Raw genomic sequence first — 113,414 nt, forward strand, 5'->3', positions numbered from 1 at the left:
ACCGATCCGGCAATGGGTGGCAATGCCACAAAAACTATCATCGATCAGAAGGGCTGTGTGTTCTGAACCAGTGAGAATTCAGACAGAAAGCCCACTTTCCCAAACTTCACAGTTTTTGCCCGTCCTTACCAAGGACGCGCGTTTCACACTCTAAAAAGGAACAAATATGAAACCCGAACCCATTGCGTCGGATGCCAAGCAGTTCATTGCCAGCGATGCGCAAAAGCTGGCGCCTGAACAAGCAGTTTTTCCAGAGCTTCACCGCAAGACACTCGTGACAGATACACCGACTGCAATTGTGTATTGCGAAGGAAACTTCGCAAAGATCGATGGCAAGACGGCCAATGGTCTCGTTCGACATTCACAGGCCTATCGCGTTCTTTCGGTGATCGACAGCACGTATGGCGGTTGTGACAGTGGCAAAGTGCTTGATAATTTCGCAAATCAGGTTCCCATCTTCGATGATCTTGATGCCGCCGTCGCTAATGAAGCTACGATCCCCGACACTTTTATTTACGGAATGGCGCCGGCCAGCGGCAGAATGTCCCTTGAGGATCGCGAAGTTGTTGTGGATGCGATAACGCTCGGAATGAACATCGTCAGTGGGCTGCATGAATTTCTTAGCGATGACAAGGAGCTCGCAGGATTTGCCAAAATTCACGATGTCACGATACGCGACATTCGCAAGCCGCGGCCAAATCCCGACCTGCGCCTGTTAGATGGCAGTATTGGAGACGTCCAGGCGATCCGCATCGCGGTGTTCGGCACCGATTGTGCAATTGGAAAGCGTACAACCGCGACAATCCTGACAGGCGCACTTAACGCGCATGGGATCAAAACAGTTTTGGTCGGCACCGGCCAAACTTGTTTGATGCAGGGCACCAAGTATGGTGTCGCGATGGATTCGGTGCCGCCGCAATTTTGTTGTGGCGAACTTGAGCGCGCTGTCGTTGCGGCATCAGAGGGTGAGCACCCGGATGTAATAGTGATCGAGGGCCAGGGCGCGCTAAGCCATCCGGCTTTTTGCACATCAGCCTTCATTCTGCGAGGCAGTCAGCCACATGCAGTTATTCTTCAACACGCGCCTAAACGAAAACGTCGATGCGACTTCCCCAGCATGACTATGCCCGACCCTTGCGATGAAATCACCCTGATCGAGGCTTTTGCGAACACAGAGGTAATTGGCATGACGATCAACCATGAAGGAATGAATGATGTTGAGATTTCAAAGGCCATCACAGACTACAACTGCAAATTGTATCTCCCGGTCACTGACGCATTGAACCGTCCTCCAAAAAACTTGGTGAATATGGTTCTATCTGCCTTTCCGCGCTTGCAACCCGTACGTGCTACGACCATTGAATGAGCAAGCTGCGTATCGACGTTGATCTGGACAAAATTCGGTACAACACACGGTTCCTGGTCGACCACCTTAGACCCCGCGGAATTACGGTGACAGGTGTGACAAAAGCCGTTTGCGGTCATCCTGAGATTGCGAATGCTATGCTTGAAGGTGGCGCGACAGGGCTGGCGGACGCGCGGATCAGCAATATCATGCGTATGCGCGATGCTGGAATCTCGTGCTCTATATCCTTGATCCGAACGCCCATGCTGAGCCAGGTCGCGCAAGTCCTTGATAACTGCGATGTCAGCTTCAACACTGAGATGGACATTATCGCCAGCCTGGCCATCGAGGCGCTGGGGAAGAACATTACTCACAATATTATCCTGATGGTGGAAATGGGGGATATGCGGGAAGGCATCTTGCCTGAACACATTGAAAGCACTGTGTCTCAAATTCTTAGAATGGAAGGGATTTCTCTGAAGGGGATTGGTGCAAATTTTGCCTGTCTGGGTCATGTGGCACCCTCTGCAGGAGCAATGGAATTGCTTTCGTCGCTTGCCGTCGGCACCGAACTTGCAAATGGACCCGCTCTGGAAACAGTGTCAGGCGGCGGCTCAGCCAGTTTGCCATGGGCGCTTGGCAAGGGGGCGACTGGAAAAATCAACAACCTGCGTCTGGGTGAGGCCATCCTGCTGGGTACCGATCCCGTTTCGGGGTACGCGATCGACGGGCTTTACACAGATGTTTTCACGCTTTGGGCGGAAGTGATCGAAACGAAGACCAAATCAAATCCAAATCCCTTGCAATTGAATTATCCTATACCTTCAATGCAGTGTGTGACTTTAGACAGTCCTTCGAATACTCGGTCGATCCTTGCGATCGGACTCCAGGACACTGATGCGGCGGGTCTAATATTCCCTGCTGGCGTCACGTTCGTCGGAGCCACCAGTGATCATATCGTTGTTGAGAACACCAATTTTCTGCTTCGCCCTGGTGGCGAGGTGAAGCTGAAATTGAACTATTGCGCGCTCTCGCGCTGCATGGCTGCGCCCGATGTAGCAAAGGTCTTCCATGGTGATAGCGCTTTGGTTGACTGCAACGCAGCGAACACTGATCGCCCATACTCGAATCGAAGGTAGCGCGCCAAGGTGCCGCCGCCTCGGTTCTGCTTCAGCCATCCGTCATATTCTACGGCTCTACGTAGTAAATGAGGCACCCAATCCCTATATTGGACGTAGCCGCATTCACTTTTCACACCCCATCTGGGCTCGTGGGTGTTGCGGACAATCAAAGGATCAAAATGATGTCTTTCAAAGACCTGACGACCAGAGCGGCTGCCGCGCTAAAGGAAAACGATGCGAGCGTACCGAAAAAAGAAGTTACGTCTGAAGCGCCTGACGTCGTCCCCGAAAAATCAAAGCCTAAACCTCAAATCTGATAATACCCTGCCGGGAGTGGGTGGCTTGTTCTTGTCTGCATCTCCGAGCGAGCAGTATCAGCAAAGGAGAACTACCCAAATGAACCAGATAATCAGCAAGACAATCGCAGTCTTTTCCAGGCCGTTTTCTTTCCCTGGCTTCGACGAATTACTCCCGGCAGGCGAATACGACATAGAAACTGAGCTTTCCGCACCACCAGATTATTCGGACCCAGAAGCCTGGAAAGCATCGGTGTTAATCTGTCTGCATCCACGGAAATCTCACCCCGGTCTGGCGCGTACCTTGACCGTTTCTCTTACTGATTTGGAGAGAGCCCGCGCAAAGGATAAACTGTCTTCAAAGCAGTTGTCGCAGTTCTTGCTCGACCAGCTTTTGGCCGATCCGATGGTGCAATTGATCATGGAAGCAGATGGTGTGTCTGAGACTCAACTTCGGCACCTCTACTCGGAGTCGCTCATTTCTGAGGCAGACGACGGATCATCAGATCAACGAGCCATACCGCGAGGATGCGGAAGCGGTTCTCGGTATGCTTTCGCTGTCCAAGCTGCTGAGAACGAAGGAATGCCGGTTCGTCCTAATAAAACCCCTCGGATTACAGGCCGTCCCATCGGACAGTCTGAACCAGGCAGCTCCTTCAATCTCAAGGCTTAGGGCTCGAAACTTTCTTTTCCAGTCGCTGTATGAACCAAAACAGAAATCGAGGCTAAGAACTGATGGAAGACTCCGACAACGAAGCAGATATGATCATGGCTCGCGCCCACAATGACGTGCCGCAAGAACGCCCGTGTCTTCGTTGCAGAACTCCATTCTGGAGCGAAGGGTTCGGAGAGCGGATTTGTCGACGCTGCAAGGGGTTGAACGTGTGGCGAAATGGCGTATCGGAAAGCCCTGGGTTTGCTCGGCGTCGCTGATGTACTGACATGTAGTGGTTCCGATGTGATCTGACAGTTGGCCGTTTTTCCTGTGGTGTATGCCAGATTAAGTTTGGTTCCGGATTTTTTGCTTCCTGATCTCTTTGCTCTCGATCATGGTCTGGAAGGGTATTCTTCAGCAACACATTTTGCCCTGATGAGTGTGCTCTTGGTTGTAGTGGTGCAGCCATTCTTCCAGATCGGCTTGCAGCGAAATCTGCGCCGCGAGCGCACGCAAAACGATTATGCTATGTCCGAGTTGGACTCGATGCGGTCATTTGCAAAGTACTCGTGAGCGTCTGCTGTGCGGACGAAGCTGCCATCCATAGCCATTGATGCAATGTCCGCTTCCTGTCGAAACACTCAGCTATTCCTTGGATCAGAGTTCCTGTGCACAGACACGAAGTTACCCAGATATGGCAAATCAACAGGTTCAAGTGCTGAAGCGATACAAGTGACAACTCAAAGTTATCTGGCCTCTTTGATCTTACAAGACTTGTGTTGGAGCGGATTGCGGAATTGATCCAGAGAGCCGATGCGGAAAAGCTTTTCTAGGCAGATTTCAGTGTGAAAAGGTTGCCAAGTTATTTCCGACTGTCCACATTGGCTTGGAAACGCCCTAGCGCTAGGTGGGATACTTGGGCAAGTCCGAAAAACCAACGTACTCTGAAGACATTGCCGGGGCTATTCGGGCCGTAGGAACGTCCAACTTTATGCCCGAGTTGCTGAACCTAATGCGCGGGGCAGCTTCGTTCAAAGGCGCGTTTGTCAGCCTTCTGAACCCGGGAAAAGCGCCCGAACACGTTTATGACAATGTACGCGCAGAACGACGGTCAGTCGTTGTTGACCGATGGCTGGATCGTGCCTGGTTGCTGGACCCATTTGTTGTTTGCTTCATCGGTGAACGCCACGAACCCGTGATGGTACTGAGAGATGTGGCGCCAGACAGGTTTGCCAACTCCGACTACTTTCGCATCTACTACAAGACCCTGTTTCTAAGGGATGAGATGGGGGTTTTCGTGACAATTGCCAACGGCACCTTGTTTCTTTCCCTCGGTCCCTCGGAGGGAAGAACCCGGTTCACCCGGCGGGATGTCGAAAGGCTAACGGAACTACATCCAATTATATCTGCGCTGTGCGAACAACACTTCCATCGCACCCCCTCATCAGGCCAGTTCGAAGAAAGCGAGGTCGATTTCGATGGGGTGATCGACAAGGTTTGCAAGGGTTTGACACAACGGGAGATCGAGGTAGTGCAATCCCTTTTGCGCGGGCACTCGACGCGGTCGATAGCGCTTTTGCTGGACGTTTCCCCTTCGACCATCAAAGTGCATCGCAAGAACATCTACCGAAAGCTGGGCATTTCTTCTCAATCTGCCCTGTTTTCGATGTTCCTGCATTCAGCCAATGACTAAGCCTACCCCTTTGGGGGTATGAAAAGCCCCGCCATTTGGAGGTATTCACAGGTTCGGTCTCATGGCTCTAAGCTGATTCTGCATACCAACAAGTGCAGGTGTCTGGATCAGACCATGATCGACGTAAAGAATGTGACAAAACGCTTTGGCCAAGGCCAAGCAGCCGTAACGGCTCTGGGAGACGTGTCGCTGACCATTCCCGAAGGAAGCTTTTTCACGCTTTTGGGCCCGTCGGGTTGTGGCAAGACCACGCTTTTGCGGCTGATCGCCGGATTCGAGCTTCCAACCGAAGGCGAGATTGCGCTGGATGGTGAGTCGATCGGCCATTTGGCTCCAAACAACCGCCCCGTGAACACAGTGTTCCAGAGTTATGCGCTGTTTCCCCACATGAGCGTGGCCCGCAACGTTGGATTTGGTCTGGAAATGCTGAAGAGGCCCAAGGCCGAAATCGACAACACCATCACCGAGATGCTGGACCTCGTACAGCTGAGCGAGTTTGCGACGCGCCGCGTAGATCAGTTGTCAGGTGGGCAGCAGCAACGTGTGGCTTTGGCGCGCGCGCTGGCGCCGCGTCCCAAGGTTCTGCTGCTGGATGAGCCATTGTCTGCGCTGGACCTTAAACTTCGCAAAGGGATGCAGAGTGAGTTGAAGCGGCTGCAGCATGAGACAGGCATTACCTTTGTCTTTGTCACCCATGACCAAGGTGAAGCGCTGGCAATGTCGGATCAGATCGCAGTGATGTCAGCGGGCTCGGTACGCCAGGTTGGCACACCGGAAGAGATATACACAGCTCCGCAATGCAGGTTCGTCGCGGACTTTATTGGCGACACCAATATCGTAAATGCGACTTTGCTTGGCTTTGACGGGGATGCGGCAAAAATCCAGTTTGGCGAGGGCACACCACTCACGGTTCATACAGCCAGCACCTCGCTCACACCCGGCCCCGTGCATGTGGCTCTACGCCCTGAAACCATCCGCGTGGTTGATGAGAGTGCAGAGACGGCGCTCTTGCGAGGTGAGGTCGTGGACAGCACCTATTTCGGGGCCGGGTCACAGATGCTCGTGCGGCTGGAAGATGGCGTCAGCGTTCATGTCCAGGTTTCCACCCCGCGCCCAGTCGGGTCGCGGGTTGGTCTCGAATGTGACACCTCAATGCTGCACGTGCTGGAAGATTGATGGGTGCCGCCGCACATATCTCGCGGCCGGACGCCGCAACTAGATTGCGCGCGGCCCAGGAGGAACGCGCGCGCCAAAGACGAAGAACGCGGCTGTTCCTGCTGGCCCCGGCGCTCGGGATCATTGGCATCTTCGGTCTGTTCCCGCTCTCGATTGCACTGGTCTACTCGTTTCTTGAGCCAGGAACATACGGCGGCGTTGAATGGGTGTTCTCATACGACGCCTATGTACAGTTCCTGTTCGAGCGGGACATTTTTGATGATACGCTGAGCTTCAACAGCGCCTATCTGCAAATTTTCGGGCGCTCCTTTGGTCTCGCCATCACCACGATGATTGGAACCCTGATCCTCGGGTTTCCCGTGGCCTACTTCATCGCGGCCCGCCCTCCGGAGCAACGCAATTTCTGGCTTTTCGCCATCACGCTGCCGTTCTGGACCAACCTCTTGATCCGCACGTACTCGATGCTTTTGATCGTACGGGACGAAGGCTTTGTGAACCTGATGCTGATGAAGATTGGCCTGATCAGCGAACCGCTTGAGATGTTGTACACTGACGGCGCGGTACTGGCAGGTCTGGTCTATAGCTACCTGCCATTCATGATCCTCCCGATCTACGCCTCGCTGGAGAAGTTCGATTTTTCGCTGCTTGAGGCCGGACATGATCTCTATGCCACGCGTACGCAGGTGTTCCGCCACATCATCATCCCGATCACCCGCCCGGGCATCGTCGCAGGCTGTGTTCTGGTACTGATCCCGGCGCTGGGGGCCTACATCACGCCGGAACTGTTGGGCGGTGGCAAGAAACTGATGATTGGCAACCTGATTGCCTTGCAATTCGGGTCGGGGCGCAATTGGCCCTTTGGCGCCGCTGCAGCGCTGATCCTGATGGCAGTTGTTTTGATCGCGCTCCTTTTCAGCCTGCGGGCAGGTGCTTCGAAGGAGGGTGGACATGGATAAACTGCTGTCGATCTTCCGCCCGTCGACCGGTTCTCGCGAGTTGCGCAGACAACCCCTGTTTACCGGCATGTCCTGGCTGGTTCTGTTGTTCCTCTACGCACCAATTGCCGTACTGGTCGTGTTCTCTTTCAACGACAACCGCTCTGTTGTGCGGTGGACCGAGTTCAGCTTGCGCTGGTACGCGGCAGCCTTGGAAAACGACGACATCCGGCGCTCGGCGATGATCTCTATTCAGGTTGCGCTCACGGCAACCGTGTTTTCCACCATCATTGCCACCATGGCGGCACTGGCAACAACGCGCGGGGGCGTTTATCGCGGCCGCTCTGCGGCCATCGCACTCATCAATCAACCTCTGATGATCCCCGAGATTGTCACGGCAATTGCCACGCTTGCCTTCTTTTCGATCCTGCGCCAACTCACGGGTGTTACCGGGATCGGCTGGCTGATCCTCGCCCACACGGTTTTCTGTGTGCCCTTTGCTTACATGCCGATCCGCGCACGTTTGTCTGATATGTCCGTGACCTATGAAGCCGCAGCCGCCGATTTGTACGCAACACCCTGGCAGACGTTCCGCCATGTGACGCTGCCGCTCTTGATGCCCGGAGTCATGGCAGGAGCCATGCTGGCCTTTGTCGTATCGCTGGATGACGTGATCATCACACTTCTGGTGGCCGGCCCGGGCGAGACCACTTTGCCCATCTACATCCTTGGCCAGATCCGTCGTGGCGTGACGCCAGAGGTGAACGCCGTCTCGACAATCCTGATCGGGCTGACCGTGGCCATGGTCACGCTCACCTTCTTTCTGCAACGCAAACGAAAATAACAAGAAGCCCGCGTCGGTGCGGGACGCAAACCACTCAACGGAGGACTAAAATGAAATACTCACTACTCAAAGCCGCCGCTGTCTCAGCCCTCGCGCTTAGCGCAGTCTCGGCCCACGCCGAAGGCAAACTGAACATCTACAACTGGGGTAACTACACCAACCCCGAGATGATCGAAAAATTCGAGGCCCAGTATGGCGTCGAAGTCACGCTGGATGGCTATGATAGCAATGAAACCATGTTGGCCAAGGTCAAGGAAGGCAACACCGGATATGACGTCGTCGTGCCAGGTGACTACATGATTGCGATCATGGTTGGCGAAGGCCTGCTGGCCGAGATCAACGCGTCCGAAATGGAGAACTTCAAAAACATGGATCCGAACTGGGTCGATGTCTATTGGGATCCGGGCCGCAAGTATTCGGTTCCCTACCAGTGGGGCACCACCAGCTTTACAGTCGACAGCGCAGTCTACAGCGGCGACATCAACACGCTTGGTTTGATCTTTGACACACCCGAAGAACTCAAAGGCCGCATCAACATGCTCAATGACATGAATGATGTGATCAACGCCGGCCTGCGGTACCTCGGGTATCCGCGTTGCAACTCGAACCCCGATCAGATGAAAGAGCTGATGGCGCTTCTCGCCAAGGCCAAGGGCGACTGGCGCACCATGGACTATGCCGTGATCGAGAAGCTGACCTCGAAAGATGTTGACCTCTCGCAAAGCTGGAACGGCGCCGCCATGCGCGCTCGGGCGGACCGCCCTTCGCTGCAATACGCCTATCCAAAAGAGGGTTTCACTGGCTGGATGGACAACGTTGCCGTTCTTGCCGACGCGCCCAACATGGAAAACGCAAAGCTCTTTGTGAACTTCATGATGGACCCAGAGAACGCGGCGATGACCTCGAACTTTGCGCGCTATGCTAACGGTATCAAAGGGTCGGAGGCCTTTATGGACCCCGAGATGCTCAGCGCGCCTGAGATCGTAATGCCCGCCGATGCGCCGGTTCCGGACTTTGTGAAGCCCTGCGATCAGGATGTCGTTGACCTTTATAACAAGGTTTGGACCCGCCTGAAGCAATAAGGCTCCAAGCCTCCTGATTGACGGCCCGTCCTTGGCCGGGCCGTCACTTTCCCAAGTTTCTTACTCTGACTGCGACCCCTTTTAGGTCGCCCTGCGGGAGCGTGGAAAATGCACAACAGCAAATCCGGCACCAAGCCCAAGACGGCGCGTGAGATCGGCATCATGCAGGGTTTCCCGCCCCCGCCTGAGAAGCGTCCTTCGCTCGAGAACTGGGACCTTGCTCCCTTCAATCGCTGGACTTTCCAGAACATGCGAAGCCTATTTCCTACGGTAGATGTGCGTCCAGGACCGGATACCCGAGAATTGAAGCAGGCCCACCGCGACCTGTTGGAAATCGAGTTTCAAACCTTTGACGACCGCCCCCTTTCCGTCGCAGCCTGGCTCACTGAAAGCTACACAGATGGTTTCTTGGTGCTGAAGGGTGACCAGATACTTACCGAGATCTACGCCAACGATTTCACTCCAGACGCTGCGCATTTGGGGCAATCCGTCTCTAAATCCCTGATTGGCTCTCTGGCGGGTGTGCTCCATGGGGAGGGCAAGCTTGACCTCTCCGAACCGCTTGACAACATCGTGCCGGAATTGGCCGCGACTGGCTATGCCGGATGCTCCGTGGATCAGGCGCTTGATATGCAATCAGGGGTGCGCTTCACCGAGGATTACGGCCTCCCGGACAGCGACATGACCCGCGTCGATGTGGCGTCAGGCTGGCGCCCCGTTCGCAAAGGTGAGATCAAACCAACCATTCGTGACGTCATTCTCACATTGCCTCAAGTTAGACCCCATGGGCAGGCGTTTTCTTACCGCTCGATCGAGACGGATGTCATAGCCTGGGCTTTGGAACGCGTCAGCGGAGAAGACCTTGCTTCGCTCTTGTCGAGCCGCATCTGGCAGAAAATTGGTTGCGTGCAATCCGGCTTTTTCACAGTGGACGACGCCAAGACTGCGCTCGCTGACGGTGGTTTCAACGCAACTCTGCGCGATTATGCTCGGTTTGGTCGGATGATGGCCGATGGCGGCAAAGTTGGTGACAAACAAGTGGTGCCAGAAAGCTGGGTTTCAGGGATTTGTTCGGGTGCGGACCCTTCTAAACATGGCGATCCGTATGACGTGCTGTCTCCCCAAGGGGCTTACCGAAGGTTCTGGTGGGTTCACGACCCCGGTCGGGGTGTGTTCATGGCGCGTGGGGTTTTTGGTCAACTGATCTTCATCGACCTGACCGCCAACGCCGTTATCGTCAAGCTGTCTAGCTGGCCCGACTATCTGATCCAGTCCTTTAGCCACGATGCTGTGCGCGCTTGCGAGGCCATCATTCGCACGCTTGGTTAGTTCGAAACCCACCCCAAACACAAGAGGCTGCATGTCGCCAACACCTGATCTGATCATCCTCAACGGCTCTCTTTTAACCTTTGACGACGCAACACCAAAGGCTTCGGCCTTGGCCATTCGCGGCGACAAAATTATGGCTGTTGGAAGCACCGACGACATTCGCGGCCTGGCTGGGGCCGAAACCAAAATCATTGATGCCGCTGGTAGCACGGTCATGCCCGGTTTCATTGATAGCCACGTGCACCTTTTTGGTGGGGCGGCAGAGCTGGGAATGCTGGACCTGCGCGAAACGATGGGCGCTGATGCTCTGACCAAGGCTTTGCGAACTTTTGCTGCTGAGCACCCGGAAGAACCCTTGTTGATGGGCGTTGCGGTCGATTACGAAATACTTGGACCGGGTGTCACAACCACTCGGCAGGATCTGGATCGCATTCTGTCTGAGCGTCCGGTTGCGCTGATGTCAGCCGACCACCACACGGTCTGGGCGAACACAATCGCCTTGGAGAAAGCGGGCATTCTTCACGGCGCAGTCGTCCCACCCGGTTCGGAAATCGTGATGGCCGGAGATGGCACCGCACAAGGTCAGCTGAATGAAACCGGTGCTTTTGGCCCGGTTCTGCGCCTGTCGCAACTTGGAGGACGTGATCTCTTGGGCTATGTCACAGGGGCGGATCCCGAGCCGCCCGCGACGCCCAAAGAACGCGCCTTTGACAAAGAGGTCATCCTGCGTGGCCTGAACCACTGTGCATCTCACGGGATTACCGGGCTGCACAACATGGACGGCAACTTCTATCAGCTCGAACTGCTCTGCGAACTTGAGGCTGAGGGGCGCCTTCCGATACGAGTTCAGGCTCCCATGCACCTCAAGAACACCGACCCTCTGGATCGACTGGAAGAGGCCGATGAGATGCGCCGCCGCTTTGCGTCGGATATGGTTTGGTCGGGCCGCGTGAAGATGTTCATGGATGGCGTGCTGGACAGCTACACGGCGCTAATGCTCGCTCCCTATCCGGGAAAACCGGATAGCCTCGGCGATGCCCTGTTCAGTGCGGAACACTTCAACGAAGCCTGCATTCGCGCGGATGCAATGGGGTTGCAGCTCAGCACGCACGCCATAGGAGACGGTGCCGTTCGCCGCACGTTGGACGGTTACGAGGCCGCGCGCAACGCCAACGGCGTCAGAGATTCCCGGCACCGCATCGAACATATTGAGGTGATTGACCCTGCGGACCTGCCCCGGCTTGCCGCTCTTGACGTCGTTGCCTCTCTTCAACCCCTGCACTCACCGGCAGGAGGATTGTTTTCCCCCTATTCTGCCGGAGATATTCTGACAGCGGAGCAAATCCCCTTTGCATTTGCCTGGAACAAGATCCGTGAGAGCGGTGCCAAAGTCTGTTTCTCAACGGATTGGCCAGTTGTTCCCGTCGACACAATGATGACGGTCGCCGGGGCCGTTAACTGTATTAAGCTGCCGTCTCCTTGGCTGGACAACCGTCAAAGCCTTACGGCCACGCTGTCTGCCTATACGCATGACAATGCCTGGCTGGAGTTTAACGAGGACCGAAAGGGCCGCTTGAAGCCAGGATACCTGGCGGACATCGCCATCCTCGAACAGGATTTGTTCTCAATTGAAGAAAACCATTTGGCTAATGCTCGCATTGCGCTGACAATTTGTGGTGGAAAAATCTCTTTTGGAGATCTCCAAAGCTGATCCCGCCAGAGAGGCCATGTGACGATTGTGTCAAAGCTTCGAAGCTCCTCCTTGTCGTCGTCGGTTGTCAGCTTTGGGCACCGCAATGCCGACATTGGCGCACAGTGCAGCGTTCCGTATTTTGGGCTCGAAGCGGTCGCTCATAGAGTTTTGCCGAATGTCTGCTATGCGGACAAAGCCGCCATTCGCTGCGCTGCTGGGCGGTTGGTCCAAATGAACGACTGCTGTGCGGATAATCCGGACGACGAATACTTGTTTGGTCGACGTCTTTTTTGATTTCTGATGTGTCAAGTTGGAACAGATTGTGATTACCTAACCGGGGGAAAAAGGGCATTTGCGTGGTCGACCGATCTTATCAGTATTGCAGGAGCCGTTGAACAAGGAACTTGTCATTGGAGCGTCGCCTTACAACAGTTTTTGTCGCAGATATCGTTGGGTACTCCCGACTAGTAGAAGACGACGAGGAAGGCACTCTGGAGCGTCTACGTCAGAGCCGAGTTTCCGTCGAAGCGAGTATTGCTAGCCACCACGGTAGGGTATTCGGAAGTGCTGGGGACAGTGTTCTGGCTGAGTTTAGTAGCCCGGTTGATGCCGTTCGATGTGCTGTCGAGATTCAACGGGAATGCTCCGAGCGAGACCACGGACTCGACCGGACGGGCCAACTGGTGTTTCGGATAGGAATCAACACTGGTGATGTTGTTGTCGACGGCCAGAACCTTCTCGGCGACGGCGTTAACGTTGCCGCGCGACTTGAGTCTCTCGCAGAGCCGGGTGGTGTACTTATAAGCAAGACAGTATTTGATTTTGTTTCTGGAAAAATAGACGTAGCACTGGTTTCGGAAGGGACAAAAAAACTCAAGAATATCGCCAAGCCTGTGGAAGTCTACGTTGTGGATATCAACGGCAAGCTCGAAGGTGAGGAAAAACGCACCTACTTAACCGACCCAGGAACGTATCGCTCGGCGATTGCCGTACTTCCCTTCGACAATATGAGCGCTGACCCCGAACAAGAGTACTTTTCGGATGGGCTGACAGAAGACATTATAACGGCACTGACGCAGTGGCGATCATTTCAGGTGATCGCGAGAAACTCGAGTTTCTCCTTCAAGGGCAAGAACATGGACATCAGGCAAGTCGCGTCAGAGCTTGGTGCTCGCTATATTCTGGAGGGAAGCGTAAGAAAAAGTGGTAACCGGGTGCGCATCTCTGCGCAACTGGTGGACGGCACTGATGGTCATCAAATCTGGGCGAACAAATACGATGGGGACTTAAGCGACATTTTTGAAGTTCAGGATGATCTCGTTCAACGCATTTCAGCTCTTATAGCACCGGAACTGACGAAAGCAGAATTAGAGCGCTCTGCAAATCGCCAGACCGAAAATCTGACAGCTTGGGATTACTACCTCCGCGGGATTTCCGCAGTTCGGCAACGCACCGCGGAAGGAAATTCCATTGCAAGGGATCATTTCTCCCGCGCTATCGAGCTTCAACCAGACTACTCAGATGCCTACAGCGGCTTAGCCAGGTCTTACAGTCAGGATGTGCTGATCGGTGCCACGGAAGATCGGTTTGCAACTGCAACAAAAGCAATGGACTCAGCTCAGAAAGCCGTTGCGTATGATGAGGCTTCAGCCACTGCTCACCATGAACTGAGTACTGCCTATCAATGGTTAAACCGTCCTGACGATGCTCTAGCGGAAGCTCGCATATCGGTCGAACTGAATCCTAATGACGCGTATGGTCTTCACGCACTGGGAAACAAATCGGATTTGTCTGGCGATCCCGACGGGATTGGCTATATGGAGCGGGCACAGAAACTTAACCCTGCTGATGCACAGTTGCCCTCTCAGCTGTCTTTCCTAGCGCGTGCTTACGTGAACCAAGGAGACTACTCTCGTGCTATAGACAGAGCCAAGCAAGCGCTGCGTCGCAACCCTGATTTTGCTCCTGCCTTATTCATTCTTGCAATTGCATATGGTCTGGCAGGGGAAAACGAAGAGGCCGGCAGGGCTTTGAAAAAGTGCGAAGAAGCCAGCCCGGGATTTATTCGTTCGCGGGAGCATTGGGCGCCGTATGTGTCTCCCAATAGTAACAAGTTGCTGCACCAAGGGCTAAAAAATGCAAGCTTGGAAAGGTGATGCGCAGCGTCGCGGACACTGACTTGGCCTGATAGGAGAGGAAACGGATGAACGTCCTATTTGGGCTCGATACGTTTTTCGGTTCTGTCAGACGAACTCGACCCAGTCTCATCTGGGACAGTTAAGCTGTCCTTTATGAAACGCCAAGATCGCGGTACTCCGAAAGAGCGGCGAAACGTATCAGCTTGAAGGTGTCTCTGTTAGTAAGAAATCCCTCCTGATTGAAGTGGCTGTAGACAGAAGAGTGAACTGCGGCGAATTTCTGCAAACTTCTCATACGCATCAACCGCTGCATCGCCCTTTCACAATCAACGGCGCGTCACAGATAGTGGCGCTTGCCGATGATCTTCACAAACACTCCGCCGATAGGCCATTTCTCTTCTGATTATACCCGCAATCGCTAGAACTTTCTTCTCCGTATTCGCGAACGAAGTCACATCCTGGTAATTCGATAGTCCGGTCGCAGATTGCATCATCAACAAGAATGATCGAGAAGTTATACGGTCTTCCACTTTGCCATGATATTGTGGCGGGGATGAACACACATGCGAAAAATCTACTTTTAGATGCGGAACTCGGCGCTGAGCGGTCAATTGGATATGTCAGATGTGCGGTCGGCTTATCAATTTCGTTCTTCTTTTTCGTTGTCGTCGCTCCAACGCTCGAACAAGACAATCCAGCATTGAACCTGGCACCGTATTTTGTGTTTGTTTCAGCCGGTTACTTTGCCATCGGCTGCGTCACTTTATACGTCGTTCGTTCAAACTCGTTCCGTACCTGGATGACGTGGTTGTTTACCACCATGGATATTGTGTTTTGGTGGAGCCTGCTGGTGGCAACGGTGAAGATTATAGATCTACCGTGGAGCCAGATTATCATCGTGCCACCGGTACTTTTAGCCTTCGCCATATTGGCGCTCGTTGCGCTAAGGAATAATCCGAAGCTTCAGGTCTTTGCACTCATATTTGTCGTAATGGCGCTCATAAGCCTGTACTTCCTGGCCGCGGATCCCATTACTCCCCAGATGGACAACGCGTTGGGAACAGTGGGATTTTTCGACACGCCGTTAAACATTGTGCGACTGCTCATGGTAGCACTTACTGGTGGAATTCTGTTCTTCCTAGCGGTCCGCACAAGAGCCCTTCTGAACAGGGCGATTGAAGAAACGACCCGACGGACTAAGCTGGCGCAGTTCCTGCCAGCTCAATTGGCCGAACAGTTGTCGACCGCTGAACAAGCTGAATTGCTTAAAGGGAAGTTGCAATCCGCGGCGGTGCTATTTGTCGATGTGCGGGGCTTCACAGCAATGTCCGAAGGCCTGGCGCCCGGATCGCTTGGAGAGTTTTTGTCCACGTACAGAAAAATCGTGACAGCTCAAGTGCATGGGCACAATGGGATAATCGACAAGTTCATTGGTGACTCTGTAATGGCTGTCTTTGGAGCCCCGGACGCGTCCGCCGACGATGCTCAAAACGCGCTAAAATGCAGTATCGCCATACTCGAATCCATTGATAGTTGGAATGCGAAACGAGGCAGAATGAGCTTAAAGAAAGTAAAAGTGGGGATTGGCATACATGCGGGCGAAGTTTTCTCTGGAGCAGTTGGAGACGAATCCAGGTTGGAGTTTACGGTTCTTGGCGACACAGTGAACGTAGCGGCGCGGCTTGAACAGGCAACAAAGGAATTTGGCTGCCGCCTCGTTGTATCTGAAGTAGTCTTAGAGAAATCGGGGTTCGACGTAGACCGCGAAGAGGCCTGGAAGCCCCTTGGCAATTACGAAGTTCGAGGGCGAGCGGAGAAACTGGCAATCTTCGGGTGTCCTTAAGTGTTCCCCTAGGGTATTTTAACTGTCAGTAGTATCGGAGTTCACTCGTCATGGAGCTTTTTGCAGGCCAATCGGTGCTCATTACAGGCGCAAGCGGTGGGCTGGGTAAGCAACTGGCGCTTGATTTTGCGACGCAAGGAGCGAAGGTCGCGCTCAATTATGCGTCGTCTAAGGAAAAAGCTGACAAAACCGCCGCTCGTATCGTTGCCGCCGGAGGGGAAGCCCTCACATGTTGCGCCGATATTGCGCGCTCAGATGACGTTCATTCCATGGTCAATCAGGTTGTCGAGGTGTTCGGTGGCATCGACATACTTGTCAATAACGCAGGTCTAAGTATAGACACACCGTTCCTCGAAATGCGTGAGCGCGATTGGGATCGGGTCGTGGATGTCAATTTGAAAGGCCCCTTTCTCGTCTCGCAAGCTGTTGGCCGTCACATGGTCGCTGCCAAACGAGGCCGGATCGTCAACATCTCGGCCACTTCGGCAGTCGTAGCACGGTCGGGAAACGCCAACTATGCGGTCTCGAAGGCGGGGTTGAACATGCTGACGCAATCGATGGCACTGGAGTTGGGACCCTACGTCAACGTGAACGCCGTCGCTTTGGGTTTCGTCGATAGCGAATTGGTGCGGGAGTTGTTCACGCCTGAAGAGGTTGCGCAAGCGGCCAATAGCGTGCCGCTCAAGCGGCTGACAACCTACGAGGAAACATCGGCATTTGTCTTGATGTTGGCGTCGAATGCTGCCGGTTTCGTTACTGGTCAGACAATCCCTTTCGATGGTGGCAGAGTGATGCGGTAAACGGCGAGGCGCGAATGAACGACTCAGGTTCTTCGCCGGCTTTCATGCGCTCTGTAACATCGGTCGGTGTGGGCTCGGTACGGACCTTCGCTTCAGGTAAGTCGAAGTGCCATTTTGCGGATGTAGCAGTCATTAACTTGAGCGTTAGACTCCGTTAAACTACGCTCAAAATGTTTCTACTAATTCGGAGCATCTCAGACATGTCTGTTGAAGCCTGCGCCTTGATCTGCGCAAAATGCTTTTGCGTTAGTAATAGTTTTTCACGTCAAATACTCTCCAAATATGCTTAAAGAGTCCCCAGAACTTATGTCGGTTTCACGACGCTGGTATAAGGCAATGGTCGCCCGCAATGAAGCCGAACTCAAAAACTACCTATCTGAATCTTCTGAACTGCGCTTTGTTGGTTCAGCTGATGGAGAGCTTTGGCTCGGCCCAGCGGTTCGAGAAGCGATCGGGCGTCATTTTGAAGAAGTTCCTGATATACTGGATAGGGAAGAGCTCCTTGCTGAAGCATATGAGTCAGGAGACATCGGCTGGTCTTTGTTCGCCAACCGGTTCAGGTTTCGAGGATTACCTGATCCAGTAACCTTTCGCACCACTCTGATTTTCGCGCTTGAACACGGACTTTGGAAGATTGTGCATCGCCACGCATCTCTCCCATCGCCAAATGAAACTTCGATTGGCCAAAAACACACCGCGATCCAAGATCTTCTTGATTCTGTCGAAGAAGGTTTCAACATTGGTCAGGCTGAGGGTTTGGCATCTATAATGTTTACTGACATCGTGAATTCTTCACCGATTGTCGAAGCAATAGGAGACCTCGCTTGGTCTAGACTGGTCGCTTCACATTTTGACAATCTAAGAAATGTCATCGAGGCCAATGGTGGAGAGTTTGTGAAGTCGTTGGGCGATGGAACTATGTCCAGCTTCGCTTCGGCACGGGCTGCATTAACCGCGGCAAAAACCATTCAAACCGAAATGCTCAAGCAGAATACCGAACCAAAGTTAAGCCTTAGGGTAGGACTGCATACAGGCGACGTTGTGCGATCTAACGATGATTTTTTTGGGAACGTCGTAAACAAAGCGGCTCGGGTAACCGAAGCCGCCGAACAAGGGGAAATTTGCGTGTCAGACACTACTCATGCCGTAGTTGGTGCAGACTTCGATTTGTCTTTCTCTGACCCTCAACTTGTATCTTTGAAAGGGCTTGATGGCAGCCACCAAATTCGGCTTCTAAATTGGCGTGACTGAGGATAATTGAAACTTTAATGTCAGAACTTGGTCCGATGCGACAGCTCAATTTATCTCGAGATATGTTTGCGGTACTGACAAAGCCGCTGTTCATTGCCAACGGAATCTGTATTCAACTGTCGAATGTCGTCATCGGCGATTTGCTCGCGGATTGGTGAAGAACATGGATGCCCGAATATTTCGCAGTGCAATGCCATCAGACGCAAAACGCTGCTTTGATGTGGAAACGACAGCCTACGATGGCGACGAAGCTGCCACGCTTAAGACAATATCGAAGCGGATTGCCGAGTATCCTGAGGGGTTTTTAGTTCTAGAAGTTGATAAAGAAATTGCTGGCTTCATCAACAGTGGCTGCGCATATGACGTTGAAATGTCTAACGAAGATTTCAAGGAGCTCATCGGGCATGACTCGACTGCGCCCAACGTTGTAATTATGTCGGTAGTGGTTGATCCGGCATATCAGGGCCAAGGTTTGTCTACTGCACTCATGTCTGAGTTTGTGGAGCGTATGACTAACGCAAACAAAGAAATCATCCACCTCATGTGCAAAGAGCACCACATTCCTCTCTATGAGAAGTTTGGATATAGGTACATACAGCCTTCGGCATCAGCGCATGGAGGGATTCAGTGGCATGAAATGATGATGAATTTATCGAAGGCTTAAGCAATGGGTGCGGGCTCGATGCGGTCGTTGGCTACAACGCCACGCGACGCGACCATCTGAACGGCTGTTCCGCAGACAAAGCCGTCGTTGGCTGCAGGGCTTCATGCCGAGCGAATGTTTCTTTCACGAAGGCTTGGAATTGGCATCTTAGAGTCCGTGCATACTTCGAATGCCCCAACCTTTGATTTCCGCGAGCGCTCTTTTCCACCTGCGTTCAGCTTCCTTTGCCTGAAGCACCCTTGCAGCGCGGATTCTTTGCTCGGCGATTTGGGGCGCGTTCTTGAAGATATATTCGTCGCGTGTCATCTCGATTACTCCTGTCACTGCCGGGTGATCCGGCGATGTGTTAATCTTGCATGCATAGAGGTGCAGTTCTTTGGGACGTTGTCCGGGAACTCTTGTCGTTTTGTCCAGACATCTTGCCAAACCGTTCATAGCTGTGGTGAATCCAATCTATGAGTACTCAGCACGCCCTTTCTTTTGCCGGTTTTCTGCTAGATCCAATTCGGGGGGAACTTAATAAGGATGGCGTCCCAATCCCTTTAGAGCCAAAGGTATTGGATTTGATTGTCTGGCTGGCGACGCATCCCGGACAACTTGTGTCGCGCGAAGACCTTATCGAAAATGTTTGGAATGGGCGGATCGTTTCGGATTCTGCCATCTCAAGCGCCATCAATGCGGCAAGAGTGGCTCTCGGCGACAGCGGCAGCAAGCAACGCCTGATAAAAACAGTTCCACGTAGGGGTTTTCGTTTCCAAGGTGCGGTGGAAATTTCACAGGCTTTAATTTCGGGCGTCACAATAGACAGGCCATCTTTGGCAGTTCTGCCGTTTGAAAATCTTTCGGGCGATCCCGAGCAAAGCTACTTCTCAGATGGAATCACCGACGACATTATCACCGAACTATCAAGATATGATGAGCTTTTCGTAATTGCTCGTCATTCAAGTTTCACTTTTCGCGGTGCATCGGAGAGACCCGACGAGATTGCTCGTGCTTTGGGTGTTCAGTACATCGCCGAGGGATCAGTTCGGCGCGCCGGTGGGCGGATACGGGTCACGGCCCGGCTGATCGATCCGCTGGGCGGCAATGACCTGTGGTCAGAGAGGTACGACCGTGACATTAAAGATCTCTTTGAGGTGCAAGACGAAATAAGTGCCGTTATTGCCAACACATTGGTGGGAGCCATCACACGACAGCACCACAGTCGCGCGCAAAGTAAAGGCGAGAATTCCGTAAACGCCTACGATCACTTCTTACGTGCAGTAGAGTTGAACTATCGTATGGAGCCATCCAAGGCTCAAACGGCGCGGGCCGAGGCGCAGAAGGCCCTCAAGTTAGATCCGGGATTTGCTAGGGCGCATGCGCTTGTGGCTTGGACACACATATCAGAGGCATCAAACGCCTGGGCGGATGATACTAGAACGGCGTTGGACCTTGCTAAAGAAGCGGCCCTGGCTGGCGTGTCAGCAGATCATCGAGAACCATTCGCACATGCTGTCCTTGGCTGGGTTTACATGTGGAGCGACAAAGCATTTGACCGCGGCCTCGAGGAGCAACGCCGTGCAGTTGAGACCAATCCGGGCAACGCACAGTTCCGCAGCATGCTGGCCTTCTCCATGACTTATGCAGGGCGTTCGGCGGAAGCACTTGTGGCACTAGATGAAGCCATGCGATTGAATCCATACTACCCGGAACTTTTCCATGTGTTCTATGGGAGAGCGCTCTTCAATTTGCACAGATACGAAGAAGCCATGCCAAGATTAGAACGTATTCGAACATCCCAACCCTACCACGCGAACGCTCTGGCCCACGTGGCAGCATGTTATGCTGCATTAGGGCGAAAGAGCGATGCACGTGCCACAATCGACGAGGTTAAACGCGCCAGTTCTGGCTATAACCTGACCCATGTTCGGGATTTTGTGGCCTATGCTGTTCCGGAAGAGAAGGCGCATTACTTGGAGCATCTGGTCCTAGCGGGTCTCGACTAATTGCCGTGTTCAACCTCTGTCAAAATGCCATTGTAGATCGGCGGCTTGGGGCTCGGAGCGGCCATACTCCTGCGGTTTCTACTCAGACTGTTCTTCTAGGGTCAGGACGCTCACGGTAAGAATTGAATCCGCGACCCACACGTGCGGAGGTAACTTGTATGATCAAGGGTATTCCTAAGCGGACCAAAATCAGCGGCTTGCTAGGTGTGACGGCGGCAATCAGCGCCAGTGTTGTTTGGTTCATAATGTATGGACCGGGGTCTTGGACTGGCAACATATCCAATCGCGACCTCTTTGATTCAACGGCAGATGCTGGCCTGCCTAGAGAGGTGAATGGAAAATCCGCTAAACTCCTCTCGGCCTTCCACGGGCTTGACGCACTGCCACGCGTCTCCAATGTGATTTGCAGAGGGTCTGAGGGCAACACCGGAATGCCCGTGATCTTTTCGACTGAGGTAGACATCTCGACGATGCAGGCAGGGGACTTTAAAGTCACAACCCGGTCGGGCGCGTCTGGGACGATGCACTGCGTGTCGGTGCTGCCTGCCACAGACCCTGGTGAGTTGCGCACGGTTCTTTTGATAGGGCAATTGGGACCCGCTGACAGTGACCCACCGGTTAGAGTCGACGTTGTCGGACATTTGCGGTCGATCGACGGGAAGCTAGATTTTCGGGGGGCTAGTGTGTCGGTGACACCCTTAGAAGACGGGCCGTCGATTGTTTTGGCCGAAGTCGTGGAGGACTGGACATTAGTCGGCACTTTGGGTCCGCGTCGCGTCAGAGGCAGCCTCTGCCCGACGGAAGGTATAGTTCAGGCGGTCCGTGTCACGTGGGAGGGTGGTGTGACGCTGAAAGATGGTAGCGAACCAGGTGAGGTAGAGCGCGATCAATATACGATCACCGTCGAGGCGCCCGATGGGACCCGTCGTGGAGTGAAGCCGATCGCGCTGGCCAACCTGGGTGACGGAGACAACAATCATATGCTTTGCATGGACACGACAGATCGGTCAATCTCAGTATCCTTTCCAGAAGGCATCTTGACGGACCCGAATGATGATTTGAACCCAGCCACAATGGTTTACGTAACTCCGTATCGCTAAACGTACTGTTATGACAACTCCGTAGACTTAGCGGCCATGGACACGTCGTCTCGTACCGGTGCGTTGTGAGGTGCAATAGGCTTGAGCGATAGATGCGGGATAGAAGGTCAGGTTTGGGCTCAACGCGGACATCCGAGAGATTTGGTCAGATGACTAGTTTGAGGTTGCGAGCGGACATTTCGACCGCTCGCAGGGTGGTCAGATGTCTATCTGTTCAGCAATGGTCAAAGCATCTTTAAGTTCAACGCCGAGACCCGCTTATTGTCGCAACAGCCCAGCATGTATTGCAAGGCATGCCTTCGTAAATTTCCAGCTTTACGGTTTCGCGCTCAACTTGACTGATGCTGCAAGATAAACGAACGACTGTTTTTCCGCGTTTGTGGTTATTTGCGCGTTAAAATGAAAGACTGGGACTTCTGTCGCTAATGTAGACTAAGGAGGACTTCGAGGTCGCGGCAGGTGAGCGGTTCCATAAGTTTGCGATCTTCTCCGTTTAGCGATTTGCCATCAGAAATATGATCTTTCAGCAACCGAGAAATCTGGCTCGTCGACTGATAGTAGAGTTCGGGATTGGACCGGCTCAGGTCAGATAACAAGCGCCGCAGCAGCGCCTTTCGCCGCTCGGCATCGGTTTCTGATTTCTTGTCTTGCAGCATGATAGTTTTACCTGAGGATGCCTACTCAGCAATTAGGGTTCTTTTGCACCTCGTAAAGCCTATCTGTTTGCCTGCGACTACTAGTGGAGGATCGTCGCGTCGAAGCGAATGAAGGATTCGACTTGATGATAGATCAACTTAAACGTCTTTTTGACCGGAAGACTTACGCGGTTGTACCTTATGAAGCCGCGCAGCAGCATGCAAACTCTGCCGACATGGTCGCGGCACTGAACGCCGATCCTTACTTGATGGTAGCCGACGCGGGACTGCGGTTGATCTCCGTCTTTGACGATTTGCATTACGATCGTGCAGATCTTGATATCTTGTCCGCCCCGATGCGAAGACGCGCATTGAAAAAACTCGCCCCTTTCGAATATTTTCAGCGATCTGGTTCGGTGATTGAGAACCGCGCTGCTGACATACGCATTCATATGCCGAAATTCCGTGCGCTTGGTGCATCGCCGTTTGACGCGCTGCGAGAAACATCCATGCGGCCACAAGATTATGCTCTGCTGACCCCAACGCAAGCCGCGGCGCAAATGATTGCGGCCTATGAGGTCGATACCGCGAAAGAGCGTTTGGCAGCATTGGTCGTAAAACACCCGGCAAATTTGTTGCGTCTGTTTGACTTTCTGGAACCTACCCCTTCAAAAGCATCGGTCCGCGAGATGTTGGGCGAACTGCTCTTTCTGCAACGCGCTGCAGTGGCCGAGGAACCGCTGAAGAGCCGACGGGCATTGCGTTAGCATGTCAGGGAACATCAATAGTGGAATCGAAGCGCTCAACAATCATGCTTGAATTAAATTCGATCTAAGGGCTTTCAGAACAACCGACATCGATTCTGGAGCGTTAGATGAGGGCAAAGTCCGCGACTCAGACATCAAAGTCTCAAATTTCTTCGTGCTGTGAACGAATGGCCGCTTTTCTCTCTGCGACGCAGATGATGTCTTAGGTCGGTGATATTGCTGCACCTGCGAGGGTTCAGACCTGAGCACTTCCAGTATGGGCTCAGTGCAGACCTTCGCTGCACTTAACGCGAACGTCAGCTTTGCGGGCAGAACGAATGTCTTTTCTTTCCTAATAGGCGTTGGATAGTTATGATCCTCGCATGTCAAAGCGGGACAAACTCAAGCGTAACCGTATGAAACGATATGAAGATTTAGCATCGCGTCGAAACTACGTTGAACCGATGCAATACTTGTTTGGGCAGCTGAAAGGCGCGGTTGATAAGGGCAATCATGACAAGGCTATCAAGATTGCGATGTTTCTCATTCCATTTGGGCATGCCAAAGCCTTGCCGCGGAAACAGGATGGTGATGAGGTGGGTACCGACCGCCTCACAGTTAACTTCACGGTGGACTAATTCGATCTAGGACATCCGTTGTTGTCGATTCTATAAGATCAAGTAACTCATACGCCACAAATAGTATGGGGGACTATATGGGGGTCTAATAAGGACTACTACAACACAACCCACTGATATTAATAAACTTAAAGGATTATTGTGGTGCCCAAGGAGAGACTCGAACTCTCACGCCCGTGAAGGCGGGGGATTTTGAATCCAAATAGTATCATTGTTTTTATTGTATTAATTAGTCATAAGTCACGGAAATCGTCCCACGAATAGGGTTATTTTGGGCTATCAAACATCCCTTAGGTTTCGCCTTGGCTTTTTTCCCGCGCGCACAAAAAATCGCTGTGTGCCCAACCTTCCAGCTTGTGGAAGGTTGTTGTTAGCAGTACGGTATTACCGGAAACAAGATCGGAAAGATGGTTGTACTAATAAACCAAAAGCGCAAAGCACAAACCTCCAACAGCTAAGGCGAATGACTCATTCGTTTTTAAGATGAGCTTGGCCTAGATAATCTAAATTAGCGCCGCACTGACAGTTGGCATTCCACCTTGATGCCAGCGGCTTTGCTCTGACCTCGAAGCCGCAATATGGGCAAATCCCACCAGTACCATGAATGTCTGATGTTTGTCTGTATTTCAAAATGGTCCAACCGTCCTGAATGCTCGGACTAACATTCTCGTCCCAAGCCAGAACTTCAGTAAACGCGGTTTCTTTGCTCGGCAGTTCCTCGAAGCGCATTAACCGGCTTTTGAGATAAGTTTGTACTCGTTCTTTTGGCGAGCGAATTTCGGTAGTTCCCAATTTTTCTGCCTCGTCGCTCAAGCCGGAGGTAAGCTCTTCGATTTTGCTTTTGAAACGAGACAGTCTTGCTTCCGTTTCGATTTGCTCCGTCTTCCGCTCGCGAAAGGCCCTTTGCTCAAGTAATTCTTCTCCGTGCAGGAAGCGCCTGCCCGTCGCTGAGTCCAAGGCAGCTACATTCTTGGCTACATCCTCGAGATCGAAGTCTACTCCATCACCACAAATTTCAGACACCAACCCCTGAAAGGCTTCAAATATATCCTCCCCCAAGACAAGCCCCGAGACAGGGTTCACTTCAAGAGGCTCATCGAAATCATCTGCTTCTATGAGAGTTTGTTCTGCCGATAGCGTGAAAGAGCCACTGTCCAAGCGTTCGAGTGAAACTTCCCAACGCCATTCATATCCAGCCATGTTACCGTCGACGTATTCAAAGATGACTTTCTTCAAGGGGTGCTTCCCGAATTCAACTATAATGCGACGATGCTGGCTACTTACTCCGTCAGTTGCAAGCTTACTATCTCCTGATCGACCTACCACATGATTTACTTCAACCCGAAAGTGACAATGCATTTGTTTCCCGATGGAACTTTCAGTTTTGATTTTTCCAGATAATTTTCGAGTGCTGTCAGACGAATTCGAACTCGTCTCTGTTAGGCCAGTGACGCTGTCCTTTATCCCGCGCCAAGTTCGCGCCACTCGGCAAGAGCGGCGGTGCGTGTCAGCTTGAAGGTGTCTCTGCTGGTGAGCGATCTTTCCTGGTTGAAATGGTTGTAGATGGAGGAATAGACGGCGGCGAATTTCTGCAAACTTCGCATCCGCCTGAAACGCTGTATGGCGCGTTCCCTTCGTCGGAACGGCAGGTGCGAATTCTCAACCCGGTTGTTCAGCCACCTGCCCGTCTTTTGTTTTTCGAGCGCACCCAATTCTCTGAACGCAGCCTTGTAGGACGCGAAGCGATCTGTGACGACTTCTTCAGCTTTGCCGTGCCGTTTCATCAATTTCCTAAGGAATTTCAGTGCTGCAGCCTTGTTTCGACGTTTGGTGACAACGGCTTCCAGCACCTCACCTTCCTGATCCACAGCCCGCCACAGATAATGCCGCTTACCATTCACCTTCACAAAGACCTCGTCCACGTGCCATTTCCATTTCGAGAACGCGCGCAGCCGCTGAACACGCTTTCTTCGGATCTCAGAAGCAAACATCGGACCGAACCTATTCCACCAGTAGGAGGACATAACGGCGCCCGAAACGCCGTGATGAGATGCAAGGGCAGAAGTGAGTGATGATTATCGTAAGGGACCGCAGCCGGGACAGCCCGAGGTCTTGTCTGGACATTAAAGTCCGATCTTCTGATCGGCACCTGGCATGCGGACTTCATCAAGGCCAGCGGTCACATGCACCGCGTCAACAGGCCGGACAAATGACCGCAACCTGCTTCGATGCACGTCGCTCAAGAAATCTCTTGCAAAAAAGGAGCCGTCCACAAATGACAAGACCGCTCAAGCCAAGTTATTCTGACATCTCCCTTTGGGTCGAGTTGCGGATCGCAACTTCGGCCATGGCAGTGGCACCCCTTGGCAAACCCGTCAAACGATCCGTAGACTAAATTCGTCCGAAAAAGGGAAAGCTGGCTTTTAGACGAATAGTGCAGCAAGGCTCCATAGCTGAGCCACTCGCAGGATTTGATTGTATTGAACTCGGAGAAACTAGATGAGGTCCAACGCTGCATCCGTGAATTTGGGCCGCTTATACGAGATTGCCTCGTCCGATCAGGCTCTTGAAAAAATGTTGTCGGAGGGGCCTGAAAAGTGTCGGGCTTTGGGCAAGGGGGCCATCGATCGTGGGCTGTTGGCTCTTGCCTATGATATCCTCTTGGCAGGTATCAATAGTTTTCCAGAAGACATTGAACTCACCTATCTGGCGGCACTCGCATTGGCGCGAAGCGGCTCGCTGGATGCGGCCTCCTCGCGACTTGATCAAGTTTTGCACAGTCCCGCCGCTGATCGAAAGCAGTCTATCGAGATGTTGAGCCTCGCCGGACGGATCGCAAAAGATCGCTGGGCCAAATCCGCGAACGTCGAAGAAAGCCGGGCAGCCGGTGAGGAGTCCATTTGCCATTACCTCCAAGCATTCGACTTGTCGGGAAATTTTTTTCCGGGCATCAATGCCGCCACGATGCTGTTTGCGATCGGCGATCGAAAACGAAGCCGCGAGTTAGCCAAGCGGATCGAGGGCACCTGTCAGGCCATTGCCAACCCCGACTATTGGTGCGTTGCGACCCTCGGTGAAACTTTCCTGCTCAGAGAAGACTACGACGCTGCAAAAAAACTCTACGCTAAGGCGGCACAAATGGCCAAGGGAAAGTTCGGCGATTTGGCCAGCATGCGTAGGCAGCTGCGCCTAATTGAGCGTTGCGTGGGCTTGCCCGACAATTTCATCGATGTTGTATCCATTCCCGCGGTCGCGGCGTTCCTACCGGTAACAGGAGCCAGCGTCGGTAATAATGGACCGGCCGCGGGTTCGGAGGAATTCGAAACGCTGGAGGGTCGCCCGAGCGCGGTTATGTTGGACCGGGATATCGGCTTTGCCTATTGCTCTGTTTCGAGTATCTCGGAGATCCTATTTCTTGAGGCAATGCAGTCGCGCGGCGCGGAGACAAATGTCGTCTTGCCCTTTTCACGCGATGAAGTTGCGGACGCCTGTATCGGTGTCTTCGGAGAAAATTGGATCGCTCGTTTTCACAGCGTTGTCGACGGGGCGGACTCGGTCGAGGTGGCGACCCGCGAGGGGCATTATGGCGACGGCAGTCTCTATGGCTATGCGAGGCGGCTTGCAGGCGGCTATGCTCAGTTGCGGACACGCTATCTAGAAGCGGATCTGCATCTGTTCACCGTCGCCGACGATGCCCGCATGTTCGACAACCACTTCCCATCCACCATGCGACGGAAAGCCAGGTATTTTCACACCGTTGAAATGAGCTGGGGATCCCCGACATCGCCGGCCAACGGCCCAAATACCAGAGCGAAGAGCGCTATGCGGGAAGTGCGAACGATGATATTTGCCGATGTGGTGGGCTTCTCCGGCTTCTCCGAAGAGAGCACCTTGTCCTATGTCAGATTTCTCGGCGAGATCGCCGACATATTAAATACCAGCCCGCAGCGCCCGTTGTTTCAGAATACATGGGGCGACGGGCTTTTTCTGGTTTTCGCGAACGCCGTGGATGCCGGCGTTTTTTCAATGAACCTGCTGGATACGCTTCGGACAACGGATTGGTTGGCGAAAGGCCTTCCGCGGGAAACAAACATACGGATCGGTATCCATACCGGTCCGGTATATCCCGCCAACGACAAAATCATCGCCCGCCAGAATTTTTTCGGAACCCACGTAAACAAAGCGGCGAGGATCGAACCGGTGGCAACGCCTGGTACGGTCTATTTGAGTGAACAGTGCGCCGCCTATATCGTGGCGGAAGACGACGATAAGCTGTCAGCGGATTATCTGGGTATCGTCCCTCTCGCCAAAGGCTTCGGAACCGACCGGATCTATCGGCTTCGACGCCGGTCCGTCATGGACTACTGACGCCCTCGCCTTCCATCTCGCCATGCTCGCGAACATCGAGGCCAGCAAGTTCCTCTTGCTTCGAAACTCTCAACACTCCCAGGCTTTTCATCCCCATGAAGAAAAGATAGATTGTGCCAAACGCCCAAGCCGAAATGACCAACGAGCCAAGAATTTGTGTTCCCAGCGCGTGGTCGCCGAAAATTCCGGTGGCAATGCCTCCCCAGAGACCGCACAGGCCGTGAACGGGCCAGGCGCCGACAGCATCGTCGATGCGGACTTTCTCCAGAAACAGATTGCCCAGAACGACCAAGACACCGGCATGCATGGGACAACAACGGGGCCACGCTCGTTTTCCTTTAGTTCTTTGTCCAGCTCGCCTGCGTCAATCCTGCTTCCCACTCGGCATTATCGTCGACATTTTCCCGGAGTTGCCGTCTCTCTGGCTTGTGGCTTCCAATCTTTTTCGCGCATTAATTCCTTTGAAAGCCTTAAGCTGAGCCGTCCGTTAGGACGCGGCCCTGTAGTATTCATGGTCTCTAAACATGTAATAAAGCAGGACGAACGAGCTAAACAAAAAGATCCCGACTGAATCCCCCACAACCCATCGCGCCCAAGTCTTCGCAAAGTCTGAAATGGGTACAATATCTGAGAAATATAGCGATCCGACACCAATTGCGGCGTTGACGGTTGCACTGATCACTGCTCCGAAGGTGCCTAGCTTTAGGGCTCTGAAAAAGATCGAAAGCTCACCCCAAGGGCCGAGAGTTCGCAGGGCCAAGGTGGCGATAATCGCTCCCAAGGCACTGCCGACTCCGATTCCAACGGCGGCTTGGATTGTTGAACCAAAAAAAGGTTGGAGATCAAAGATGCCAAAGCAACGCCTGGCCAGAGCCGCATATCTAAGTAGACCAACGCAACAAGTGCAGAGCCGGCCGGCAACCAGATGACCGCAACACCCGCGTTGTTAGCCGCCATTGTTAGGCTGAGTATGGCCAGAACGAAACTGACAAGGACATACACAACAAAGATGACGAGAAACTTTGGGCCAACAGCCAACCTGTTCCTCTGAGTCTCGCTCGTAGGCAATGTCGTTCCATTATTACTGTTCGAGTCAGTCCACATTCCTTGTTCCAAGGTTTCTGAGCTATGCCACCTGCTTTCTGCGAGTAGCTGATATTTCTGCTGTGCGAGGAAAGCTCCAAATCAAGACCAGCCGTCTCTTTTCAGCTCATTGGTGTTGCTCCCCTCAGCTGGATGCATTCAGAAGAACTCCAGCTTCGATTCCAGGACAAGGTTTCCTGCCGCATCAACAATATGGAACTACCCGTCTGTGCTCCAGCCGAGCTTCTCAGAGAGGGCCTGCATCTGGCCGCCAGTCAGATGCGCCGCATCTGTTACAGGCGCACGGCCGGAAACGTGCACCTACTTCCAGTCCTCGAACATCGTCTTCTGGATCTCGATCCTTGCCATACCTTACTCCAATCCTCCTAATCACACAGCCTTAAGCCCCTCTTCGTGAGCCACTTTGACGGTTCGCATTATGCGGTCGACAACGAGATAAGGATCGGCATCGGATGCCGGTCGCCGATCTTCCAAGTAGCCCTTCCAGTCATGCGTTGTAGTGTACAGTGGTATGCGAATTGATGCGCCTCGGTTCGACGCTCCAAAGCTAAACTCATCGATCGAGGCCGTTTCATGAGACCCAGTCAACCTTCGTTCGTTTCCTGCCCCGTAAACATCGATGTGATCCTGATGGAACGGACGAAACCCTTCGCATAGCGCCTCGACATAGTCCTTTCCACCGACATCGCGCAGGTAGTCATAGGAAAAGTTTGAGTGCATGCCAGAGCCGTTCCAATCCCCAGAGATCGGTTTCGGATCGAAAGTCGCTATCAGATCATATTTCTCAGATATAAGGTGCAGTAGAAAGCGAGCTATAATCAGGTCATCCGCAGCGCGAAGGGCCCCCTTTCCAAAACACTGAAATTCCCACTGACCCAGCATGACCTCGGCATTAGTCCCGGTCACACCCAAGTCGGCAGCAAGGCAGGCGTCCCAGTGTTCGTCGACCATTTCTCTTGCCTCAACGCGATGCGATCCGACGGCGCAGTAGTAGGGTCCCTGGGGCTCCGGAAAGCCACCATCCGGAAAGCCAACAGGTCGTCCATTTGAGGTCATCAAAATGTATTCCTGCTCAAAACCAAACCAGAATTCAGCTTCAGTTTCCCGATCGATGAGGTTTCGCGTGTTGGTTTCGTGGGGGCGTCCATCCCGATGAAAAACCTCGCACAAAACGAGGTAGGCGTTTTGCCTGAAGGGATTTGGATAGACCCGAACCGGCTGCAGAATGCAGTCAGAGTCATGGCCCTCCGCCTGCTGAGTAGAGCTGCCATCAAAGCCCCATTTCGGGGTCTCTTCAAGCGACCCGGTGTACGAACTATCCGGGTGGATTTGTGCTTTTGTCCGGATGTTTGTGACCTCGTAGCCATCCAGCCAAATGTAGTCGAGACGAGCGTTTGCCATTGTTTTCTCCTTAATTTTTGCCCTGTCCGTTCGTAAAGAATTGTCGGACCAGTGGCGAACTCTGTGCGGCCCTTATAGAAAGGGTCACCTAGTTTGGCGGATGCATTGGCCCGCGGATCATCCGCACAGCAACCGCCATCGCATGACGGCGGATGTGCTTATGTTCGTCGATGCCGCTAAGCGACACATCAAGCCACTCATCAACAGCCTTCTCCGTAACCGGCATCTTTTGAGCAGTCAGGCCAAGCACCGCTTCTATGGCTGCGGTGTAGCCGGCTTTAGTTTCGGCCTCGTCATCCCAGTTGAAAACCAAACGCTTCTCCCTCTCCGTAGCGTTTTGAGTCGACCTGCCCGCTCTCCACGAAAGCCTTCAGCAAATTGACACCCCTCACAAAACCGTTACATACTCAAATTCAATAATCAACATATACTCGGGGGGGGCAAAAAAGTGGATACATTACAACAAGTTATCTCTGCCTTGGGTCTGTTCGGCCTCCTAGCCTGCTCCACCCTTTTGTTGGTGAGGATCGCGACAGTCTATGTGTCCGGGCGCGTTCACCGCATCCGAGCATCAGCGGAACTCATTGGCTTTCTGGTGTTTCTCGATTTCACGATCGGCCCCGGGCTTCGCTTCATAGGAGCTGAGTCGCTTGTCGCACCTTTAGAGAAAGCGGTTCTTGCAGCTACGGCTATCGGCGTCGCCTTTTTAGTGAACGGCGTAGTTCGCGTCGTTTTTTGGGATGGTCTACTCTCAGATCACGGTCAGAGGAAAGTCCCTGTTATTGTCACCGGAAGCGTCGGGGTTGCGATCTATCTTGCAGCCATCTTGCTGGTGATGCACTTCGTCTACGATGAGCCGGTCGGAGGTCTGCTGGCAACATCGGGCGTGGCGGCCCTTGTGCTTGGGTTTGCGGCGCAATCGACACTTAAGGAAGTTTTCTCTGGCGTTGCTCTTAATGCGACTCAGGCCTTGCGTCTAGGTGACTACGTCGAAATCGACGGAGTGTATGGTCAAGTTCACGAAATCAACTGGCGTTCGATCTCTGTCAAGAACCCACATACCAACTCTCTCTACATCTTTCCCAACAGTGGCGTCGCTGACCGAACTATCCTGAACTTCAGTGAACCTACCAGTCGTTTTCGATACTACCTCACTTTCACTTTGGAGCTGTCATCGCCTCCAGAGCTCGCCATTCGCGCTGTCGCGAAGGAACTCGAAAATTCGAGATTCGTTCGCCGCGACCCGAAACCTGATTTCAACTTGCTCGGATATACGAGTGAGGGGATTGAAGTGAGAGTTCGCTGGCATTTCGATGATGATGATCATTGGTGGGATGCCCAAAATGAAATGGTCATGGCCATCTGGAGTGCCATGAGGAAGCAACGGCTGCGCATCGCGATCAACCGCCATTGGCTTGGAACCGGCGACGAATGGGAGAAACTCGACCAGAGCAGCGCCGCTGATTTCGGGAAAGACAAGCTCGCCGACCAGTTCGGAAAATCAGAAATCTTCTCGGAATGCACTAAGGGAAATCTGGCTCATTTGGCCGATGCCGCCAGAATTCTGACGCTCAATCCACCGGCTTGCTTCTATGAGCCGGGCGGGCCATCAGATGGGCTCTATTTCGTCCTTAGCGGCAATGTCGCGCTTTATCAGCGCTTGGAAGATGATGGAGTGAACGAGGTCAAAGTGGAGAATTGCCCGAGTGGCGAGATATTTGGTCTGCAAAGCTTCCTGAATGACACACCTCGAATTTACCTAGCACAGGCGGAACAATATTCAGTTGTCGCACATCTTCCCGAGGACGCAATCCGAAGCTTGATATCCGACAGCCCTGAAATCCAACTCAAACTACAAGACGCACTCGCGCAGCGTGCTCCGCAACGCGAAGAGGATGCCAAGGTTGCTCACAAAGAACTTCTAGCAGCTCTGCATGCTGAAGAACGCCGCAAGCTTTCGGAAGAGCTACGACAGAACGTGGGAGAATTGCTGGAACGTCCGGCATTGCATCACTTCATGAGCCTTCTGTCATCCAAGGTTCGCCACGAAGATGTATTGAAGTCGACAATGGCAGGTGCTGCCATCATCGCGGCTTGCCGAGGCGACGTGGATGAGGATGAGGAACTGTTTCTCCGGCGAACTATGGCGGAGGCGGACTTGCTAAGACACATGGATTTGGATCACGGGTTGGAGCTGTTTCGTGAGTTTACGGCCTCAGAAGATGTTCTGGTGCGAGATGGGCGAGTTTTCGCGATGCTCGACCGGGCAAGCGAGATGAAAGGCGGATCACAAATCGCCCATGCGATTGCCGTCGGAATGACAGGCGTTCACGGAACGCCGACCCAGAAGGAATGCGAAGCGCTTGTGGACATCTCGAAACGACTCGGACTGGAGGCGCCAAAATGGGCACTAAACGTCGAGGGAGAGCTGAATGGGTGAGGGAGTGGCAAAATCAGGGTTTGTCTTCACCATTGGTCTTACAGGGCACCGTGTCATTCATCCTGAAGCCATTGCTGACATACGCGCGGCGCTAAAAAATGAGCTCGAGGCTATGCGGGAGCGGTTTGAAGCCCTTCCGGTTGAACTTGTCACTGGATTGGCTCAGGGCGCCGATACGCTCGCCACCGAGGTTGCGCTTGAGATCGGATTGCCCGTGCGCGCGGTTCTGCCGATGCCCCGCGCGCTCTACGAGGCTGACTTTGACGGCGAAGCCCATTCCAACCTAATCAGACTATTGGAGGACGCACGCGTCAAAGTGCAGGAGTTACCACTCCCTCACGGGACTAGGGAGGACGACTGCAAAGAGGGCGCGTCTCGTGATGCCCTCTACGCGCGGCTCATGGATTACCTTGTCAGGCGTTCGAATGTCCTAGTTGCTCTTTGGGATGGAGAGGTGACGGGTCTGACTGGCGGATCTTCCGACGTTGTCGTTCGCTACCTCTCTGGTTCAGAGCCGCAGGCACGGCAGGCCCGCAAACTCGAAGCGGTTGGTGACGCCGGGTTGGCCGATGATCAATCGGACCTCGCAATTTGGATTGAAACGCCTAGGCAGGCGAGTGAAGTTGAGCACGGCGACGTGCAGACTAGCTATCTGGTACAGGCAGGTGCTACCGGCCTAATCTGTCGCCTGCCGCAATTCCCTGACTTCGTACTGGAGCGCTGGAGCGAGTTTGACCAGTATGCCATCGAACGTGATACAGCTATCGGCACCGATTTGACCGCTTATCCGATCTCGACCCCCGATGACATCAAGGTATCAGAAGTCACATCATCAATTGACGTGGATTTCGTCCGTGCGGATCAACTTGCCCTCGCAAATCAGCGTCAATCGGATCGTCTCTTTAAGCTCTTCGGCCTCATGGCCGCCCTGATGGGGCTGACATTTCTGCTCTATGCGAAGATTGCCGCATTGAAACTGTTTCTCATCGCTTATGTAGCTCTGTTTGCGGGAGGTTTCATACTTTTCGCCATTGGCTCGAAGCGCGGCTGGTTTGGACGTCACCTCGCCTTCCGTGCGCTGGCCGAGGCACTCCGCATCCGATTTTTCCTCGTATTGTCTGGAGGTGGTGCAACAGGCCAGACGCGGCGGCTTTTCCGACTGACCAGTATTGAGCGTTTCAAGGGCTTCGGATGGATTGGCGATGCAATCCGATGCACAGAACCTTTGACCTACGAAAGCACTGTGCCTGCGAAAGAACGGGTTGCGGCGGCATCAGAAAGATGGGTCAAGGATCAAGCGGCATATTTTGCGCGAAAGCATCACCAGTTACACGGTGAGCACGAGCGTCTCGAAACAGTAAAGAAATTCCTGTTTCTCGCAGCGTTTCTCGGTGCCGTCTCGCTGCTCTTCTTCAAGAAGTCACTCTACGGTTTCCATATCGGCGACCTCGATGGCAAGACCCTTGTCGTCTTCCTCATGGGGCTTTTGCCGCTTTGGCTTGCAATATGGGAAATCTACCAAACGAAGATGGCGACGCGTGAACTGCTCTGGCAGTACGCAAATCAGGGAGAGCTGTTCGAACTTGCAGAGCGGCGTCTCGAAGCGATTTCCGATCCTATCTATGCCCAGGATGTGATCGCGGATTTAGCCGAACGCTCGCTCATGGACGTAGTCCAGTGGAGCACGCACCGCTACCACCGCGAACATGAGCCGCCATCAGCAGGATGATGAAGAAAGTGGAGGATAGCAGCGCTTTCAAAGCACAACTGTCCAAGTTGCGCCACGACATTCGCACACCGGTAGGCCATATCATCGGCTACGCCGAGATGATTGAGGAGGATCTACCGCCTGATCTCCTGAAGACATTTTCGGGAGACCTGCAAGCCATCCAGAATGCAGGCCAAAAAATGCTTGCTCTTATAGAAGATTTCTTGGGAGCCACGACGGCGTCGCCTGAAGAAGTCAATGTAAGCGAGGCTCAGTTTCAGTTTCGAATGCAACTCAACCACATAAACGGCTATTCGGAAATGATCTTCGAGGAGGCGACAGACCTCGACGAAAACGAGTTTATCTCTGATATTGAAAAAATTTCTGGAGCGGGCCGGGCTGCTTTGAAATTGGTTGAAGCGATCCCGCAGCGTCTACTTGAAAAAAGCGCCTATAAAGAAACTAGTCCAAAGAAAAAAAACATACCCACTACTGAGCAGAACACTCAGGTTATCACCAGCGAAATCGGCCAAGGCGGAGAAATTCTGGTCGTCGACGATGACATTTCCAACCGAGAATTGCTCAAGCGGCGCGTAAAACGCATGGGCTACTCCGCACGGGTAGTTTCCAGCGGTGAGGAGGCTCTTGCCCTACTTGAAACTGAGCGATTTGATCTCGTCCTGCTCGACTACATGATGCCCGGCCTGTCGGGTCTTGAGACCCTGCAACGAATGAAGTCGTCATCTCGCCTGCGCACAATCCCAGTCATCATGTTATCTGCATCTGATGATATCGGGATGATGGTCGAATGTATCCTACAAGGTGCAGAAGACTACATCTTCAAGCCTTTCAATCCAATCCTGCTTCAAGCTCGGATCAGCGCATGCCTCGAAAAGGTGCGCCTGCGTCAGAACATATCAAGGCAGTTCCGGATTTTTATATCCTCACCAGGCGACGTCATTCCTGAGCGGCGAGTGGCAAAGACTGTGATTGGGCGTCTCAACGAGGAGTTTTTTGGACGTGCCTATTTGATCCCAATCCTCTGGGAAGAGGAGCCCATGCTGGCTTCTGAGACCTTCCAGGCTCAGATCCACCCACCGCATGAGACGGAAATCTACGTTGGTATCCTTTGGTCTCGCATCGGCTCACCTCTGCCCGATACGATCCTGAGACCCGACGGAACCCGATATGAGTCTGGTACGGCATTCGAATTCGAGGACGCCCTAAGCGGTTTCAAGCAGCAAGGCTCTCCGGAGATGCTACTCTACCGAAAACAGGGGGCACCAACGTTGTCGCTCGAGGATCGTGACGTGGTTCTCGACAGGCTCGACCAGATCGACAAGCTCAGCCAGTATCTCGATCGCTGGCTTATTGGCGAAGACGGCTCCTATATCGGAGCCTTTCATATGTTTGAAACCGAGGAACAGCTCGACACGATGCTCGAGATGCATCTGCGAAAACTCGTTGAGGCTCGGCTAGCAGAAGATACGTCGGCGCGAACAGACGCCGCCTGAGGCGTCGTTCCGATGATCCGGTGAAGAAGAAAAGGAAGGGAAGACAAGATGGCAAAAATTCTTCTGGTTGAAGACAATGAGATGAACCGAGACATGCTGTCTCGCAGGCTCAAGAAGAAGGGCTACGACGTCGTCATGGCGTTTGACGGCCAGCGCGGTGTCGAGATGGCCTCAGAGGAAAGTCCCGACATTATTCTGCTCGATATGAGCCTTCCGGTGATGGATGGCTGGGACGCAGCACGCCACCTCAAAGCCAGCGACCAAACAAAGAGCATTCCGGTTATCGCGCTGACTGCACATGCTATGGCTGGTGATCGCGACAAGGCTCTGGGTGCTGGCTGCGACGACTACGACACCAAGCCAGTCGACATAAAGCGACTTCTAGAAAAGATTGAAGGGTGGCTGAACGCGTGACGAGGCAAGGTTCTCATAGGCGCAAGCTCTGGTTGGTTGCCTGATGGCGGACGTCGATCTGCTCTGGGTCATTTTTGCCAGTGCCCTGGTCTTTTTGATGCAGGGTGGTTTCTTGTGCCTAGAGAGTGGGATGACGCGCTCAAAAAATAGCATCAACGTCGCGATCAAGAACCTCGCGGATTTCTGTCTGTCTACGCTTGTATTCTGGACGCTCGGCTTTGGGCTTATGTTTGGGCTGAGCTATCAAGGGTGGATCGGATCGGATCTGTTCTCCCTCGACTTTGCAAAGGCCTCCCCGTCTCTTGCTGTCTTCTTCTTATTCCAGGTGATGTTTTGTGGTGCCGCGGTCACGATCCTCTCGGGGATTGTCGCCGAGCGGATGAAGTTCGGGGCCTATCTCTTCGTCGCTGTGATCGTATCGGGGTTCCTCTACCCGATTGCAGGGCACTGGAGCTGGGCTGGCCTTGACGGCACAGGTGGATCGGGCTGGCTTGCAGAGTTGGGTTTTGTGGATTTTGCCGGGTCGACGGTGGTTCACAGCGTTGGGGGTTGGGCGGGCCTCGCGCTCGTCTTGATTGTGGGCCCGCGCTTGGGGCGCTTTGATGACGGCTCTGGCGCCCACACTATCACCCCTTCGAACATGCCCACCGCCACACTTGGGGCTCTTCTTCTCTTCATCGGCTGGCTGGGCTTCAATGGCGGAAGCACATTGGTGCTGGACGAAACTGTACCTTCTATTCTCATCAACACGGTCGTCGGAGGATGTGTCGGTGCTATCTCGGCCGGGGGGCTTCGCTACGCGGTCAATCAGCGGCTCGACGTGGATCAGTTCATCAATGGCGCACTAGGCGGACTTGTTGCGGTTACCGCGAACTGTTTCGCCGTCTCGACAGGGTCCGCCGCCCTGATTGGCCTGGTTGGTGGCATGATTGTCGTCTTCTTCAGCCAGATCCTCGAAACCCTGAAGATCGACGATGCGGTCGGAGCAATCCCTGTGCACCTGGGGGCCGGGATATGGGGCACTCTGGCGACTGGCCTCTACGGCGATCTCGAAACCCTTGGCACAGGGCTGAGCCGCCTCGAACAGATCGGTGTTCAAGGTCTGGGCGTGCTTGTCTATGGCATCTGGACCTTCGGAGTGGCCCTTCTCGTATTCTCGGCTGGTAACGCGGTTTTCCGGTTCAGGGTAACCGAAGAGGAAGAGATCGCAGGGCTCAATATCTCAGAACATGGGATGCAGCACGAAAGTGAGTTGCCGATTGTAGAAAGACATTTCTTGGAGAGCCCTAGATGAAACTTCTTAAGGCTCGAGATTTCGCGAATGTAAAGCGGTTGCAAGGCCCTCGCTTTTTCCAGAAGAGGATCGATTGATGGAGGGCATTGATCTGCTTTGGGTGGCCATCGCCACTACGCTATTGTTCTTAATGCAAGCGGGCTTTCTTTGCCTCGAAACCGGAATGACCCGGTCGAAAAATAATATCAACGTCGCCATCAAGAACTTCTGTGACTTCTGTGTTTCGGCTCTGACGTTCTGGTTCCTGGGCTTCGGACTGATGTATGGTCTGAGCTATCAAGGGTGGATCGGATCGGATCTGTTCTCCCTCGACTTTGCAAAGGCCTCCCCGTCTCTTGCTGTCTTCTTCTTGTTCCAGGTGATGTTATGCGCGACGTCGGTCACGATCCTCTCGGGGATTGTCGCCGAGCGGATGAAGTTCGGGGCCTATCTTTTTGTCGCTGTGATCGTATCGGGGTTCCTCTACCCGATTGCAGGGCACTGGAGCTGGGCTGGGCGATTGTCCGAGGGGTCAGGCTGGCTTGCAGAGTTGGGTTTTGTGGATTTTGCCGGGTCGACGGTGGTTCACAGCGTTGGGGGTTGGGCGGGCCTCGCGCTCGTCTTGATTGTGGGCCCGCGCTTGGGGCGCTTTGATGACGGCTCTGGCGCCCACACTATCACCCCTTCGAACATGCCCACCGCCACACTTGGGGCTCTTCTTCTCTTCATCGGCTGGCTGGGCTTCAATGGCGGAAGCACATTGGTGCTGGACGAAACTGTACCTTCTATTCTCATCAACACGGTCGTCGGAGGATGTGTCGGTGCTATCTCGGCCGGGGGGCTTCGCTACGCGGTCAATCAGCGGCTCGACGTGGATCAGTTCATCAATGGCGCACTAGGCGGACTTGTTGCGGTTACCGCGAACTGTTTCGCCGTCTCGACAGGGTCCGCCGCCCTGATTGGCCTGGTTGGTGGCATGATTGTCGTCTTCTTCAGCCAGATCCTCGAAACCCTGAAGATCGACGATGCGGTCGGAGCAATCCCTGTGCACCTGGGGGCCGGGATATGGGGCACTCTGGCGACTGGCCTCTACGGCGATCTCGAAACCCTTGGCACAGGGCTGAGCCGCCTCGAACAGATCGGTGTTCAAGGTCTGGGCGTGCTTGTCTATGGCATCTGGACCTTCGGAGTGGCCCTTCTCGTATTCTCGGCTGGTAACGCGGTTTTCCGGTTCAGGGTAACCGAAGAGGAAGAGATCGCAGGGCTCAATATCGCAGAGCTTGGGATTCATCATGAGAGCGAGCTGCAAGCTTCAATATCAACGCCCGTTGGAACACGGCCATGAACAAGAACTCTGCCAACAAAACGGGAAATGGTGGAATGGAGGCTTCCCAGAACCTCTTCAAGCGCCGAGCGATGCTCATGGGTGGGGGCATCTTTGCCTCGATGCTTTTTGTAAATCCGACGGATCTCCTCGCGCAAGCGGAGCGTTCTGATGGGCCCCGCAGAATCAACTTGTCAGGCCGCCAGCGGATGCTGATCCAGCGAGCCGGAAAGTTTGTCTGTCTTGCCTATCAGAACCCCGATCCAGCCCCACTTCTAGCGGCTGCTGCAGAGACACTGGCGCTTCATCAGACAGCCGAAGCTGGGCTGAAGGACGGAGACGAAGAGCTCGGACTTGAGCCGGAAACCAATGCCTCGGTTTTGAGTGCGCTGACACGAGCGAACAATGCCTTTGCCCCGTATGGTCAGACCATACGTGATGCAATCGAGCGCCGACGCGTCGAGCAAGAGCATCTTCAGGCGATTTCGGACCTCAACGGTCCTGCCCTTACCGAAATGGATGCCGCGGTCAACCTGATCGAGAGGGTCTACAAAAGCGCAGAGCTATCCGAGCAGATGGCAATGCTCATCAATATCTCGGGTCGACAGCGCATGTTCACTCAAAGATTGGTTTTGCTGTCGTGCCTGACGCGGAGTTCCGCGATATCAGGTGACACTCGCCAGGAACTTTTCAGAACCATGAACAGGTTAAGCCTATCGCTGAATATTCTGAACCGGGTAACCCCCGAAGCGCTGCAAGGCGCAAAATCACAGCCGATCATTGAACGTCTCAACTCAGTTCGAGTTGACTGGGCTGCGCTAAAGGAGCGCATCTCAACGGCCAAACGGATCACAGAAGAAGGGTCAGCAGAACATAACCTGCATCTCAACGAAAGAGTAGAAGAACTTCTCACGAGGATGAACGAAATCGTCCTGCTTTATGAAGAGGCCGCCGAATGAAGGGAACCCAGATATGACGACTGAAAGGCAAACACCACGGCTGGGGTTGACGATCGGCACCAAGCTGGCGGCAATCAGCATAGTCATATCCATGGCTGCTGTCTGTATCGCGGCCGTATTGGCTGGATACTCGTCAAACGAAGCCCTGAAGCGTGCGGCGTTCGAAAGACTGACAGCCGTCCGCGAACTTAAGGCGCAGCAAATTGAAGGCTATTTTTCGCAAGTCGAGAATGAGCTCACGTTTCTTTCGCAAAGTGCGTCGTTAAAAGATCTTCTTCAACAACTTCGGCGAGGGATAGTTTATCTGAAAACATCCGAAGATCTTGTAGCGCAAGAATATCAAGACGATCTGATTCAATTCTATCTTGAGGACTTTCGTGGGCGGTATGAGGCGGAAACAGGAACCCGCGCCGACGACGCGGTCATTGATAGCTTGTTGCCAAATGATCCCTTGGCGGCATTTCTTCAGAACCAGTACATTGTTGATCCACGACTTGTGAATGAGGCGCAGTTTGAAACATATTTTGGGTCTGCATTTTCAAGATTGGATCAGCCATTAAGCGAATTTCAAAACGAATTCGGTTTTTACGACGTCTTTCTGATCGAGCCTGATGATGGGCGCATCGTGTACTCCGTTGAACGTGAAATTGATTTTGGCACGAGCCTATTCGACGGCCCGCATTCAAACACGAACCTCGCACGAGCAGTAACGGCAGCGATGGCTGCCAGACCTGGTCAAGTCATTTTCGCCGATTTCGAACCGTATGTCCCTTCATTCGATGCACCGGCGGCTTTCGCCGCTCTGCCCGTTTACGATGGGCCAATTCCAATTGGGGTGCTTGCCGTACAACTTCCTCTCAGCGGGATCAACGCGATCATGACTTCCAACGAGGCATGGAGCGATGTTGGTTTGGGTAAATCTGGCGAAACATATCTTGTTGGCCGTGACAAGCTCTTGCGCAATCAGTCAAGATTCCTGATCGAAGATCGCGAAGAATATCTGAAGTTGATCGAAGAGGTTGGCAGTTCGAGCTCGACCTTAGACCAGATTGAGCGCACCAACAGTTCGGTCGGCCTGCAAGAGGTCGACACTATTGGAACGCGGGCAGCTCTCGCAGGAAGCACCGGAACAGAAATCTTTCCCGACTACAGAAATGTCGAGGTCTTGTCCTCTTATCGTCCGCTTGAGTTGTCGGGACTAGATTGGGTCATTATGAGCGAGATCGATCGCGAAGAAGCCCTGCGCGATGCGGACCAACTGATTGACCGACTGATCTTGGTTGCCTCGATAGTTCTGGCCATCGCAATCTATGCTTCCTATCTATTTTCAATTTCGCTTACACGACCGCTTAGATTACTGTCTGGCAGCGCCGCGAGATTAACTGCTGGTGAATTGGACGAGCCCATTGAGGTGCAGACAAGCGACGAGATCGGCGACCTCGCGCAGAATTTCGAAGCGTTACGCCTATCGATCATTCAGTCTCTTGAGGAAGTTGAAAACCAAAAGTCGAACTTGGAAACAACCGTGGCTGCACGAACGACCGAACTAGACGAAGCATCGGCTCAGCTTCAGCTTGCCTTGTCGAACATGTCGAACGGCATCTACATGCTCGATGCCGACATGAATTATGTCCTGGCAAATGAGCGTTACACCGAAATGTTTGCTCTACCGCCACGTCTGGTCGAACCAGGACAGCCTGAAGAGGAGGTCATTCGCTGGCACGCTGAAAACGGTGACTACGGGCCCGGAGATACTGAACAGCTAATTCGTACACGGTTGGAAGCTCTCGCCGAGGGTCACTCGTCGAACGTTGTCCTAAGTACCGCGGCAGGTCGAACGATTGAAATCAGGACGACGCCAATCAGCGGCGGAGGACTGGTCGGGGTCGTCACGGATATCACCACAATTAAGCGCAATGAGGCCGAGCTCCTCACGCAGAATGAAAACCTGAAGAAGATACAAAGCGATCTCGCGTTCAGTGAGCAGAGAATATCGAAGATTATTGAAGCCAGTCCCATTGGTATCGTTTCGATCAACAGAACAGGGACCATTGAGACATTCAGCTCGGCTGCTGAGCAGATATTTGGTTACTACGCGTCGGACGTCATTGGAAAGAACATCAAGATCCTGATGGAAACACACGTGGCCGTTGAGCACGACCTTTATCTCGAACGCCGTATTCATGGCGCGTCGTCAACGGTCGTTGGTCAAAGTCGGATCGTCAACGCCGTTCGAAAAGATGGGTCGGTATTTAAACTGGAAGCGCGGGTTGAAGAAGTTCAAGTCGGAGATGAAATCTTCTATATCGGGCTTGTTGAGGACATAACTGAACGCCTTGAACTTGAACGGCAAGCCGAGGAGGCGCGCGAGCAGGCCGAACGAGCCAATGAGGCCAAGAGCGCGTTCCTTGCAAATATGAGCCATGAACTTCGCACACCGATGAATGCGATCATTGGATACTCAGAGATGTTGGCTGAGGATGCTGAAGATGACGGGCTGGAAGAGATGCTCGGCGATCTGAACAAGATCACCAACGCTGGCAAGCATCTATTGTCCCTGATCAACGACGTTCTCGACCTCTCCAAGATCGAAGCTGGAAAAATGGAGCTTTTCCTTGAAGATATCGCCGTCAAGGACATTGCCGAAGACGTTGCCAGTACAGCACTCAGCCTTATCGAAAAGAATGCCAATGAACTCATTCTGGATATCGATCAGGATTTAGGCACCATGCACGGCGATGTAACGAAAATTCGTCAGATTCTCTTCAATCTGATCTCCAACGCAGCGAAGTTCGCAAAGGAAGGAAAGATTACTCTTTCCGCAAACGCGGCCTCCATATCGAATGAACCTGCAATTCAGTTTGCTGTTGCCGATACAGGAATCGGCATTCCTGAAGACAAAATTGAGCATATCTTCTCGGAGTTTTCTCAGGCGGATGAATCTACCACGCGTGACTATGGCGGAACCGGCCTGGGGCTCGCGCTCGTGAAAAGATTCTGCGAAATGATGGGTGGCAGCATCCGTGTCGAAAGTACTGTTGGAAAGGGTTCGAGTTTTATCGTCACGCTGCCGAAGAAAGCCAAAAAGAAGCATGCAGGTCTTGAAGAGGAGGCGAGCATTTCGGATGCAACGCCCGAGGATTATTCATCGGGCCCGGACACAAAAACCTCTTTAAATCAACCAATTGAAGAGGCATCATCTCTGAACACGGTCCTTGTCATTGATGATGAGGCATCAGCTCGAGAGCTGCTCAAGAAACGCCTGGAAGCGGAGGGTTGTACAGTTCTTTTAGCCAAGAGTGGCGGTGAAGGCCTTGAACTTGCGGCGAAGCACCACCCTTCTCTCATAACACTCGACGTCATGATGCCTGGAATGGACGGATGGACAGTGCTTCGTAAGCTGAAGGCTGACAACAATCTCAAGGATATTCCGGTAGTCATGATTTCGATGGTTGGAGACAAGGCCATGAGCTATTCACTTGGTGCCGTTGAATCCCTTCAAAAACCTGTTGACCGAGGCAAGCTGTCGGGGCTTGTCAAAAAGTATGCGTCGAAAGGTCAAAAGACAGTACTTGTCGTTGAAGACGATCCGGCTGCCCGCGAAACTATTGTGCGCACGCTTCAAGGCGACGGCTGGAAAGTCGATGAAGCGGAGAATGGAAAAATAGCACTTGGAAAAACAGAAAAACATGAATTCGAACTTATTCTGCTTGATCTTATGATGCCGGTCATGGACGGCTTTGAGTTTCTCGAGCGCCTCAGATCAAGCGAACACCTCTCAGCCAATTGCCCAATAATTATTGTTACAGCGATGGAACTGAACACCGAAGACCACAAACGCCTACAGACTAGTGTTACCGATGTCGTGCAAAAGTCTGGCGGAGATGTGGAGGGCGTATTGGAAGAAATACTCTCGCTGGTTCATCGATAAAGCGTAAGGGATTCTTGATTTGAAAGAAATGGCTGGAAAACAGGCTCCTGGGCTTGATGAGGCATTACAGGCACTTAAAGGTGAAATAACGAACTGGGAGCTTTTCCTCTCAAGTCACCATGATATTTCTGCCGTCTTCGCCGGGGCCGACCTTTCCGAGGCGGACCTAGCGGAACGCAACCTTTCAGGATTTGACCTCACCGGCACAGACCTCTTCGAAGCCAGACTATCATCTGCAAACTTAAAGCACGCAAAGATGGATCGCGCGGAGCTTTCAGGGGCGGATCTTTCACGCGCTGGACTTTACAAGGCGAAACTTGCCGCAGCCACCTTGACAGCTGCGAACCTTGAGGGCGCCGACTTGACGCAAGCTGATCTTTCTGGCGCAGACTTGCGTGGCGCAAATCTTGTGGGGGCGGATCTCACTGGCGCAGACCTTAGTAATGCAAACCTAGAAAATGCCGACCTTCGAGATACCTGTCTAGAAAATGCAAATATCTCTTGCGCGTCACTCTGCACAGCACGAGTTGAAGGGGCCAATGTGACCGGCGTGGTCTATGGGAGCCTAAGAGATATGAGCGGATGCTATCTCGGGATTCGCGGCCTTGACTCGGTTTACGGTAACGCGCTTTTTGTACGAGACGCCAGAGATCAAGATTACATAGACACCCTGGAAGCTTCCATTTCGAATATGCCAAGCGGATTTACTAAGTCCGCGGAGCTCGTGTTGTTCAAGGCGTGGGGTCTTTTTGATCACGGCCGTAGCCTACTAAAAGTGGGAGTTTACGCACTACTTCTCGCTTCGCTGTACGGGATTATTTATTCTTTTGATATGTGGCTGGGGTGGGGGATGATGGATTATTCCAACTCGGCGCAAAGCTGGTTTACACCCTTCTACGTCTCGTTGGTTACATATACGACGCTGGGCTATGGCGATGTGACTGCTGAAAATGTCTATGGAGAAATCCTCGTGATCAGTGAAGTGGTTTTGGGATATTTTACTCTTGGCCTTCTTCTCTCGATCATTGCAAACACAATTGCTCGACGGAGCTAGCAGTATGCTGCGATTAATCTGGAGCAAGACGTTCAAGCGCAATCGCTTTGGTAGATTTGCTGCCATGTTGATTGGCTTGTCCTCTCCCGTCGCAGCCCAAGACTGTACGATCAAGGTTGGCGTACTGCACTCGCTGTCCGGAACGATGGCGATCTCGGAAACCACTCTTAAGGATACGATGGAAATGCTCATCGATATCCAAAATGAGGCCGGCGGCGTTCTGGGCTGCGAGCTCGAAGCTGTAGTCGTCGATCCGGCGTCAGACTGGCCGCTCTTTGCCGAAAAGGCACGTAAACTGTTGACAGTGCACAAGGTCGACGTCCTTTTCGGAAGCTGGACTTCGGTGTCGCGGAAATCGGTCCTGCCGGTCATCGAGGAGCTTAACGGCCTTCTCTTCTACCCGGTGCAGTACGAGGGCGAGGAGTCGTCGAAGAACGTCTTCTACACCGGCGCCGCGCCGAACCAGCAGGCGATCCCGGCCACAGATTACTTCTTGGAAGAACTGGAAGTTGAGAAATTCGTGCTTCTGGGAACCGACTATGTATATCCGCGGACAACGAACAACATCCTCGAAAGCTATCTGCAGCAGCAGGGTATCGCCTCTGACGATATCTTCGTGAACTACACGCCCTTCGGCCACTCCGACTGGTCCAAGATTGTTGCCGATGTTGTTGCCTTGGGCGCCGACGGCAAGAAAGTCGGTGTAATCTCGACGATTAACGGGGACGCCAATGTGGGCTTTTACAAAGAGCTGGCGGCTGCAGGTGTTTCTGCCGATGACATTCCAGTAGTTGCCTTCTCGGTCGGCGAAGAAGAGCTCTCTGGCCTCGACACGTCGAACCTGGTCGGTCACCTTGCGGCTTGGAACTACTTCCAGACTGCCGAAGCCGAAGCCAACGAAGCCTGGGTGGCGGCGTGGAAGGAGCGCATGGGCGAAGAGCGCGTGACCAACGATCCGATGGAGGCGCACTACATTGGATTCAATATGTGGATCAATGCCGTAACTTCAGCTGGCACCACTAATGTGGATGCTGTGCGGAACGCTATGTACGGGCAGGAGTTTCCGAACCTGACAGGCGGAACAGCCGTGATGCTGCCGAACCACCACCTTTCCAAGCCTGTTCTGATTGGCAAAATCCAGGCTGATGGGCAGTTCGATATCATCAGCCAAACCGAGGAAATCCCTGGCGATGCATGGACGGACTATCTGCCTGAATCCGCCGTTCTTATCTCGGATTGGAAAGACCTTGGTTGCGGGATGTACAGAACTGACGCAGAGACCTGTGTTCAGATCCGGTCAGATTATTAGCCGTTGGCAATCATGTAGCGCCCAAGCGACCACTCTCATAGCCTTTTTTCGGATTGTATGTAGTGTTCCTAGTGAGGCGTAGCGGAAACTGTATCTTTCCATTCCTTTATCAATTGATTTGGAATCTCAACTTCGGAGGATACACCAAGCTGCCCTGATGCTCGCGTGACATAATCGAAGTAGACCTCGCCATCAGCGTCGGCGCTCCAACGCTTTGGGCAATTCACATCGATTATTAGTTTCTCCAATCTTGTATCCTTCGCTTTATTCGCAAAAAAGAGTCTATTTAACTCTTCCAATCTGGACGACTGATCCGGGGCTGATTTATCAAAAACAAGAAACATTATGTCACAAAATTTAGCCAGCGCCATCTCCGGAATGCGCTCTTCTAATTCAGTTGTACTTGGCTGTTTTTCTAGAATAGCGTGTATCTTGGCCATAATTTCAGCCTCCTCTTCACTACCCTCTCTAGGTGTTTCAAACGGCTCAAGTTCGAGAGTCAAACCCTCCTCAACAGCAGAAATACAAGCTAACTCACGAACCTTACATTCGACTGAACTGACCAAAGCTAAGTTTTTTGGCCCGACGATTGAGAGTAATTTTCTGAACTGCTCCCGAAATATGGCTTCAATCATGGGCTCAAGCTGCTTGGGAAGCTCTGGTTGGGACAAAACGCCAATTCTGATGACATTTCTCATACGCTAGTGGCCCTCCTCGGGAACCTGATCTGACTGAATCACTCCCATTTTTTGCGAGTGGCAAGATGGTAGTCCTGCGACGGGACTATTTTGTTTGATAACTCATGTGGCACGCTGAGGAAACCAGCGACAAGCTCTGCCTGACCTAGGCCTCCGGGCTGAACCCGTTGCCCAGTAGAGACTAACGCGGCATCACAGATGGCTTTTCGGACATTGACAGTTCCCACCCAGCAAATTGAGAACAAATCAAAAACATCACACATTCTGTATAAGCCATTTATATGTTTGGAATTTTTTCCTTGCGTTTGACCGATTGCAATCCCATCTCTTTTTCACCCGCCGATCATTGCCAGATTTGGCTTTCGAACGACGGGTCGAACGGCTGCGACAGCGCCGTTCGCAGATCAGGTCACCCTGATCCTGCGTGAGCGACCCAGAGGGTCCTGCTTGCGCATCAACGGAGAAACCGCGGTGTCTAGCACCGCACAAAAGTTTCGAAAGAGCCTACCGGGCTGTCCAGGGGTGTGGTGCATGAGCAGGACCTACTGTGCCGAATACGAAGACTGGGGCGAAGAGCCCAACCCTGCCGGAAGGGTGGTGTCAGACTAATTCGAACCGGTCTCCAAAAGGACAGTGAGACTGTCTGTTATTCCGCGCCTAGGCCGCGCCACTCAGCAAGAGCAGCGGCACGGTTGAGTTTGAAATTTGGTCTGGTGTAGAGGCTGCGTTCCGAGTTGAAGAGGTTGTAAATCGAGGCGTGAACAGCGGCGAATTTCTGCAAACTTCGCATACGCCGGAAACGAAGCATCGCCCTCTCCCGTCGTCGAAATGGCTGGTGCGAATTCTCTGCTCGATTGTTCAGCCAGCGACCGGTTTCCTGCCTTTTGGCCAAACCGATATCCTTTAATGCCGCTCCATAAGAACGCAGCAGATCTGTCACGAATACATCTGGGCAACCATGCTTACGTATTGCTTTCTTTAAGAATTTCAACGCAGCCTTCTTGTCGCGTGTCTTCGTCACGAAGCTTTCCAAAACCTCGCCTTCATGATCAACAGCGCGCCATAGGTAATGCCGCTCACCGTTGATCTTCACGAACATCTCGTCCAGGTGCCAGCGCCACTTGCTCGACTTCATGCCTTCGATCCAGCGCTTGCGGATCTCGGATGCGAACAGCGGGCTAAACCTGTGCCACCAATATCTCACCGCTTCATGGCTGACATCGATGCCGCGCTCATGGAGCAGGTCTTCCACATTTCGAAGAGAAAGAGGAAACCGCCCGTACAGCATGACTGCCAGGCGGATGATCTCACGGCTCGTTTTGAAATAGCGGAATGGGTCAGGTTTGCTCATGAAGGGAAGTTACGGAACCGCCCTGCCCCGCTCAAGCTGGTTTGCTCTGACACTGCCCACATGCAGGCTCCTGTGTTCGCATCAGAACTGCGACGGGTCTGAGATTTTGTGCGACGGGTGTGACAGACCCCGACAAACCCGCAGTGACCCCTACCGTGTCATGCGGCAGGAGGCAGGGAAGACTCGAAATTCATCATACAGAGGATTTTTCTATCTATGCCCTATTGAAACGCATTCCTCCTCGCGCGTGAGGTTCATTTTTTGCTTGTCTTGCCTGTCTCGCCTGTCTCAAAGATTATTAACTAACTGACAAAGCTAATAAAATTGTGAGACAGGTACTGCGCCGGGCAAGAACCAATCCGTCGGACGCTCACGCACGCCACGGCCAATTAGGTGTCCACCCACTTAATCGGCTGTTCTATGCTCTTGCCGAACGCCGTCCGCAGGTTTGAAAGTCGGGCGAACTTGGTAACACGCACCTCTTCACGTTTCTGACCGCTGCCCGTCCGCTCTCCAATACGCTTTTTCTTATTGGTCTCGACAGCGTCACCCAGCAGTTCGTTCATACGTCGACCGAATTGCGCCTCACCTACCGGGTACTCGTATCGCCTGTGCCGCCGGCACCAACGCTCGTATGCGGCTATCACGAGGGTTTTGGGAATGTAGACGGGCCCGTCCTCGTCTATGCGCAACACGATACGATCCAAGTCCTTGTCGACATACACGCCGAGTGTTTTGTCGTCCGGCTCATGACAACCGTATGTCGCGTGCTTATCGGTCATACTCTCGCCGGTGGACAAGAAGTCATAGAGCCAAGCCGCCACACTGTTGGCGGTTAGGAACGTCGCCTCTTCAGCAGCGCTGCTCTCCCATTTCGGCGGGTTGCGCAGCGTGTCAAAGTCAATTTCCCGAGTTAGCATCTCGTGCAGGAAGTGGCCGCGACAGTCTTCAACAGCTTTCCGCAATGCGCGGAAATACTCCGTATCGCCCGTCCGGCAGTCGTTGCACTCGAGAACGGCGTGGCGGCGATCCTGCAACCCTAGAGGAGCGAACCAGTCCTCGTTGGTGCTAAGTATAGCCTTGGTGTAGTTGCGCACCTGCATCGCGTCGAGGAACTTGTACTCCAGTTTTCGGTATTCGTCGGTGAGCAGCGCTTTGTACTGTCCCGCCACGTCCTTCTTGCCGCCCCAAACTGCCTCATTCAGGCTAACCAGTACACTGGTACTCATGTGCGCGTTAAACCGGCCTGTGAAGTCCTCGCTTTTTGAAACGACAAAGCCGTGTATCCCCAGGATTTTCATGAGAAGGCCATCCACGATGATGCCCTTGCCAACACCCTCCGTAGATTTGAGAACTAGTGCGGGCAAATTCACTCGGTCAGGGTGCTGGAACACCGCCGCCATCCAATCCATTACGAATTCGAACTTCTCTTCTTCGCTACTGCACCAAACGCTATACACGTGGTCCAATACCGTCTTTAGCGCTGCAGAACCGCCGGAGACGGGTTCGACGGTGTATCCCATCCAGAGATTGTAGTTACCGCCCTGCTGTATCTTGCGTGGCGCCTGCGGGCGAAATGATACACTTGGCTCGAACACAACTCGGTCGAACGTGTTTCGGTGCTGCCAGCACATCCACGTCTTGAATACATTTTCGAGCGAGTAACCGCCTTGTCCGTCCGGCACCTTGGCCATTTTGTTCGCCATGTACTGTTCGATTTCGCGAGGTATCCTCATGGCGGTTGTCCAGTCGCTCAGGTCGTTCTTCACCTCTTCAAGAACCACCGTCTTACCACCCGCCATCACTACTCCATAGCGTTCGTTCATACGGGTCAGTGCCTCGTCCATCCAAGGCCATTCGACGCCAGTTTCCGGATCCCTTGAAGCAGTCGCCTTGATCCACTTTTCTATCCTCTTGCGCCGATCGGCCTTTGTACCAGCTAAGACGCCCTCGCTCGCCTCTAGCAAGCGCAACTCGGCTATGTCTGTCAAAGCTCCCGTCGTCTTGTGTCGACCGATGGCCCGCGCCGACGCTTGCACCCATCGCACCGCCTCCTCGCCTTCGGCCTCCTCCAGTCGGTCCAAGAAGTCGTCGACCGGTGGTCCCGCTTGATCTCGCTCACGCAGGCAAAACTTTACATGCGGACCGACATCGTAGACAAACGGAACCCCGTCGCTCGGACCCAGCCGGACAAACGCCGCCCAGCTTTCCGATGGCCGAAACGGCGCTTGAGCGCGCAGCTTAGCCTCTGGGTTCGTTCCGCTCAGGTACAGCCAGATGTCCTGCAACTTCAGCGCCTGTTCTCTGCCATCAATCTGCACGGCGATTTCCGTGTCCAAGCCCAACGCTTCATGATCCTCCAGCACATGAACGCGCGGTACTCCGGAATAGCCATTTCGAGTCGAGATGGTAAGTTTGTGTTCTTGGGCCAGCTTAGTCCGGGCCTCGTCCTCTGGCGTTTCGACAGTGCTGCTATCGAAGCGACCGCCCTTTGCGCCGACAGTAATCTGTGGCGGAACGATTGCGGTGTCCTCGGCATAGGTCACGGGAGCGCCCTCAAAGCTGAGCCGCTCCCATGAAAATGTTGTGGGGTCGTAGATAGACCAGCAACGCCCGTAGTCGCCCCAGCGACGCCGGAAGCCCAAGCCCATAAGCATGGCCTGCGCCAACATGGCCGGGCCGAGGCGCCCGAGGTCGTTGGGGTCTTTCAGTTGCACGTAGTGATGGCTGGACGGCGACGTGAACAGAGGCTTGCCGTCCGCGTTAATAATGCGCGAAGAGGAGGACGGCAGATCGATACGCCCGGCAGTTTCCAGACCCGGAGCGATACGACACATAGCCTGCCACCACTCATCGGTATCGTGGAACGTCAGTTCATCGGGCTGTTCGTCCGTGAAATCTCGGTCAATCAGCAGCCATGATGTTGGTCGCATATTATTTTTCTTTCGGCATATGGCCAAGGCCTCGTTTTTTTCACACCAGCCGTCATCTGTTCCACCAAAGTCCTCCATTGCTTTGGAGCTCAAAACTAAGAACGGGTGGGCGGGGGCATCGACAAAGCGGCCGAGGATCAGACACGCTTGCGGATCATTTCCTACTGCTTCAAGCACCGTCACCATTGCCTCTTGATCCGGCACCGGGATTTGAAGGCCCTGATAGCTCGCGGCGTTGCCTGCGGCCTGTTTCGTGACGTCGCCATTATCATCCGCGTCAAAAATCTTATTCGCGGGTTTGTCACCCAGTCGACGCAGCACGACCAGAGCGTCGGGGCCGTTATGGTCGCCAGCGAATTGGTCTTTCAGGTATTCGTGTGCATCCATTTGTTTTTTGATGTCCTTGGGTGCCATAGCGGCGTCCCTCCTATAATTGGGCGCGCGGGATTGTTAATCCTTTGACTTCGCATTATTCACAGGCTCCATGACCTGCTAGTCACGGAAAACGTTACTTTCAGTTCCTGGATTTCCGAGTTAACAGCACGAACCGCTCACTCAGACTTTGACTCCGGCCCTGATCCGCAAGCAGGCTTCAGCGAGCCCTGGATGCGATGAGCAAAGTAAAAGTTACGCGACATCATTAACTGACCACGTTTCATCCCGCTTGATGCGGTTGCGTTCTTTCATTGAGACGATGCTTTCGCCCTCAATGATTGTGCGCTCGCCGCGTTTGTAGGCGGTGATTTCACCGGCGTTAATGAGGCGGTACACTGTAGACGGTGAACAGCGCATCAACGCCGCCGCTTCAATGACCGTGCAGTCAGGCATTGGGTGGAGTGGATAGGCGGCTTCCCGGCTAGGAACCGCGCGTCGTCCGGATTTCTTCGACATTACGTCACCTCTCAGTTCGAGTGATGACACCGCATTATGGGCACGAATTCGCGCCTCGCAACAACTGCTAACGACGGTTCCGCGGAAGTGCCTTTAAAACTTGTTTGAACTTTCGAAAGTTGCCTATCTCACTTGCCCACGCAGCCGTATCCGGATCCGCCCCTAACTCTCTTGCTTTTCGGTATCGCAACAGGCGTTCCTCCAGTCGGATCGAAAGGTCAACGGTTTCACTGACTTTGTCCAGCACGTCAGGCCACGGCAGGTCAGCCATTTCAGGCGCATCAACAATCGCGCATGCCGCAGTAAACTTCTCTGCCTTGCGCTGAGCGGCCTTGGCCGATGCGCGGTGCGGCTGCGCGGCCCGGTCGGTCATCTCTGACAGGTTCAACTGCATTGCCTCGACTGCCTCGCGCAACGCCTCCTCGTCGCCCAGCGGTACGTCGAAAAGATCGAGACGGTACACGCCATCCGGATCCAGTTCCGTTTTGAAGTAAGTTAGGGTTTTCTTATCAGTCATGTCCCGCCCTCACCGATTAGGACCACGTTCTCAACCTCAACGGCGACGAGGTGATCCGCCCAGCGTTGCCACCACTCGGCGGCCGGCACGGTCAGTTCCGCTTGGTTGTAATGCGCGTCAATGCCGGTCGCGACGGTGTGGGCCGTCAGTCGGTCGCGGATGTCACGCGTTCCGCCACTCTCGGCAACCCAAGTTGACAAAGCCTTACGCAAAGTATGCAGCGTAAACTGTTGAGCCAGTCCCAGAGCGTCGCGCTTGTTCGCCCATGCGTGGCTAACATTGTCCGCGCTGCGCGGGCGCTGGGGATCGCTCACCGATGGAAACACGAACGCCGAGCCCTGGTCACGCTGAGCGTTTAAAACCGCCATGGCGGCGTCGGAAAGGATGACCACGTGGGGCCGGTTGGCCTTCATACGTTCCGCCGGGATCGTCCAGCGATTGCCCTCCACCTCGTCCCAGCGCATTTCAACGGCCTCACGCAAACGAACGCCGGTCAGGGCGATCAGGCGCAGCGCCTTGCCCACGTCTCCCATTTCGGTAGTCGCTTCCAAGAAGGCGCGTAGATCCTTGGTGCCTGGGTGCCATGTGCGCGGTTTGGCCGTGTCCACCTCGGGCAACATGCTCGGGGTGATAGCGAACCCTTTGGGCAATAGCCCTCCCTTGCGGGCCTGCGTCAGCACGCCAGCGATGGCCGAGCGCAACTTGCGGGCCTGCTGGGGTGTTTTGGCCTGGATAGCCGTGATTGGGGCACTTAAGTGGTCTATGTCCAGTTCGCCGAGGGTGACGGCCTCACGCCCCGGCAAGAGGTGTTGTCGCAACAGCCGGTCATTGGCCTGCCATGACCGCAGGTTGTCGCTAGCCCAAGTGGTATAGTGATCTACCAGTTGTTCGAGGGAGATGTCGGCCTTGGTGTCAGGTCTCTCTCCTCTGCCGCGCTGGGAGCGCAGAGTAGCCCATTTGTCGCGCGCCTCAGCAACCGACATTTCGGGATAATGGCCGAGGGTCATTTCGCGCTGTTTGCCGTTCACCTCGGTGCGGTAGGTCCACCGTTTGAGGCCGGTTTTGCTGGATTTCATAATGAGGCCCGGTCGTACCGGATCGGCCAGACGCGCGCCGCGTCCTACGCGGTCGTAATGCAGTTGTGTGAGTTCCTTGGGCGCGTTGCCTTTGGCGATTTCGAGGGCGCGCACGAGTGTATTGCGCAGCTCCTTACGCGGACCCAACGCGATAGCCTGTTCAATCAGACTTGCAACTTCGGCGCGGATTTCCGATGTAGACCGCGACATGACCGTATACCCTTGCTGTGGCGGTCCCGTTACTCTCAGTTGGCGGAGCAACCGCAGCCGGGTCCTTATCCAAAATATAGTGATTCACACCCCACTAACAAGGACGAGTCACGGAAGAGTCACGGAAGAAGTGTGATACTGCACGGGTCACATCGGGTCATCGAGGGTCACTGATAGCAGGCCCCTCATCACACGTCGCAGTGAATGCAGAGCGCTAAGTGCTATGTTTTTTCAGGATTTTGTCAGGAAAATCAGTGGTGCCCAAGGAGAGACTCGAACTCTCACGCCCGTGAAGGCGGGGGATTTTGAATCCCCTGCGTCTACCATTCCGCCACTTGGGCCACGAACACTGGATTATCCTTCATAATCCGGAAGGTCCAGAGGCAAAAATCAACCATGTGCAGATTGTTTTTCCTATGCAGGTTGACGGTTTCGCAAGTGCGTGTTTTGGCTTGCACCAAGTTGGTTATGGAATTCTAATTCTTATGTTGCGATCGCTTTATGACTGGACCATTCGTCTGGCCGAACATCCGCATGCCCTTTGGGCATTAGCAATCGTTGCTTTTATCGAAAGCTCATTCTTTCCGATCCCACCAGATGTTCTGATGATTCCCATGGTTCTGGCGCGTCCCTCCCGCGCGTGGTTAATCGCCTCGGTCGCACTAGTTGCTTCTGTACTCGGTGGTCTTCTTGGCTATACAATTGGCGCATTTTTTTATGAAAGCATTGGTCAGCCTATCCTTGAATCCATGGGCAAAGCTGAGGCCATGGAGGAGTTCAACAACCGCTTTAATGATTTCGGTTTCTGGGCTGTATTAACAGCTGGCGTCACTCCATTTCCCTACAAGGTTATTACGATCATGTCCGGCTGGACAGGAATGCCTTTGGGCACATTCATTGCGACCTCTATACTTGCGCGCGCGTTGCGATTTTTTATCGTCGCGGGTCTGTTATGGAAATTTGGCGAACCCATACGCGATTTCATCGAAAAGCGGCTTGGATTAGTCTTTACACTTTTCATCGGGCTTTTGATCGGTGGGTTCATTTTGGTGAAATATCTATGAGTCGCAGAAGAATACTGGTGATATTAGCCTCCGGTGGTTCGGCCATTCTTCTTTTGGCTGCTTGGGGTTTTCAATATATTGGTGAATTGTCGCCATGCAAAATGTGCATCTGGCAGCGTTATCCGCATGGCGCTGCGGTCCTTCTGGGTGTCCTCGCTTTCGCCGTCCCCAGTTTGAGTTTGACCTACCTTTTGGGCGCTTTGGCCGCGCTGACTACCGCCGGGATAGGAATTTTCCATGCTGGAGTTGAACAGGGTTTATGGCAAGGCCCATCCACGTGCACTTCAGGAGACGTAGGAGCGCTGTCACAGCAGGATTTGTTTAATCAAATCATGAACGCGCCACTGGTGAGGTGCGATGAGATTCCTTGGGAATTTCTGGGGTTGTCAATGGCTGGTTGGAACGCGGTTACATCCGCCGGACTAGCATTGATTTGGATCGCAGCGTGGCGAGCCCGATAGACTTTACAATTGATCCAGTTCGGCATCCCAGTAAAGGAAGTCGATCCAGCTTTCGTGCAAATGGTTTGGTGGGAATTTGCGTCCAATATTCCGCAATGCTTCGGCATCTGGCTGCCGAGGAGGTCTGTTGAGCGACATTCCGGCCTGACGCAACGATTTAGATCCCTTACGCAGGTTACATGGGCTACAGGCCGCCACAACGTTCTGCCAACTGGTCACCCCTCCTGCTGCACGCGGAACCACATGGTCAAAGGTTAATTCACCCCTGCTGCCGCAATACTGGCATTTGAATTCGTCCCTTAGAAATAAATTAAAGCGCGTGAAGGCCACGCGCTTTCTGGGTTTTACGTAGTCTTTTAGAACGACCACCGAGGGTATTCGTATCTCGGTACTGGGGCTGCGGACTACTTCGTCATACTCGGCCACAATATCAACACGGTCCAGCCAAGCCGCTTTAATCGCCTCCTGCCAGGGCCAAAGTGATAATGGGTAATAGGATAGTGGACGGTAGTCTGCATTCAGAACCAATGCCGGATGATGCCTGAGCGCGCCGGGTTCCCTGACAAATTCGGTCCTGAAGTCTCCGTCCATAACAGAATCGCTCCTCGCTCTGTACTGCCCGTTTTAGACGTCAGAGCGGGGAACACCCGCCCCAGCCTTTTCTCAACTATATATCGTGTTAAAACTCTGACAAGCCCTGAGTTTCCACAACATCTCGGTTACTGGTTAAGACGAATCCGTAACACCAACATGACAGTTATCCACAGGTTGCAAGCCGGTTCAACGCAGGCTATGGCGAAGATCATGTCCTGGTTCATCCGTTTCAATAAACCATTCGACGTTCTGCCTCAGTTCACGGACCGCGCCAATGCGGGCCTGCCGCGCCAGACACTTTCTGATTTCATCGATCTTCCCGGCGTGTACCCCGCCGGACGGCTTGACCGAGACAGCGAAGGGTTAATTCTATTAACCGACAACGGACGGCTTCAGGCGCAGATTTCAGACCCCAAGCAAAAGATGTCAAAAACCTATTGGGTTCAGGTCGAAGGCATACCAGACACGGCCGCGTTAATCGCATTACGAAACGGGGTCGAGTTGAAAGATGGGATTACCCGCCCTGCTAAAGCTCGCTTGATTGAAGAGCCTGACGGTTTGTGGCCGCGCACCCCGCCAATTCGTGTGCGCAAGTCAATACCTGATTGCTGGATCGAACTGACATTGCGTGAAGGACGCAATCGGCAGGTACGGCGCATGACCGCGGCAGTTGGGCACCCGACCCTGCGACTGATCCGTTCGAGGATCGGCAATTGGACAATTGACGGGTTGGAATCCGGCTCTTGGGAAACTCTGCCGGCGCCAGAGACGTCACCCATTCAAAGCGTAAGAAAGCGCGACCGTCGTCCAAAGCGGTAAAGAAATTGATTCTCGTTACAGCGGCAGTTTTTCTCCACCAACAACGCGATAGATCTCCCTTGAGATCACTCCCACCTCACTCAAAGCCTTGCGAAAATTCTGCATATGCTGCGTGGCAAAATGTTCGTCCAGCGCTGCTTGGTCCTGCCATTCCTCGTATACACGAAAGCGATTGTCCTGTCCTAAAATCTGGCTGAACTCATAGAGGATACAACCGGGTTCTTTAACGGTTTCGCTAACCATTTCCTGTGCAGCTGCTTTCGCAGTTTCGATGCCGCCGGGGTCAACTTCAACTACTCCAGTTACGATCAACATTGTCTGTCCTCGTTTAGTTTGAAACTTTTGGATATCCGATCTATGGGTTTGCCATCGCGCAACGGAACGCCTCGCTCTACCGCAAAATCGCTGAAGCCCATTTTGTCATAATAGCTTAAACCGATTACTTTATCGGCCCGAATTGCGGCATTGATTGATCGGTATCCCAACTCAATCGCGACGCCTTTGGTTTTCTCAAGAAGAATTCGGCCAGCACCTTTCAAAACGGGCTCCCGCCGTGTGAATATCTCGATATCAACGCAGCAATCGGGAAGTTGATCATGAACGCCTAGCCATTGAAAACCAGCAACGGTCCCACGTTCATCCAGCGCTACTTGGCAAGAAATGGTATCTGCTCTGTACAAAAACCTTTTTAAAAACAATATGTTTGAGAAAGGAACTTCATGTGCAGTTGTTCCTCCTGCGACGATTATTCTATTCAAGACGCCGCAAGCATCTGCCACATCTTCAGTAATCATCGGACGGATCGCTATCATTACAAGCTGAGCTTGTCGCGCATAAATGCCAGCGCCACGCTTAGGCCATCAGGGGCAATACCGTGCCCGGTACCCTTCATCACATGAGCGTAAACTTCTTTGAATCCTGCGCTTTGCAATGCTTCGGCAGCTTCCGGAAGGGATTGAGGCGGCACCACGTCGTCAATATCTCCATGTACCAACAAGACTGGCATGCGGCTAGCGACTTCGTCGGTCAGCATGTCAGGTTCCAATAAGCGGCCAGAGAAAGCCACTATACCGGCCACAGGATCTTCTCGCCGAGGCGCGGCATGCAAGCTTAGCATTGTCCCTTGCGAAAACCCGAACAGGACAACTTGTTCTGGAAGCACATCCTCGTCCACCATCAACGCATCAAGAAATGCATTGAAGTCATCAACGGCCATATCCATGCCGCGTCGCGCTTCTTCTTCTGATGACCCATCAATCCATGGGATCGGAAACCATTGATACCCGTTGGGCATACCAGGGATTTGTTCTGGCGCGTCAGGGGCCACGAACATGGTTTCAGGTAGATGCTCTCCCAGAACATCGGCCAAACCCAGCAGATCGGCCCCATTCGCGCCATATCCATGCACGAACACCACGACCGATCGAGTGTCGCCCGAAACGGGCTCTTTTCTGAGCGCGTTCAATACCCTGGTCATCTGATCCCTTCCCTGCTCTTGGCTACTCGGTAATAGGCCCACAGAACCCTCGCCGCAACCGACCGCCACGGAGACCACGCTTCGGCCATTTTACGTAGCTCTTTATCCTTTGGTCTTTCCGGTAGGTCATAAAGGATGCGGGCGGCTTCTTGCAAAGCCAGATCTCCCGGAGCAATAACGTCCGCACGACCTAAGGAGAACATGGCATATATTTCGGCGGTCCAAACACCTATGCCTGACACTTGGGTAAGTATATCGACAACCTCGTCATCCGACGCATTTCTCAAAGCCTTAAAATCTATATTGGCTTCCGCCAAAGCCTTAGCATATCGAATCTTTTGTCGGCTCAACCCTGCTGCTCGCAAGTCTTCGTCCGTGGCCCACATAATCTTGCGCGGCCCAGTTAACTTGGCGTCCTGCAACCTTTTCCAGATCGCATTTGCAGAGGCCACGCTGACCTGTTGGCTTACGATCGCGCTAAGCAATTCTGCGAACCCATCAGGACGACGACGAAGCGGCAATGGCCCTGTTTGCCGCATGGCGTAGGCCATGCGGGGACAGGCTGCAGCCAGCCAATCGGCTCCCTCAGCGACACAATCCGGCGTCTCGATTATTCGCCCGACAGACATGCTTCAATTCTCCAATAATTGCGACGCACGTTAGGGCACCGTGTCGCAGATGCAAGCGGCTTGTGCCTGCCAGATTTCGCAGATACGCATTGGCACATGAGCATGACTACCACCTCTCCCCCTAACGATGATCAAGCCAAACGCAACGTAACGGTTTTGGTGGCTGCACAGGCCGTTCTTGGCGCCCAAATGCCAATGGTCTTTATTGTGGGTGGGTTGGCCGGGCAATCACTGGCCACCAATGCCTGTTTGGCCACATTGCCAATATCGCTCATTGTTCTCGGTTCGATGCTCGCAGCTACTCCTATCTCGGCAATAATGCAAAGATGGGGACGCCGGGCGGGATTCCTGATTGGGGCAACTGCTGGCGCTTGCGGAGGTGGGATCGGCGCATACGGCCTTTATCTGGGCTCGTTTCCAGTTTTCTTGTTGGGAAGCCTGTTCACCGGAATTTATATGAGCGCACACGGATTTTATCGCTTCGCCGCGGCCGATACCGCTTCGGACGCCTTTAGACCCAAGGCAATTTCTTATGTCATGGCTGGTGGTCTTTTGGCGGCGTTGGTAGGCCCTCAAATTGTAAAGTTGACTTCTGAATCATACGTCATCCCTCTTCTGGGAACATATGTTGCCGTGATTGCTATAAATGCATTTGGCGCAGTTCTGTTCTTCTTTCTCGACATTCCGACACCAGACCAACCAGCACCAAATGCGCCGAGGGGGCGCAGCAGAATAGAACTTTTGAAAACACCGCGCATCGCGGTGGCGGTGATCTGCGCAATGGTCTCTTACGCATTGATGAACCTTGTAATGACATCGACTCCTTTGGCTGTTGTTGGCTGCGGATATACTGCTGGTAATGCCGCCGATATCGTCTCTTCTCACGTATTGGCCATGTATATTCCCAGTTTCTTTACCGGCCACCTGATCGCGCGCTTCGGTGTAGAGAAAGTTATGGCTTTAGGCCTTGCCATTCTAGCTGGCGCAGGTGCGGTAGCACTTCAGGGCGTCGAGTTGGGCAATTTCTTTGCTGCGCTCATCCTATTGGGCGTTGGATGGAACTTCGGGTTCATTGGAGCCACCAGCATGCTTGCTGAATCCCACTCGGAGCATGAGCGCGGCCGGATGCAGGGGTTAAACGACCTGCTGGTTTTTGGGGGCGTCACGTTCGCTTCACTGGCGTCGGGCGGGTTGATGAACTGTTCAGGCGGATCGCCTATCGAGGGTTGGACGGCCGTAAATCTGGCTATGATTCCGTTGCTAACCCTTGCCGGAGCAGCATTGCTCTGGCTCGTACTCAAGCCTTCAAGTGCGAGGACGGCCTGATCGACTCTACCATCGGCCTGTTAATGTAAGTCTTATCAAGGACAACCTTCGTCGTGCCTCACTTTGCGACAAGCCGCCATCGGCAACCACTTGCGGTTTGGTAAAGGCCCGACGGAGCACCCAGTCGGCTTGCCAACCTGCATTCAAAGCTGGCCGAGCAGAGTCAGATATCGCAGTTCGTGCCGCCCTAGCCTTTCTTAGTTTTTCTAACCCCTTTTTTGCCAAAGCCCTGACTCCGTCAGTGGTTCCGTCCAACAACGGAATTCGCCCACGCGCCTCAAGTTCAGGGATAGCACGAAGCCAGTTAGCAACCCCAACGGCATAACCATAGTCTCGCAAAACTTTTTCGTCTGCAGGGCCCAACGTTTGGGCGGAAACGACCATCAATGTTCCCGCGCTGTGATCGATGTACGCGTCAAAATGCGCATCATCCTCAAACGGATCCCGATATATATCCCAACGTCTTACAGCGACATACTCGTCCAGTTTTTCCGCGAGGTGTGGTGAAAGGACTCGTGACAAAGGTGTAACCACCTCATGCCTTCGTACGCTTGGACCTTCGGCTATCTCGCGCAACGCATCCCGCCACCATTGCAGACGCATTTCTGCTATCATCGCCTCTTGCGTCAACCACGGAGCGCGGGCGACTTCCACGTTCAAAGCATAAATTGGAAATAGCACGGAGCGCGCTGCTACAGGGGCGGCCATTGCTGCCATGAAACGGTCGGGATCGGCGCGATGTACCAGAGCGGCACAAGCCTTGGTGTCATTGTCAAATTGCACAGCTACTCCGCAGCCGCCGTTCGCGACTCGCAATCGCGCACCAACTTCCACTGAATCGCTTCCAGCAACGCCTCAAACGAAGCGTCGACTATGTTCGCGCTGACACCCACGGTCGACCAACGACGCCCCTGCCCATCTTCGCTGTCGATGATTACACGTGTCACGGCCTCGGTTCCGCCCTGCGTGATACGAACCTTGAAATCAACCAGATGCATGTCATCCAAGATCCGCGAATACTGCCCCAAATCTTTAGCGAGCGCCTTGGCTAGAGCGTTCACAGGTCCTCGATCGCTGCCACTGTCATCCAATGACTCACTGACGGAAAGCTTTTTCTCGCCATCCACTTTCACGACGACAACTGCCTCGGACAGGCTGACCATTTTGTTATACTTATTCTTGCGACGCTCTACCGTGACCTTATAGCGCTTAACTTCAAAAAACTGTGGTAATTGCCCCAACTCTTCCCGCGCCAGCAACTCAAAACTGGCTTGCGCGGTATCATAGGAATACCCCTCTGCCTCCCTGACCTTAATACGTTCCAAAATACGTCCCAGCGCAGGGTCGCCAGATTCCACCGACAATCCCGCTTCGGTAAGGCGTTTTCGTAAATTTGACTGCCCGGCTTGGTTAGACATTGGAATGATTCGCGCATTTCCAACGCTCGCAGGATCGACATGCTCGTAAGTAGCAGGATCTTTGAGGATCGCACTGGCGTGAAGGCCTGCTTTGTGCGCAAAAGCCGAAGCACCGACATATGCCGTCTGTTTGCTTGGAACCCGGTTCAAAATATCGTCCAGCATTCGACTGATCCTGGTTAGACCAGCAAGTGCACCTAAGCTCACCCCGATCTCATAAGTCGAGGAATATGGCTCCTTTAACAACAAAGTCGGGATCAGCGAGGTCAGGTTAGCGTTGCCACAGCGTTCGCCTAACCCATTCAGTGTTCCCTGAATCTGCCTTGCCCCTGCATCGACAGCAGCCAGAGAGCAAGCAACCGCGTTTTCCGTGTCGTTATGGGTATGGATTCCTAACTTTTCTCCTGGGATTCCGGATGCAATTACTTCAGATACGATCCGGCCCACCTCAGATGGCAAAGCGCCACCGTTGGTGTCACAAAGCACGATCCAACGCGCACCTGCCTCCAACGCGGCGTGACAGACTTGCAACGCGTATTCTGGGTTGTCTTTGTAACCGTCAAAAAAATGCTCGGCATCAAAGAGCGCTTCACGATCTTGTGCCACGACATGCGCAATTGAGGCCCGAACATTTTCCAAGTTCTCTTCCAGCGACAGTCCAAGCGCATCTGTCACATGATAATCGTGCGACTTTCCGACCAGACAAACAGCTTGCGTGCCAGCATTCATTACTGCTGCCAGCACATCATCATTCTCGGCTGAACGACCCGAACGTTTGGTCATCCCAAACGCAGTAAGTCGCGCCGCGGTCTTAGGTGCAGCATCAAAAAAGGCGCTGTCAGTCGGGTTTGCCCCTGGCCAACCGCCTTCGATATAGTCGATACCCAATGAATCCAGTGCAGAGGCGATCTGTGTCTTTTCCGAAGTGGAGAACTGTACGCCTTGGGTCTGTTGACCGTCGCGCAGCGTCGTATCGTAGAGGTAAAGGCGGGTTTTGCCGTTATCTTTTTCAGACATCAGACCTCCTCCAGCTTGGTCGCGTCAAACCCGGGACCCGGTACCAATTCGACGCTATCCTTGCTCATCCTAACTTCCAATCCCGCTGCGATGAAAAGCGCCTTTAACCTGTCCACTTCGGAGAAATCCTTGCTGGCCATCGCTGCTGTCCGCGCAGTGACGAGTTTTTCTTTGTAAGAAGTAAAATCGGTTTCATCAGCCTTAGCCCATGCACCCAAATCCATCGTCAATAAACCCAGAAGTTGCCCACTCGCCAAAAGCTTGGCCGCTTCCCCGTCCGCAGCCAAACGGTGAAGTTCCGCAATGGCACCCGCTGTATTCAGGTCATCAGCCAGCGCATCGATTACGGCAGGAGCAACGCTGGAAGCGGGTTCAATACCTGCGGTCAGCGCCCGCCATTTTCGCAGTGTCGACTCGGCCTCACGCGCCTTTTTCTCGGTCCAGTCCATTGGTTTGCGATAATGCGTCTGTAGGAAAACGAAACGGATCACCTCGCCAGGAATGCCCTGATCCAGCAGATCGTGAACGGTGAAAAAATTGCCAAGTGATTTTGACATCTTCTTACCTTCGACCTGCAACATTTCATTGTGCAACCAGATCCGAGCGAACTCTCCTTCGGGGTGCGCACAGCAGCTCTGCGCGATCTCGTTCTCGTGATGTGGGAACATCAAGTCGTTACCGCCACCGTGGATATCAAAACTCTCTCCAAGCAACTCGTAAGCCATGGCCGAGCATTCTATGTGCCAACCCGGACGGCCCCGACCCCAAGGGCTATTCCAACCCGGTAGTTCGTCCGTCGAGGGTTTCCAAAGCACAAAATCCATTGGGTTCTTTTTATAAGGCGCAACTTCAACCCGCGCCCCGGCGATCATATCATCAACGGATCGACCCGACAGTTTGCCGTAATTTTTCTTCCAGCTGTCCACGGCGAACAGAACATGCCCCTCAGCCGCATAAGCATGGCCTTTGGAAATCAGGTCCTGGATCATCTCGATCATCTGATCGATATATTCGGTCGCACGAGGCATCTCGTTGGGTTCTAACGCACCCAAGGCACCCATATCGTTCAAATACCAGCCGATTGTTTCGTCTGAACGTTCTTGAACCAGTTGCTCTAACGATCCCTTGGCGCCAGCTTTTTGCCGGGACAGCGCAGCCGCGTTTATCTTGTCATCCACATCGGTGAAGTTTCGAACGTAAGTTACTTTATGTGCTCCGTAAACATGGCGCAGCAGTCGGTAAAGGACGTCAAAAACCACCACTGGACGTGCATTACCCAGATGCGCCCGGTCATAAACCGTCGGACCGCAGACATACATCCGCACGTTATCAGGGTCGATCGGCGCAAATTCTTCCTTTGCCCGCGTCCTTGTGTTGTGCAGTTTAATCGTGGTCATCGGGTCGTGCTCCTAAAACAGCGTACGTGCATCACGCTGGCGCGGGCTTAGCAACTTGTCTCTGAAATGAAAACGAAAGAAACCGACCCGCTTGATACTTCAGCGGGTAATGCAGCAGGTAATGATGCATTTCATCGGGTTCATGTCCCACGGCATACCACGGCAACTTCCCCGAGCCAAGGCTTGAGTTCCGCAACGTAAGTCGGCAACTTGGCAGCAATGAGCCGCGAAACCGTAAATGCCATTTGTGCCGAACTGCCCGGCGCCGAATTGTCCGATCCGTGGGGCGGCGGACACGATGCGTGGAAAGTTGGCGACAAGATGTTTGCCTGTATTGGCACCGTGGGCGATGGGGTTTCCGTCAAGACCCCAGATATTGAGACCGCACAGATGCTCATTGATGCCGGTATAGCCACTAAAGCCCCGTATTTTCACCGCAGCTGGATTCGCCTGTCGTGGGACACGGACGCCGAAGAGATGCGCCATCGGCTGACGGTTTCGTATGATCTGGTCCGGGCGTCGCTGACGAAAAAGCTTCAAGCGACGTTGTCGCCGCGCAGCTGATTGACAAATCCTCGCCTCTCTGACCCATTCTGCGTCAGAAGACAAACGGAGGCACGTCATGAAGCTGTCGCATCGTATTACCAACCTGACCGAAGGCGGCTCTGACGGATGGGATGTGTTTTATCGTGCTCGCCGGATGATTTCCGAAGGTCAGGCCATCACAGAATTGACTATTGGCGAGCATGACATCGGTACAGACCCCGTGATTCTCGACGCGATGGACGCATCTGCGCGTGGTGGTCACACCGGGTACGCAATGGTGCCAGGTACGGATTTGCTGCGTGATACAGTTGCGGCACGCGTCCAGATACGAACGGGCGTAAAAACAACCCGGGATAACGTACTCATTACACCAGGTGGACAGGCGGCATTATTCGCAGCTCATATAGCGGTGTGTAACCCAGGCGATACCGGCCTGTTTCTTGACCCCTACTATGCCACTTATCCCGGGACAATCCGCGCTGCGGGAGCGATAGCCAGACCAGTGCAAACTCATGCGATGGACGCCTTTCAACCACGAGAAAGCGAAATCGAAAGGTTTGCAGGGGGCGCCGTCTCGTTACTGATCAACACGCCCAACAACCCCACAGGGGTCGTTTATTCACAGGACACGCTCAACGCAGTTGCTAACGTTTGCAAAAACCGTGATTTGTGGCTTGTTTCAGACGAAGTCTATGACACCCAAGTCTGGGAAGGTAATCACCTTTCGCCACGGGCATTGCCTGGCATGGCTGAACGCACGCTAGTCGTCGGATCGATGTCAAAATCTCACGCAATGACTGGTTCACGATGTGGTTGGATCATAGGCCCGGAGGAAGTCGTAGAGCACCTTATCAATCTGGCGACTAACACAACATATGGCGTACCCGGATTTATTCAGGACGCAGCCAGTTTCGCTCTGAACTCTGGTCACAAGCTTGAAGAAAAGATCGCTGAGCCTTTTCGGCGTCGTCGGTCACTGGCTATGCAAGTGCTTGGCGGTCAGCAAATCGTCGGCTTAATCCCGGCGCAGGGGGCTATGTATCTTATGTTAGATATCCAAGCAACTGGATTGACCGGTGATTCCTTTGCCAACGCTTTGCTGGATAGCCATAAAATTGCTGTTATGCCCGGCGAAAGCTTTGGCATGGCGGCAGCCGGCCACATTCGCGTTGCCATGACGATTGCCGATGAAAAACTTGTCAGTGCGTTGCAAACAATATGTGATTTCGCCGCTCAATTGGCCGAAAACAGGGGTGCGGCTTGACGGTCAGAACCGAAATGTCGTGCGCAAATTAAACACATTGGTATCGACACTTCCGCTAGGCCGGGAATCGAGATCGAAGTCTTGTCGCAGTGCTTCTCCGCTGATGACGAACCGATCGTTGACCGGGTAAGCAACGCCGATACCGTAAACAGCGGCAGTGTCACTGTCACCCGAAGTATCTGCTCGGGCCGTCCCGACCACGACGTAGCCTAGCGCGGAACCAAAGTCATAACCTCCGCGCAATTTTAGGCGAGAAACGCCATCCAAGCTGCCTTCGCCTTCACCGAGATCTAAATTTAAGCGATTGTATTCTAACTCACCGCCTAACACGAAACTGCCAAAGTCGTAATCGTACCCGATAAACGGACCAAATGCAGAATCACTGCCCCCAACGCCTCCGGGTCCATCTGCATCCGCATAGCCAAAACTGAACCCAACGAACGGCCCCGTCCAATCTTCGGCCAGAGCGGGTGAAACACCCGTCAACATCAACGCGGTCAGTGTAGCCTTCAATGCCTTCACGCAGACCTCCGAACATCCTGTGCCGGGCCGGGCGCTTAGACAAACATTGGCCGGGGCGCCCAAAAAATCGCAAATATTATGGCCTTTGAACTAATAACTATTCCTATCGTAACAGATTTCTAACTTTGCAGGTAAAAACTTTGAGCACGACATGCTGACTGTGTGGTGCGGACCACATTCACTCGCTCGCCAACTGAAGATTCTGGAATAAAGGTCGTAAACAGAACAGATTTTGTCAAAATGAATTTAAATAGTTGATGCACCTTGTTGAGGAAGCGGATGCAAAACGATACGTCGAAAATTCACCTGATCAGTCGCACCATCGGTGCTGATCGGGGACGCGCTGCGCGGGGACGGCCTCGGCACGTTATAACCTGTTGATCATTTTTACCTGACCCAATTATCGGAACACCGAAATGAACGACCAGCCCCGCACAACCTCTCGCAGCGGTGGTCGCGCCGCACGACGCGCAGCTCGCGCCTCTGCATTGCCCGATCATCTGCGGCCAGTTCGCCCCGGCATGGAAGGTGGCACATACAAACCCCTTAGTTCGAAGGATCTTGAGCGTATCCACAAAGCCGCCCTTCAGGCCCTGGAAACGATCGGATTGGCAGATGCCCCGGCAAGCGGGATCGAATACCTCGTCAATGCTGGTTGTACACTGGGCGAAGATGGCCGCGTACGCTTTCCACCCTCGGTCGTCGAAGATGTCCTTGCAAAGGCAAACCGAGCTGTAACTCTGTACAGCCGGGACGGCAAAACAGACTTGGTTTTAAAAGGCAGCCGGGTTCACTACGGCACCGCAGGAGCGGCGGTGCACATGGTAGACGTGGAAGGACGGGAATACAGGGACTCCACCGTTCAGGATTTGCACGATGCCGCCCGTATTTGCGAACAGCTGGACAATATCCATTTCGTTCAACGCCCGATGGTCTGCCGAGACATTACTGACAACTTGGAAATGGACCTAAACACAATTTATGCTTGTTGTTCAGGCACGTTCAAGCATGTCGGAACCTCGTTTACAGATCCCGGTTATGTCGCGCCGGCTGTCGAAATGCTTCACATGATCGCGGGCGGAGAAGAAAAGTGGCGGGAACGCCCATTTGTATCCAACACTAATTGCTTTGTCGTTCCGCCAATGAAATTCGCGACGGAAAGCTGCCAAGTGATGGAGGAGTGCGTAAAGGCAGGGATGCCGATTTTGCTTTTGTCCGCTGGCATGGCAGGCGCGACGGCGCCGTCTACTATCGCTGGCGCCATCGTTCAGGCCACCGCTGAATGCCTGGCCGGATTGGTTTACGCAAATGCGATAAGTCCCGGAGCTCCTGCGGTTTTTGGGACTTGGCCATTTGGTTTGGATTTGCGCACAGGTGCCATGTCCGTAGGGTCCGGAGAACAAGCGCTGCTGAGCGCCGGTTGTGCCCAAATGCATAAATTCTATGACCTGCCCGGTGGTGCCGCTGCTGGTGCCTCGGATTCGAAACTTCCTGATATGCAGGCTGGTTGGGAGCAGATGTGTTCAAACGTGATGACCGGACTGGCTGGTTTGAACATGGTTTACGAGGCTGCTGGTATGCATTCTTCGTTGCTAGGATTCTGCCACGAGTCACTGATACTGAGTGATGACCTAATCGGCCAAGCACAGCGCTGTGTACGTGGGATAGAAGTTTCCGACGACACGCTTGCGCTGGATCAGATAGCTCAAGTCTGTCTGGAAGGTCCTGGCCATTACCTGGGCACGGACGAAACTTTGGGCCGGATGCAATTGGATTATGTTTATCCAAGTTTTGGTGACCGCACGTCTCCAAAAGAATGGGCGGAACTGGGAAAACCTGATCTTGTCGAGAAGGCCATAGCCCGCAAAAACGAAATCTTGTCAACGCCGTCGCCAGCACGATTTGATCCGGCGCTGGATTCTGATCTGCGCGACAAGTTTAACATTCACTTACCTGTATGACCCGTTGATCACAGGCGGCCTATTTTCGATTAGGCCGCCTGCTGGTTTCAGCCGTTGCTTGGCGGAAGAAGACCTGCCCCTTGCGCAACTGAGATTTCATCAGCATCCAGCGTTCCGTCACCGTTTGCGTCCATCGCTGCAAAGCTATCGGTATCAATCTCGGGCATAACGATTTGCACTTCTTCGAGTGTTAGAACGCCATCTCCGTTCGTGTCGACGCTTGACTGAGCGAAAGACCACGCTGGTAACAACAGAGCAATCGCTGAAATGAAAGCCAGATTATGCGGTTTCATGATATTGCCTCCTATATGAAGTCCAATTTGACGTCGTCCGGACAAACACAGGAATTTTGATTTACACCAATCAGTCACCCCACCGATACCAAAGAGCGGATTTCGCGCTATTCTCCGCCTGTTTGAATGAGTCGGGTTTGCAATCAACCGTTGGACGAAATTGCCAGTAGGTCTTTCGGCGTTTCCTGCCCTACGCCATTTTCAAAACCCGGCGAAGTGTTGCCAGAATATTCGAATCGATTTGGGAAACAGAAAAAAGGGGGCCGAGGGCCCCCAAAAAGTTTCGCGTTCCAGGCTCATCTCGTTGACCGCCCGGTATTTTTTGCCTGCGGCCTGGACAGCGTATGGGGCGAGCGCACCCGCCCCTGAAAGAGTGGGAAGGAGCAAAAATTCCGCCCCACCCTGTTCCCGGCCAACACGGGCATGCCGACCGAGTGGACAAAGGCGATGACGGTAAGTCTTGGCGCCTTTGTCCGTGTTCGTCGGGACCGGATATCCGGGGGGAAAATCACGGTCCCTACACCCCATTGCCGGGGCGCTATTCTCAGCTACACCCGCTGGTTGCTCCGCAGGTGTTACATTTCATGCATGTGCCGTTGCGAACCAAAGTGTAGTTTCCGCACTCACCGCATGGGTCGCCTTCATAACCTTGCATCTTGGCTTTGGTCCGCGCATCCATATTGCTTGCTACGGTGGTTTCAGTCGTGGCTTCGAATTGCACAGCTGTTTCTGTTATGCCTTCAACACCAGCCTGTCCGCCGTTCAAAACCATTAAGTCCTGCGGCAACCGCTTACGCAGATAACCGGTTGAGCTGATTTGCTTTAGAACTTCCAAGGACTTAGACGCAGCGCTGTCACTGATCTCAGAGATATTCGAAACGCCTTCTTCTTCACCCTTACCGATATCGTCAAAAGTTGCGCCTTCAGGCTTCACATGCGCCAAATCGGTGCGATCCAAATACGACACAGCCAATTCACGGAATATGTAATCCAAGATCGAGGTCGCGTTCTTAATTGAGTCATTACCCTGAACCATTCCAGCCGGTTCGAATTTGGTAAATGTGAAAGCGTCAACGAATTCCTCAAGCGGGACGCCATATTGCAATCCGACCGAAACCGCGATGGCAAAGTTGTTCATCATTGCACGAAAGCCAGCGCCTTCCTTGTGCATGTCGATGAAGATCTCGCCTAGTTTGCCATCTTCGAACTCACCCGTTCTCAGGTAAACCTTGTGGCCACCAACAATAGCCTTTTGCGTATATCCTTTACGGCGATGAGGAAGCTTTTCCCGGTGGCTGCGGATCATTTCCTTGACGACAACCTTCTCGATCACCTTCTCGGCTAAAACGACAGCTTTTTCCTGCGTCGATCCGCTCTCCAGCACTTCAGCCGCCTCATCGTCATCCTCGACTAGCGCTGCCGCCAACGGTTGAGAGAGTTTCGAACCGTCGCGATACAAAGCATTGGCCTTTACGCCCAGAGACCAGCTGAGTTCATAAGCTTTCTGGCAATCCTCGATGGTCGCATCATTCGGCATGTTAATCGTCTTCGAGATCGCGCCCGAGATGAAGCTCTGTGCTGCCGCCATCATGGTGATGTGGCTATCAACCCCAAGGAAACGCTTGCCTTTCTTGCCGCACGGGTTGGCACAATCGAAGATCGCGTAATGTTCCTCTTTCAGATGCGGGGCGCCTTCCAGAGTCATAGTTCCACAGACATGGTCGTTGGCAGCGTCGATATCAGCTTTGGAAAAGCCCAGATGCCGAAGCAAATCAAACGTCGGGTCGTTCAGCTTAGTGGCCGGGATGCCCAAAACACCGGTGCAGAAATCCTCGCCCAGCGTCCACTGGTTAAAGACAAACCTAATGTCAAAGGCGCTTTCCAGTGCGGCATCCACTTTACCCAGTTCATTCGGTCCAAAACCGTGACCCGTTAGCGAGGTATGGTTAATCCCAGGAGCATTGCCAATGGTGCCATGGCCGACCGCGTAAGACACGATCTCTTCGATCTGGGACGAAGAGTAGCCCAGTTTTTCCAGCGCTGAGGGTACCGAGCGATTGATAATTTTGAAGTAACCACCGCCGGCCAGCTTTTTGAACTTCACCAAAGCAAAGTCAGGTTCGATACCCGTTGTGTCGCAATCCATGACCAGCCCGATAGTGCCCGTCGGCGCGATTACCGTTGCCTGCGCATTGCGATACCCATTCTTTTCACCCAAGCTAAGCGCTTCATCCCATGCCGACATAGCCAAATCGACCAGACGTTTGTCTGGGCAGTTTTGGTGATCCAGCGCAACCGGCTTCACCGCCAGATTCTCGTAACCCTCGGTCACGCCCTGTGCGGCTCGGCGGTGATTGCGGATGACGCGCAGCATGTGGTCTGCGTTCCGCTCATAACCTTTGAAAGGACCAAGTTCGCCTGCGATTTCGGCTGAGGTCGCATAAGCAACACCGGTCATGATTGCTGTCAAAGCGCCACAGATGGACCGCCCTTCGTCCGAGTCATAACTGTATCCCATGTTCATCAACAGACCACCGATATTGGCATAACCCAAACCCAAGGTTCTGAAATCGTATGAGAGTTTTGCTATTTCCTTCGATGGGAACTGCGCCATGGTCACGGAAATTTCCAAGGTCAGCGTCCAAAGCCGCGCTGCGTGCATGTAATCTGCTGATTGGAATTCTCCGTCCTTGAGGAAGGTCAGAAGGTTCATTGATGCAAGGTTACACGCCGTGTCATCCAAGAACATATATTCCGAACACGGGTTCGAACCGCGGATTTCGCCATCTTCGGGGCAAGTGTGCCATTCGTTAACAGTATCGTGGAACTGAATGCCCGGATCGGCGCATGCCCATGCAGCGTGACCGACTTTTTCCCAAAGGTCGCGAGCCTTTACTGTTTTGGCGACTTTGCCGTCAGTCCGATTGATCAGCTCCCAATCAGCGTCTTTCTCCACAGCGGTCAAAAACGCGTTGGTCACTCGGATCGAGTTGTTTGAGTTCTGGCCCGAAACCGAACTGTAAGCCTCCGAATCCCAGTCTGTGTCGTAGGTAGGAAATTCTATGCTGCCATGCCCCTGTTTGGCATAATCGAGAACGCGCTTTATGTATGTCTCTGGAATGGCGACCTTCTTTGCCGCGCGAACCGCGGACTTCAGGGAAATATTCTTCTTGGGATCATGGGCATCTTCTTGGGCGCCGTCCCAAGAGCGAATGGCCTCGAAAATACCGTTCAGCATCTTCTCGTGCATCTTTGATCCGGCAACGATCGAGGCCACCTTCTGCTCTTCAATCACCTTCCATTCGATAAATTGCTCGATGTCCGGGTGATCTGCGTCAACGATCACCATCTTTGCTGCTCGACGGGTCGTACCACCTGATTTTATAGCGCCTGCGGCGCGGTCGCCGATCTTGAGAAAACCCATGAGACCCGAAGATTTGCCACCACCCGACAGAGCCTCGCCATCTGCACGTAGGTGACTGAAGTTGGTACCGGTACCAGAGCCATATTTGAACAAGCGCGCTTCACGCACCCACAGGTCCATTATGCCCCCTTCGTTCACCAGGTCATCATCGACCGACTGGATGAAGCACGCATGGGGCTGTGGATGTTCGTATGCAGATTTTGATTTGGTCAGTTTACCAGTTTTGTAGTCAACATAGTGGTGCCCCTGCGCCGGTCCATCAATTCCATATGCCCAGTGAAGACCAGTGTTGAACCACTGCGGAGAATTTGGCGCGGCGCGCTGCGTTGCCAGCATGTAACGCATTTCGTCAAAGTAGGCGCGAGCGTCTTCTTCGTCTGTGAAGTAGCCGCCCTTCCAGCCCCAATAGGCCCAAGCACCCGCCAAACGATCAAATACCTGCTTGGATGACGTCTCTCCGTCGAATTCCGCATCTTCGGCTGGCACAGAGCGCCACAGAAACTCGGGAACGCCCTTTTCTTTTACTTTCTTCAAACGGTTTGGCACACCGGCCTTACGGAAATATTTCTGAGCGATGACATCACTGGCAACCTGGCTCCAGCTTGACGGAACTTCAATCTCATCTAAACGGAATACGATTGTCCCGTCCGGATTCCGAATCTCGGACGTTGCAGACACAAAATCCAGTTCTGCGTATGCGTCCTGACCAGGTTTGGTGAATTTTCTCTCAATCTTCATGTCCGCTGCCCCCGGGCAATTATTTTAAGTTTCCGGCACTTTTAATTAGTTTTGCGGAGTGCCGCCCGCTGCCGTCAGAATTTTGGGCACAAAAGACCAACCGCTGTTCATAACAGCGCAAAACCGCAAAAACGGTTGCACGTAGATAGATATGCATTAGTCCCTCGCCCGTCGCCTTTTTCCAGTCATTATCTACTAGATTTAGTGGCGCATGCTTCGGCCTATACAATCTGGCGTATCTTGCCATAGTTGGTCAACGGACTTTTTTGAGATTTTTGGAATCTTTTCTGTTGACCAACTCAGAGAGATCGGCGGGAACCTGCCGGCGCGCGATTCCTCCACAGGTCTTCCTAAGGCTGCCGGACAAGGACTTACCGAATTGGCAAATGGAATTCTCGTTTTTTGTGCCACGGTTACGAGCAAATGATCACCTAACGCACAATTAACGAACGTCACAGAGAATCATCGCGGCGCATCCAAAACACATGCAATAGTCAAAGGAACAGATAAAAAGTGCCTTGGGACCGATCTCAACATGCGTACATTGCGAACACTTCCCGCTCTGGCCCTGATCGTGTCCTGTACAACACAAGATAATCCAATTGGAACACGCAGTGCGCAGTTCACTGACTATCCAAAGCAAATGTTCAGCTCGTTCCAAACGCAGTGCGACGGTCCCGGAGAAGACTATTTGCGGATGGGAAAAGGCAGTTTTGAATGCCGTGAACAATTGCCGCCCGAGGCAACTGCATATCTGATTCTGTCCTTCGACGGTCACCCTCGGGATTTGCCAAGAATCGTTACACGATTAAGTTCGACCAAAAACCAGCTGGGATATCGCGTCGATGCGGATCTATTCTTTCTGGTTCCACAGAAAGATGGAACTACTCTTAGAGTTCCGGTTCAAACCGAGACATTAGATAAGGATTTTAGCCAACTATATGTGCGGTTCGGCGGAATGCCTATTTAGGCACATATAGTTGGAAAGTGGTCGGGGCGGCAGGATTCGAACCTACGACCCCCTGTACCCAAAACAGGTGCGCTACCAGACTGCGCCACGCCCCGGACCGTGCGCCTTCCTAACGATGCCATTCGGATTTGAAAAGCCCTAACAAGGCCAAATTGCAGGACCTTGCGAAAAAACTTCATGCCGCATCTGGGTTCCGGGGCGAATGGCATACCGCGCAGCAAGCCCGGCATTGATTTCCAGCACAGTGTAGACCGAATCACCACCTTCAATGGGCGTCAGGTCGCCAGGAATTGCGCCTTCGTGCACATGAGTGACGTTACCAGCGCGATCCGTAAAAATCATGTCTAACGGGATGAGCGTGTTTTTCATCCAAAAAGCAACCGGTTGCGGAGGATCGAATACAAACAACATCCCTGCCCGATTGGGCAGACTTTCTCGAAACATCAAACCTTGTGAACGCTCTTGAGGGGTTTTGGCCAATTCGACATCGAATCGCACTTGGGCCTGAGAATTCCGCAGTTCAACCTGGTCAGCGCGACATTCCGCTACGGCCATCGAACCGATAATCGAAAGAAGCATCGCGAAAGCCGGGAGGAATTTCTTCATTCCGGTGATCAGCCGTTCAGGGCTGCCTCCCAAGCCAAAACCTGAGCGGCCATACGCCCACGCTTGCCATCAATGACTCGCATTGCAAGAGCTTCACCCGGTTGCAAGTCCGCCAACCCCGACCGGCGCAAAACCTCAATATGAAGAAATACATCTTCATTACTGCCAAACACATTGGCAAACCCAAATCCTTTGCCCTTATCGAACCACTTGACGCGTGCCGCTTCTAGCGGGGTTTGCGCAATCAAATCCGGATCCAACTCGGCAAAATCAGCCAGCATTAAAGTTTCAGCCCGATCCGGCGGATCCACTGAAATAACTTCAACGGCCTGAACACCGCGGTCCGTACGGTGGGTCATGATTTCGATGCCTGCGCCATCCGCAACCGAGCTTTGCCCAAAATTACGCAGAACATTCACATGCAGCAGAATGTCGGGCCCACCTTCATTGGACACAACAAATCCGTAACCCTTGGCAGGGTCGAACCATTTGACGTGTCCACGAACGCGGTACATGCTGCTCATATCTTCTGGCACTGTGTTCCCATCACGAAATTTAGCAAATCGTCAGGGGTCTGTTGTTGATGCAAATGAATTGCAATTTCAAGTCGAAAAAAATCTATGATTTCGGGCTTTTGCATTTCGCTGCGCATGACTGTCATGGATTCAACCTCTGCACTTGCCACTCGGAACCGGGGGCAGTTCTGCGCCACTGAAAACGGTCGTGCAACCTGAAAGCGCCATCTGCCCAGAACTCTATCTCCACTGGAATCAGCCTGTACCCGCCCCAAAAGCTCGGGCGTGGCGGGTTGGGTCCGAATTTGGTAGTAACTTTGGCCACTTCCGCCATCAATGCGGCCCTGCTCGTCAGCGGCTCAGACTGTCGTGATGCCCACGCACCCAGACGGCTTTTGAGAGAACGTGAGGCGTAATATTCGTCTGCTTGTGGTCCGTCTTCGCGCGTGATTGTGCCACGTACCCGAATTTGACGCCGTAGTGATTTCCAATGCATCACGAATGCCGCCTTTCCAGACTCATCAAGCTCGCCTGCCTTAGTGCTATGGTAATTTGTATAGAAAACAAAGGCATCTTCCTCGATTTCTTTCAACAAAACCATTCGAACATTTGGTAAGCTACTTGAATCTACGGTTGCCAACGCAATCGCATTTGGGTCATTAGGTTCGGTCTTTTCAGCTTCCTCCAGCCACCGTCCCGCAATGCTAAACGGATCGGTGCCAGCGAAAATGCCACTTTGCTCGTTCATTTCCATCCCCTGGAAATAATTGTTCCCGACACTAAGGCGAGAACCCGCTACGAGCAAGAGTGCATGGCCTTGATGCAAGGCAATCAATGGCATAAACCAATCCAACACAACGCGAAGACAGGCGGAGAACCGAACATGTCAAATCAGTTGATGGCCGGAAAACGCGGCCTCATCATGGGACTGGCCAATGACAAATCAATCGCATGGGGAATAGCTCGGGCTCTGTCCGAAGCTGGAGCTGAGCTTGCCTTCTCGTATCAAGGTGATGCTTTAAAAAAACGGGTTGATCCATTGGCGGCACAGCTCGGAAGCGAAATCGTCCTACCCTGCGACGTCAGCGATGAAAGCTCGATCAACGACCTTTTCAATGCGCTTGAAAAAACCTGGGGCAAGTTGGACTTTGTTGTTCACGCGATTGGTTTTTCGGACAAGAACGAACTTCGCGGCCGCTACGTCGACACCAGCCGCGCAAATTTTAACCTGACAATGGATGTATCGGTCTATTCGTTCACAGCTGTAATGCAGCGAGCCGAAAAACTGATGGGTGAAGGCGGCAGCGCAATTACCTTGACCTATTACGGAGCTGAGCAGGTGATGCCGCATTACAACGTAATGGGTATCGCCAAGGCGGCTTTGGAGGCATCGGTCAAATACTTGGCCGAGGATTTGGGCAAGGACGGCATCCGCGTGAACTCGATTTCCGCCGGCCCAATCAAGACTCTGGCCGCCAGCGGAATCGGTGATTTCCGCTACATTATGAAGTGGAATGAGTACAATTCGCCCCTTCGCCGGAATGTAACAATCGATGATGTTGGAAAGTCTGCGTTGTATCTGCTGTCAGACCTCAGCAGCGGCGTAACTGGCGAGAACCTGCACGTGGATTCGGGGTATCATATAGTCGGCATGAAAGCCGTTGATGCTCCGGATGTTGAAAAGGGATAAAAATTAATGAGCGCAAAGGACCGCCTACCCCACGAAAAAGGCTTTCACATAAGCTGGGACCAACTGCATCGTGATTCTCGTGCGCTTGCTTGGCGGCTGGACGGACAGGGTCCAGATAACGGGGCATGGCGGGCCGTGGTCGCCATTACTCGCGGTGGAATGGCGCCAGCCATGATCGTCAGCCGCGAACTGGATATTCGCACAGTCGACACTATCAGCGTCAAATCTTATCATCACCAAACTCGTGGAGAGGCCGAAATTCTTAAGGCGCCTGATGCCAATTTGATGGGTGACGGCACCGGCGTTCTGATTATCGACGATCTGGTCGACAGCGGAAAAACTCTGGAATTGGTGCGTGAGATGTATCCAAACGCGCATTTTGCCACGGTTTACGCCAAACCCAAGGGTCGCCCAATGGTTGATACTTTCATTACCGAAGTCAGCCAGGATACATGGATCTTTTTGCCCTGGGATATGGCCCTGCAATATGTCGAACCCTATCGCGGAACGGATTAAGATTCGGTCAACGACGAAATCTTCGGACGAGTTTCTGGACATGGGAAGCAAATGAAACTCACGCGCACAGCGGCAACATTTGCGCCGCCTGTGATGGAAGCATCACGATGGTTGCAGGGTGTATCATTCACGGTTGATCGGCCGTTGATCAATGTCAGTCAGGCTGCACCAGTTGACCCGCCTCCGCTTGCTCTGCGTCAGGCAATGGCCGAATTCGCGTTGCGTGATAACAGCGCTCATCTTTACGGACCGGTTTTAGGTAATGACGACTTGCGTGCTGAGCTGGCCTCTCAGATCAGCGTCCACTATGCCTCGGATATCTCAAAAAATCAGGTCGCAATCACTTCGGGATGCAATCAGGCCTTTTCCGCTGTGATTTCGGCAATTTCGAACCAAGGGGATGAGGTTATCCTTCCAACGCCTTGGTATTTCAACCACAAAATGTGGCTTGATATGGCTGGCGTCGGGACTGTCACTCTGGCTACAGGCGACAGTCTTTTGCCGAATCCGGACAAGGCAAGGGAACTAATTACTGAAAAAACCCGAGCCATTGTTTTGGTTACCCCGAATAATCCCGGTGGCGTGGAATACCCAGCTGATCTGGTGATGGATTTCTTTGAACTGGCGCGGTCGGCTGGTATTCACTTGCTTGTTGATGAAACGTATCGCGATTTCGACAGTCGCTCCGTCCCGCCTCATGATTTGTTCCAGCAACCAAGCTGGGACAATACTCTGGTACATTTGTATTCGTTTTCAAAGGCCTATAGGTTAACTGGTCATCGTGTCGGAGCGGTTGCCTCGGCCCCTGCTCTGTTGTCTGAGATAGAGAAGTTTTTGGACACGATCGCCATCTGTCCAAGTCAAATCGGTCAGTTCGCTGCACTTTGGGGGATGCAAAACCTGCCCCGATGGGTCTCTGAAGAGAGAAACGAAATACTGGACCGACGAGCTTTGATCTTGCAACAGATGCCCCGTTTGTCTGCGAAAGGATGGCGCCTTTTAGGTTTGGGCGCCTATTTTGCATATCTCGAACACCCTTTCGATCTGAGTTCCGACATTCTGGCCAAACGACTTGTTGTCGAGGCTGCTGTTCTGCTGCTGCCCGGTACAATGTTCATGCCCGTCGACGATCCAGACGGGAAAAGACAGTTGCGGATCGCTTTTGCCAATCTCGACAAGGAAGGCATATCCAGACTTTTTGATCGTTTAGAGGCGTTATCCTTCTAAGCTTGCTCCTCGGCGGCGTGCGTCGTATTCAGGGCCGCAACCGACCCGAGCAAGTACTGCCAACACAAAACACGAGGGCACCATGGCCGCAGGCATGAAAAATCTGTCAAAAACTTTTGTTTGGATCCTCATGGGCCTTTTGATGTTGGGACTTGCAGGCTTTGGGGCGACCAGCTTGACCGGCACCGTTCGAACTGTGGCTCAAGTCGGGGACGAAAGTGTTTCAGTCGACGAATATGTCCGCGAATTGCAGCGTGAAATCCGCGCGGTAGAAGCGCAAACCGGTCAACCGCTGCAGATTTCACAGGCCCACCAACTTGGACTGGATCAGCAGGCTTTGTCCCGTCTTGTTGCGCTCGCTGCTTTGGACAATGAGGTTGCGCAACTGGGCATTTCAATTGGTGACGAAAATCTGCAACAAGAAATCGTTCAAATTCAAGCGTTTCAAGGTGTCGACGGGACCTTCGACCGAGAAGCTTATCGATTTCAACTGGAGCAAGTAGGGTTGACCGACACTGAATTCGAGAATGACCTACGTAAAGAGTCCGCGCGTACCATTGTTCAGGGTGCTGTGATGGGCGGGGTGGATATGCCGCGTACTATGACCGAGGCATTGTCGAACTATGTACTTGCTCGCCGAAGCTTTACAGTCGCAACTCTTTCGTCCGACACTTTAGAAACGCCTGTGCCAGAACCAACGGATGCACAGATAAAATCATATTATGATGAAAACACTGACCGCTTTACCCTGCCCCACACAAAGAAGTTGACCTACGCAATCCTGTCGCCGGAAATGCTGTTGGACTCAGTAGAAGTTGACGCGGACTCGGTAAAACGCCTGTACGATCAAAGATCCGACCAATTCAAACAACCTGAACGCCGGTTGGTCGAACGTCTGATTTTTTCGGACGAAACTTCTGCAACAGAAGCTCTAGCGCAGCTTGAGGTCGGTGGGGCAAGCTTTGAACAACTGGTCCGCGACCGGGAACTGGAACTGAGCGATGTCGACTTGGGAGATGTGACCCGTGATGATTTGGGTGAGGCGGCCGAAGGCGTCTTTGCTGCAGAAATCGATGATGTAGTTGGCCCATTGCCGTCTGAACTGGGACCAGCGTTATTCCGTATCAACGGATCATTGGCAGAAAACATCGTCACATTTGCAGAGGCCGAAGCTGAGTTGCGCGAGGAACTTGCCGCTGACAGAGCTCGTCGCCAAATCGAAGCTCAAGCCGAAGATATTAACGACCTACTGGCAGGCGGCGCGACCCTGGAAGAGCTGACCAACGAAACCGAAATGGAACTCGGCGAAATCGACTGGACTCAGCAAAGCGATCAGGGAATAGCTGCGTATGACGGGTTCCGTTCTGTTGCAGAAGCCGTGCAAGAGGGGGATTTTCCCGAAGTAGCGTTTTTGGAAGACGGCTCGATTTTTGCCCTGCGCTTGAACGAAGTTCTTCCACCCCGACCTGAACCACTGGACAGCGCCCGCTCGCGAGTAGCCGGAGCTTGGGTGCAGGATGAGATCGCCAAAGAGCTGCAATCCCAGGCGGGTTCAGTTATTACAGCGCTCGCAACAGATGGTGATTTTACGAACACCGGCTTGCCGTTCCGGGTTGAGAACGCCCTGACACGTACCGCCTTTTTGGATGATGTTCCTGCTGATTTCATGACGCAAGTATTTGAAATGGAGCCTGGAGAACTGCGTGTCATTCCAGGCGCTGGGACTGCTTTGATTGTACGTCTTGATGACGTTTTGCCCCCCGCGGAGACGGATGAGCAGCGGCAGATGCAAGATGCTCTATCAGCGCAAATGAACCAGGCCTTGGCGCAAAATATCTTTGACATCTATGTGCGCGATGCTCAGACACGTGCGCGCCCAGTCGTGGACCAGCAAGCGCTGAACGCCGTTCAGGCAAGCTATTAACCGGGGCTGACTATGGATCTGACACCCGACTTCGACAGTTTCGCGCGCGCCTATGAAGCGGGCGAAAATCAAGTGGTATACACACGTCTTGCTGCTGACCTAGACACTCCTGTGTCGTTGATGCTCAAACTGGCGGGCGCGCAAAAGGACGCGTTCATGCTGGAATCTGTGACTGGCGGAGAGGTGCGCGGACGATATTCGATCATCGGTATGAAACCTGACTTGATCTGGCGATGCCAGGGGGAAACCGCCTCCATTAACCGATCCGCACGCTTCGACGCCGAGGCGTTTTCGGAGCAGGCCGGGAATCCCATGGATAATCTGCGCGATCTGCTGGCCGAATCTCGCATTACCTTACCGTCTGACCTTCCTCAGGCGGCGGCAGGCCTGTTCGGTTATCTGGGGTACGATATGGTCCGGTTAGTTGAATATCTGCCGGACGTTAATCCTGATCCGCTAGGGCTGCCCGATGCCATCATGCTGCGACCGTCAGTGGTAGCGGTTCTTGATGGCGTAAAAGGTGAAGTTACGGTTGTGTCGCCCGCTTGGGTGAGTGACGGACAATCTGCCAAGGCGGCTTTCGCACAGGCGGCCGAGCGGGTAATGGACGCGGTCCGCGATTTGGAACGCGCAATGCCCTCTGAAACCCGAGATTTGGGTGAAGCCCGCGAGATCGCGCCCCCAATTTCGAACTTTACCAAATCAGGGTACATGGAAGCGGTTGAAAAGGCTAAAGAATACATTCGGGCTGGAGACATTTTTCAGGTCGTACCAGCGCAACGCTGGACGCAAGAGTTCCCGCAACCCCCATTTGCCTTATATCGCTCGCTTAGGCGAACAAATCCTTCGCCCTTTATGTTCTATTTTAACTTTGGCGGCTTTCAGGTGATCGGCGCCAGCCCAGAGATTCTGGTGCGTGTATTTGGCAACGAAGTGACAATTCGACCGATCGCAGGCACTCGCCCCCGCGGTGCAACCCCGGAAGAAGATAAAGCCAATGAAATTGACCTGTTGGCTGACAAAAAGGAACTTGCAGAACATCTTATGCTTTTGGATCTTGGTCGAAACGACACGGGCCGTGTAGCCAAGATTGGAACTGTTCGCCCGACCGAAGAATTTATTATCGAACGCTACAGCCACGTAATGCATATTGTTTCCAATGTCGTTGGTGAACTTGCGGATGACAAAGATGCGCTGGACGCGTTCTTTGCCGGAATGCCGGCCGGCACTGTTTCGGGGGCACCCAAAGTACGTGCTATGGAAATCATTGACGAACTTGAGCCAGAGAAACGAGGCGTCTACGGCGGCGGTGTCGGCTATTTCAGTGCGGGCGGCGACATGGATATGTGCATCGCACTACGGACAGCCATAGTGAAGGATAGTAAGTTATATATTCAGGCTGGTGGGGGTGTCGTGTATGACAGCGACCCGGAAGCGGAATATATGGAGACCGTGCACAAATCAAATGCAATCCGTCATGCTGCGGCTGAAGCGGCGCGTTTCAGCGGGAACGGCAACAGATAAGATTGATTGACCTAATCTTTAATATTCGGCCGAACCCGAGTTTCGCTGAACTTCACTCATCATAACGGCAGATATCGGCGCCATGGCAACCCGATTGCCGCGATCCTCGAGTCCCCAAAGCAACAGGGCTGAAATCGTCTCGGGGCGCAATCGACCCAACATAACAACAGCACCTTGCTGACTGGCGCGAAATGCAGCCTGATCCAGAAAACGGCGTATAACCTGAGCATCCTGACTGGCACCATCAAAGTCTCTGAAAACGACGCTGGACGGCACACCGTTTCGCGCAGCTAATTTCTGAACTGTGTTCAGCCCGCTATCCTGTGTGACCAACCCGCGACCGGTATCACCGGCGATAGCAGCAACCTGATCTGCCAATTTTCGGTTACCTTGAATTCCCGTTCCAACACCTTCCAATAAACCGACAGTTTCTGGCAGCGTCTCTAACCAAACCGCCAAAGACACCTCTGCGTCCTGCGCGCTAGCTGCAGTGTGCATATCGATAAGAGCCAATACTTCGAACCCAGCCTCACGGTGACGCGCCATTTTTTCCGCCGCCTTTGGGTCGGATGGATTAACTGCCAAGCTAAGCGGATATGGGAAATCCTTAAGTGCTTCGGCCCCAAATGCGCCTTCGTCATCGATCAAGATAATCGACATCAAAGGTTTGGCCTCTGGGTTTTCAAAGGCCACCGCGTATTCTTCTATTGGTTTTCCTGGTGCAAGAGTTTGAACTTCGGCCTGCTCCTCAGTCGCTTGGTCACGTTCTGTCAAAGGCACAATCCGCTTGCCCACCCGCGTGCCAGACGGTTGCTCTGGTGAAATCTGCGGCAAGGAAATGATTCGTGGTTGATTGCGAGGCAGAGTGTCCTCTTCACCCTCAACCGCGATCGGGTTTTCATCGACCGCTATATCCTCCTCGACTTTAGGTGTTTGCGCTTCGGGCTGAGGAGTGTCTTCAGGTTGCACGGCGGCAACCTGTTCACCGCTGGCTTCTGGCTCTTTAGACAAAGGCGCCTGAACTGATTGTTCTTCTGGTTCTTCGATTACCGGGATTTGCGCTTCAGGCGTCAATTGAGCCGAGGAAGTTGTTAGGTCTGGCTCTGTTGCAACTTCGGGCTTTTGTTCCGGGGGCAGCAAGTTTTCTGCAGCAATTTCAAGATCGGTATCTAGCTCAGGTGAAGTTGGAGTCGGAGCTGGTCTCGGCATCGATGCCGGAGTATCAGAGTCGACTGTCACAGGCTGCGCCGCAGGCGCATCAGGCGCTTGAGGACTCGAAGGGGATGACCCAGTTGTCGGTCGAGTATCAGGCTGCAACTCTATACCCGAAAGGCCGGCAAGTGTATCTGATTGCGTTTCTGGGTCATCTGGAGTTTTAGGTGCCAGCTCAACCAAATCGGCGTCTTTTCCCTGAATCTGCAAATCCGCGTTTTCTGAGGGGGTTGGTGCCTCAGAAGCTTTTGGCGCCACGATTGACACCTCGGGTTTTGTTGTAAGCGGCGTATATAGTGACGCCACAGTCGCCAAGGCTAAAACCGAGACAGCCCCGGCGAACATCCCACCGTAAAATCCCCGCATAGCTAACATGCCTCTCGCCTTGTTTATTGCCTCAATCGCTCGGGCACCGTCTGTAGCGGTGCTCACTTGCACAACCGGTCCGGAACGGATGTCCCCTTGACGCTGGCGCACAAGCCTGAGCATGTATATTCCAACATTATACCTTGGCTTGGGCCTGCATCGCCAGCCCCAATTGCCTCATTCAAAGATAAGTGCCGGAATGCTGCTGCTGATCGACAACTATGACTCGTTTACTTACAATCTTGTCCACTATTTGGGTGAATTGGGCGCCGAAATGGTCATTCGCCGCAATGATGCCTTGGATGTTCAAGAAGCAATGGCGATGAACCCGGCCGGTATCCTGCTAAGCCCGGGACCATGCGACCCCGATCAAGCCGGTATATGTCTGGCGCTGACCGAGGCGGCGGCAGAAACCAAAACACCATTGATGGGAGTGTGCTTAGGTCACCAGGCGATTGGTCAGACATTTGGCGGTAAGGTCGTACGTTGCCATGAGATCGTGCATGGCAAGATGGGCAAGATTAACCACTCCGGTAAAGGATTGTTTGCAGGCCTTCCAACTCCGTTCGAAGCAACGCGCTACCATTCGCTAGTTGTAGATCGAGGCTCACTACCGGACTGTCTGGAAATAACGGCAGAGCTCGAGGATGGAACGATCATGGGACTACAGCACAAGGATTTACCCATTCATGGTTTGCAGTTTCATCCCGAGTCCATTGCGTCCGAGCACGGTCATGCTCTGCTGAAGAATTTTTTGAATGAGATGAAAGTCCCGGCATGAGCGACGTCCTGAAACCGTTGATCGGCGCCGCAGCGGATAGGCCACTGACGCGGTCAGAAGCAGAGCAAGCCTTTCAAATACTGTTCGAAGGTGCTGCAACGCCCAGCCAAATCGGTGGACTTTTAATGGCCATGCGCACGCGTGGCGAAACCGTTGACGAATATGCGGCCGCCGCTGCCGTTATGCGAGCCAAGTGCCATGCCGTGTCAGCACCTGTCGGAGCGATGGATATTGTCGGTACGGGCGGAGATGGAAAAGGAACTCTTAATATATCGACGGCGACAGCGTTTGTTGTCGCCGGGGCTGGAGTCACCGTTGCAAAACATGGCAATCGAAACTTAAGCTCAAAATCCGGGGCTGCAGATGCTCTGAGCCAGCTGGGAATCAACGTTATGGTTGGACCAGAAACCGTTGAAAAGGCTTTGAAAGATGTGGGAATAGGTTTCATGATGGCGCCTATGCACCATCCCGCAATCGCTCATGTGATGCCGACACGGCAGGAACTTGGGACCCGGACGATTTTCAATATTCTCGGCCCCCTGACCAATCCCGCTGGTGTGAAACGCCAGTTAACAGGCGCTTTCAGCCGTGACCTGATACGACCTATGGCCAAAACCCTTGGCCTGCTCGGCACCGAACACGCTTGGTTGGTTCACGGATCAGATGGAACAGACGAATTGACCATCACCGGGGTAAGCTGGATTGCCTCGGTCGAGGATGGAACTGTCAAGGAAGCAGAAATTCATCCCGAAGACGCCGGACTGCCCGTACATCCATTTGAGGACATTCTCGGTGGAACACCCGAAGAAAACGCTGTTGCATTCCGCGCACTTCTCGATGGAAGACCATCTGCCTATCGCGACGCGGTGTTACTGAACGCGGCAGCAGCATTGGTTGTGGCCGACGCTGCATCGGAGTTACGCGAAGGCGTTGCAATGGCCGCCGAAAGCATCGACAGCGGCAAAGCGAAAGACAAGATAGCCGCGTTGGCTCGTATCACACAGGAAGCTGCATGACCGAAACAGTTCTGGACAAAATCAAGGCTTACAAGCTGGAAGAGATCGCAGCAGACAAAGCGCGAAAATCATTGGATGAGCTTGAATCCGAAGCGGAAAGCGCGTCTGAGCCTCGCGGTTTCGCCGACGCGCTTTCGGCAGCGACCCGTCGCGGTTATGGCTTGATTGCGGAGGTCAAAAAAGCCAGCCCTTCCAAAGGCTTGATCCGAGAAGACTTTAATCCACCCGCTCTGGCCCAGGCATATGAAAAAGGAGGTGCTGCCTGTTTGTCAGTTTTGACCGACACGCCCAGCTTTCAAGGTGCCAAGAACTTTCTAACCGCTGCACGCAAGGCTTGTTCTTTGCCCGCGCTTCGCAAGGATTTCATGTATGACCCCTATCAGGTGATCGAAGCTCGTGCGCTTGAGGCCGATTGTATTCTGATTATCATGGCGTCTGTCAGTGACTCTCAGGCGTCTGAGTTGGAACACACTGCGTTTGATTGGGGTATGGATGTTCTGATTGAAGTGCATGACGAGTCAGAGCTACACCGCGCAACCAACCTAAAAAGCCCTTTGATCGGAATAAACAATCGAAACCTAAAGACTTTCGAAACAAGTCTGGACACGACGCGCAGGTTGTCAAAATTGGTTCCGGCCGACCGAACAATTGTCTGTGAAAGTGGCCTGAGCACACCAGCTGATCTTGCAGAAATTGCGCGCTATGGCGCGAGGTGCTTCTTGATTGGCGAAAGTCTGATGCGTCAGGATGACGTCGAATCGGCAACACGCACTCTGCTAGCTAACCCTCTTGTTCCAGGGGTGATGTGATGGCGCTTACTCATTTCGACGCCAAGGGTCAGGCACATATGGTTGATGTGACCGAAAAGCAAATAACTGACCGAGTTGCTGTCGCAGCTGGTTACATCAGAATGGCCCCAGAAACATTTGATTTAATTTGCGAAGGCCGGGCAAAAAAGGGTGATGTTCTGGGCGTAGCTCGTCTTGCCGGGATTATGGGGGCCAAGAAAACGCCCGATCTAATCCCGTTGTGTCATCCGCTGCCAATAACTCGGGTTGCAGTTGAATTGACGCTGGATCCGTCTTTACCAGGCGTTCAGGTCGAAGCAACGGTTAAAACTACCGGCCAGACCGGTGTCGAGATGGAAGCATTAACCGCAGTCACAACCGCAGCCTTAACCGTGTACGACATGGCAAAGGCCGTTGACAAAGCCATGGAGATAGGCGGCATTCGCGTGCTTTTGAAAGACGGCGGAAAATCAGGACGTTACGAGGCGGAATGATAACAGTCAACGAGGCCCGCGCGCTGTTGTTTGAATTGGTTGACCGGCTACCGGAAGAAACGGTGCCACTGTCAGAGGCCGCCGGTAGAGTGTTGGCTCAAGACGTTCGTGCAACTCGCGATCAGCCTCCATTTGCTGCCTCATCCATGGATGGTTATGCCGTCAAATCGGTCGAAGTGGAACTGCATGCCATTTTCAAAGTCGTTGGCGAAGCCGCTGCAGGGCGACGGTATTCAGGTTCGGTTGGCGCGGGTCAAGCTGTGCGAATTTTTACTGGTGCGCCCATGCCTGACGGCGCGGATTTCGTAATCATTCAAGAAGACACAACACGGAGCGGCGACCTGATCACCATCACTGATGGTCCGGGTGCAAAAACTAATGTTCGTCCTGCCGGCGTGGATTTTAAAGCCGGAACGCCGATCAGGGCACCTCGTGAAATTCGTGCGGAGGACGTCGCACTAATGGCCGCGATGAACATTGCCTTGGTGCCAGTGACCCGCAAACCCGTTGTGGCACTAATTTCTACCGGAGACGAATTGGTCATGCCCGGAGAAACGCCTGGCCCTGATCAGATCATCGCGTCAAATACATTTGGCCTCAAGGCGTTACTGGAAAAAGTTGGGGCGCATGTTAGAGTGTTGCCAATCGCTCAAGACACAAAGTCTTCTTTGGAGACAGCGTTTTCTTTGGCTCAAGGTGCTGATCTGGTCGTCACTGTAGGCGGTGCCTCGGTCGGAGATTACGATCTGGTCGCAGATGTATCGCAGGACCTCGGGATGGAGCGATCATTTTACAAAATTCGTATGCGCCCGGGAAAACCATTGATGGCAGGCAGGATCAACGGTGCAGCCATGGTTGGCCTACCGGGAAATCCCGTCAGTGCGATGGTTTGCGGGTACTTATTTCTTGTGCCCATGATACGACGCATGCTGGGTGTTGAAGATGTTCTGGAACCATTCCGAACCGCACTGCTTACAGAGCCAGTCGGCCAAAACGGTCCGCGCGAACATTATATGCGTGCCATTGTGGACAAAACCGGCATCAAGGCGTGCGCCGATCAGGACAGTTCGTTGTTGAGTGTTTTGGCTGAAGCAAATGCTCTTTTGGTCCGCGCGCCTCATGATCCTGCCCGCTCAAAAGGGGAAGAAGTTTCCTATCTACCGATTTAGGGATTTCTCAAAAATATTGACACAAAACGTGAACATGCGTAGAACAAAAGAAAACGCATGAGCGACGAGGTGTGAGCGATGCTGACCAAGAAGCAGTTGGATTTGCTGGAATTCATCCATAAACGCGTACAGGCGGATGGTGTTCCACCCAGTTTCGACGAAATGAAAGCCGCATTGGACCTCAGGTCCAAATCCGGCATTCATCGCCTGATCACAGCGTTGGAAGAGCGCGGATTTATCCGGCGGCTTGCGCACCGGGCACGCGCGATCGAGATTGTTAAGCTGCCGGAAAGCCTGGGGGGTGAGCCCACGGTCGGGTTCAAACCGCGTGTTATTGATGGCGACAGGCCTTCTGGTATGCGTCCAGCCAATTTTGAACCAATAACTGTGGAAGCAATGGAATTGCCCGTCATGGGCCGCATTGCGGCAGGTGTTCCAATCGAAGCAATCAGCCACGTATCGCACCGTGTAGCCGTCCCCGGATCAATGGTTTCCGGTAATGGGGAACACTATGCATTGGAGGTTCGTGGAGACTCTATGATCGATGCGGGCATCAACGATGGCGATGTTGTGGTGATCCGAGAAACATCAGCAGCCGACAACGGCGACATAGTTGTCGCTTTGGTGGACGATCAAGAAGCGACGTTGAAACGTTTCTTCAGACGTGGCCAAGCCATCGCGCTTGAAGCAGCCAATCCAGCTTACGAAACACGTGTGCTACCCGAGGATAAAGTCAAAGTGCAGGGCCGTCTTGTGGGGTTAATCCGTAGCTATTGACCTGAATGCCCTAAAGACCAAAAGCGTCTTCCCGACGATTGCATGCTGGTAGTTAGGCGCCCATTGCTTAGGGCCAAGCTTTCCGTAACCTTTAGTTTTTCGGGATCGTAAAGCCGACAGTCACCACTCAATTGCAAATCGACAGGTGATACGACAATTTGGTTGGACCGACATTCGTTGAAGTCTTTAGCTGCCCGCTTGCCTGTTAAGTGAACTATTTCCAAGCCTTCAACCTGGTGTCTTTGAACAAGCCCCGGTTCGCCAGGCCATCGTTTTGCCGCAAGTTTCTGATCGGCCCCATCTCCGTCGTTTTCCAACCATACCGACGCAACAAAACCGTTGCCCTTGCTTTTACTCAATGCGCGTCCGTTCTCTGTCATGACACCAATCAAGCCACCATTGCCCGCAACCAAAACATCTGGGCGGGTCCCCTGCCCCCAGAGCGTCATCACCGCCATGGCCGGAACCAGCCCTGCCCAACGGGCGCGACCTTGCCAAAGGATGACCCACAACAGGCTTAATGAAAGTGCCGGTAGGACAAAGTCCGGAGGGCTCACTACATAGCCCTGAGCCCCGTGCAAGCCCGACACCCATTCGGACACCCCAAGAATCCACTTCAAACCGATCCCCATAACAGTCAACGCCACCCATTCCAGCCCAACCGGAGCCAAAAAGGCCGAAAGTACTGCTGCCGGCACAACAATCGCCCCCATAACTGGGACTGATAACAGGTTCGCCAACAAACCAAAGTGCGACATGGTGTTGAAATGAGCAGCTCCAATTGGAGCAGTCGCAAAGCCAGCAATGGCCGAAGACAAAATCAGGCCAATGAACTGTTTTAACCATTTCGGGCCGGACACCAGAACTTGGTTTCGCAAAGCACCAAAAACCGCCACCAAAGCTGTGGTGGCTGCGAATGACATCTGAAAACCCGGACCGAGAAGGCTTTCCGGACGCATCGCCAGCACAATCAAGGCTGCGACAGCCACAGCGCGCAAAGATATTGCCCTGCGGTCAAGCAGCAATGCCCCAAGCATGACTAATACCATAACAAACGCCCGTTCGGTGGCTATGTTGCCCCCTGACAGTAGAAAATAGATCGTTGCCGATACCATCGCGCATACAGCGGCCAGTTTCTTTACTGGCAAACGAAGCGCCGCCGACGGCACAGCAGAAAACCCAACCCGGCATGCAAGGAATACAAAGCCTGTCAGTAGCCCCATGTGCAGTCCCGATATGGCAAGAAGGTGGGCCAAGTTGGACGCTCGAAGACTCAGGAGCGTATCACTCCGCAGCCCGCTGCGGTCTCCAGTCGTGACAGCCGCGGCAAATCCACCGACCTCACCGGGGAGAAGGTTCTGCACATGGTTTGATATGGATATTCGCCAATATGTAACGGGAACACCACCATTGGCCGCGCTCGCGGGGGCGATGGTCAAAACAGGAACACGGGTGTAACCAACAGCACCAAGGCGTTGAAACCAAGCGTGGCGACGAAAGTCAAAACCGCCAGGTTCGACGGGTCCTTGTGGTGCAGATAGATGACCGGTCGTCATTATCCTTTGACCGGGTAACAAGTTAGTGGCTGGCCCATGCATAGAAATTCGAACACGCCTTGGCCTTTCGTCGACTGGCACACCTTCCATTCGAACTTGATCCAAGGTTACTCTCAAAGCGTCAGACGCCGAACGGTCGAGAGATACGACTCGACCTTCAATCGGGCCATAGTAACGCCACTTCAAAACCGGCTCTGATACCAAATGGGCTCGTCCACCGGCCAACAAAAATCCAAATGCAATCAGCGCCACTCCAATCGCGACGGGTGACCAAGCTGTAGGCAATTTCCAACTGCAAAACGCCCCGAGAAAAATCGCTGATACTAGCTGAGCATAGACGTGCACATCAGGCTCGAACCGGAGGGAAAAGTACAGCCCAATACCCGTGGCAACGCATATTGGCGACCAGACAATCAAGTGCCCGCGCTGGCGCAGCATTGCGGCCTCGACCAGTGCAAGAACACGCATGGTTGCCCCCGTCCTTCGTGCTCGTTAGACAGGCGCAAACTCTACGCTAATTGCGGTTACCAAAAGGTTAATCACCCCATGTCCGATCAGGTCGTCACCCGTTTTGCCCCCTCTCCCACCGGCTTTCTACACATCGGCGGAGCACGCACCGCGTTGTTCAACTGGTTGTATGCACGTGGCCGAGGCGGTAAATTCCTGCTGCGGATTGAAGACACCGACCGCGAACGCTCAACTCCACAAGCAACCGCGGCTATCTTACAAGGTATGGAATGGCTTGGACTCGATCACGACGGAGATGTCATAAGTCAGTTCGAAGGTGCGGATCGCCACGCCGAAGTGGCCAATCAACTGCTGGCACAAGGTAAGGCTTACAAGTGTTTCTCTGCCCAGGAAGAAATCTCAGCATTTCGCGAACAGGCACGGGCTGAAGGTAAATCTACACTCTTTCGCAGCCCTTGGCGGGACGCAGACCCTTCCACCTACCCTGACGCGCCGTTTGCGATCCGCATAAAGGCACCACAAGAAGGCACAACGGTAATTCAAGACCAGGTTCAGGGCGATGTATCCATCCGAAACGATCAGCTGGATGACATGATCCTTCTGCGCTCTGACGGGACACCGGTTTATATGCTGGCGGTCGTTGTAGACGACCATGACATGGGCGTTACCCATGTAATCCGCGGCGATGACCATTTGAACAATGCCGCAAGGCAAATGATGATTTATGAAGCGATGGGCTGGCCGGTTCCGGTCTGGGCGCACATACCACTTATTCACGGTCCAGATGGTAAGAAGCTTAGTAAAAGGCACGGCGCATTAGGTGCGCAGGAATATCAGGCGATGGGGTATCCGGCCGCCGGAATGCGCAACTATCTCACGCGGTTAGGTTGGAGCCACGGCGATGATGAGTTTTTCACTGACGAACAAGCACTTGAATGGTTCGATCTGGACGGAATCGGCAAAGGCCCTGCTCGGTTCGACCTGAAAAAGCTTGAAAATCTTTGCGGTCAGCATATTGCCGTTTCGGATGATGCTGCGTTGCGGCAAGAATTGGAGGTTTATCTTGCCGCCGCGGGGCTTACGCCTCTTACTCAGACACAATCGAGTGATCTGGAACGGGCAATGTATTGCCTTAAAGACCGCGCACGCACTTTTCCTGAACTTATTGAAAAGGCGCATTTTGTTTTGACCGGGCGACCGATTGTTCCCGATGAAAAAGCGGCAAAGGCATTAGTGAATGTATCCGATGGTATACTGGAAGAATTGACGCCGCAGTTGCAAAATGTTAGCTGGAGCCGGAACACACTGGAGGAAGCCCTCAACGCGTTCGCCGAAGCGAAGGGGGTAAAGTTCGGCAAGCTGGCGGGTCCCATGCGGGCTGCGCTAGCTGGGAGGACTGTTACACCTTCGGTTTTTGACATGATGCTCGTGCTTGGGAAGGAAGAAACCTTGGCACGGCTTTCTGACGCAGCAAATTAAACCTGATCTTCACAATCGGGTAACGCTGCCTCGTTAACACCCGGACTGCGTGACCAAGCGCAGCCGTTGCCCGCAAGTTCGGACAGCGATCCGATCCGCGCATGAATGAGGAAGGGACATTATGACCGATAGCAAAAACACCGCCACACTGACTGTCCATGGCAAAGAATACGAGCTTCCGGTCCACTCGCCCACAGCAGGACCAGATGTTGTCGACATCCGCAAACTATATGGTCAGGCGGGGGTGTTTACTTACGACCCGGGCTTTACCTCTACAGCAAGCTGTGACAGCACAATTACCTATATCGACGGAGAAAAAGGTGAGCTGTTGCATCGTGGGTACCCGATTGACCAGCTAGCTGAAAAATCACATTTCCTCGAAGTCTGCTATCTCCTTCTTTATGGGGAACTGCCAGCAGCAAAGGATCTGGAACAGTTCGAAACCACCATTACGCGCCATACAATGCTGCACGAACAGATGCAGTATTTTTACCGCGGTTTCCGCCGGGATGCGCACCCTATGGCTATTATGGTTGGTGTGGTCGGCGCCATGTCGGCTTTTTACCACGACTCGACTGATATCTCGGATCCGCGACAGCGTGAGGTCGCCTCGCATCGGTTGATCGCCAAGATGCCGACGATTGCTGCTTGGGCGTACAAATACCACACCGGGCAACCTTTCGTGTATCCGAGGAACGATCTGGACTATGCTTCAAACTTCCTGCGCATGTGCTTCAGCGTGCCGGCCGAGGAATACGAGGTTAACCCAATCCTCAGCCGCGCAATGGACCGAATATTCACGTTGCACGCAGACCACGAACAAAATGCGTCGACTTCGACTGTCCGCCTTGCATCCTCGTCCGGCGCGAACCCGTTCGCATGTATCGCTGCGGGCATCGCATGCCTGTGGGGTCCGGCCCACGGCGGCGCGAACCAAGCTTGCTTGGAAATGCTGGAAGAAATCGGCAGTGTTGACCGCATCCCCGAATACATCGCCCGCGCTAAGGATAAGAACGATCCATTCCGCCTGATGGGCTTTGGCCACCGCGTTTACAAGAACTTTGATCCGCGTGCCAAAGTTATGAAGCAATCCGCCGACGAGGTTCTTGACCTGCTGGGTGTCGAAAATAATCCAAAGCTGCAGGTCGCCAAGGAACTTGAAAAAGAAGCTCTTCAGGACCCGTATTTTGCCGAAAAGAAACTGTTCCCGAATGTGGATTTCTATTCAGGCATCATCCTAGAGGCGATGGGTTTCCCCACATCGATGTTCACGCCAATCTTTGCGCTGTCTCGCACAGTTGGCTGGGTCAGCCAGTGGAAAGAAATGATTGCGGACCCTCAGAACAAGATCGGACGCCCGCGTCAGCTGTATCTTGGCGAGACGCTGCGTGATTATGTGGATATTGAAAACCGCTGATTGGCCCAACCGATTAGGCACCAAAAAGACCTCGATTTTCTCGAGGTCTTTTTTCTTTTCAACGCCTTGTGTTACCAAATTGCAGTCTGAGACTTGAATTTTTGCGATCGGCCAAATCAGCCGCTTTGCCGAACGATGCATCCTGCACATGGTAACGGCCTTAGCCAAGTCCCGTGTTGCAATGAAATATCAAACATTGATATTTGCCGTGATGGGCGCATTGGGGTTAACCCGTATCGCGGGTGCTCAGGAAATTATTGAGAGCGCATTTAAGGAGTTTCCGCGGGAAAATACTGCTGGCTCCTTAGCTATTTTACGAATTGCCGGCATTCTGGACAACTCTGCCAACGCAATTTCACTTCAGTCCAACACGGATAACCGTGACTATGATTTTGAGTCTGCCCATATTGGGGGCGGTTTTCGTTTGAGTTTGGGCGTAACAATTTTTTTTGAGGGTTATATCTGCTGCGCAAAGCATGATCCGAAACTGTTTCTTTTCAGTTACGGGAGAAACAACGACATTACCTCTTAAATGGACGAGCGCAGCTGCGAAGAGCGGCACAGGTTACAAATTTGATCTGAGCGAACGCTGGCGGTTCGTGGCAATGGCACATATCACAATCGGGCGAACGCAATCGGATGCAACTATTGTGACTTAGGTCGTCGCAGACAGGTTGGGGATAGAGGGTGATTTCCTCGAAATCGGTGGACTATGGGCTGGCGGCGCAGGCGGATCTTTTACGATCGACTATGACCGACCACTTTCAAATGAACGCGAATTCGAGGCCAGCTTTCGCTATACCGATATTGAATAATGGCCAATCGGCGATGACGAAGATCTATTAGTGCAATCAACTGCATCTAACGCCGTGTTCTGGGCTCGTCATCGTTTTCCAACGGGCGTGCTCATGTTTGATTGCCTTGTGCGTTTGGTGGGCGATTTTTCTTATTTCTACCTGATCGGCAACCAATCCATAGTGTTGGGAACAAACTGGCTGGCGCGTGTCGGCGGCGGGATCGAAGTTGACCTGTCGGACAGATGGGTTCCGTGGGTTTCTACCACCCGCTTAATGGTGAGCTATTACGAAAGTGACACAGTGAACGGGTTCGCTGCCGGAATTGGTATAATCTTCTAAATCGGTCCCTTAAAACAGAGCCATCTGGTCACCCGGTTGCGGTGGAACCGAAAACAGATCACATCTTAGCGGTGAAGATTTAACGTTTAGCCCCAACCTTTTGCAAGTCATAGAAAATCTTTTGGAAATGACCTCGGCATACTCGCCTTCACCTTTCATGCGATGGCCCCAACGCGGATCATAGTCTTTGCCGCCATGCATTTCCCGCAGCCGAGCCATAACTTTGCAAGCGCTGCCCGGCACGTGCTCTTGCAACCATTGTTGCCATAGCTCGGAAACTTCCCGAGGAAGGCGCAACATAATCCAGCTGGCCGCATCCGCGCCCGCATCCCGCCCCGCTTCAAGCAATTTTTCCAGTTCGTGATCTGTCAGTCCTGGAATGACCGGTGATGTCATAACACGCACCGGAATACCAGCTCGCGATAGTCGCTCGATCATTTTCAACCGCCTTTGCGGAGATGGAGCGCGCGGCTCCATTTGCCGAGACAGATCTGAATCCAACGTTGTCAATGATATTCCCACGCGAACCAACCCGCTTTGCGCCATTGGCGCGATTATATCAAGGTCCCGTTCGACAAGAGTTCCTTTTGTCACAATTCCGATCGGGTGTCGAAATTCGTTTAGAACTTCCAAACACCTTCTTGTTATTTCTCGAGATTTCTCGATCGGTTGATACGGATCAGTGTTGGTGCCCAAGGCAATCGTGGATACTTTGTAGCTGCGCCGGGAAAGCTCTTTCCTCAGAATGCTGGCAGCGTTTGGTCGAGCAATCAGGCGGGTCTCAAAGTCCAACCCGGGCGAAAGGCCCAAATAAGCGTGTGAAGGCCGTGCAAAGCAATAAACACAACCGTGTTCGCAACCTCGGTAGGGATTGATTGACCGATCGAAAGGAAGATCAGGTGATCTGTTGTAAGTGATCAGGCTTCGAGCGGTTTCGTCACGAACCTCGGTCCGCAATGATGGCAAGTCTTCCTCGATGCTGAAATCTTCACGCACTGCAGTCGTAGTATAGCGCTCGAAACGCCCCGCTTGGTTCGAGGCAGCCCCACGCCCATTGGTTTTTGCGAAGGCTGTCATATGTTCTTCCTTTGTTCTTTTTGATAGACGATTCTGACATGCCACGCAAGTATCTGGTCGGAACGGGTTCGAGCAAAAAAGAACGTCGTTCCAACCGCATGTCATTCCGGAAGAAATTGAAATCTATGCACGAAAACCATGCACAAAATTCCACTGCATTGGTTCACAATTTACCGTATAGGTCGGTCTCAGATCGACCTAGGTCGCAATCGTCACAGTACAGATGCGGCGAAATGGCCAAAACAGTAAAAATTGCCACTTTGGGCCTCCGGTCCGCTCAGCTCAGGGAATTGCCCCATGTCCGATGAAGATGACATCGTTCTGTCCGAACTCAATGACGACGAGCTTGTCGAACAGATGTTCGACGATCTCTACGATGGCCTGAAGGAAGAAATCGAAGAAGGCGTTAACATTCTGCTCGAGCGTGGATGGGTGCCATACGACATCCTCACCAAGGCTCTGGTTGGCGGAATGACCATTGTAGGACACGACTTCCGTGACGGCATCCTGTTTGTGCCCGAGGTTTTGCTGGCCGCAAACGCTATGAAGGGCGGAATGGCGATCCTTAAGCCGTTACTCGCGGAAACAGGCGCGCCCCGTGTGGGGAAAATGGTTATCGGAACGGTCAAAGGCGATATCCACGACATCGGAAAGAATCTGGTGTCAATGATGATGGAAGGCGCAGGATTCGAAGTGGTCGATCTGGGTATCAACAACCCTGTTGAAAACTATCTTGAAGCCCTGGAAACGGAAAAACCAGACATCCTTGGAATGTCCGCCCTGCTGACGACGACGATGCCTTACATGAAGGTTGTCATAGACACTATGGTGGAACAGGGCCTGCGCGACGATTATATCGTGCTGGTCGGCGGCGCTCCGCTGAACGAAGAGTTCGGCAAGGCTATTGGAGCGGATGCTTACTGCCGCGATGCAGCCGTAGCCGTAGAAACCGCCAAAGAGTTTGTGTCGCGCAGGCATAACCAATTGGCCGGTTAACCGAGTTCGATCGCGAAGTGCGCCCGGAATTCGAGCACTACCCGACGAACGAAATACGCCGAAACCGGATGTGCCTGGTTTCGGCTTATGTAATTTGAAGCTGTAGCAATTGTCGGATTAGACCATGCAAAATCACTGCCCGCCCGATGACGTAAGCCTGACAATACAAGGCTATACCGACAACGGGCGGCCCGGCGGAATATTGCTGCTGGCATGCGGTGCCCTTGCACGGGAGATTCTTGATCTAAAAAAGCGCAACGGTTGGGACCACATGTCACTGACCTGCCTTCCCGCGATTTTACACATTCATCCAGAAAAAATCACACAGGCCGTTGAGGACGCGGTGAGCAAACACCGCGACAGCTACGACCAGATTTTTGTGGTTTACGCAGATTGCGGAACAGGTGGTCTATTGCAACAGGCCTGTGATCGTTTAGGGGTCGAGATGGTAAAAGGCCCGCATTGTTATTCCTTTTTCGAGGGAAATGACACCTTTTCCAAGCATCAGGAAGATGAAGCAACCGCCTTTTATTTAACAGATTTCCTCGCTCGCCAATTCGACGCGTTTGTATGGAAACCATTAGGATTGGACCGCCACCCAGAACTTCGCGACATGTATTTTGGGAACTATACTAAGTTAGTTTTTCAGGCCCAAACCGAAGATCCTGACCTTACCCGGCGTGCGATGGAATGTGCCGACAAAATGGGCTTGGCGTTCGAGCGTCGGATGACTGGTTACGGTGACCTGGAAACCACACTTTCTGATTGGGCAAAACGCTCTGTGCCGAAGTAGTTCGCAAGATGTTAAACGTACGCTCGCGCGACTTCACGAATTCGCTCAATCATCGCACGCAAGCCGTTTGAACGTTGCGCTGATAGGTGATCGTTAAGCCCCAACCGCGCCAATTCAGCAGCTGCATCCACCGAAGCAACATCGGAAACAGGCAATCCATTATAAAGGGAACGCAGTACTGCAATTAGTCCGCGAACTATCATTGCATCACTATCACCATCAAAGTGAAACTTCCCGTCGTTGATCACCGGGTGTAACCACACCTGACTTGCGCACCCTTTTACTTTGGTGGCAGGTACCTTAAAGGCCTCATCCAAAGGTTCCATCGCCTTGCCCTGATCAATCACGTGCCGGTACCGATCCTCCCAATCGTCCAAGAACTCGAAATCTTCAACGATCTCTTCAAAAGCTGCTGTTGCCATGATTGGGCTATCCTTGCGTGTCGCGGTAACAATCGTGACCTATGCCCCGCTTGACCCACTGTCCAGCCCCTGCCGTGCCTTTTCAAGCATTGGAAATTGCGCTAACCCGTTTCAAATCAAGTCGCGCAAAATGTTGGACCCATGCATAAAACTATTTCTGTTCTTTTGGTCTCTGCCCTTTTTCTTTCCGCCTGCAGCGGTTGGAGGAATTCGCGCGCAAACCCTTCAAACTGGTTTGGCAGCAGCACAACCTCTTCACCACCAGTGGAACCAAGCGAGGAATACGCTCTGATCCCGGACAACGCTAGCGGCGAGGAGTTTATCACCGGAAATGACCCGGATGACAGAAGCGTTATGATTGCTGTTGTTGATGAAATGCAGATCGATCAAACCCCAACAGGTGCCATCGTCTACGCGGCTGGCACTGCCTCGCGGCAGGGCGCTTACGACGCTCGTTTGACACGAATTGACAACGATGAAAACGTCAAGAACGGCATCCTGGAATTTGCGTTCAGGGTCAATTACCCCATTTCCCCGACGGCTCAAGGAACCCCACGTTCAAGAATGGTGTCTGACGCTATCACGCTCGGCAGACGCGATCTGGAAGGGGTACGCTTGATTCGAGTGGTGGGGCAGCAAAACGCGCTGGAGTCTCGCCGTCGTTGAGACGCGAGTTAAAGTGACACTACTCGAACTGACTGACCTTTTGCAGCAAGGGCAATCTTGCCCTCACAAAGCTTCAGCGCATCTTCTCCAAAGACCTCGAACCGCCAACCTGACATCGCTGGCAACGACCGTTCTCCTGCAGCTATCTGATCCAATTCGGAGCTGGATGCGATCAACTTTGCGGCTACACCCGAACTTTCCGTTTTCGACTTTAATAACACTCGCAGCAGATCGGCCAACGCCGGATTGACCTTTAGCTTGTCGCGACTGTTATCCACTTTGGGCAAGGCGTCGGCAGGACAGTTCATACCGCGCTTCACGGCAGCAAGAATACCATCTGCTATTGGTCCTTTGCGGGCTTCTCGCAAGAGAAGTCGCGATCCACCCAGATCAGCAGGAGTCCTTGGCTTAATTGACGCCATCTCAATCAAGGCATCATCTTTAAATACACGGCTTCGAGGAACGTTGTTGTCTTGCGCATAACCTTCACGGAAATGGGCAAGTTCGCGCACCACCGCCAAAAACTTACCGGAGTTTGTTCGTGTCTTTACACGACGCCATGCATCCTCAGGGCGAACGTTGTAGGTTTCCGGTTGTGTCAGTATCCGCAGCTCTTCTGCAACCCAATGACTGCGGCGGGATTTTTCTAATTCAGCTGCCAAATGTTCATAAATTTTGCGCAGATGGGTCACATCGGCCAATGCATATGTCTTTTGCGCGTCAGACAACGGGCGACGCGACCAGTCAGTAAATCTCGAAGTTTTATCGACACCTTCTCGGCAAATTTTCCGCACCAGTGTCTCATAACCGACTTGCTCGCCAAAGCCACAAACCATCGCCGCTACTTGGGTGTCGAAAAGTGGCGTCGGAAAAACTCCAGCCTCGAACCAAAAAATCTCAAGATCCTGACGAGCGGCATGGAAGACTTTGACGACCTTCTCATTCTTGAAAAGTTCGTAAAGAGGTTCCAGCGACATACCCTCCGCCAGTGGATCTACAAGAACTGCGCTGTCCTCGTCTTCCGACGGATAGGCAAGCTGTACCAGGCATAACTTGGAATAATACGTCCGCTCGCGCAGGAATTCGGTATCGAGTGTCAGATATGGGTGCTTGGAAGCGACCGCACAGAAATCGGCCAACTCTTGCGTCGTTTTCAATGTTCTCATGCGCGGTTCTGTTCTTGCTCTTGTTATTAGTGACTGCCCGTCTGTTTATCCTCGTTCCGAGCGTTGACGGCGACCATAGGCCGAACAGTAGGGCCGTGTAAATCACCCGAACGACCTCAGGGCATTTGAACAGGCGTCTTATCTCCGGCGGCAAAGCGTCTCAGGACAGCCGGATAAAGCTTGTGTTCCCAAACCAAAACTCGAGCTGCAAGCGTTTCGGGAGTATCTCCGACATTGATCGGCACCCGCGCCTGCCCCAAAACCGGACCGTCATCCAGCGCAGCAGTAACTTCGTGCACTGTGCAACCATGTTCGGCATCGCCAGCCGAAATTGCACGAGCATGTGTGTTGAGGCCCTTGTATTTCGGTAACAAAGACGGATGAATATTCAGCATTCTGCCCTGAAAGTCGGACACAAAATCAGCGGTCAAAACTCGCATGAACCCCGCTAGGCACACGATATCCGGGCGAGCATCCTGCAATGGTTTCCGCAATTCGGCTTCGAAAGCACTGCGGTCACCTTTAAATGGGCGATGATCCACCGCTGATGTGGGAATCCCCCGATCTGCCGCCTTTTTTAAACCAGCTGCGGTGGGATCGTTGGATAATACCAAACAAGGCCGCGCCGGATGTTCGCCAGTCATGCTGTCTGCTAGCGCAACCATGTTTGAACCGCCACCAGACAACAAGATGGCAACACGTTTATGTTTCACGACAAGCTGCCTGAGTAGGTAACACCGGAAGCATCCGTCACTGTTCCAATGCGAACCACGGTCTCTCCCGCGTTCGACAACAATTCGGCAAGCGCGTCAGCCCGTTCATCCGCGCAAACGACGACCATGCCAATTCCGCAGTTAAATGTCTTGAGCATCTCTGATCCAGAAATACCACCTATTTTGGCCATCCACTTAAACACCGGCGGTAAATCCCAACTCTTAAGGTCGATCTCCGCACCCGTTGTGTCAGGCAGAACGCGGGGCAAGTTTTCGGTTAGCCCGCCACCTGTTATATGCGCCAAGGCATGCACTCCGCCCGCCCGGATCGCCGAAAGTGCGGGCTTCACGTACAACCGGGTTGGCGTCAACAGCGCTTCGCCCAACGTCCCGCTGCCAAAGGGCGACAGGTCGGTCCAATCCAGCCCAGACATCTCAACCAATTTACGAACAAGTGAGTATCCGTTGGAATGAACCCCATCAGAGGCCAAGCCCAATAGGGCGTCGCCCTTTTTCACACCCTCGGGCAAAGCAGCCCCCCGCTCCATCGCGCCAACGGAGAAACCGGCCAAATCAAAATCACCCTCCGGGTACATACCAGGCATCTCTGCCGTCTCACCACCGATCAAGGCACATCCCGATTGCGCACAGCCCTCGGCAATACCCTCGATGATTCGTGCCGCAGTGTCGGCGTCCAATTTTCCGGTAGCAAAATAATCCAAAAAGAACAGCGGCTCAGCGCCCTGACAGATCAGGTCATTGACACACATTGCGACCAAGTCAATTCCAACACCGTCGACCAAGCCCGTATCAATTGCGATCCGCAATTTAGTGCCAACGCCATCTGTGGCGCCGACGAGAATTGGGTCTGAATAACCTGCCGCCTTAAGGTCGAACAACGCTCCAAACCCACCCAACCCACTAATTACACCAGGGCGGTTGGTGCGTTTAGCTGCTGGCTTGATTCGATCAACCAACGCGTTTCCCGCATCAATATCCACGCCGGCGTCGGCATAGGTTATTCCGTTCTTGCCCGCTGTCATGGCCTATCCCTTTGTTTTACGTTGGGCGCGAGTTATTCGATTGTGCGACTTGTTGCAACGGTCAGGCTTGACGCGGGCCGTGATCGTGATACGCAGGGCGCTCAGGCGGGCCTGTAGCTCAATTGGTTAGAGCAGAGCGCTCATAACGCTTTGGTTGGGGGTTCGAGTCCCTCCGGGCCTACCACATTACTAAGATTCAAAAATCACCTGCCAATAATGATATCGGCGCACAAACCGCCGAGGTTTTCGCTTTTACCTAGCCTCAATGCGCCTCCGTGTGCTCTTGCGATGTCAGCGACGATTGCAAGTCCCAATCCCACACCACTGCCCAGATTTTGGTTTCGGGCAGGATCCAGCCGTGTAAACGGTTTGACGGCCTCGGTCCGCTGTTCGACTGGAATTCCGGGGCCGTCATCTTCGACGCGGATGCGCATGGATTTTGGCGTCAGTGTCAAACTGACCTCTGCACAAGTACCATAGCGGACGGCGTTCCCGATAAGGTTTTCAACTGCACGACGCATTGCCATGGGACGGAACGATACTGTCCCCTGCCCTTCAACAGATACCAATTTTACACTGTGACCCGCCCGCAAAGCGTCTTCGGTTATCTGACGCAACCAAACTGCCGGGTCCACGTTTTCGGGAGAACCCTCGGCTGTACCGCGCGAAAACTCAAGAAACGCATCCAGTAGGGATTGCATCTCATTGACATCGTTCATCAACGGAGCTGATTCATCCTCAGGCAAAAGCGACAGACCCAGCTTGAGCCGCGTAAGTGGCGTGCGTAAATCGTGACTGACACCAGACAGCATAAGAGTGCGCTGTTCCATCTGTCGTTCAATCCGAGTTCGCATGTCCACAAATGCATTGCCCGCTGCCCGTACTTCGATTGCACCACTGGGTGAAAACGGCACGGTTCGTCCTCTGCCAAAGGCTTGGGCCGCCTCCGCCAGCCGGGTAATAGGGCGCAACTGATTTCGCATATACAGGAACGAAATCGAAGTCATCAAAACGGCAAAGAACACCATTGTGACGATGAGTTGGTGGGGCGCCACAGGCGACAATCGCCTGCGCTCAAACGCCAATTCCAGAATTCCAAGGTCCGTTGCAAGATACAGTCGCACCGGCTGCCCCCGGGGCAATGCAATTGCAACGAATTCAGGCAATGCACCGCGCAACTCATTCACAAGTTGCGGAGCAATGAAATCATACCAACGGCGCTTTCCGACCTCAGGCTCTTCGTTGGGACGCAAGAACCTGGCCGTCATTTGAAGGGCCTCCATATCCGGCTGTGCCGCTGCCAGCGCTTCTTGCTGAGTTTCAGCACCTTGCATGACATCTGTTACAAGGTTCACTTCTCGCACAGCATTTCGCGTCATCTGGGCGGTCACATCTTCAAGATGCTTTTGCATGAACGCGATAGAGACGACCAGAAGCACTACAACAACGGGCACAACAAGGATTAGTGCTGCCCGGGCATATAGGCTGCGCGGCATATATGGTTTGAGCCAGTGCGAAGACATGCGCTAAACCTAACGAGCCGATTGGGTAAGAGAAAGAGGTCAGAATGCAGGCTCCCGATGATTTCAACGCCCAACCTGGCGAGGTTGTCACCTTGACGCACGGCGCAAGACGAATTTTGGCACCCAATCCCTCTCCGATGACCTATCGAGGCACCAACACTTACTTAGTTGGCGAAAGAGACATCGCGGTAATAGACCCGGGCCCGCCAAGTGAAGCCCATCTGAAATCGATTCTGGGCGCACTCAAGCCCGGTCAGCACATTAGCCACATTATTGTGACGCACAGCCACATGGACCATTCACCCTTGGCCGCGCCGCTGTCTCGGCACTCCCGCGCCCCGATTCTGGCGTTCGGCGGAGCAGAGGCCGGACGTAGCGCTATCATGACCCAGCTTGCCAAACAGGGGCTTGCTGGCGGGGGTGAAGGCATTGATGCAAGCTTTCGCCCGGACAAAGAGTTGACTGACGGAGAAATTGTTAAAGGCGACGGATGGGCGCTCGAGGTAATCCACACGCCCGGCCATCTGGGCAATCATATTTCCTTGGCGTTGGATGATATGTGTTTCACCGCAGACCACGTGATGGGTTGGGCTAGTTCACTCGTCTCGCCTCCGGACGGGGATCTAACGGATTTTATGGCATCATGTCGTAAGCTGAGAGCACGAAGTTGGTCCGTTTTTCATCCAGGTCACGGAGCACCTGTCACTGATCCAGCCGCCCGATTAGACTGGTTGATCGAACATCGATTGGGTCGAGAGAAACAAATACTGGCGGCGCTCGAAGATCATACAGCGACGGCCAAAGATCTGGCCCAGCGCATCTATTTGGATACGCCTGCAGCCCTTCTGCCCGCTGCAGAACGAAACGTCTTCGCGCACTTGGTCGATTTGACGGAAAGATCCATCGTCAACCCGGAACCCGAGCTGTCAGTCAACGCTGTTTTCAACAGGTTGACGTGACCTAAAGATTTTTTTTCGCTTGAGGCGCTTCCCCTCTGGACGACCAGAATCCGGATTGCTATACGCGGGTCAGTTCCGGCGTAGCTCAGCGGTAGAGCAGTTGACTGTTAATCAATTGGTCGTAGGTTCGATCCCTACCGCCGGAGCCAAAAAATCAATGGGTTAGCAGAAAATCGAGCGCGCCGCTGGGCACGCTCTGCAACAACTCTGCAACATTTTCGGTGCTGCCACGAAAACGGGCGGCACCTTTCGACGCCGCCCGCATTGTCAAAGGTCAGGCGCCCTTCGAGATTTCGCCCAAGTTGATGACCTTGGGCCAGCCGGGCTCCACCTGCAACGCGGGATTGCCCGTTGCGATGTCCGAGAACTTGTAGTTCCGGTCGAAGTACTCCGCGTGGAACGCCTCGCGCACGACGGGGCAATACTCGAGGACCTCTTCGAGCAACTTGCCCTCGAAGGCGATGCCGTCGAGCAGCAGAAGGCCTAACTCGTCCTCGTAGCAAACTTCCACAATCGGTTCGTCGCTGTAGTGTTCTCCTGCCTGGATCGTTTCGAGCCACGCTTTGAGGTAGGGATGCAGTTCCATCACGCGACCTCCGCCTTCAAGGTCTCGCGAGGGTCAGGCCCGATGTCGATCTCGAGCGTCCAATCGTGCCAGTCAGTTTCTTCGTTGCGCACGAAGTGGAAGGTGCCGTCGCCGGTGACAATCGTGCCCGAGGCCATGCCTTCCTGGTCGTCGATCTCGTTCAAGGTGCGAAGGACGGTATCGCTAATCGTGTAGGTCTTCATCTTTCAGTCTCCTGTGTTGCCCGCGCCGATGCGGCGCAGGTTGGAGGTGACTGAGGAATGAGCGATTCTGTTCCATGCGCCCAACGTAGGCGCGCGGTCGTCGGGAGTCAAGAAAAGTGTTTAATTTCAGTAGGTAGAACGTTTAAACGCTGTGCCGCGAAAAAGGGCGACCCGGAGGCCGCCCTGATCGCATACAACGCTGCGCGGCGGCAGAGAATCCGCCGTTCGTACATGATGCAGCAAAGTGTTGGAGAGGAACTCACAGGTCGCGGGACCTAGCTGCCGTTCATTTTCAGCGCACAAACGCTGGGCATGCCCTCTGACCGGCTCGAGGCAGCCTCCCAGTGAAATCAACCTCTCGAGATTTGGGAGCCCTAGTCGTCTTGGGTTTCGTTCACCCAAGACGAATACCAAGCCCTCGTTTTCTCGTAGGAGAGTCCAAGATGCTCGTGTTGTGTCCACGGCCAGTCGCTGCCCCACATCAAACGGGAAGGGCCTAGCGCCGAAAGGAGTTCCGAGAAAAGAGCGGCAGCTTTGCTGTGTAAGGCACTTGTTGAGCTGTTTGGAAACACACGATAAGGTGCTGAAACTTTCACATAAAGCTGACCGGATTTATTGCCCACGAGGTACTTGAATCCGGGACATTCGAGTGGTGCCATTTGGTTTGGTCTACCGAAATGATCAATGACGATTCTTTCGCAGCGGTCTAAGAGCGCCGGGAGAATTGAGAGGATATCACGACTTTCACAATGTAATTCTACATGCCAACCAAGCGTGTTAGCGACGCTCAGTACGTTGGACCAATCCTCTATGTTGAATCGCTCAATTTGATCTCGTTTTATGAGGTTGAGACGCACGCCAATTACTTGAGCTTTCGCCAAATCGACAAGTTCTTGTTCCGACGCATCTTGGCTTACGACGGCCACCCCGCGAAATGTGAGATCGGAGTTTTTTCCGATCTCAAGTGCTTCAATCATATAAGAATTATCGCATCCAAGAAAGCTCGGCTGCACCAACAAGGCCCCGTCTAGACCAATTGTTCTTAGGTTTTCTGACAACATGGGCAGCGTTGCCGTGTTTGTCGGTGTGTAGCGCCGCCCCGGGGCGAACGGCAAATCCTTCTCAAAGACATGAGCGTGAGCGTCAAAGTCTCCGCTTGGTTCATCCATGAGAACGTTGGCGCCGGTCAATTTCATGTTTGATGTTGACTCCTCTAGTCCTATAGAAGACCATAGGAGTTAGAATATGGGAGGTCAATGATGCAGGCCAGTGTGCTTTCAGGAGATGACAGATTGCCGAAGTACCTGCGGCTCGCCGACAGCATTCGCACGGAAATCGCACTTGGAAAGCGTAGACCGGGCGATCAAATCGCCTCCGAAACAGAGCTTGCAATGCATTATGGTCTTGCACCCGGAACAGTGCGCCAAGCCATCGCTATTCTTGTAGATGAACGAATTCTGGAACGTCAGCACGGTAAAGGTACCTTTGTACGCCATCCAAGATTTGACAGTTCAATGTTTCGGTTCTTTCGGTTCTTGGGCGCCGACGGGTTGGATCTAGAGCCAGAAAGCCGCATTTTGCGACGGTTGCTTCTGCCAGCACCCGAACATGTTGCGCAGGCGCTTTCGATTGACGTAGGCGCGGATGCGATCTTCATGAACCGGTTGCGTCTGGTTGACTCAAAGCCAGTGCTTGTCGAGGAAATTTGGCTTCCACTCCCGCGCTTTTCAGCATTCCTCGAGATTGAGGAGCAGGAAATCGGCCCGCTTCTTTACCCAGTTTACGATCGCGAATGCGGACAAATCGTAGCTCGCGCCGAAGAGTATCTTACGGTCGAAGCCGCGGGAGTAGAGTTCTCGTCCATTCTCAAGGTCGAACCATCGGAACCGGTCATCGTTATCGACCGGATCGCTTATGCCTATGACGATGTCGCGTTGGAGTGGAGGCGCAGCCGAGGGTTGGCGAAAGAATTCAATTATCACGCGAGTATTCGCTGACTCGAAACGCCTGAGGGGGGCAAACATGAAAGAACTATTCTCCAATACACGACGCGCGGCGTTTGGTCTCGCCATAGGTGCCATGTCTTTTGCAGCGTCAGGTGCGCAAGCCGACGTAAGTTTCGCAGGTGAAACAGTTGAGTGGATTATCCCTTTTAACGAAGGAGGCGGATCAGATCGCTGGGCGCGTTTTTATGCGCCATTCCTTTCGGAAGCGCTTCCTGGCAAGCCAACAGTGGCCGTTATCAACATGCCAGGCGCTGGGTCAACCCGCGGCGCGAACCACTTTGCACAACGTGTCGACCCGGACGGACTGACCATCTTCGGGAGCGGTGGCTCCACTCAGTTGCCATACCTGTTGGGCGATCCACGCGTTGAGTATGAGTATTCTGACTGGTCGGTCGTTCTTGTTTCATCCACGGGTGGCGTTGTTTACACAACGCCTGAGATCTCCGAAGCTTTTGCGGCTGATCCCGTCGCAACAATGGCCGAGAATATATTCCTTCTGGGTTCCCAGGGCGCGACCCGGCTGGATCTGGTTCCGCTTCTTGGATTTGAGATGCTTGGCTTGGATGCACGGCCGGTGTTCGGCATTTCGGGTCGGGGCGAAGGCCGTTTGATGTTTGAACGTGGTGAAGCCAACATCGATTGGCAAACCTCCTCTGGGTATCTCTCACGCGTTGTGCCCTTGGTTGAGCAAGGGCTCGCTGCACCACTGTTCTCTTTCGGTGCGGTTGACGCAGATGGGAATATCGTTCGTGATCCGACTTTCCCAGATGTCCCAACCTTCGTCGAAATCCTTGAAAAGGTTAAAGGCGAGGCGCCGGCCGGCCCTGAATGGGAAGCTTGGAAAGCGTTCTTTGTTGCTGGTTTCTCGGCTCAGAAGATGGTTTTCCTGCCGAAGGGCACCTCTGATGAAATCGTTGCTGCCTATACAGCAGCCTTTGAAGATGTCGTGGCAGACGCTGACTTCGTCGCATCCTCTGGCAAGGAGTTGGGAGTTTATCCTCAGGGCACAGGCGAGACTGCAGAGATACAGTTGAAGCTTGGCACAACTATCTCTGAAGACACGCGGGCCTGGGTCATCAATTGGCTACGTGACAAGTTCAACGTTGATCTTTGATTGATCAAACCCTTCAGACAACCGGGCAATCGCGGCGATTGCCCGGTTTTTAAGTTCTAAGAACGAGAGGTAGCCTGTGGATCTTCTCAATACGGCACTGCCCGCCTTGGCCGAGGCCTCGGGCATAATCGCGACGCCATCAACATTTCTCTATTTGTGTTTGGGTGTTGTGGTTGGCCTATGTGTGGGTGTTCTGCCGGGTCTTGGCGGCATCGCGGGCTTGTCTCTCGTCCTTCCATTTGTCTACGGGCTGGACGCCGCGTCTGGTCTTGCATTGATGATCGGACTGGTGGCTGTCATTCCGACGTCTGATACATTTGCCAGTGTGCTTTTGGGGATACCGGGCTCTGCGGCGTCTCAGGCCACTGTTTTGGACGGCTTCCCTTTATCAAGCCAAGGGCACGCAGCGCGCGCTTTGTCAGCAGCGTTTATGTCCTCTCTATTTGGCGGACTGTTTGGCGCCGTCGTTCTAAGTGTCTTTATTCTTGTGGCGCGGCCGTTAGTCTTATCGTTTGGCGTGCCAGAGCTTTTGCTGCTCACGGTTCTTGGTTTCTCGATGGTGTCGGTGCTTTCAGGTCGCAGCCCGTTGAAGGGGCTGATCGCTGTTGCCTTGGGAATGATTGTGGCATCCATCGGGGAGGCGCCTGCCGAAGGGTCTCAACGCATGACATTCGGCAACTGGTACCTTCAAGACGGGTTGACGCTTGTAATTGTCGGTCTGGGTATTTTCGCAATCCCTGAGATATTAGGGCTTTTGCGGGAAGACAAACCGATTTCCAAATCTGGGGGATTGGGATCTGGTTGGTTCGAAGGCATTCGAGACTGGTGGCAAAACAGATGGCTATCGATCCGTTGCGCAACGATTGGCGTGATTGTAGGGGTTATTCCCGGATTGGGTGGCGCCGTCGTTGATTGGATCGCCTACGGGCATACGGTTCAAACTACCAAAGACAGATCGCGCTTCGGCAAGGGCGAAATTCGTGGCGTGATCGGGCCGGAAAGCTCCAATAATGCCAAAGAAGGGGGCGGTCTCGTCCCGACGCTGCTCTTTGGTGTTCCGGGCTCTGGCGCGATGGCTGTTTTCCTTGCCGGTATGGTTTTGTTGGGCATCGAAGCAGGCCCGGCGATGATGCGCCAGGAATTGCCACTAACCTATTCGATCGTTTGGTCACTTGCGCTCGCAAATGTTGTAGGTGCCGGATTAGCGATTGCCTTCTCTGGCGGGATTGCGCGTCTCACCACGATCCCATTCCCGTTATTCGCTCCATTCCTATTGATCGTGATTTCGTTCACTGCATTCCAGTCAGGACGTACGTTGTGGGACCTTGTCGCTTTGGTTTGTGTTGGCATACTCGGTATTATGCTTAAACGGTTTGATTGGCCACGACCGGCCTTCTTGATTGGGTTTGTTCTCGCTAGCCAAGCAGAGGTTTACACGTATCAGGCGACCCAAATCGCAACCGTTCGGCACACAATCGGCGGCTGGTCTTCCGCTCTTGGGTATCTTCTTTCTCCGGTCGGGATATGTATTCTATTTGTTATTGCAGGGTCTTTGTGGCTCGCAATGCGGAATAAGCCGCAAGGTGAGGATCATACCCCTCCGTTCGGTTCCCGAACAGCGCCGTTGATTTTCGCGGTATTCGTTGCCGCCGTTTTGGCCTTTGCAATGATTGATTCAATGGGGCTGTCTAGCTTTATAGACCAGATCTTCCCCATCTCTGTTTCAGCGCTTGGGCTGTTGGCCGCGTTTGTTTTGATCTGGCAAGTCTATCGAAACGAGGAGTCGCCGTCGCTGCATTATGATGCAGAAGCCGCGGAGACGCTTCCTCCGCGTTCGATTTGGCAAGGGTTGTTTTGGATCGTTGGGCTGGTTGGCATGATAGCATCGTTCGGGTTTGCGATTGGCGCGACACTTTTCGTTTCGCTCTTTCTTATCTTCAGGGCAAACGTCCGCTGGTACAAAGCGGTCTCTGGCGGGTTGGTCGGCGCTGGGTTGGTTGTCGGATTGTCCGAACTGTTGGGACGAGACCTCCCACAGAGTGTCATTCCGATGATTCAGATAGGTCTCTGAGGCTCGTAAGGACGGAGAAAATTCATGCCCATATTCCCTGTTTCAGGCAATTTGCAACTGCACTACCACCTGGATGACTTCAGCGACCCTTGGGACAAGAAGACGCCCATCTTTTTGCAGCACGGCAATGGTCGCTCCGGTGATTTCTGGTACCGTTGGGTGCCCGCTCTAGCGGCGAAATATGCGGTGATCCGACCCGATATGCGGGGGCTCGGCAAATCCTCTAAGATCAGCGATCCGGACAAGCAGTTGAGCGTCGAGGCTCTGATTGAGGACATTCTCCGCTTGCTGGATCATCTGAAAATCCAAAAAGTTCATTTCTGCGGTGAGTCAATGGGAGGCATTTTGGGCATGGCACTGGCCGCTCAGCACCCGGACCGAGTGGAATCACTGACGCTGGTTGCGGCGCCGGTTTTCATCGAAACGAAGATGAAGCAAAAGTACTCCTTGGGGCTTGGATCGCGCATCGAGGCGATGGAGCAGCTTGGCATTCGCAAGTGGGTCGCTGAGACCACCAAAATCACGCGGCTGTCGCAAGAAGAGAACCCAGGTCTCTTTGATTGGTACGTTGACGAGTTTTCCAAAGGTGATGCCACCACCCAAATCGCGATGTCCAAAATTGTCAACGCAGCAAACGCCAAGGATTTTCTCCCCAAGATTCACGTGCCGGTGCTCGGCCTGTACCCAACGAGCGGGCAAATAACGAGCGAACAGCAGATTGGCTTGCTGCGTGAGGGATTGGCGGATTTTCGTATTTGGCATGCTCCGACTCGGTTTCACATGATCCACTTGAGCCATCCCGATTTCTGCACGACCAAATTACTGGAGTTTCTGGACCAGTTCTAAGCCGACGTTGTCCTCGTCGAATGCGAAACATTGGGCCGGTTGGCTCAATCCATGACGCAAGGTTTTGTGCTGAGCCGCGAGGAACTTCAGAAATCCAGGCCCCGAAAGGCATTGTAGATGAACACTATTCCGGACACAGCAATCAAAGCTTCAATCAAATAATCATGCACACGCGTTCCCATCAGGCGGACCAATCGGCTTGCAACCCATGTTCCGGGAAACGTGACCAGCCCCATAAAGAGACCAAGCAGGATCAGCCGTTGGTCCAAGAGACCCATGCCGTAGAACGTGCCTGACCTCGACAGGGCGTTGGCGAGGCCGATTACGGCGTCAGTTCCCAGCAAGCGCGGTCCGCTAAGACCGATGCTATTAAAGAACGCGATGACCAGCATACCCGATCCGGCGGCCGTTCCGCTCATAAACCCGAAGGCCAGCCCTAGACCGGCAATCGTCTTGATTCCCGGCTCAAACGAGGCGCGCTTTAGATAGCGGCGCACAGGCAGGATGAGGATCAGAACCGCGCCGAGAAAGCCAAGAAAGTAGGTATCCGGTATCTCGCGCAGGAAGCTCGCGCCAAGATAAATGCCGGGTAATGACGCGACCGTGAACTGGATCGCAGGCTTCCAGGCAATCGTGCGCCAGTAAAAATAAATGCGAGAAAGATTCGCGCAGATCGCATAGACCGCTATGAGAGGGATGACCGCTTTAGGCCCGACCACGGGGGTCAATACAATGACAATGATGAATGAACCGCCAAAGCCCCCCAAACCGCTGACGAGGGCTCCGGCAAAGGCCGCCGCCGCTATCATAGCGTACTCGAAGAGCATTGCGTCGGACACTCTGGGCTTCAGTGTGCCATTAGCACTGGGATCTCTGCGTGTTTAAGCATGTGGCTTGTGACGCCACCCAGGAGCCTGTGGCGCAAGCGGGTATGCGCGTAGGCGCCTGTCACAAGCAAGTCGCAACTTTGGCCGGCCGCCAGATTGAGGAGGGCGGCGCCCGTGGATGCGGCCTTTTCGTCAATAAGCTGAATCTCAGCGGATACCCCATGATAGGCTAGGTAATCGGCTGCATCCCGTGCGGTGGGTCTATCCGACGGGGTATCTGGTCCGGCCCCAATAATCACACCCGACGCGCGCTTGAGGAAAGGCAGCGCCTGCCGGACTGCCTTTGTGCATTCCAGCCCGCCATCCCAGCCGATGAGGGCCTTGGTGATATTAATCTCCCACATGCCGCGCGGCACGAGAAAGACGGGCCGCCCAGTGTGAAGGATAGCCTCTTCGAATGTTGCGGTCGCATCGCCCGATTTTGAATGCGGGATCACGATAAGGTCACTGACCCGGCCATGAATCGCGATAAGTTCGCTTCGTGCGCCGTTGATCTCGCACCAGGACGCCGTTGGCAGCCCGTCTTCAGGCTTAACCGCAATGACGACGTCGTTCTCGTTGCAAAGCTGTTCGAAGTTTTTCCGCAACTCGCCGCGATTTTGGTTCGCGTCATCATCCATGATTGAAATGACTTGCTCGCGCACGGTTGCTGAAAGGGCAATGAGCTCGGTCCCCAGCAGGTCGCTTGGCCTCGACTGAGCAAAAATCACCCTGAGATGGGCGTTAAAGTGACGGGCGAGCGACAGGGCGCCGCGCAAACGTTCGATCTCGTTGCCGCGCGAATAGACCGGCATCAGAATGACTTTGGGATCCATGAGTGTTATTCCCCTTTCGCGATGGCTGCCAACGCGTTGATGTCTTCGATCTCCTCAAGGCTCCAAACGGCGTCAGCGAGAGCATTGGACACTTTGCTTCCAAGGATCGGCGATATCAGTTCGAGCGCTTTTGCCTGTACGTCCTCAGGCGACATCGGGTTGCCCGGCGTGCCGTAGACGACCTTGGTATGATGGCGGAACGTGGCACCACTCTTGGTGCCGAACTCAAGGATGGCCTGCCGGGCGGGCCGCGCGATGGTTAGTTCATGCGACGGAATGGCCGTCATCTTTTCGCGCAAGGCCAGAACGGCCGGATCGCACATTCTTGCCTTGTCGTGGCTGGTCTCGAAACTCGCGCCGCCGTCGATCAGCGTGATGGCAACCATATGCTGAAGGCATACATCCGGCATGTCACGGTTGTCGACGATCGTCAGGCGGTCGTCGGGCATGATGAGATCGATCTTTTCGATATCAGCAACGTCGAGCCCCTGATCCAGAAG

102 protein-coding genes, 4 tRNA genes and 3 pseudogenes are annotated in these 113,414 nt (G+C 53.4%); 63 read left to right on the forward strand and 46 right to left on the reverse strand.

What is annotated here, in order from left to right; translation table 11 throughout:
- The first annotated feature begins 166 nt into the window (after positions 1 to 166).
- The 3 genes from AC2FNE_RS08270 to AC2FNE_RS08280 all read left to right on the forward strand — a co-directional run bounded on the left by AC2FNE_RS08270 (position 167) and on the right by AC2FNE_RS08280 (position 3,435).
- Positions 167 to 1,366, forward strand: a complete 1,200-nt coding sequence (locus AC2FNE_RS08270; protein ID WP_481669100.1) for an N-acetyltransferase DgcN family protein — start codon at positions 167 to 169, stop codon at positions 1,364 to 1,366.
- Positions 1,363 to 2,484: an alanine/ornithine racemase family PLP-dependent enzyme gene (locus AC2FNE_RS08275; protein WP_481669101.1), complete on the forward strand. Its 1,122-nt coding sequence runs from the start codon at positions 1,363 to 1,365 to the stop codon at positions 2,482 to 2,484. Before AC2FNE_RS08270 ends, AC2FNE_RS08275 begins: the two co-directional genes overlap by 4 nt.
- Positions 2,485 to 2,862: 378 nt before the next feature.
- Entirely contained in the window at positions 2,863 to 3,435 is a 573-nt protein-coding gene (locus tag AC2FNE_RS08280; protein WP_170520010.1) for a hypothetical protein, read from the forward strand.
- Positions 3,436 to 3,762: 327 nt separating this feature from the next.
- Here the strand turns inward: AC2FNE_RS08280 and AC2FNE_RS08285 are convergent.
- Positions 3,763 to 3,909, reverse strand: a pseudogene (locus AC2FNE_RS08285) (IS481 family transposase); the annotation flags it as partial.
- 424 nt (positions 3,910 to 4,333) lie between these two features.
- On the opposite strand from AC2FNE_RS08285, the gene AC2FNE_RS08290 reads away from it, so the two are divergent.
- The 8 genes from AC2FNE_RS08290 (at position 4,334) to AC2FNE_RS08325 (ending at position 14,325) form a co-directional block, all read left to right on the forward strand.
- On the forward strand, positions 4,334 to 5,110 hold the full coding sequence (locus AC2FNE_RS08290) for a helix-turn-helix transcriptional regulator (RefSeq protein WP_496805156.1): 777 nt from the start codon (positions 4,334 to 4,336) through the stop codon (positions 5,108 to 5,110).
- 114 nt (positions 5,111 to 5,224) lie between these two features.
- On the forward strand, positions 5,225 to 6,286 hold the full coding sequence (locus AC2FNE_RS08295) for an ABC transporter ATP-binding protein (RefSeq protein ID WP_496805157.1): 1,062 nt from the start codon (positions 5,225 to 5,227) through the stop codon (positions 6,284 to 6,286).
- Entirely contained in the window at positions 6,286 to 7,242 is a 957-nt protein-coding gene (locus AC2FNE_RS08300) for an ABC transporter permease (RefSeq protein ID WP_496805158.1), read from the forward strand. The genes AC2FNE_RS08295 and AC2FNE_RS08300 overlap by 1 nt, the downstream gene beginning before the upstream one ends.
- Complete coding sequence (locus tag AC2FNE_RS08305) at positions 7,235 to 8,065, forward strand: ABC transporter permease (RefSeq protein WP_170464495.1); 831 nt, start codon at positions 7,235 to 7,237, stop codon at positions 8,063 to 8,065. Before AC2FNE_RS08300 ends, AC2FNE_RS08305 begins: the two co-directional genes overlap by 8 nt.
- A 50-nt stretch (positions 8,066 to 8,115) precedes the next feature.
- The gene (locus AC2FNE_RS08310) at positions 8,116 to 9,147 is read left to right on the forward strand and encodes an extracellular solute-binding protein (RefSeq protein ID WP_496805159.1); all 1,032 of its coding nucleotides are present in this window, start codon (positions 8,116 to 8,118) and stop codon (positions 9,145 to 9,147) included.
- A gap of 108 nt (positions 9,148 to 9,255) precedes the next feature.
- Positions 9,256 to 10,476, forward strand: coding sequence for a serine hydrolase domain-containing protein (locus tag AC2FNE_RS08315; protein ID WP_496805160.1), 1,221 nt, complete (start codon positions 9,256 to 9,258; stop codon positions 10,474 to 10,476).
- A gap of 31 nt (positions 10,477 to 10,507) precedes the next feature.
- The gene (locus AC2FNE_RS08320) at positions 10,508 to 12,187 is read left to right on the forward strand and encodes an amidohydrolase (protein WP_496805161.1); all 1,680 of its coding nucleotides are present in this window, start codon (positions 10,508 to 10,510) and stop codon (positions 12,185 to 12,187) included.
- 392 nt (positions 12,188 to 12,579) lie between these two features.
- The gene (locus AC2FNE_RS08325; RefSeq protein WP_496805162.1) at positions 12,580 to 14,325 is read left to right on the forward strand and encodes a tetratricopeptide repeat protein; all 1,746 of its coding nucleotides are present in this window, start codon (positions 12,580 to 12,582) and stop codon (positions 14,323 to 14,325) included.
- Positions 14,326 to 14,458: 133 nt separating this feature from the next.
- On the opposite strand, the pseudogene AC2FNE_RS08330 reads toward AC2FNE_RS08325, so the two are convergent.
- Positions 14,459 to 14,629: pseudogene (locus AC2FNE_RS08330) on the reverse strand (IS6 family transposase); the annotation flags it as partial.
- 180 nt (positions 14,630 to 14,809) lie between these two features.
- Here AC2FNE_RS08330 and AC2FNE_RS08335 point away from each other — a divergent pair.
- The 4 genes from AC2FNE_RS08335 (at position 14,810) to AC2FNE_RS08350 (ending at position 18,865) form a co-directional block, all read left to right on the forward strand.
- Entirely contained in the window at positions 14,810 to 16,150 is a 1,341-nt protein-coding gene (locus AC2FNE_RS08335; RefSeq protein ID WP_496805163.1) for an adenylate/guanylate cyclase domain-containing protein, read from the forward strand.
- A gap of 50 nt (positions 16,151 to 16,200) precedes the next feature.
- Entirely contained in the window at positions 16,201 to 16,950 is a 750-nt protein-coding gene (locus tag AC2FNE_RS08340) for an SDR family NAD(P)-dependent oxidoreductase (RefSeq protein ID WP_496805164.1), read from the forward strand.
- A 306-nt stretch (positions 16,951 to 17,256) separates the two neighbouring features.
- Complete coding sequence (locus AC2FNE_RS08345; protein ID WP_496805165.1) at positions 17,257 to 18,201, forward strand: adenylate/guanylate cyclase domain-containing protein; 945 nt, start codon at positions 17,257 to 17,259, stop codon at positions 18,199 to 18,201.
- Positions 18,202 to 18,364: 163 nt separating this feature from the next.
- Positions 18,365 to 18,865, forward strand: a complete 501-nt coding sequence (locus tag AC2FNE_RS08350) for a GNAT family N-acetyltransferase (protein WP_170608883.1) — start codon at positions 18,365 to 18,367, stop codon at positions 18,863 to 18,865.
- Between the two features lie 147 nt (positions 18,866 to 19,012).
- Here AC2FNE_RS08350 and AC2FNE_RS08355 read toward each other — a convergent pair whose 3' ends face one another.
- Positions 19,013 to 19,171 carry a hypothetical protein gene (locus tag AC2FNE_RS08355; protein WP_170481759.1) on the reverse strand — a complete coding sequence of 53 codons (159 nt, stop codon included), beginning with the start codon at positions 19,169 to 19,171 and terminating at the stop codon, positions 19,013 to 19,015.
- Positions 19,172 to 19,320: 149 nt separating this feature from the next.
- Here AC2FNE_RS08355 and AC2FNE_RS08360 point away from each other — a divergent pair, with 149 nt between their 5' ends.
- Together AC2FNE_RS08360 and AC2FNE_RS08365 are read left to right on the forward strand one after the other, a co-directional pair.
- Positions 19,321 to 20,853 (forward strand): winged helix-turn-helix domain-containing tetratricopeptide repeat protein, encoded by a 1,533-nt coding sequence (locus tag AC2FNE_RS08360; RefSeq protein WP_496805166.1) that lies wholly within the window; start codon positions 19,321 to 19,323, stop codon positions 20,851 to 20,853.
- Between the two features lie 158 nt (positions 20,854 to 21,011).
- Positions 21,012 to 21,953: a hypothetical protein gene (locus tag AC2FNE_RS08365; protein WP_496805167.1), complete on the forward strand. Its 942-nt coding sequence runs from the start codon at positions 21,012 to 21,014 to the stop codon at positions 21,951 to 21,953.
- A 422-nt stretch (positions 21,954 to 22,375) separates the two neighbouring features.
- Here AC2FNE_RS08365 and AC2FNE_RS08370 read toward each other — a convergent pair whose 3' ends face one another.
- A complete protein-coding gene (locus AC2FNE_RS08370) occupies positions 22,376 to 22,609 on the reverse strand; it encodes a hypothetical protein (RefSeq protein ID WP_170477481.1) in 234 nt (77 codons plus the stop codon).
- Positions 22,610 to 22,734: 125 nt separating this feature from the next.
- On the opposite strand from AC2FNE_RS08370, the gene AC2FNE_RS08375 reads away from it, so the two are divergent.
- Together AC2FNE_RS08375 and AC2FNE_RS08380 are read left to right on the forward strand one after the other, a co-directional pair.
- Entirely contained in the window at positions 22,735 to 23,355 is a 621-nt protein-coding gene (locus tag AC2FNE_RS08375) for a hypothetical protein (RefSeq protein WP_170477484.1), read from the forward strand.
- Positions 23,356 to 23,717: 362 nt separating this feature from the next.
- Positions 23,718 to 23,972, forward strand: a complete 255-nt coding sequence (locus tag AC2FNE_RS08380; protein WP_496805168.1) for a hypothetical protein — start codon at positions 23,718 to 23,720, stop codon at positions 23,970 to 23,972.
- 468 nt (positions 23,973 to 24,440) lie between these two features.
- On the opposite strand, the gene AC2FNE_RS08385 is transcribed toward AC2FNE_RS08380, so the two are convergent.
- Positions 24,441 to 25,208, reverse strand: a complete 768-nt coding sequence (locus tag AC2FNE_RS08385; RefSeq protein WP_170611195.1) for a bZIP transcription factor — start codon at positions 25,206 to 25,208, stop codon at positions 24,441 to 24,443.
- A gap of 224 nt (positions 25,209 to 25,432) precedes the next feature.
- Positions 25,433 to 25,987, reverse strand: a pseudogene (locus tag AC2FNE_RS08390) (IS6 family transposase); the annotation flags it as partial.
- Between the two features lie 484 nt (positions 25,988 to 26,471).
- Here AC2FNE_RS08390 and AC2FNE_RS08395 point away from each other — a divergent pair.
- The gene (locus AC2FNE_RS08395; protein ID WP_170608942.1) at positions 26,472 to 28,340 is read left to right on the forward strand and encodes an adenylate/guanylate cyclase domain-containing protein; all 1,869 of its coding nucleotides are present in this window, start codon (positions 26,472 to 26,474) and stop codon (positions 28,338 to 28,340) included.
- Here the strand turns inward: AC2FNE_RS08395 and AC2FNE_RS08400 are convergent.
- The 4 genes from AC2FNE_RS08400 to AC2FNE_RS08415 form a co-directional block, all read right to left on the reverse strand.
- Positions 28,327 to 28,647, reverse strand: coding sequence for a hypothetical protein (locus AC2FNE_RS08400; RefSeq protein WP_170608940.1), 321 nt, complete (start codon positions 28,645 to 28,647; stop codon positions 28,327 to 28,329). The genes AC2FNE_RS08395 and AC2FNE_RS08400 overlap by 14 nt on opposite strands.
- A gap of 180 nt (positions 28,648 to 28,827) precedes the next feature.
- Entirely contained in the window at positions 28,828 to 29,265 is a 438-nt protein-coding gene (locus AC2FNE_RS08405; protein ID WP_170608950.1) for an MASE1 domain-containing protein, read from the reverse strand.
- Between the two features lie 548 nt (positions 29,266 to 29,813).
- Entirely contained in the window at positions 29,814 to 30,845 is a 1,032-nt protein-coding gene (locus AC2FNE_RS08410) for a glutamine synthetase beta-grasp domain-containing protein (protein ID WP_170608938.1), read from the reverse strand.
- An 88-nt stretch (positions 30,846 to 30,933) separates the two neighbouring features.
- Positions 30,934 to 31,158: a hypothetical protein gene (locus AC2FNE_RS08415; protein ID WP_170608936.1), complete on the reverse strand. Its 225-nt coding sequence runs from the start codon at positions 31,156 to 31,158 to the stop codon at positions 30,934 to 30,936.
- 135 nt (positions 31,159 to 31,293) lie between these two features.
- On the opposite strand from AC2FNE_RS08415, the gene AC2FNE_RS08420 reads away from it, so the two are divergent.
- The 10 genes from AC2FNE_RS08420 to urtA all read left to right on the forward strand — a co-directional run bounded on the left by AC2FNE_RS08420 (position 31,294) and on the right by urtA (position 46,771).
- Entirely contained in the window at positions 31,294 to 33,285 is a 1,992-nt protein-coding gene (locus tag AC2FNE_RS08420; RefSeq protein WP_170608934.1) for a cyclic nucleotide-binding domain-containing protein, read from the forward strand.
- Positions 33,278 to 35,014 carry a hypothetical protein gene (locus AC2FNE_RS08425; protein WP_170608932.1) on the forward strand — a complete coding sequence of 579 codons (1,737 nt, stop codon included), beginning with the start codon at positions 33,278 to 33,280 and terminating at the stop codon, positions 35,012 to 35,014. Before AC2FNE_RS08420 ends, AC2FNE_RS08425 begins: the two co-directional genes overlap by 8 nt.
- Positions 35,011 to 36,507, forward strand: coding sequence for a response regulator (locus AC2FNE_RS08430; RefSeq protein ID WP_170611192.1), 1,497 nt, complete (start codon positions 35,011 to 35,013; stop codon positions 36,505 to 36,507). The genes AC2FNE_RS08425 and AC2FNE_RS08430 overlap by 4 nt, the downstream gene beginning before the upstream one ends.
- A 48-nt stretch (positions 36,508 to 36,555) precedes the next feature.
- On the forward strand, positions 36,556 to 36,921 hold the full coding sequence (locus tag AC2FNE_RS08435; RefSeq protein ID WP_085641541.1) for a response regulator: 366 nt from the start codon (positions 36,556 to 36,558) through the stop codon (positions 36,919 to 36,921).
- 43 nt (positions 36,922 to 36,964) lie between these two features.
- A complete protein-coding gene (locus tag AC2FNE_RS08440; protein ID WP_496772437.1) occupies positions 36,965 to 38,215 on the forward strand; it encodes an ammonium transporter in 1,251 nt (416 codons plus the stop codon).
- 76 nt (positions 38,216 to 38,291) lie between these two features.
- On the forward strand, positions 38,292 to 39,539 hold the full coding sequence (locus AC2FNE_RS08445) for an ammonium transporter (protein ID WP_170610966.1): 1,248 nt from the start codon (positions 38,292 to 38,294) through the stop codon (positions 39,537 to 39,539).
- Positions 39,536 to 40,477: a type IV pili methyl-accepting chemotaxis transducer N-terminal domain-containing protein gene (locus tag AC2FNE_RS08450; RefSeq protein WP_170607874.1), complete on the forward strand. Its 942-nt coding sequence runs from the start codon at positions 39,536 to 39,538 to the stop codon at positions 40,475 to 40,477. Before AC2FNE_RS08445 ends, AC2FNE_RS08450 begins: the two co-directional genes overlap by 4 nt.
- Before the next feature lie 13 nt (positions 40,478 to 40,490).
- Positions 40,491 to 44,408, forward strand: coding sequence for a response regulator (locus tag AC2FNE_RS08455; protein ID WP_170607872.1), 3,918 nt, complete (start codon positions 40,491 to 40,493; stop codon positions 44,406 to 44,408).
- A gap of 28 nt (positions 44,409 to 44,436) precedes the next feature.
- Entirely contained in the window at positions 44,437 to 45,462 is a 1,026-nt protein-coding gene (locus tag AC2FNE_RS08460) for a pentapeptide repeat-containing protein (RefSeq protein ID WP_496772447.1), read from the forward strand.
- A gap of 64 nt (positions 45,463 to 45,526) precedes the next feature.
- On the forward strand, positions 45,527 to 46,771 hold the full coding sequence (gene urtA / locus AC2FNE_RS08465; RefSeq protein WP_170607902.1) for an urea ABC transporter substrate-binding protein: 1,245 nt from the start codon (positions 45,527 to 45,529) through the stop codon (positions 46,769 to 46,771).
- 68 nt (positions 46,772 to 46,839) lie between these two features.
- On the opposite strand, the gene AC2FNE_RS08470 is transcribed toward urtA, so the two are convergent.
- The 7 genes from AC2FNE_RS08470 to AC2FNE_RS08500 all read right to left on the reverse strand — a co-directional run bounded on the left by AC2FNE_RS08470 (position 46,840) and on the right by AC2FNE_RS08500 (position 54,788).
- Complete coding sequence (locus AC2FNE_RS08470) at positions 46,840 to 47,469, reverse strand: hypothetical protein (protein WP_170607868.1); 630 nt, start codon at positions 47,467 to 47,469, stop codon at positions 46,840 to 46,842.
- A gap of 646 nt (positions 47,470 to 48,115) precedes the next feature.
- Complete coding sequence (locus AC2FNE_RS08475) at positions 48,116 to 48,820, reverse strand: IS6 family transposase (protein ID WP_170607866.1); 705 nt, start codon at positions 48,818 to 48,820, stop codon at positions 48,116 to 48,118.
- A 389-nt stretch (positions 48,821 to 49,209) separates the two neighbouring features.
- Complete coding sequence (locus AC2FNE_RS08480; RefSeq protein WP_496805169.1) at positions 49,210 to 52,167, reverse strand: DUF5906 domain-containing protein; 2,958 nt, start codon at positions 52,165 to 52,167, stop codon at positions 49,210 to 49,212.
- A gap of 213 nt (positions 52,168 to 52,380) precedes the next feature.
- On the reverse strand, positions 52,381 to 52,644 hold the full coding sequence (locus tag AC2FNE_RS08485; RefSeq protein WP_170607864.1) for a helix-turn-helix domain-containing protein: 264 nt from the start codon (positions 52,642 to 52,644) through the stop codon (positions 52,381 to 52,383).
- 67 nt (positions 52,645 to 52,711) lie between these two features.
- Positions 52,712 to 53,161, reverse strand: a complete 450-nt coding sequence (locus tag AC2FNE_RS08490) for a hypothetical protein (RefSeq protein ID WP_170607863.1) — start codon at positions 53,159 to 53,161, stop codon at positions 52,712 to 52,714.
- Complete coding sequence (locus tag AC2FNE_RS08495) at positions 53,158 to 54,447, reverse strand: tyrosine-type recombinase/integrase (RefSeq protein ID WP_170607861.1); 1,290 nt, start codon at positions 54,445 to 54,447, stop codon at positions 53,158 to 53,160. The genes AC2FNE_RS08490 and AC2FNE_RS08495 overlap by 4 nt, the downstream gene beginning before the upstream one ends.
- A gap of 255 nt (positions 54,448 to 54,702) precedes the next feature.
- A tRNA-Leu gene (locus tag AC2FNE_RS08500) sits at positions 54,703 to 54,788 on the reverse strand.
- 144 nt (positions 54,789 to 54,932) lie between these two features.
- On the opposite strand from AC2FNE_RS08500, the gene AC2FNE_RS08505 reads away from it, so the two are divergent.
- Both AC2FNE_RS08505 and AC2FNE_RS08510 read left to right on the forward strand, forming a co-directional pair.
- Positions 54,933 to 55,511: a YqaA family protein gene (locus tag AC2FNE_RS08505; RefSeq protein WP_170607900.1), complete on the forward strand. Its 579-nt coding sequence runs from the start codon at positions 54,933 to 54,935 to the stop codon at positions 55,509 to 55,511.
- A complete protein-coding gene (locus AC2FNE_RS08510; RefSeq protein ID WP_170607859.1) occupies positions 55,508 to 55,972 on the forward strand; it encodes a disulfide bond formation protein B in 465 nt (154 codons plus the stop codon). Before AC2FNE_RS08505 ends, AC2FNE_RS08510 begins: the two co-directional genes overlap by 4 nt.
- 3 nt (positions 55,973 to 55,975) lie before the next feature.
- Here AC2FNE_RS08510 and AC2FNE_RS08515 read toward each other — a convergent pair whose 3' ends face one another.
- Positions 55,976 to 56,563: an HNH endonuclease gene (locus tag AC2FNE_RS08515; RefSeq protein ID WP_170477554.1), complete on the reverse strand. Its 588-nt coding sequence runs from the start codon at positions 56,561 to 56,563 to the stop codon at positions 55,976 to 55,978.
- Between the two features lie 213 nt (positions 56,564 to 56,776).
- On the opposite strand from AC2FNE_RS08515, the gene AC2FNE_RS08520 reads away from it, so the two are divergent.
- Positions 56,777 to 57,385: a pseudouridine synthase gene (locus tag AC2FNE_RS08520; RefSeq protein ID WP_496805170.1), complete on the forward strand. Its 609-nt coding sequence runs from the start codon at positions 56,777 to 56,779 to the stop codon at positions 57,383 to 57,385.
- A gap of 15 nt (positions 57,386 to 57,400) precedes the next feature.
- Here AC2FNE_RS08520 and AC2FNE_RS08525 read toward each other — a convergent pair whose 3' ends face one another.
- The 4 genes from AC2FNE_RS08525 to AC2FNE_RS08540 are packed head-to-tail and all read right to left on the reverse strand — an operon-like array spanning position 57,401 to position 59,491.
- Entirely contained in the window at positions 57,401 to 57,700 is a 300-nt protein-coding gene (locus AC2FNE_RS08525) for a putative quinol monooxygenase (RefSeq protein ID WP_170607855.1), read from the reverse strand.
- A complete protein-coding gene (locus AC2FNE_RS08530; protein WP_496805171.1) occupies positions 57,694 to 58,197 on the reverse strand; it encodes a GNAT family N-acetyltransferase in 504 nt (167 codons plus the stop codon). The genes AC2FNE_RS08525 and AC2FNE_RS08530 overlap by 7 nt, the downstream gene beginning before the upstream one ends.
- Positions 58,197 to 58,862: an alpha/beta hydrolase gene (locus AC2FNE_RS08535; RefSeq protein WP_170607852.1), complete on the reverse strand. Its 666-nt coding sequence runs from the start codon at positions 58,860 to 58,862 to the stop codon at positions 58,197 to 58,199. The genes AC2FNE_RS08530 and AC2FNE_RS08535 overlap by 1 nt, the downstream gene beginning before the upstream one ends.
- Positions 58,859 to 59,491 (reverse strand): DNA-3-methyladenine glycosylase family protein, encoded by a 633-nt coding sequence (locus AC2FNE_RS08540; protein WP_170477566.1) that lies wholly within the window; start codon positions 59,489 to 59,491, stop codon positions 58,859 to 58,861. Before AC2FNE_RS08540 ends, AC2FNE_RS08535 begins: the two co-directional genes overlap by 4 nt.
- A gap of 96 nt (positions 59,492 to 59,587) precedes the next feature.
- Between AC2FNE_RS08540 and AC2FNE_RS08545 the strand changes: the two genes are divergently transcribed.
- On the forward strand, positions 59,588 to 60,817 hold the full coding sequence (locus AC2FNE_RS08545; RefSeq protein WP_496805172.1) for an MFS transporter: 1,230 nt from the start codon (positions 59,588 to 59,590) through the stop codon (positions 60,815 to 60,817).
- Between the two features lie 6 nt (positions 60,818 to 60,823).
- Here AC2FNE_RS08545 and AC2FNE_RS08550 read toward each other — a convergent pair whose 3' ends face one another.
- From AC2FNE_RS08550 to cysS, 3 genes are read right to left on the reverse strand one after another with little or no spacing between them, the layout of a single operon-like run.
- Complete coding sequence (locus AC2FNE_RS08550) at positions 60,824 to 61,600, reverse strand: squalene/phytoene synthase family protein (protein ID WP_496805173.1); 777 nt, start codon at positions 61,598 to 61,600, stop codon at positions 60,824 to 60,826.
- Between the two features lie 2 nt (positions 61,601 to 61,602).
- Positions 61,603 to 63,252, reverse strand: coding sequence for a citramalate synthase (cimA, locus tag AC2FNE_RS08555; protein ID WP_170607846.1), 1,650 nt, complete (start codon positions 63,250 to 63,252; stop codon positions 61,603 to 61,605).
- Entirely contained in the window at positions 63,252 to 64,649 is a 1,398-nt protein-coding gene (cysS, locus tag AC2FNE_RS08560) for a cysteine--tRNA ligase (protein ID WP_170607844.1), read from the reverse strand. Before cysS ends, cimA begins: the two co-directional genes overlap by 1 nt.
- Positions 64,650 to 64,868: 219 nt before the next feature.
- Here cysS and AC2FNE_RS08565 point away from each other — a divergent pair, with 219 nt between their 5' ends.
- Entirely contained in the window at positions 64,869 to 65,213 is a 345-nt protein-coding gene (locus tag AC2FNE_RS08565; protein ID WP_170477582.1) for an MmcQ/YjbR family DNA-binding protein, read from the forward strand.
- Positions 65,214 to 65,271: 58 nt separating this feature from the next.
- Positions 65,272 to 66,459 carry a pyridoxal phosphate-dependent aminotransferase gene (locus AC2FNE_RS08570; protein ID WP_496805174.1) on the forward strand — a complete coding sequence of 396 codons (1,188 nt, stop codon included), beginning with the start codon at positions 65,272 to 65,274 and terminating at the stop codon, positions 66,457 to 66,459.
- 3 nt (positions 66,460 to 66,462) lie between these two features.
- Here the strand turns inward: AC2FNE_RS08570 and AC2FNE_RS08575 are convergent, their stop codons facing one another.
- On the reverse strand, positions 66,463 to 66,981 hold the full coding sequence (locus AC2FNE_RS08575) for an outer membrane protein (protein ID WP_170607838.1): 519 nt from the start codon (positions 66,979 to 66,981) through the stop codon (positions 66,463 to 66,465).
- 416 nt (positions 66,982 to 67,397) lie between these two features.
- Between AC2FNE_RS08575 and AC2FNE_RS08580 the strand changes: the two genes are divergently transcribed.
- Positions 67,398 to 68,942, forward strand: coding sequence for a trimethylamine methyltransferase family protein (locus AC2FNE_RS08580; RefSeq protein ID WP_496805175.1), 1,545 nt, complete (start codon positions 67,398 to 67,400; stop codon positions 68,940 to 68,942).
- A gap of 47 nt (positions 68,943 to 68,989) precedes the next feature.
- On the opposite strand, the gene AC2FNE_RS08585 is transcribed toward AC2FNE_RS08580, so the two are convergent.
- Together AC2FNE_RS08585 and AC2FNE_RS08590 are read right to left on the reverse strand one after the other, a co-directional pair.
- Entirely contained in the window at positions 68,990 to 69,235 is a 246-nt protein-coding gene (locus AC2FNE_RS08585; RefSeq protein WP_170477595.1) for an EF-hand domain-containing protein, read from the reverse strand.
- 544 nt (positions 69,236 to 69,779) lie between these two features.
- Positions 69,780 to 73,397 (reverse strand): vitamin B12-dependent ribonucleotide reductase, encoded by a 3,618-nt coding sequence (locus AC2FNE_RS08590; protein WP_496805176.1) that lies wholly within the window; start codon positions 73,395 to 73,397, stop codon positions 69,780 to 69,782.
- Positions 73,398 to 73,932: 535 nt separating this feature from the next.
- On the opposite strand from AC2FNE_RS08590, the gene AC2FNE_RS08595 reads away from it, so the two are divergent.
- Positions 73,933 to 74,367: a hypothetical protein gene (locus AC2FNE_RS08595; RefSeq protein ID WP_496805177.1), complete on the forward strand. Its 435-nt coding sequence runs from the start codon at positions 73,933 to 73,935 to the stop codon at positions 74,365 to 74,367.
- An 18-nt stretch (positions 74,368 to 74,385) separates the two neighbouring features.
- On the opposite strand, the gene AC2FNE_RS08600 is transcribed toward AC2FNE_RS08595, so the two are convergent.
- From AC2FNE_RS08600 to pdxH, 4 genes are all read right to left on the reverse strand, one after another.
- Positions 74,386 to 74,462: transfer RNA gene (locus tag AC2FNE_RS08600), tRNA-Pro, on the reverse strand.
- A 43-nt stretch (positions 74,463 to 74,505) separates the two neighbouring features.
- Positions 74,506 to 74,973 (reverse strand): DUF192 domain-containing protein, encoded by a 468-nt coding sequence (locus AC2FNE_RS08605; protein ID WP_254442616.1) that lies wholly within the window; start codon positions 74,971 to 74,973, stop codon positions 74,506 to 74,508.
- Positions 74,974 to 74,981: 8 nt separating this feature from the next.
- The gene (locus AC2FNE_RS08610; protein WP_170477604.1) at positions 74,982 to 75,509 is read right to left on the reverse strand and encodes a cold-shock protein; all 528 of its coding nucleotides are present in this window, start codon (positions 75,507 to 75,509) and stop codon (positions 74,982 to 74,984) included.
- A 121-nt stretch (positions 75,510 to 75,630) separates the two neighbouring features.
- Complete coding sequence (gene pdxH / locus AC2FNE_RS08615; protein WP_170607834.1) at positions 75,631 to 76,236, reverse strand: pyridoxamine 5'-phosphate oxidase; 606 nt, start codon at positions 76,234 to 76,236, stop codon at positions 75,631 to 75,633.
- A 135-nt stretch (positions 76,237 to 76,371) separates the two neighbouring features.
- Here pdxH and fabI point away from each other — a divergent pair, with 135 nt between their 5' ends.
- The 5 genes from fabI (at position 76,372) to trpE (ending at position 82,369) form a co-directional block, all read left to right on the forward strand.
- On the forward strand, positions 76,372 to 77,178 hold the full coding sequence (gene fabI / locus AC2FNE_RS08620) for an enoyl-ACP reductase FabI (protein ID WP_170477608.1): 807 nt from the start codon (positions 76,372 to 76,374) through the stop codon (positions 77,176 to 77,178).
- 6 nt (positions 77,179 to 77,184) lie between these two features.
- Complete coding sequence (gpt, locus tag AC2FNE_RS08625; protein WP_170477611.1) at positions 77,185 to 77,694, forward strand: xanthine phosphoribosyltransferase; 510 nt, start codon at positions 77,185 to 77,187, stop codon at positions 77,692 to 77,694.
- 51 nt (positions 77,695 to 77,745) lie between these two features.
- Complete coding sequence (locus tag AC2FNE_RS08630) at positions 77,746 to 78,921, forward strand: aminotransferase (protein WP_170607832.1); 1,176 nt, start codon at positions 77,746 to 77,748, stop codon at positions 78,919 to 78,921.
- Positions 78,922 to 79,003: 82 nt separating this feature from the next.
- Positions 79,004 to 80,845 carry a peptidyl-prolyl cis-trans isomerase gene (locus tag AC2FNE_RS08635; protein WP_170607830.1) on the forward strand — a complete coding sequence of 614 codons (1,842 nt, stop codon included), beginning with the start codon at positions 79,004 to 79,006 and terminating at the stop codon, positions 80,843 to 80,845.
- A gap of 12 nt (positions 80,846 to 80,857) precedes the next feature.
- Positions 80,858 to 82,369 (forward strand): anthranilate synthase component I, encoded by a 1,512-nt coding sequence (gene trpE / locus AC2FNE_RS08640; RefSeq protein ID WP_170607828.1) that lies wholly within the window; start codon positions 80,858 to 80,860, stop codon positions 82,367 to 82,369.
- An 18-nt stretch (positions 82,370 to 82,387) separates the two neighbouring features.
- Here trpE and AC2FNE_RS08645 read toward each other — a convergent pair whose 3' ends face one another.
- Positions 82,388 to 84,013, reverse strand: coding sequence for a divergent polysaccharide deacetylase family protein (locus tag AC2FNE_RS08645; RefSeq protein ID WP_496805178.1), 1,626 nt, complete (start codon positions 84,011 to 84,013; stop codon positions 82,388 to 82,390).
- 133 nt (positions 84,014 to 84,146) lie between these two features.
- Here AC2FNE_RS08645 and AC2FNE_RS08650 point away from each other — a divergent pair, with 133 nt between their 5' ends.
- The 6 genes from AC2FNE_RS08650 (at position 84,147) to lexA (ending at position 88,972) form a co-directional block, all read left to right on the forward strand.
- Positions 84,147 to 84,728 carry an anthranilate synthase component II gene (locus AC2FNE_RS08650; protein WP_496805179.1) on the forward strand — a complete coding sequence of 194 codons (582 nt, stop codon included), beginning with the start codon at positions 84,147 to 84,149 and terminating at the stop codon, positions 84,726 to 84,728.
- Positions 84,725 to 85,744, forward strand: a complete 1,020-nt coding sequence (trpD, locus tag AC2FNE_RS08655; protein ID WP_496805180.1) for an anthranilate phosphoribosyltransferase — start codon at positions 84,725 to 84,727, stop codon at positions 85,742 to 85,744. Before AC2FNE_RS08650 ends, trpD begins: the two co-directional genes overlap by 4 nt.
- Positions 85,741 to 86,553 (forward strand): indole-3-glycerol phosphate synthase TrpC, encoded by an 813-nt coding sequence (gene trpC / locus AC2FNE_RS08660; RefSeq protein WP_496805181.1) that lies wholly within the window; start codon positions 85,741 to 85,743, stop codon positions 86,551 to 86,553. Before trpD ends, trpC begins: the two co-directional genes overlap by 4 nt.
- Positions 86,553 to 87,026, forward strand: coding sequence for a cyclic pyranopterin monophosphate synthase MoaC (gene moaC, locus AC2FNE_RS08665; RefSeq protein WP_170607820.1), 474 nt, complete (start codon positions 86,553 to 86,555; stop codon positions 87,024 to 87,026). Before trpC ends, moaC begins: the two co-directional genes overlap by 1 nt.
- Positions 87,023 to 88,195 carry a molybdopterin molybdotransferase MoeA gene (locus tag AC2FNE_RS08670; RefSeq protein ID WP_170607818.1) on the forward strand — a complete coding sequence of 391 codons (1,173 nt, stop codon included), beginning with the start codon at positions 87,023 to 87,025 and terminating at the stop codon, positions 88,193 to 88,195. The genes moaC and AC2FNE_RS08670 overlap by 4 nt, the downstream gene beginning before the upstream one ends.
- Positions 88,196 to 88,273: 78 nt before the next feature.
- Positions 88,274 to 88,972 carry a transcriptional repressor LexA gene (gene lexA / locus AC2FNE_RS08675; protein ID WP_496805182.1) on the forward strand — a complete coding sequence of 233 codons (699 nt, stop codon included), beginning with the start codon at positions 88,274 to 88,276 and terminating at the stop codon, positions 88,970 to 88,972.
- Here lexA and AC2FNE_RS08680 read toward each other — a convergent pair.
- On the reverse strand, positions 88,966 to 90,996 hold the full coding sequence (locus AC2FNE_RS08680; RefSeq protein ID WP_496805183.1) for a ComEC/Rec2 family competence protein: 2,031 nt from the start codon (positions 90,994 to 90,996) through the stop codon (positions 88,966 to 88,968). The genes lexA and AC2FNE_RS08680 overlap by 7 nt on opposite strands.
- Before the next feature lie 78 nt (positions 90,997 to 91,074).
- On the opposite strand from AC2FNE_RS08680, the gene gltX reads away from it, so the two are divergent.
- The 4 genes from gltX to AC2FNE_RS08700 all read left to right on the forward strand — a co-directional run bounded on the left by gltX (position 91,075) and on the right by AC2FNE_RS08700 (position 95,028).
- Positions 91,075 to 92,475: a glutamate--tRNA ligase gene (gltX, locus tag AC2FNE_RS08685; RefSeq protein ID WP_496805184.1), complete on the forward strand. Its 1,401-nt coding sequence runs from the start codon at positions 91,075 to 91,077 to the stop codon at positions 92,473 to 92,475.
- 121 nt (positions 92,476 to 92,596) lie between these two features.
- Entirely contained in the window at positions 92,597 to 93,892 is a 1,296-nt protein-coding gene (gene gltA / locus AC2FNE_RS08690; RefSeq protein ID WP_170477646.1) for a citrate synthase, read from the forward strand.
- Positions 93,893 to 94,073: 181 nt separating this feature from the next.
- The gene (locus AC2FNE_RS08695) at positions 94,074 to 94,424 is read left to right on the forward strand and encodes a hypothetical protein (RefSeq protein WP_254442615.1); all 351 of its coding nucleotides are present in this window, start codon (positions 94,074 to 94,076) and stop codon (positions 94,422 to 94,424) included.
- 376 nt (positions 94,425 to 94,800) lie between these two features.
- Positions 94,801 to 95,028 (forward strand): hypothetical protein, encoded by a 228-nt coding sequence (locus AC2FNE_RS08700; RefSeq protein ID WP_254442614.1) that lies wholly within the window; start codon positions 94,801 to 94,803, stop codon positions 95,026 to 95,028.
- Positions 95,029 to 95,037: 9 nt separating this feature from the next.
- Here the strand turns inward: AC2FNE_RS08700 and AC2FNE_RS08705 are convergent, their stop codons facing one another.
- Positions 95,038 to 96,105, reverse strand: coding sequence for a PA0069 family radical SAM protein (locus AC2FNE_RS08705; RefSeq protein WP_496805185.1), 1,068 nt, complete (start codon positions 96,103 to 96,105; stop codon positions 95,038 to 95,040).
- Positions 96,106 to 96,402: 297 nt separating this feature from the next.
- On the opposite strand from AC2FNE_RS08705, the gene AC2FNE_RS08710 reads away from it, so the two are divergent.
- On the forward strand, positions 96,403 to 97,101 hold the full coding sequence (locus tag AC2FNE_RS08710) for a corrinoid protein (protein WP_170477652.1): 699 nt from the start codon (positions 96,403 to 96,405) through the stop codon (positions 97,099 to 97,101).
- A 124-nt stretch (positions 97,102 to 97,225) separates the two neighbouring features.
- On the forward strand, positions 97,226 to 97,894 hold the full coding sequence (locus AC2FNE_RS08715) for a DUF1638 domain-containing protein (protein WP_170607812.1): 669 nt from the start codon (positions 97,226 to 97,228) through the stop codon (positions 97,892 to 97,894).
- Positions 97,895 to 97,905: 11 nt separating this feature from the next.
- Here the strand turns inward: AC2FNE_RS08715 and AC2FNE_RS08720 are convergent, their stop codons facing one another.
- Positions 97,906 to 98,316, reverse strand: a complete 411-nt coding sequence (locus tag AC2FNE_RS08720; protein ID WP_170477657.1) for a SufE family protein — start codon at positions 98,314 to 98,316, stop codon at positions 97,906 to 97,908.
- 141 nt (positions 98,317 to 98,457) lie between these two features.
- Here AC2FNE_RS08720 and AC2FNE_RS08725 point away from each other — a divergent pair, with 141 nt between their 5' ends.
- Positions 98,458 to 98,982, forward strand: coding sequence for a hypothetical protein (locus AC2FNE_RS08725; RefSeq protein WP_170607810.1), 525 nt, complete (start codon positions 98,458 to 98,460; stop codon positions 98,980 to 98,982).
- Between the two features lie 8 nt (positions 98,983 to 98,990).
- Here AC2FNE_RS08725 and rnd read toward each other — a convergent pair whose 3' ends face one another.
- The 3 genes from rnd to purM form a co-directional block, all read right to left on the reverse strand.
- Positions 98,991 to 100,148, reverse strand: a complete 1,158-nt coding sequence (rnd, locus tag AC2FNE_RS08730; RefSeq protein ID WP_170477663.1) for a ribonuclease D — start codon at positions 100,146 to 100,148, stop codon at positions 98,991 to 98,993.
- Positions 100,149 to 100,264: 116 nt separating this feature from the next.
- A complete protein-coding gene (purN, locus tag AC2FNE_RS08735; RefSeq protein ID WP_496805186.1) occupies positions 100,265 to 100,861 on the reverse strand; it encodes a phosphoribosylglycinamide formyltransferase in 597 nt (198 codons plus the stop codon).
- On the reverse strand, positions 100,858 to 101,904 hold the full coding sequence (purM, locus tag AC2FNE_RS08740) for a phosphoribosylformylglycinamidine cyclo-ligase (protein WP_496805187.1): 1,047 nt from the start codon (positions 101,902 to 101,904) through the stop codon (positions 100,858 to 100,860). The genes purN and purM overlap by 4 nt, the downstream gene beginning before the upstream one ends.
- Positions 101,905 to 102,011: 107 nt before the next feature.
- Here purM and AC2FNE_RS08745 point away from each other — a divergent pair.
- Positions 102,012 to 102,088, forward strand: a tRNA-Ile gene (locus AC2FNE_RS08745).
- 19 nt (positions 102,089 to 102,107) lie between these two features.
- Here AC2FNE_RS08745 and AC2FNE_RS08750 read toward each other — a convergent pair.
- Entirely contained in the window at positions 102,108 to 103,427 is a 1,320-nt protein-coding gene (locus AC2FNE_RS08750; RefSeq protein WP_496805188.1) for an ATP-binding protein, read from the reverse strand.
- A gap of 44 nt (positions 103,428 to 103,471) precedes the next feature.
- On the opposite strand from AC2FNE_RS08750, the gene AC2FNE_RS08755 reads away from it, so the two are divergent.
- Positions 103,472 to 104,386: an MBL fold metallo-hydrolase gene (locus AC2FNE_RS08755; protein ID WP_170607803.1), complete on the forward strand. Its 915-nt coding sequence runs from the start codon at positions 103,472 to 103,474 to the stop codon at positions 104,384 to 104,386.
- A 74-nt stretch (positions 104,387 to 104,460) separates the two neighbouring features.
- Positions 104,461 to 104,535, forward strand: a tRNA-Asn gene (locus AC2FNE_RS08760).
- 125 nt (positions 104,536 to 104,660) lie between these two features.
- Here AC2FNE_RS08760 and AC2FNE_RS08765 read toward each other — a convergent pair.
- From AC2FNE_RS08765 to AC2FNE_RS08775, 3 genes are all read right to left on the reverse strand, one after another.
- A complete protein-coding gene (locus AC2FNE_RS08765) occupies positions 104,661 to 104,972 on the reverse strand; it encodes a hypothetical protein (protein ID WP_496805189.1) in 312 nt (103 codons plus the stop codon).
- A complete protein-coding gene (locus AC2FNE_RS08770; RefSeq protein ID WP_496805190.1) occupies positions 104,972 to 105,175 on the reverse strand; it encodes a hypothetical protein in 204 nt (67 codons plus the stop codon). Before AC2FNE_RS08770 ends, AC2FNE_RS08765 begins: the two co-directional genes overlap by 1 nt.
- 374 nt (positions 105,176 to 105,549) lie before the next feature.
- Entirely contained in the window at positions 105,550 to 106,371 is an 822-nt protein-coding gene (locus tag AC2FNE_RS08775; RefSeq protein WP_496805191.1) for an amidohydrolase family protein, read from the reverse strand.
- A gap of 96 nt (positions 106,372 to 106,467) precedes the next feature.
- Here AC2FNE_RS08775 and AC2FNE_RS08780 point away from each other — a divergent pair, with 96 nt between their 5' ends.
- The 4 genes from AC2FNE_RS08780 to AC2FNE_RS08795 all read left to right on the forward strand — a co-directional run bounded on the left by AC2FNE_RS08780 (position 106,468) and on the right by AC2FNE_RS08795 (position 111,212).
- A complete protein-coding gene (locus tag AC2FNE_RS08780; RefSeq protein ID WP_496805192.1) occupies positions 106,468 to 107,172 on the forward strand; it encodes a GntR family transcriptional regulator in 705 nt (234 codons plus the stop codon).
- Positions 107,173 to 107,197: 25 nt separating this feature from the next.
- On the forward strand, positions 107,198 to 108,295 hold the full coding sequence (locus tag AC2FNE_RS08785; protein ID WP_496805193.1) for a Bug family tripartite tricarboxylate transporter substrate binding protein: 1,098 nt from the start codon (positions 107,198 to 107,200) through the stop codon (positions 108,293 to 108,295).
- 76 nt (positions 108,296 to 108,371) lie between these two features.
- A complete protein-coding gene (locus AC2FNE_RS08790) occupies positions 108,372 to 110,366 on the forward strand; it encodes a tripartite tricarboxylate transporter permease (RefSeq protein ID WP_496805194.1) in 1,995 nt (664 codons plus the stop codon).
- A 24-nt stretch (positions 110,367 to 110,390) separates the two neighbouring features.
- Positions 110,391 to 111,212 carry an alpha/beta fold hydrolase gene (locus AC2FNE_RS08795; protein ID WP_496805195.1) on the forward strand — a complete coding sequence of 274 codons (822 nt, stop codon included), beginning with the start codon at positions 110,391 to 110,393 and terminating at the stop codon, positions 111,210 to 111,212.
- An 86-nt stretch (positions 111,213 to 111,298) separates the two neighbouring features.
- Here the strand turns inward: AC2FNE_RS08795 and AC2FNE_RS08800 are convergent, their stop codons facing one another.
- The 3 genes from AC2FNE_RS08800 to AC2FNE_RS08810 form a co-directional block, all read right to left on the reverse strand.
- Positions 111,299 to 112,051: a sulfite exporter TauE/SafE family protein gene (locus AC2FNE_RS08800; RefSeq protein WP_496805196.1), complete on the reverse strand. Its 753-nt coding sequence runs from the start codon at positions 112,049 to 112,051 to the stop codon at positions 111,299 to 111,301.
- A gap of 8 nt (positions 112,052 to 112,059) precedes the next feature.
- The gene (locus AC2FNE_RS08805; RefSeq protein ID WP_496805197.1) at positions 112,060 to 112,914 is read right to left on the reverse strand and encodes a universal stress protein; all 855 of its coding nucleotides are present in this window, start codon (positions 112,912 to 112,914) and stop codon (positions 112,060 to 112,062) included.
- 5 nt (positions 112,915 to 112,919) lie between these two features.
- Positions 112,920 to 113,414: hypothetical protein (locus AC2FNE_RS08810; RefSeq protein ID WP_496805198.1), on the reverse strand; the 495-nt coding region annotated here is incomplete at its 5' end.

The sequence above is a fragment of the Ruegeria sp. YKSD179 genome, from assembly GCF_059612885.1.

What these genes read in the sequence shown, in the direction of transcription:
- AC2FNE_RS08510 (WP_170607859.1), top strand. Translation starts at nt 55,508, where the DNA reads ATGAGTCGCAGAAGAATACTGGTGATATTAGCCTCCGGTGGTTCGGCC.
- AC2FNE_RS08335 (WP_496805163.1), top strand. Translation starts at nt 14,810, where the DNA reads ATGATCGAGAAGTTATACGGTCTTCCACTTTGCCATGATATTGTGGCG.
- trpD (WP_496805180.1), top strand. Translation starts at nt 84,725, where the DNA reads ATGAGCGACGTCCTGAAACCGTTGATCGGCGCCGCAGCGGATAGGCCA.
- AC2FNE_RS08490 (WP_170607863.1), bottom strand. Translation starts at nt 53,161, where the DNA reads ATGACTGATAAGAAAACCCTAACTTACTTCAAAACGGAACTGGATCCG.
- gltX (WP_496805184.1), top strand. Translation starts at nt 91,075, where the DNA reads ATGTCCGATCAGGTCGTCACCCGTTTTGCCCCCTCTCCCACCGGCTTT.
- AC2FNE_RS08785 (WP_496805193.1), top strand. Translation starts at nt 107,198, where the DNA reads ATGAAAGAACTATTCTCCAATACACGACGCGCGGCGTTTGGTCTCGCC.
- AC2FNE_RS08270 (WP_481669100.1), top strand. Translation starts at nt 167, where the DNA reads ATGAAACCCGAACCCATTGCGTCGGATGCCAAGCAGTTCATTGCCAGC.
- AC2FNE_RS08365 (WP_496805167.1), top strand. Translation starts at nt 21,012, where the DNA reads ATGATCAAGGGTATTCCTAAGCGGACCAAAATCAGCGGCTTGCTAGGT.
- AC2FNE_RS08630 (WP_170607832.1), top strand. Translation starts at nt 77,746, where the DNA reads ATGAAACTCACGCGCACAGCGGCAACATTTGCGCCGCCTGTGATGGAA.
- AC2FNE_RS08310 (WP_496805159.1), top strand. Translation starts at nt 8,116, where the DNA reads ATGAAATACTCACTACTCAAAGCCGCCGCTGTCTCAGCCCTCGCGCTT.
- AC2FNE_RS08495 (WP_170607861.1), bottom strand. Translation starts at nt 54,447, where the DNA reads ATGTCGCGGTCTACATCGGAAATCCGCGCCGAAGTTGCAAGTCTGATT.
- AC2FNE_RS08410 (WP_170608938.1), bottom strand. Translation starts at nt 30,845, where the DNA reads ATGGCAAACGCTCGTCTCGACTACATTTGGCTGGATGGCTACGAGGTC.
- AC2FNE_RS08380 (WP_496805168.1), top strand. Translation starts at nt 23,718, where the DNA reads ATGTCAAAGCGGGACAAACTCAAGCGTAACCGTATGAAACGATATGAA.
- cimA (WP_170607846.1), bottom strand. Translation starts at nt 63,252, where the DNA reads ATGTCTGAAAAAGATAACGGCAAAACCCGCCTTTACCTCTACGATACG.
- gpt (WP_170477611.1), top strand. Translation starts at nt 77,185, where the DNA reads ATGAGCGCAAAGGACCGCCTACCCCACGAAAAAGGCTTTCACATAAGC.
- AC2FNE_RS08570 (WP_496805174.1), top strand. Translation starts at nt 65,272, where the DNA reads ATGAAGCTGTCGCATCGTATTACCAACCTGACCGAAGGCGGCTCTGAC.
- AC2FNE_RS08515 (WP_170477554.1), bottom strand. Translation starts at nt 56,563, where the DNA reads ATGGACGGAGACTTCAGGACCGAATTTGTCAGGGAACCCGGCGCGCTC.
- AC2FNE_RS08455 (WP_170607872.1), top strand. Translation starts at nt 40,491, where the DNA reads ATGACGACTGAAAGGCAAACACCACGGCTGGGGTTGACGATCGGCACC.
- AC2FNE_RS08480 (WP_496805169.1), bottom strand. Translation starts at nt 52,167, where the DNA reads ATGGCACCCAAGGACATCAAAAAACAAATGGATGCACACGAATACCTG.
- AC2FNE_RS08715 (WP_170607812.1), top strand. Translation starts at nt 97,226, where the DNA reads ATGCAAAATCACTGCCCGCCCGATGACGTAAGCCTGACAATACAAGGC.
- AC2FNE_RS08430 (WP_170611192.1), top strand. Translation starts at nt 35,011, where the DNA reads ATGATGAAGAAAGTGGAGGATAGCAGCGCTTTCAAAGCACAACTGTCC.
- AC2FNE_RS08460 (WP_496772447.1), top strand. Translation starts at nt 44,437, where the DNA reads ATGGCTGGAAAACAGGCTCCTGGGCTTGATGAGGCATTACAGGCACTT.
- AC2FNE_RS08795 (WP_496805195.1), top strand. Translation starts at nt 110,391, where the DNA reads ATGCCCATATTCCCTGTTTCAGGCAATTTGCAACTGCACTACCACCTG.
- AC2FNE_RS08355 (WP_170481759.1), bottom strand. Translation starts at nt 19,171, where the DNA reads ATGACACGCGACGAATATATCTTCAAGAACGCGCCCCAAATCGCCGAG.
- AC2FNE_RS08535 (WP_170607852.1), bottom strand. Translation starts at nt 58,862, where the DNA reads ATGACCAGGGTATTGAACGCGCTCAGAAAAGAGCCCGTTTCGGGCGAC.
- AC2FNE_RS08400 (WP_170608940.1), bottom strand. Translation starts at nt 28,647, where the DNA reads ATGCATGCCGGTGTCTTGGTCGTTCTGGGCAATCTGTTTCTGGAGAAA.
- AC2FNE_RS08345 (WP_496805165.1), top strand. Translation starts at nt 17,257, where the DNA reads ATGTCGGTTTCACGACGCTGGTATAAGGCAATGGTCGCCCGCAATGAA.
- AC2FNE_RS08375 (WP_170477484.1), top strand. Translation starts at nt 22,735, where the DNA reads ATGATAGATCAACTTAAACGTCTTTTTGACCGGAAGACTTACGCGGTT.
- AC2FNE_RS08320 (WP_496805161.1), top strand. Translation starts at nt 10,508, where the DNA reads ATGTCGCCAACACCTGATCTGATCATCCTCAACGGCTCTCTTTTAACC.
- AC2FNE_RS08580 (WP_496805175.1), top strand. Translation starts at nt 67,398, where the DNA reads ATGAACGACCAGCCCCGCACAACCTCTCGCAGCGGTGGTCGCGCCGCA.
- AC2FNE_RS08300 (WP_496805158.1), top strand. Translation starts at nt 6,286, where the DNA reads ATGGGTGCCGCCGCACATATCTCGCGGCCGGACGCCGCAACTAGATTG.
- AC2FNE_RS08765 (WP_496805189.1), bottom strand. Translation starts at nt 104,972, where the DNA reads ATGGAACTGCATCCCTACCTCAAAGCGTGGCTCGAAACGATCCAGGCA.
- AC2FNE_RS08725 (WP_170607810.1), top strand. Translation starts at nt 98,458, where the DNA reads ATGCATAAAACTATTTCTGTTCTTTTGGTCTCTGCCCTTTTTCTTTCC.
- AC2FNE_RS08275 (WP_481669101.1), top strand. Translation starts at nt 1,363, where the DNA reads ATGAGCAAGCTGCGTATCGACGTTGATCTGGACAAAATTCGGTACAAC.
- AC2FNE_RS08435 (WP_085641541.1), top strand. Translation starts at nt 36,556, where the DNA reads ATGGCAAAAATTCTTCTGGTTGAAGACAATGAGATGAACCGAGACATG.
- AC2FNE_RS08545 (WP_496805172.1), top strand. Translation starts at nt 59,588, where the DNA reads ATGAGCATGACTACCACCTCTCCCCCTAACGATGATCAAGCCAAACGC.
- AC2FNE_RS08565 (WP_170477582.1), top strand. Translation starts at nt 64,869, where the DNA reads ATGAGCCGCGAAACCGTAAATGCCATTTGTGCCGAACTGCCCGGCGCC.
- AC2FNE_RS08485 (WP_170607864.1), bottom strand. Translation starts at nt 52,644, where the DNA reads ATGTCGAAGAAATCCGGACGACGCGCGGTTCCTAGCCGGGAAGCCGCC.
- AC2FNE_RS08280 (WP_170520010.1), top strand. Translation starts at nt 2,863, where the DNA reads ATGAACCAGATAATCAGCAAGACAATCGCAGTCTTTTCCAGGCCGTTT.
- trpC (WP_496805181.1), top strand. Translation starts at nt 85,741, where the DNA reads ATGACCGAAACAGTTCTGGACAAAATCAAGGCTTACAAGCTGGAAGAG.
- rnd (WP_170477663.1), bottom strand. Translation starts at nt 100,148, where the DNA reads ATGAGAACATTGAAAACGACGCAAGAGTTGGCCGATTTCTGTGCGGTC.
- urtA (WP_170607902.1), top strand. Translation starts at nt 45,527, where the DNA reads ATGTTGATTGGCTTGTCCTCTCCCGTCGCAGCCCAAGACTGTACGATC.
- AC2FNE_RS08445 (WP_170610966.1), top strand. Translation starts at nt 38,292, where the DNA reads ATGGAGGGCATTGATCTGCTTTGGGTGGCCATCGCCACTACGCTATTG.
- lexA (WP_496805182.1), top strand. Translation starts at nt 88,274, where the DNA reads ATGCTGACCAAGAAGCAGTTGGATTTGCTGGAATTCATCCATAAACGC.
- AC2FNE_RS08315 (WP_496805160.1), top strand. Translation starts at nt 9,256, where the DNA reads ATGCACAACAGCAAATCCGGCACCAAGCCCAAGACGGCGCGTGAGATC.
- AC2FNE_RS08705 (WP_496805185.1), bottom strand. Translation starts at nt 96,105, where the DNA reads ATGACAGCCTTCGCAAAAACCAATGGGCGTGGGGCTGCCTCGAACCAA.
- purM (WP_496805187.1), bottom strand. Translation starts at nt 101,904, where the DNA reads ATGACAGCGGGCAAGAACGGAATAACCTATGCCGACGCCGGCGTGGAT.
- cysS (WP_170607844.1), bottom strand. Translation starts at nt 64,649, where the DNA reads ATGACCACGATTAAACTGCACAACACAAGGACGCGGGCAAAGGAAGAA.
- AC2FNE_RS08370 (WP_170477481.1), bottom strand. Translation starts at nt 22,609, where the DNA reads ATGCTGCAAGACAAGAAATCAGAAACCGATGCCGAGCGGCGAAAGGCG.
- AC2FNE_RS08530 (WP_496805171.1), bottom strand. Translation starts at nt 58,197, where the DNA reads ATGATAGCGATCCGTCCGATGATTACTGAAGATGTGGCAGATGCTTGC.
- AC2FNE_RS08605 (WP_254442616.1), bottom strand. Translation starts at nt 74,973, where the DNA reads ATGAAGAAATTCCTCCCGGCTTTCGCGATGCTTCTTTCGATTATCGGT.
- AC2FNE_RS08805 (WP_496805197.1), bottom strand. Translation starts at nt 112,914, where the DNA reads ATGGATCCCAAAGTCATTCTGATGCCGGTCTATTCGCGCGGCAACGAG.
- AC2FNE_RS08470 (WP_170607868.1), bottom strand. Translation starts at nt 47,469, where the DNA reads ATGAGAAATGTCATCAGAATTGGCGTTTTGTCCCAACCAGAGCTTCCC.
- AC2FNE_RS08450 (WP_170607874.1), top strand. Translation starts at nt 39,536, where the DNA reads ATGAACAAGAACTCTGCCAACAAAACGGGAAATGGTGGAATGGAGGCT.
- gltA (WP_170477646.1), top strand. Translation starts at nt 92,597, where the DNA reads ATGACCGATAGCAAAAACACCGCCACACTGACTGTCCATGGCAAAGAA.
- AC2FNE_RS08520 (WP_496805170.1), top strand. Translation starts at nt 56,777, where the DNA reads ATGTCCTGGTTCATCCGTTTCAATAAACCATTCGACGTTCTGCCTCAG.
- AC2FNE_RS08350 (WP_170608883.1), top strand. Translation starts at nt 18,365, where the DNA reads ATGGATGCCCGAATATTTCGCAGTGCAATGCCATCAGACGCAAAACGC.
- AC2FNE_RS08295 (WP_496805157.1), top strand. Translation starts at nt 5,225, where the DNA reads ATGATCGACGTAAAGAATGTGACAAAACGCTTTGGCCAAGGCCAAGCA.
- AC2FNE_RS08590 (WP_496805176.1), bottom strand. Translation starts at nt 73,397, where the DNA reads ATGAAGATTGAGAGAAAATTCACCAAACCTGGTCAGGACGCATACGCA.
- pdxH (WP_170607834.1), bottom strand. Translation starts at nt 76,236, where the DNA reads ATGAACGAGCAAAGTGGCATTTTCGCTGGCACCGATCCGTTTAGCATT.
- AC2FNE_RS08395 (WP_170608942.1), top strand. Translation starts at nt 26,472, where the DNA reads ATGAGGTCCAACGCTGCATCCGTGAATTTGGGCCGCTTATACGAGATT.
- AC2FNE_RS08755 (WP_170607803.1), top strand. Translation starts at nt 103,472, where the DNA reads ATGCAGGCTCCCGATGATTTCAACGCCCAACCTGGCGAGGTTGTCACC.
- AC2FNE_RS08505 (WP_170607900.1), top strand. Translation starts at nt 54,933, where the DNA reads ATGTTGCGATCGCTTTATGACTGGACCATTCGTCTGGCCGAACATCCG.
- AC2FNE_RS08585 (WP_170477595.1), bottom strand. Translation starts at nt 69,235, where the DNA reads ATGAAACCGCATAATCTGGCTTTCATTTCAGCGATTGCTCTGTTGTTA.
- AC2FNE_RS08440 (WP_496772437.1), top strand. Translation starts at nt 36,965, where the DNA reads ATGGCGGACGTCGATCTGCTCTGGGTCATTTTTGCCAGTGCCCTGGTC.
- AC2FNE_RS08750 (WP_496805188.1), bottom strand. Translation starts at nt 103,427, where the DNA reads ATGTCTTCGCACTGGCTCAAACCATATATGCCGCGCAGCCTATATGCC.
- fabI (WP_170477608.1), top strand. Translation starts at nt 76,372, where the DNA reads ATGTCAAATCAGTTGATGGCCGGAAAACGCGGCCTCATCATGGGACTG.
- AC2FNE_RS08670 (WP_170607818.1), top strand. Translation starts at nt 87,023, where the DNA reads ATGATAACAGTCAACGAGGCCCGCGCGCTGTTGTTTGAATTGGTTGAC.
- AC2FNE_RS08340 (WP_496805164.1), top strand. Translation starts at nt 16,201, where the DNA reads ATGGAGCTTTTTGCAGGCCAATCGGTGCTCATTACAGGCGCAAGCGGT.
- AC2FNE_RS08720 (WP_170477657.1), bottom strand. Translation starts at nt 98,316, where the DNA reads ATGGCAACAGCAGCTTTTGAAGAGATCGTTGAAGATTTCGAGTTCTTG.
- AC2FNE_RS08360 (WP_496805166.1), top strand. Translation starts at nt 19,321, where the DNA reads ATGAGTACTCAGCACGCCCTTTCTTTTGCCGGTTTTCTGCTAGATCCA.
- AC2FNE_RS08540 (WP_170477566.1), bottom strand. Translation starts at nt 59,491, where the DNA reads ATGTCTGTCGGGCGAATAATCGAGACGCCGGATTGTGTCGCTGAGGGA.
- AC2FNE_RS08425 (WP_170608932.1), top strand. Translation starts at nt 33,278, where the DNA reads ATGGGTGAGGGAGTGGCAAAATCAGGGTTTGTCTTCACCATTGGTCTT.
- AC2FNE_RS08695 (WP_254442615.1), top strand. Translation starts at nt 94,074, where the DNA reads ATGAAATATCAAACATTGATATTTGCCGTGATGGGCGCATTGGGGTTA.
- AC2FNE_RS08775 (WP_496805191.1), bottom strand. Translation starts at nt 106,371, where the DNA reads ATGAAATTGACCGGCGCCAACGTTCTCATGGATGAACCAAGCGGAGAC.
- trpE (WP_170607828.1), top strand. Translation starts at nt 80,858, where the DNA reads ATGGATCTGACACCCGACTTCGACAGTTTCGCGCGCGCCTATGAAGCG.
- moaC (WP_170607820.1), top strand. Translation starts at nt 86,553, where the DNA reads ATGGCGCTTACTCATTTCGACGCCAAGGGTCAGGCACATATGGTTGAT.
- AC2FNE_RS08710 (WP_170477652.1), top strand. Translation starts at nt 96,403, where the DNA reads ATGTCCGATGAAGATGACATCGTTCTGTCCGAACTCAATGACGACGAG.
- AC2FNE_RS08770 (WP_496805190.1), bottom strand. Translation starts at nt 105,175, where the DNA reads ATGAAGACCTACACGATTAGCGATACCGTCCTTCGCACCTTGAACGAG.
- AC2FNE_RS08525 (WP_170607855.1), bottom strand. Translation starts at nt 57,700, where the DNA reads ATGTTGATCGTAACTGGAGTAGTTGAAGTTGACCCCGGCGGCATCGAA.
- AC2FNE_RS08680 (WP_496805183.1), bottom strand. Translation starts at nt 90,996, where the DNA reads ATGCGTGTTCTTGCACTGGTCGAGGCCGCAATGCTGCGCCAGCGCGGG.
- AC2FNE_RS08475 (WP_170607866.1), bottom strand. Translation starts at nt 48,820, where the DNA reads ATGAGCAAACCTGACCCATTCCGCTATTTCAAAACGAGCCGTGAGATC.
- AC2FNE_RS08650 (WP_496805179.1), top strand. Translation starts at nt 84,147, where the DNA reads ATGCTGCTGCTGATCGACAACTATGACTCGTTTACTTACAATCTTGTC.
- AC2FNE_RS08635 (WP_170607830.1), top strand. Translation starts at nt 79,004, where the DNA reads ATGGCCGCAGGCATGAAAAATCTGTCAAAAACTTTTGTTTGGATCCTC.
- AC2FNE_RS08595 (WP_496805177.1), top strand. Translation starts at nt 73,933, where the DNA reads ATGCGTACATTGCGAACACTTCCCGCTCTGGCCCTGATCGTGTCCTGT.
- AC2FNE_RS08305 (WP_170464495.1), top strand. Translation starts at nt 7,235, where the DNA reads ATGGATAAACTGCTGTCGATCTTCCGCCCGTCGACCGGTTCTCGCGAG.
- AC2FNE_RS08700 (WP_254442614.1), top strand. Translation starts at nt 94,801, where the DNA reads ATGTTTGATTGCCTTGTGCGTTTGGTGGGCGATTTTTCTTATTTCTAC.